The following is a 106,857-nucleotide window of genomic DNA, read 5'->3' as shown; positions in this document are numbered from 1 at the left end:
GTTTGCCGACCGACACAACCATATCAACGGCATTGAGAATTTTTGGAATCAGGCGAAACGTGTCTTGCGCAAATACAACGGAATCGACCGAAAATCTTTTCCTCTGTTCTTGAAAGAATGTGAGTTTCGTTTTAACTTCGGGACACCAAAGCAGCAGTTAAAAACTTTGCGGCTTTGGTGTGGTGTTTAGGGCTAATCTACTTCAGCCCCTAAAAATTACCCCATAGATTACCCCATAAATTGCGAAAACGCTGGAATACTGCCGAATATGCCGGGCAATAAAAAACCCCTGAATTATTGATTTTTCAGGGGTTTTAGGTGTTCCTGCATATTCAGGAAAATAGTGTTTGGTGGAGGCGGGGGGAATTGAACCCCCGTCCGAAAGCCCTCTACAAAGCGTTCTACATACTTAGTCTTGCCTATTTCGAATCTTGCCCCCATTCCGCCGGCAGACGGGCTGTTTGAAGGCCAGTTACCTTAAGTCTTATTTCCTGCCAAGTAACCCGGCAGAAAACCAGCCGATGTCAGATGACGTTGCCGCAGGTATTACCCTGCACAGCCCATCGGCCGACTGCTGCAACGGCTAGCCTTAAGCGGCTAAAGCGTAAGTTTCGTCGTTTGCGACTATTTTGATTCAGTGTTTTACGGGAATCTGAGACCCCGGTATGCCCGCATCTGCTTCGCAACCCCCGTCGAAACCAAGATCGCCCCCAGATAGGAAAAGCCGATTATACGCAGTTAAGGCATAAATTGCCAGCTCGGCTTAACCTTTTCAGACGGCCTTATCCGTTATAATGACCGTCTGAACAACCATGCAGGCAGTAATTTTATGTATGACGTCAATACGCACGATGTGCGCCGTTTTTTTGCCGGTGTGTGGCGGCAGCGTCTGCAGCCCTTGCAGCTCGATTCCTTGCAGCAGAAAGCGTTGCGGATTATTGAGGCGCACCCCGAATACCACCACTATTTAGAAAATATCGATGAGTATCTTGATAAAAACTGGACACCCGCAGAAGGCGAAAGCAACCCGTTTCTGCATATGTCGCTACACCTTTCGCTGCAGGAGCAGGCCGCCATCGACCAGCCGCCCGGTATCCGCGCCATACACGAGCAGTTGTGCGCCAAACACGGCGACTGGGTGCGGGCCGAACACGAAATGGCCGATGCGCTGGCAGAAACGATTTGGGAAGCGCAGCGCTTCGGACGCGGGTTGGACGTTAATGCCTATATAACCCGCTTGCGCAAACTGGCCGGTTTGGGGCAGGAAACCCGGGAGCGCATCAACCCTCACGAAGCAGGCTTGTCGGTCAAAAGCGCCGAACGCGGTTAGAACACGCGGTTGCGCGGTGATGCAGTGATTTCAAAAAAGCTCTTTTAACTGTGCCGGGCAGATTTTCAGACGGCTTGGTATAAAAAAACCGGCGTTGTTTTACTTTTTTGTTTTTGGCTTGGAGGCGTATTTGGGAATTTTTAAGGTGTGGCCGTGTAGTTTTTAACTTATCCAAAAATCACAAAACCATTGAAATACAAAAACCGTTCGGTATAAAGCCCGGCCTTTTCCCGCCAAGCCTTTGCAAAACACTTTAAGCCGTCTGAAAGGTTCCAACACCATTGCTTGCTTCGCAAGCCCGCTGCACCCCACGCGCGGAAGGTGTTCGGATAAAACACTGCAGTATTGTTTAAACAAAAGTTTAAGTGATAAATATTTGAATTTTTCCCGTGCGGGAATGGCAGTAGATAAACTTCTTGTGATGTTTTTTTGAATTTTTGCAAAGACCGCAGCTTCACAATGATGCCTTTTCCCGCTTGATTATCTGTACTGTTGCGGTCATATCGACCACACCGCTATTGATGACAATCGAGCCCTCTGAAAACATCGGCGCTGCCCGTGTTTCAGACGGCCTGCTTATTCTTTGTTTTCTATGCTTTATTTTTTATTTATCGCTTATTTTTAAGAAAGAACTTCATGACCGCCATTTTGATTATTCTGGGTTTGATTGCTTTGCTTGCCGGCCTGCTCGGCACGATTTATCCGGCCATTCCCGGTTTAGGGTTGATGTTTGCCGGCGCGTGGCTGTTGGCTTATGCCGATGGTTATCAAACCATAGGCAGCAATACGCTGGTTTTTCTCGGTATCGTTGCCGCTTTAGGCATGGCCACCGATTATTTGGCGGGTATGTTGGGGGCTAAATTTACCGGTGCCAGCAAAACCGCCATTTGGGGCGCGCTGATCGGCGGCATTGCCGGGGCGTTTTTCTCGCTGCCCGGTTTGCTGCTCGGCCCTTTGATCGGTGCGGGCGCAGGCGAATTTTGGGCGCGCAGGGATTTATGGTCGGCAGGAAAAGTGGGCTTGGGCACATTTGCCGGCTTTATCGTGGGCGTGATTGCCAAAGTGGGCTGCGCACTCGCCATCGTGCTGACATTGGTTGTGGTGGGCATAGCCGGCCTTTTCCAATAAAACATCCGGCAGATAAATTTCCACTTAGACGGCACCACCCTGCCCTGTTGCGCCACAGTTGGTTAAAGCATGGCCGACAAGGCTGCGGCACGGGCAATATGATGCCCCTACGGTGTCGCAGCGGCTTAGAGGCCGTCTGAAATATCTGATAGTGAATCCGCTTCATTTCCGTTACGGCAAGGCCGTATCATTTTTATTTTGACCGGCTGTTGATTCACCGCCCCCCCGTTCGGGTTGAGGCCATAGAAAGAAACTTTTTGTGATGTTTTCGAATCGTGTAAAACACCGGCTTGGAAAGCAGGAATATGCCGGAAAAAAACGGCCTGCATCGCAACAGGCCGTTTTTGCGCGAAATGCAACGCGTCAGATTAGTTTCACCGTGCCGTGCATCATGCCGTAGTGGCCCGGGAACGTGCAGTAAAACTCGTATTGGCTGCCTTCGGCGAATTTGGAGGTATCAACCGTAACCGAGGTTTCTTCACCGCCGCCGATAAGCGGGGTGTAGGCAATCACACGCTCATCTCCTTCTTTCACGAAATTTTTCTCGGCAGTCGCGCCCGCGCCGTCACTCACTACGCCCTGCGCATCTTCGGCTTTGGAAATCACAATATTGTGCCCCATTGCCGCTTTGGGCATGGTGCCGGCATGTTTCAACACAATCTTGAATTCTTTGCAGGATTTTTTGATTTCCAGCTCCTGCTTGTCGAATTTCATTTGGTCATCGGAGCTTACCACCACTTCGCAGCCCTCTGCCGGAACGGCTTGCGCGCTGTCTGCGGCAGATGCGGCTTCGGATGCAGGCTCAGCCATCTCCGACGCCGGTGCCTCGGAAGCAGCCGCCGGCTGTTCGGCCGGTGCAGCAGCTTCCTGCCCGCCGCAGGCGCTTAAGGCAAAAGCCGCAGCAGAAATCAAAGCTAAATAGATTTTCATAAAACAACTCCTTTTCGGGTTAAAAAATGCAGACGGATTATCTGCGGTTTTTTGTTCAACGGTGTTTGACCTATGTCAGCTTCCATCGATATTCTATACCGTTTATTTTGCCTGCTTGCATAAGCATTATCTGCGGCATAAAATGACGGTGCGTTATGCAAATCATTGTTTTAACAAAATTAACGGAGTTCACTATGAACAAGAAAATTTTTGCCGCTGCCGTTTTTGCCGCGTTGTCTGCCCCGGTTTTTGCCGACCCCGGCTTCTATATTCAGGGTGATGCCGGTGTCAGCAAATTAAAAATCAAGTATGACGACGGTGACTCGATGTCTAAAAGCGGTTTCAGCCCGCGCATTACCGTTGGCTACGATTTCGGCAACAACTGACGCGGCGGTGTAGATTATACGCACTATACATCTATCAAATACAATTACACAAGCCCCGGCGTTTCTGAAAGCGGCAAAGCCAAATTTCACAGCATCGGTGTTTCCGCCCTCTACGACTTCCCTGTCAGCGAAAAAGTCAAACCTTATCTGGGGGCGCGTGTCGGCATCAACCACTTCTCGGATAAATATTCCTACTCCATCGGCTCCGGTAACTCTTATCGTTCGGAATATCATTCAGACAAAGAAACCAAAACCGGCGTGGGCGTTTTGGCCGGCGTAGGTGTGAATGTAACCGAAAATATTGCTTTAGATGCGGGCTACCGCTACAACTATTGGGGCAAATACGAATCTTCCACAAAAGTCCACACCAACGAATTTTCTGCCGGTGTCCGCGTGAAATTCTAAACACGCCGCCCCCACCGGGCCGTCTGAAAAGGGTTCTGCGCAACAGAGCCCTTTTTTTTGTCAACCCAATCCACTGAAATAGCGGGCGGGCTGCAAAGCAGCTTGCCTTGACTGTCTGAAATCTCCAATCTCCGCACATTCATCCAAGTAGGAATTTTAGTGGGAATTTGGGCAAAAACTCGAAAAATACCGCCCAAAGTTTTATGCCGCCATTGCCGCGCCGGGCGGGAGCGCAAACCGGTAAGCCAACGGTAGCTGCCCACGGAAACAGGCGCATCCAGCCGCTGCATTATGGTAAGAGTGGCCGCAAACAAGAGCCGGTGCCATGATGTTAAGCGGGACGGCTGTGCGGCTTGATTTCAGCGGCCGGACGGGGTTGAAAAAATATTTGAAATTAAATCAAACCCCAGCCTGCCTGGAAAGGAAATAACGATAATGAATGTTTCAGACGGCCCCAGTAAGTTTTGCAGGATATTCAGGCCGTCTGAACGGGTGTGATTGCCAACCCGCATTCATTTCCGGCACCGGGCGGCAGATGGGGCAGTTTATCAAACCGTTCTCTTTGGGCGGGAGCGCAGGCAGCGCCGTAACGGAAATGAAGCGGGCTTACCGTCAAACAAAGCATCTGCCGGTTAAACGGCGATTTTTTCCAATACAAAATCAATATCTTTATCTCCGCGCCCCGACAGATTCACCAACAGGCGTTTGCTGCTGTCAAGCTCTGCGGCACGGCGCAGCGCATAGGCAACGGCGTGCGAAGATTCCAATGCGGGAATAATGCCTTCTTCGCGCGACAAAGCCATAAAGGCATCCAAACATTCGGCATCGGTGGCAGTTTCATAGCGCGCGCGGCCGCTGTCTTTCAGATGGCAGTGCTGCGGGCCGACACCGGGGTAATCCAGCCCCGAAGCGATGGAATGTACGGCGGCGGGGGTGCCGTCTGCATCTTGCAGATAGTAGCAGTTGAAACCGTGCAGGCTGCCGAATTTACCCAGGGTCATGGTAGCGGCGTGGCGGCCGGGCTTGTCCAAACCCTCGCCGGCCGGCTCCACGCCCACCAGTGCAACCTGTTGGTCGTCAATAAAGGCGTTGAACAAACCCAGCGCGTTTGAGCCGCCGCCCACACAGGCAACCACTTCGTCCGGCAAACCTCCGTAAGCCGTCTGAAACTGCGCGCGCGCTTCATGGCCGACAAGGGATTGGAAATAGGCCACCATTTCGGGATAGGGTGCAGGCCCGACCACCGAGCCGATGGCAAACATGCTTTCGCCAAGCTGGCCCATATAGGATGCGAATGCGCTGTCCACCGCTTCTTTCAATGTGCCCGCGCCCGCCGACACCGGCACGATTTCCGCGCCCAAAATCTTCATGCGCGAAACATTGGGGTGTTCTTTGGCAATATCGACCACGCCCATGTGGATTTCACACGCCAGCCCCATCAGCGCGGCGGCGGTGGCCAAAGCCACGCCGTGCTGCCCCGCACCGGTTTCGGCAATCACTTTTTTCTTGCCCAGCTTTTTCGCCAGCAATACCTCGCCGATGCAGTGATTGATTTTGTGCGCACCGGTGTGGTTGAGGTCTTCGCGCTTCAGATAAATCTGCGCACCGCGCCGCGATAATGTACGCGCATGGTAAATGGGGTTTGGGCGGCCGACATAAGTGGCCTGCAGCCTTCGCATTTCGCTGATAAAGCCGGCATCTTGAATGATGTTGCGGAAACCCGCTTCAATTTCAGCCAAGGCTCCGGCCAATTCGGGATGGCCGGTTTTGCCGCCGTGTTTGCCGAACAAACCGTTTTCATCGGGCAACACCAAAGGATTTAATTTTTCATTTTCCATACCGGATACTCCCTCAATACATTCAATTCAAAACAACCAGTTCAAAACAGCAGGCGCAGCAGGCTTTGCAGGCTTTCAGACGGCCTGCACCTGCGGGCTAACCCAAAAACAGTTTGTAGGCCGCATTGTGGGTTTCGTCTTCATAAGCATAATCCAAACCGTTGAGAAAATCGGCAAACGCCCGCGTATCCTGCGGCGGCACGTCCACCCCCACCAGCACGCGGCCGTAATCGGCTCCGTGGTTGCGGTAGTGAAACAGGGTGATGTTCCAATCGGACTGCATACGGGTTAAAAAACGCGCCAGCGCGCCCGGCCGCTCGGGAAACTCAAAACTGACCACACGCTCGTTCGCCACTTTGTGGGTGCGCCCGCCGACCATATAGCGGGTGTGGATTTTCGCCACTTCATTGTCGGTGAGATCGGTGTTGGGCAGGCCCGCAGCGGTAAGATCCGCGCTGATTTTGGCCAAATCCTGCACGCCTGCGGTTTGAATGCCCACAAAAATGTGCGCGGTTTCTTCATCGCCGTAGCGGTAATTGAATTCGGTGATGTTCCTATCGCCCAACACATTGATAAATTTTCGGAAACTGCCCGGCTTCTCGGGTATCGACACCGCAAAAATGCCTTCGTTGCCCTCGCCCAGCTCGCTGCGCTCCGACACATGGCGCAGGCGGTGGAAATTGATATTGGCGCCGCTGGTTACCGCCACCAGCGTTTCGCCTTCGGTGCCCCCTCGGCCGACATAGGCTTTCAATCCCGCCAAAGCCAATGCCCCGGCAGGCTCCATCATGCTGCGGGTGTCGTCAAAAATATCTTTGATGGCACTGCAAACGGCATCGGTATCTACCGTGATGATTTCATCGAGCAGGTCGCGGCAGATGCGGAAGGTTTCTTCGCCCACCAGCTTCACAGCGGTGCCGTCTGAAAACAAGCCTACATCTTTGAGCTCCACCCGCCTGCCTTCGGCAATCGATGCCTTCATGCAGCACGAATCATGAGTCTGCACCCCGATGACTTTGATTTTCGGACAAACCTGCTTGATAAACGCCGCCACGCCCGCAGCCAGGCCGCCGCCGCCGACAGGCACAAAAATGGCATGGATGTTTTCAGACGTTTGACGCAGAATTTCCATGCCGACCGTTCCCTGCCCCGCAATCACATCAGGGTCGTCAAACGGCGCGATATAAGCGAGCCCCTCTTTTTCGGCCAGCTTCACGGCATAATCATAGGCATCGTTATACGACACCCCTTTGAGCACCACTTCGCCCCCCCGGTTTTTCACCGCATCGATTTTGATTTGCGGCGTGGTTTCCGGCATCACAATCACCGCGCGGCAGCCCAAACGCTGCGCCGACAATGCCACGCCCTGCGCATGATTGCCCGCGCTGGCCGCAATGATGCCGCGCGAGAGCGCCTCTTTCGGCAGTTTGGCCATTTTATTGTAGGCTCCTCGGATTTTAAACGAAAACACAGGCTGCAAATCTTCACGCTTGAGCAGAATATTGTTGCCGGAGCGGCGCGACAACCCGCGCGCCTGCTCCAGCGGCGTTTCCACCGCCACATCATACACGGCGGCAGTAAGGATACGGATGAGATAATCAGAATAAGACAGGGTGTTCATGCGGTTTGGCTTCAAATGGGAAATCATGCGCCCGCAGCGGCAGAAAAGCCGGCCCGGGCAAAGGCAAAACCATACCCCGCAGGCCGTCTGAAAGCAAGAAAAATCTGAAGCGGAACTTAGCAAAACCAACATTAACGGGTATAATGCCCGCTCTGCAAAAACCGACCGCCATTCATGCACGGCCCGGTGCAAACCAATCCCACTGAGGCCGTCTGAAACTGGCAGACGGCTTCATTTTTCACTACTGAATTCCTTTTTTATCGTGAAGAAACCATTGCAAATGATGAAGAAAACCCTATTCGGCCTGTCGGCCGCCGCCTTGATTGCCGGCCAGGCCGCCGCCGCACCCCAAGCCGCCTCCGCCGAAGCTTCTGCACACATAACCGCCGCAGCCGCGCTGCCTGCCGTCTCAGCCGTGGCCGCGCCCGAAATCGCCGCTTCCGCCTATTTGGTGAAAGACCTGCAAAGCGGCCAAATACTCGCGGGCAAAAACATCAACACCCAAGTGGAGCCTGCCTCGCTCACCAAGCTGATGACCGCCTACCTCACCTTCAAAGCGCTCGACAACGGCACCCTGAAACCCGACCAGATGCTTACCGTGTCGCCTCAAGGCTGGCGCGCCGAAGGCTCGCGTATGTTTCTCGACCCGAAAAAGCCCGCCAGCGTCAGCGATTTGATTAAAGGCCTGATTGTGCAGTCGGGTAACGATGCCGCCATCACGCTGGCCGAAGCCATCGGCGGCAGCGAAGAAGGCTTTGCCGCCATGATGGATGCCGAAGCCAAACGCCTGGGCATGACCCACACCCACTACACCAACAGCACCGGCCTGCCCGGCGACGGCCACTTAACCACCGTAAACGACTTGGCCGTTCTGGCCGGCGCGATTATCCGCGACTTTCCCAAGTATTATCCGATTTATTCAATGAAATCGTTTAAATACAACAATATCGAACAACCCAACCGCAACCTGCTGCTCTACCGCGACTCCAGCATCGACGGTCTCAAAACCGGCCACACCAGCAGCGCGGGCTACAACCTGGTGGCCTCCAGCAAGCGCAACGGCCGCCGCGTGGTTTCGGTAGTGGTGGGCACAGAGAGCACCGAAGCGCGCGCATCTGAAAGCAGCAAACTGCTCAATTGGGTTTTGCAGTCTTACGACACGCCCAAACTCTACGATGCCAACCAAACCATTTCTCAGGTTAAGGTGTACAAAGGCAGCGCCAATGCCGTGGGCGTGGGCTTTTTAAATGCCGCCTACGTTACCATTCCCCACGGCGAAGGCCAAAACATCAAACCCGTGCTCGAAACCGTGCAGCCGGTGCTTGCGCCGATTCAAAAAGGCCAAGTGCTGGGCAAACTCAGAATCATGAACGGCAGCACCATTTTGGCCGAAAAAAATGTGGTGGCGCTCAACGCGGTTGATGAAGCGGGCTGGTTCGGCCGCGCCTACGACAGCATCGTGTTGTGGTTTAAGAGCCTGTTTTCCGATGAATAAAGATTCCGAACACGCTTGCAAAAATACACACAGGCCGTCTGAAAACCACTTTCAGACGGCCTGATGCTTCGGCCAAACCCCAAAACAATAACGGTATTTAAAATATTGGAAAAGGCCGTGTTGTTTACACCCGCCATGCCGCACGGCTGTTGGTTTTTTTGCCGGAAACGATGGCTGCGTGATTTTGCCTATATTCGAAAACCATGCAGATCCACCGTGCTTTCGGGCATTCCCAACAACCCTCAACCATTTCCAAACGGGCTTTCAGGCAAAAGTACAGCGAACCTTTTCAGACGGCCTTTTTTCAGACGGCCTTAAGGTATTTCCGGCCCGGCTGCCTTTAAAACGTTTTACCCATCTCGATAAACAAACGGTTTTTGCGGTAGCCGTAATATACATCGTTGCTCGAAATGCCGTTGTGGCCGAACGTAATGCGCGGAGTGATACCGGCAAAATGAACAGCGCGGTGCCACAGGCTCACCGAAGCATTCCACTCTTTATCGCGGCGGTTTTCCTGACGGCTGAACAGGCTCGGTGTGTAATAAATACGCTTGGCCGCGCCCACCTGCACACGGCTCGACAGGCCGCCTTTCCATTCCTGCCCCCACACGGCGCGCAGGCCGAAGCGGTTGAAATCATCGGAGCGGTCGTCGCGGTTGCGTTCGCGGTAAAAGTCCTGCCCCAACAGCCAATATTGCCGCGCGTTGCGGTGGAACACCAGCGAAGCGCTGGCCAAGCGGTGTTGGATGTCTGCATTCTGCCGCTGCTGGTTGTTCAGACGGCCGGTTTCCAAAGCAGTGAGGCTTTGCAGGTTCGGCCGCCACCAGCGGTTCCAATAAAGGCGCACGCCGTTGGTGTAGCTGTAGGCATCGTTGCCGTAGAAGCGGCGTTCGTGAAACACGGTGGCACCCGCATCGTTGCGCTGGCCGGCACGCCCCAAACCTGCCGAAAGCCGCGCGGTGGCATCGTTATATTGCGAATAAGAGCGGTAAACCTTGCCCCACACATCCGCGCCCGCTTTGGCATAAAAGCCGTTTTTCAGCGACTGCTTCTTTTCCGCCCCTGCCTGATAGGTGAGGCCGGCGGCATCGATGGGCGGGTTGAAACGCCAGCCGATAAAGCAGTCGTTTTCCGGCTCGTTGATTCTTTGGCGGTATTGCCTGCATTCCTCGCCTTCGAGCTGTCTGCCCAAACGCTGCTGCCGCGGTGCTTGGTTGATGTTCTGCTCGCGGGCGATGTTTACCCCCGCATAAAGCTGCCACGAATCGCGTTTGCGCAAAGCCTCGCGGTAAGCCTCGATACGCTGCACCACCGCTTCGGGCAACTGCTCGGTTTTCAGGCGGTCAAACTGGTCGGCAGCGGCTTCGTTCTGCTGGTCTTCAAACAGCGCCTGCGCAAGCTGGAGGCGGATAACGGGCGAATCGGGCTGCGCCGCAATCAGAATGCGGTAGAGTTTCACCGCTTCGGCCGCCCGCCCCTCGTGTTGCAGCACCAGCGCACGGCCGAACATAGCCGACTCTTTATCGTGCTGCGGCCATTTTTCATAAATCGGCAGCAACACTTTGATGCCGGCAACATTCATGGTTACCACGGCGGAATACATTGCCCGCGACAGTAATTCCGTATCGGCCAGCAACACGGTTTCATCCACTTCCAACACCCTGCCCCCGCTGCTTTGCGCATCGGGCACATCCGGCTCAGCCGTGCGTTCAGACGGCTCTGCGGCGTGGATGGTCAGTTCCGGCTCGGGTTTGGGTTGCGGCAGCGGCGGCGCGGCAGCAGGCTTGGGCGCATCGGCGCGGGCGTGTGCCAATGCGCCGGCCAGAGCCAAAAAACATAAAACTTTTTTCATCAAACTATCGTCATTAAAGTTCACTTACAAAATCTGAACGATTTTAACACAAAGTATCCGCAAAACCAGCACCGCCGCCCGAGCGGCCATACACGCGCTTTTACGGTAAAATAAGCCCGTTTGCCGCCTCAAGGCCGTCTGAAAACATACCGAACTTATGACCGACACCACTTCCTTTGCCAACCGCTTGGGCAAAAACATCAAACATTATCTGAAATGGGCACGGCGCAACGGCATCGAAGCGTGGCGTATGTATGACCGCGATATTCCGCAGTTTCCCTTTGCCGTTGATATTTACGGCGACCAAATCCATTTGCAGGAATACGACACCGGCCGGCTGATGCAGCCCGAAGCATACGAAGCCTGGCTTGCCGGCGTGTTCGATGCCGTTGCGTTTGTAACCGGCTTTGCACCCGCACACATTCACTTCAAACGCCGCGAACGCCAGAAAGGCTTGCAGCAATACCAAAAAACCGGCAGAGAAGGCGGCGGCTTCATCATCAGTGAAAACGGCCGGCGGTTTTGGGTGAATCTCGACAAATATCTCGATACCGGCCTGTTTCTCGACCACCGCAACACCCGCAGAAAAGTGGGCGAAACCGCCGGAGGCAAACGCTTTCTCAATCTGTTTGCCTATACCGGCAGCTTCAGCGTTTATGCCGCCACCGGCGGTGCCGCATACAGCGAAACCGTGGATTTGTCGAACACCTATCTCGATTGGGCCAAACGCAATTTCGAGCTCAACAGCATCGATGCCCGGCAGCACCGCATCGTGCGCGCCGATGTGTTCCAATACCTCAAAACCGCCCGCGCAGAAGGCAAAACATTCGATTTGATCGTGATGGATCCGCCCAGCTTTTCCAACAGCAAAAAAATGCCCGGCACCCTCGATATCCAGCGCGACCACCCCCAACTGATCGATGGCACCATGAAACTGCTCGCTTCAGACGGCCTGATGTATTTTTCAAACAACCTGCGCAGCTTCACATTAAGCGGCAGCACAACAGAGCGCTATCTGGTGAAAGACATTTCCAAACAATCCGTTCCCGAAGACTTCCGTAACAAAAAAATCCACCAGTGTTGGGAAATCCGCCACCGGCCGTCTGAAAAAACGCCATCATGAAAACCACACTCCTTATCCTGCTCGCGCTGCCTCTTGGCGGCTGTTTCTACGCCGAAACCCCATACGGGCGCGCGGCGGCATTCGATTTGCCGCTGCACAGCCAAACCACCGTCAATAAAAACATCACCATCAACGCCCCGCCCGGCAGCACGGTGATTTATCAGGAAGCCCAACCCGTGATGCCCGCCTATCCGCGCTACCGCCGCTATTGAAGCAGAAAACATACGGGCAGGGTTTTATCACACCTTTTATAACAACAGCTTTTTACAGACAAAAGATTTTCCCAAAAGGCTTTTCAAGCCCGCACAGGCCGTCTGAAAAAGCTTTTGCCCTTTCAGACGGCCGCCAAAACTTTCGGGCAGGCCGCAAACGGCCTTTCAAAACCCAAATAGGCCGGGACCTTTACAAAACTCATTCTGGCCGCCTGAAAGATTCCACTACCGTCATTCCCGCGCAGGCGGGAAACCGTTCGTTTTTTGTCAGCTATCGAAATAAAATAATTGATGGTTTTAAGGCCGGATTCCCGCCTGTGCGGGAGCGGAGAGGCTTACGGCATTGAGGATATTTTTGCAAAGGCCTCAGGCCGTCTGAAAAAAGTTTGTGCCTTTTCAGACGGCCTTCAAAACTTTCGGGCAGGCCGGTAAAACAGCAGTTACCGCTGCGCAGACAACGCCGTTAAAGCGCACTCGAGCTTTCCGGCAACGGCAAAAACTGTAACAAACCACACTTTTTATTTTTGTCTCAAAACCCGCTTTAAGGCTTTTGAGGATTGGCAAGAATGCCGGAAAGCACGGCGAAGCCGCGTTGTTTTTGAGAGCACCCGGAAATAGCGCAACAGTTATTCAGCAAAAAACAAAACTGCCCGGCATGAAAAGCGGCAAACAACCCCAGCATACGAACACCCCGCCCCAACCTTTTAAAAGGCCTTTTCAGACGGCCTTTCATGCCGCCCGCAGCCATCAAGTGCCGCTATCGCTCCAACATTTTTTTCAATCGCAACTTCAGCTATAATAGCGCGCTGCCATTTTCTTACCCCTTCCCTGAATCACAATGCAACTCACCGCCGTCGGCCTCAACCACCAAACCGCTCCCCTGAGCATACGCGAAAAGCTGGCCTTTGCCGCTGCCGGCCTGCCCGATGCCCTGCGCGCGCTGGCCGCCGGCCCGGCCGTGAAAGAAGCAGTGATTCTTTCCACCTGCAACCGCACCGAGCTTTACTGCGTAGGCGATGCCGAACACATTATCCGCTGGCTGGCCGATTACCACCGTCTCGATATCGAAGAAATCCGCCCCTATCTCTACACCCTCGGCTGCAGCGACACCATACGCCACGCTTTCCGCGTGGCCTGCGGCTTAGATTCCATGGTGTTGGGCGAGCCGCAGATTCTCGGACAAATCAAAGATGCCGTTCGGGTGGCGCAAGAGCAGCAAACGGTGGACACCTGGCTCAACGCCCTGTTTCAAAAAACCTTTGCCGTTGCCAAAGAAGTGCGCACCGGCACGGCGGTGGGCGAAAACTCGGTTTCGATGGCTGCCGCATCGGTTAAGATGACCGAACAGATTTTCCCCTCGGTGGGCGACTTAAACGTTTTGTTTATCGGCGCGGGCGAAATGATCGAACTGGTCGCCACCTACTTTGCCGCCAAAACCCCGCGCCTGATTACCGTGGCCAACCGCACCCTGCCCCGTGCGCAGGAATTATGCGAAAAACTGGGCGTCAATGCCGAACCGCGCCTGCTGGCCGAACTGCCCGAGATCCTGCACGAATACGATGTTGTAGTGTCTTCCACCGCCAGCCAGCTTCCCATTGTCGGCAAAGGCATGGTGGAACGCGCGCTCAAACAACGCCACCATATGCCTGTGTTTATGCTTGATTTGGCCGTGCCGCGCGACATCGAAGCCGAAGTAGAAGATTTAAACGATGTTTATCTCTACAGCGTTGACGATATTGCCAATATCGTCCAAACCGGCCGGCAGGCGCGCCAAAAAGCCGCAGCCGAAGCCGAAATGATGGTCGAGCAGAAAGTGGCCGAATTTGTCGAATGGCAGCGCAGCCGCCAAAGCGTGCCGCTGATCCGCGCCCTACGCGATGAAGGGGAACGTGCCCGCCGCCAAGTGCTCGAAAACGCCATGAAACAGCTTGCCAAAGGCAGCACGCCCGAGGAAGTGCTGGAGCGTTTGTCGGTGCAGCTCACCAACAAACTGCTGCACTCGCCCACCCGCACCTTAAACAAAGCCGGCACGCAAAATCAAAACCTGGTCGATGCCGTGGCACAGATTTACGATTTGGAACATCCCGGCAACGGTTAGCCCTGCCGTTTTGCCGGCGCACTATCCGAAACTTTTACAAGAGCCACAGCATCCCCCACCAAAAAAACCAAAAACGAGTGCCGTTATTTTGCCCAGGCGGAAATAACGGCATCTGGCTTTTCAGACGGCCTTACGGGGTGTTTCTGCAAATCTCCGCCCATCATTACAACAGGCCTAAAACTTCAGGCCGTCTGAAAACAGCCTTTCAGACGGCCTTGAATCGGATTACTATATTTTCGCGATAAATCAGAATATATCCCGGTTTTACCGATACGGCTTTTACTTCTTAATTATTTTCTTCAGACGTTTTTTCAGGTGTTTTTTGATCCGCCTGCACCATGTCATTAAATTCCTGAACGAATTGGTTTACATTGCCGGCAACCGTAACGATGCGGGAGCGGATATGTCTCTTGGCACCCGTAAAGTAATTCTTGCCGCTTTCCCCTTCGTTATAGATTTTCTTAACAAAAACCGGATCAGAATCTTGATTGGTTACGATATTCGATTTCCATTTTCCCGAGGAATCCCCCAAAACTGAAGGCAGATTGGCTTGCCTGCACGATTTTCGCCCGAATCTTGTAATATCCCCTGCCGTTCGGGGTAAAAATATCGGCCTTGTGCAAAGCCGTTTGCAGGTTTTGGCCAACCAGTTTCTCGATGCCTACCGCAGTTGCCTGCCGTGCAATTCTTTCATTCACTTCCACTTCGACCGCATAATCCTGCGGCACTAAAGGTTGTGCATTGGGATTGGTTTTACCCAACAAGGCATGATCCGCATCCAAAGTTAAAGTCTCACAGCCGATTATCATCAATGCCGACAGTGCCAAAGCAAAAATCGAACAGATTTTCCACAACGATATAAAAATTAACAAAATTTAATTTTTTACCTTGCTTTTGAAATGTAATCCATCCCTTTCGGGTATAGTTACCCGGGTTGTCGGCAAACCGCAGTCAAACCGCCGCATCCGAACGCTCGCCCGTGCGGATTCGGATGGCCTCTTCCACCGGCAGCACAAAAATCTTGCCATCGCCGATTTTGCCCGAGCGCGCGGTTTCTACAATGGTTTCAACCGCACGCTCCACATCGGCATCGGCCAACACCAATTCCAGCTTCACTTTGGGCAGAAAGTCCACCGCATACTCGGCACCACGGTAGATTTCGGTGTGGCCTTTCTGGCGGCCGAAACCCTTCACTTCGGTTACGGTCATGCCGGTGATGCCGATTTCAGTAAGGGCTTCGCGCACGTCGTCGAGTTTGAACGGCTTGATAACGGCTTCAATTTTTTTCATGGCTACCCGCTTGCTTTCAAAGGTTTTCAGACGGCCTGTTTTTAGCATAAACACCGATATTCTTCAATCAGCCCGTGCAGCTTTTTAATAGGCCATCTGAAACGGAAATACCCGAGCAGCCCACCCTGCTTTCGCGTACAATTACGACTTTCCAACCGCTATCCGAGAGCCTCGTTATGTCCGTTGTTTTGCCCCTGCGCGGCGCACCCGCCCTGTCTGATTTCCGTGTTGAAAAACTGTTGCAGAAAGCACGCGCCGCCGGCCTGCCCGAGGTGCGTTTGAGCAGCGAATTTTGGTATTTTGTAGGCAGCGGAGCCGCCTTGGATAATGAATCCTTAGAAAAACTGCAGGCTCTTTTGGCCGCCGAATGTGTCGAACACACACCCGAAGCGGCAAACGGCCTGCATTTGTTTTTAATCGTCCCGCGCATCGGCACCATTTCGCCGTGGGCTTCCAAAGCCACCGACATCGCACACAACTGCGGTCTCTCTGAAATCGAGCGCATCGAGCGCGGCACGGCCTTTTGGCTCGAGGGCAGCCTGGACCACGAACAACGGCAACAATGGGCGGCGCTGCTGCACGACCGCATGACCGAAAGCGTACTGCCTGATTTTCAGACGGCCGACCGGCTCTTCGCCCACCCCGAAGCGCAAACCTTCGGCAGCATAAACATTCTTGCCGAAGGAAAAACAGCTTTAATCCGCGCCAACAGCGGGCTGGGGCTGGCGCTCTCACCGGACGAAATCGACTATCTTTTGGAAAACTATCAGGCTTTGCAGCGCAACCCCAGCGATGTAGAGCTGATGATGTTCGCGCAGGCCAACAGCGAACATTGCCGCCATAAAATCTTCAATGCCGACTTTATCTTAAACGGCGAAAAACAGCCGAAATCGCTGTTTGACATGATACGCGACACCCACAACGCCCACCCTGAAGGCACGGTGGTGGCTTATAAAGACAACGCCTCCATCATCGAAGGCGCGAAAATCGAGCGTTTCTACCCCGATGCCGCCAAAAACCAAGGCTACCGCTTTCATGAGGAAGACACCCACATCATCATGAAAGTGGAAACCCACAACCATCCCACCGCCATCGCTCCGTTTGCGGGCGCGGCAACCGGTTCCGGCGGAGAAATCCGCGATGAGGGCGCCACCGGCAAAGGCGCGCGCCCGAAAGCAGGTTTAACCGGCTTTTCAGTGTCCAACCTCAACCTGCCCGATGCGCTGCAGCCGTGGGAGCAGCCCTACGGCAAACCCGGCCACACCGCTTCCGCGCTCGACATCATGATCGAAGGCCCCATCGGCGGGGCGGCATTCAACAACGAATTCGGCCGCCCCAACCTGTTGGGCTATTTCCGTACTTTCGAGCAGGCGCACGAAGGCCGGGTGCGCGGCTACCACAAGCCGATTATGATTGCCGGCGGCCTGGGCAATATTCAGGCGCAGCAAACCTATAAAGACCGCATTCCCGAAGGCGCGCTCTTAATCCAGCTCGGCGGACCGGGCATGTTGATCGGGCTCGGGGGCGGCGCGGCTTCTTCGATGGACACCGGCAGCAATGCCGCCGATTTGGACTTCAATTCCGTGCAGCGCGGCAACCCCGAAATCGAACGGCGTGCGCAGGAAGTGATTGACCGCTGCTGGCAGCTTGGCAGCGGCAACCCGATTATCGCCATTCACGATGTGGGCGCGGGCGGCCTCTCAAACGCTTTCCCCGAGCTGGTGAACGATGCCGGCCGCGGCGCGGTGTTCAAACTGCGCGATGTGCCGCTGGAAGAACACGGCTTAAGCCCGATGCAGATTTGGTGCAACGAAGCGCAGGAGCGTTATGTGCTCTCGATTCTGCCCGAACACCTCGATTTATTCCGCCGAATCTGCGAGCGCGAACGCTGCCCGTTTGCCGTGGTCGGCACTGCCACGAATGACGGCCGTTTGCAGGTGCACGATGATTTATACGGCAACTATCCGGTTGATCTGCCGCTAAACGTGTTGCTCGGCAAGCCGCCGAAAACCACCCGCAGCGACCACACCGTGAAGCCGTCTGAAAAACCGTTCGACACATCGGGCATCGATTTGAAAGAAGCCGCCTACCGCATATTGAGCCTGCCCACTATGGCCGCCAAAAACTTTTTGATTACCATCGGCGACCGCTCGGTCGGCGGCCTGACCCACCGCGACCAAATGGTCGGCCGTTACCAAACCCCCGTGGCCGATGCTGCGGTTACCATGATGGGCTTCAACACCCACAAAGGCGAAGCCATGGCAATGGGCGAGAAACCCGCCGTGGCGCTGTTTGACGCGCCTGCTTCTGGCCGCATGGCCATCGGTGAAACCCTCACCAACCTGGCCGCCGTAAATATCGGCGGCATCGGCAACATCAAGCTCTCGGCCAACTGGATGGCCGCCTGCGGTAACGCGGGCGAAGACGAAAAACTCTACCGCACCGTTGAAGCCGTGTCGCAAGCCTGCCAAGAATTGGGCATCAGCATTCCGGTGGGCAAAGATTCACTTTCCATGAAAACCGTGTGGCAGGAAAACGGCGAACAAAAAGCCGTGGTTTCACCGCTCAGCCTGATTATCACCGGATTCGCACCGGTGCAGGACGTGCGCAAAACCGTTACCCCCGAATTGAAAAACATGGAAGACAGCGTGTTGCTGCTGGTTGATTTGGGTTTTGGCAAGACACGCATGGGCGGCTCGGCTTTAAGCCAGGTGTATAACCGCTTGGGCGGCGAAGCACCCGATATCGAAACCGGCCGTCTGAAAGCGTTTTATGAAGTAATTCAGCAATTGGTGGCCGAAAACAAACTCTTGGCCTACCACGACCGCAGTGATGGCGGCCTGTTTGCCGCACTGGCGGAAATGGCGTTTGCGGCGCGTTGCGGCTTAGATATCCGACTGGACGGGCTGCTTAGCGGTGAAAACCCACAAAGCACCGTTATCCCTGCACTCTTTAACGAAGAGCTGGGCGCCGTATTGCAAATCCGCACAGCCGATGCGCAACACATTGCCGATCTGCTTGAAAAATCAGGCTTGGCAGCAGGCTTAATCGGCCGACCCGCATTCGGTTCAGACGGCCTCAGCATCCGTTTGAATAACGAAACGGTATTTAACGAAAGCCGTCTGAAACTGCAGCAAGCCTGGCAGCAAACCTCCCACCAAATCCAACGCCTGCGCGACAACCCAGAATGCGCCGACAGCGAATTCGCCCTGCTTGCCGACAACCAACGCAGCGCGCTGTTTGCCGACCTGAAATTCGACCTGAAAGAAGACCTCGCCGCGCCGTTTATCAACTCGGGTGCCAAACCCAAAATCGCTGTATTGCGCGAACAGGGCGTAAACGGCCAGATGGAAATGGCCGCCGCCTTCACCCGCGCCGGATTCGATGCGTATGACGTGCATATGTCCGACCTGATGGCCGGCCGCGTCAAACTGGCCGACTTCAACATGCTCGCCGCCTGCGGCGGCTTCAGCTACGGCGATGTGCTGGGCGCGGGCGAAGGCTGGGCGAAATCGATTCTGTTCCACCCCGGGCTGCGCGAACAGTTTGCCGCCTTCTTTGCCGACCCCGACACCCTCACTTTGGGCGTGTGCAACGGCTGCCAGATGGTCAGCAATCTGGCCGAAATCATTCCCGGCACACAAGGCTGGCCGAAATTCAAGCGTAATGCAAGCGAACAGTTTGAGGCGCGTTTGAGCATGGTTCGGGTGCCAAAATCGCCCTCGCTGATTTTGGCCGAAATGCAAGGCTCGACCCTGCCCGTGGTGGTGAGCCACGGCGAAGGCCGCGCCGACTTCAGCCACTTGGGTAGCTCCGCCGTTTCAGACGGCCTCGACATCGCGCTGCAATATATCGATGGTTTGGGCGAAATCACCCAAACCTATCCGCTCAACCCCAACGGCTCGCCGCAAGGCATCGCCGGTGTGAGCAGCACCGATGGCCGCATCACCATTATGATGCCGCACCCCGAGCGCGTGTACCGCACCGCGCAAATGAGCTGGCACCCCGAGTCATGGGCAAACAGCGAACTTTCCGGCTGGTACCGCCTGTTTGCCGGCGCACGCAAAGCATTAGGCTAATGTGCCCGGCTTAACTGCAAAAAATAGTTTATTGAAGCATCAATGCCATTGGTATATTCCAACCAAGCCATGCCCTGCTTTTGCAGGGCATTTTTCTGTTTGGTATTGTTAATTTATATTGTTAATCCGTAACGGGTTTTGTCGTATTCCGTTTGGTTTTTCAAAATGTAGAAAGCGATGGTTACCAGCTTTCGCATAATTGCAACAATAGATGAGTTTCGGCGGTTTTTTCCCGGCTTTCAGACGGCCGATAAAGGCGGGAAAGGCGTTCATGCGGTAGGCGGCCAATGCGGGCATGTATAGGGCTGCCCTTAAGTCGGACTTGCCTACTTTTGAAATCCGTTCTTTGCCGTTTATGCTTGTTCCCGACTGATGCCGTTTTGGATCCAAACCGAAATAGGCGGCCAGTTGGGCAGCGGTATCAAAGCGTGATGTTATAGTTGAGAGCAAAACGGCAGCAGCATTTTCTCCGATGCCCGTTATGGTTTTCAGGCGTTTGCGGTTTTCGCTGTATCGCGGGTTTGATGAATAGAACGCCTGCAAATCTGCCTTTACCTCTTGTATTTGGCTTGTCAGATTCTCAATCGTTTTATGTATATGGCCTTGAAGATAGCTGGGGGCTGTTTGCCGCTTGTTTTGTTCGGCTTAGGCCGAATGGCAAACAGCCCGGTTCATCCAATATTAGAAGATCATACCAGCTCAGTTGCCCTGCCATTTTGTCTTCCAAACTGTCACGGTCTTTCTCTAAATGGCTCATCCAATCAATACATTGAAGTACCTCACCCTGAATCCTTTCGAAGCTGCCTGAATGTCTATAGCCGCAGCCAATGTTTGGCCTATTGCTTGGCTGCACTGGAGGGCTTGGCCTGCTGCTATCATGCGGCGGGCATTTTCGGCGGCTTCTCGGACTTTAGCTAGGCTGATAGTAGGATAAACGCCGATTGCAAGCGTTTTTCTCTTGCGGTCTATCGCATAATCAAGCCGCCAGTATTTGCCGTCATTGGGTTTGACAAGCAAATAAAGGCTACGCCCGTCTGCCAGCTTATAGGGCTTCTCGGCGGGCTTAGCATCCTTGATTTGGCAGTCGTTTAACGGCATTTTTACGGTACTTTTTTAGCGGTATTTTTCAGATATCGTAAAAGATACTGTAAATTTTTGGTTTATTCAATTAGACAGGATTACACGAGGTTAGACAATTAAAGCCGTCTGAAAACATCGGTAATCAGCCTGAAAACCCCGCCATGCTTGCATCTTGGTTTATGGGGTTAGATGGCAATAGACATAAAAAAAACAGCCCGCAAATCATGCTGTTTTCTTTTGATGGTGCCAACGTCGTGCACTATCCGTTGTTTGAACGGTTCGTCGTTTCTCAATGTACCGGGTTTGCGTTTGAGCAGCGGCAAATGTTGATGTTGGACTGTTTGGCGATTTTTCGGATGGGTACGCCTTGATGAAACAGACATTGAACCTTGATAATAGTTTCTATGTTAATCATTCCCAGGAAAACTCCGCAAAAGCGGAGAGTTTATCAATCATCGGGGTGGTGCACTTTTAGATGCACATTCCCCAATTCCCTGGTCCAGTTTTACATGCCTATTGACACGCCACCCTTGTCCGGCGCGGTATTTGATGACAAAAGCGGGATAACCCGCCTGCGCGATGCGCCGTGCCAGCGGCAGCCCTTCGTGCAGCGTGGCCCACGTACTGAAAACCGCCGCCGGGCGCAATCAACGCAAAAGGTGCGCCGGGTTTGCCGGGGTAGAAAAACAACCCGGTATGCGCTTTGGCCGGATCGGCGGCACGCTCCTACGGGGAATATAGCTCGTAAAACACGGTTTGGCCCTGCGCTGCGCGCTGCTGCAAATCGTTGAGCGCATCGAGTATGTCGGCTGTATTCACCGCGCTGTGGTACGGCGTCAGCCGCCCGATCTGCGACACGGGCAAGGCCTGATCGGCGGCTCTACCGTCCCACGGCAGCAAGCGCACGGCAAAGGGTGTAAATGCCGGTGCAGCCAGCAAGTCGCCAACAGTGTGCTGCACTGCAAACGGCGCGGCGTATGCACTGCTAGCCAGTAGCGCAGCAGAAACCATCATGCTTTTCATGAAGACAAGGCGCGGTTGCATGGATTTTTCTTTGGTGATGTGGATGGCAGGCCGGTTTTTTTTATTGATCCAAGCCTTTTCCCTTCAACCAATCGGCCATCAAATCGGCCAATCGGGCATTGTTTTCTTACCCATTAAAAAAGGGGCTGAAGTAGATTAGCCCTAAATACCACACCAATCCCGCAAGATTTTCAACTGCTCACTTGGTGTGCCAAAGTTGAAACGAAACCCGCATTCTTTCAAGAATAAGGGAAAAGACTTCCGGTCGATTCCGTTGTATTTGCGTAGCACACGCTTGGCCTGATTCCAAAAATTCCCAATGCCGTTGATGTGGTTTTGTCTCTGGGCAAATGTCTTGCCGTGGTTAATCCTATGGTGGTGAAAACCGCCGACATCCAGGACATCATCGCTGCTTAAACTGTCGGTATACACCACACTGTCCGGCATGATTTTCTTCGCAATAACAGGCAACAAACTCTCTTTTTTGGCGTTATCCACGACCACGGTATAAACCTTGCCGCCATGTTTGAGGATACCGAAAACCACCACTTTGCCTGCGGCTCCTGTGCCGCGTTTTCCTTTGCGCTTACCGCCGGAGCAGCTCATCTGACTACGGAACCTTCAAAAACCTGATGCCTCCAAGGCCGAATGATGGCTGATGACGAGGCGGATTTTGCGGTAAAAGAGTATGGCGGTGTTGGGCCGGATACCCAAGACATCGGCAGCCGAACGGGCGGTAACTTCCGGCACAAAATATCCGAGTAGTGTCTTCTGTACTTTTTTCTTAATTTACAGTTTGTTATCTTCATTTTAGCATCCTGTCATGACTGCTAATCTACGTCAGCCCCTTAAAAAATGCGAATTGCCGGTGATGCCGATTTAGGGCAGGTGCACCAGCTTGGCATCGCCGCCGTGGCGGTTGACGGCGGCCACAAACTGTTTGGCCATCGCCAGCTCGGTGCCCCATTTGTCTTCGCCCACATTATCCGAACCCAGTTTGATGTGGTCGCCGTAATACAGCACGATGGGGATGCGGGTGAGTTTTTGGAAATCTTCAAGCGGCACGCCGATGGCGGTGGCGCTCAAAGCGGGGAAACTCGCCTGCACAATCTGCGGCATCTCGTTCTCGGGGAACACAAACGGCGTGCCGCCCGGCTCCCATGCCCCAATGGCTTTCACCTTGTTCAAGCGCATCGCCGCGCGCCAGCCAATGTTGCCGCCCATCGAATGCGTTACCAGTACCGCGCCGCCGGTTTTATCGGCCAACTGCGCCAGCACATCGGCGTTCAAATCATTGTCCAGCGGCCCCGAACCCACCGACCAGCTTTGCTGGAATGCCTGATAAGCGGCATCGCCTGTGGGAAACTGCGCGTTGGCAACAGGGCGGCCGTCTGCATCAAAATGCCTGATGCGTGAGAGGATATAAAACGTTTTATCGTGATACATCGGATTGCTGACCCACGGCGTATCGGGGGCGACCGCCCGGATGGAAAGATTCGCTTCGCCGCTGCGCGGCCGGTTGGGCAGATACACGCTGTAGTCCTTGCGCAGAAACAGATTTTGGAAACCCTCTCGGCCGTCTGCCGTGCTTTCCCAAGTGCGTTTGGACTGCGCCCCGCCGTGCTGGAACACCAGCGGCAGGCGCTTGGCATTGACCGGCGTTTGGTAGAACACATAAGCAAAATCGCCGTAAGCGCGCTGGCCATCGGGCGCCAGAAAGTTTTCCTGCTTGAACGTGCCCGGCGCGGTAACGTAACGCCCGCCCACGGTAAAACTGCCCTACTCCCGCACCACCAAATGCGGCGCATCGGGTGCGGCGCAAGCTGCCAACGCCAACGCCAACGCCAACACAAGGGCAGACAAAGCCGCATAAAATCTCATAAAACATCCTTTATCCAACAACGGCTTAAAAAAATTACCGAAGGCCGTCTGAAAACACGCAACCATTATAGCCCCGACTTTCCTGCCTGATTTAGTAGGAAAAACCCGCATAACGCTGTGAAAAAAATTCAATAATCGGCTGCATGATTCGGAAATGCCCGCGCAAATTTTCAGACGGCCAAACAAAACAGAATACCTGTCTGAAAGTTTCAGACAGGTATTTAACAGCCTGATAAAAGCCGTTAATGAAAACCGCCCCGCCAACGCAGCGCATTTAACTTCCCGTTGCCGATAAAAAGAAGCCGAACCGATTTATAATGGCCCGCTTAAACAAACCGGAAAGCACCCGTTATGGCCAGAACCCAAACCAAAACCGCCGCGCCCCAAGCCATTGAAACCGTTCTCTGGGCAGCCGCCAACAAACTGCGAAACAATATTGACGCCGCCGAATACAAACATATCGTGCTCGGCCTGATTTTTCTGAAATACATCTCCGACAGCTTCGAGACCAAATACCGGCAATTACAACAAGAAGAATACGCCGACCCTGAAGACCGCGATGAATATCTGGCCGACAATATTTTCTTTGTGCCCGAAAATGCCCGCTGGCAACAACTGGTTAAGAGCGCCAAACAAGCCGACATCGGCGTATTGGTCGACCAAGCCATGGAAAACATCGAGCACGACAACGCCCAGCTCAAAGGCGTGTTGCCCAAAGTGTATGCCCGCCAGAATCTCGACCCGATCAAACTCGGCGAACTGATCGACGAAGTCCACAAAATCGACCTCGGCCACACCGCCGGCCGCTCCTCCGATATTTTGGGGCATGTGTTCGAATACTTTTTAGGCGAATTCGCTCTGGCCGAAGGCAAACAGGGCGGGCAGTTCTACACGCCCAAATCCATCGTCAAACTGCTGGTCAACATGATCGAGCCATACCAAGGGCGCGTGTTCGATCCCTGCTGCGGTTCGGGCGGCATGTTTGTGCAGTCGGAAGCCTTTATCGAAGCCCATCAAGGGCGCATCGACAACATTTCCATTTACGGCCAGGAAAGCAACCAAACCACATGGCGGCTGTGCAAAATGAACCTCGCCATCCGCGGCATCAATGCCGAGCATGTGTATTGGAACAGCGAAGGATCGTTTCTCAACGATGCCCACCAAGATTTGAAAGCCGATTTTATCCTCGCCAATCCGCCGTTTAACGTTTCGGATTGGTGGAACGAAAAACTCGCCGGTGATGCGCGCTGGCGTTACGGCACTCCGCCCGCAGGCAACGCCAACTTCGCCTGGCTGCAACACTTTCTGCACCATCTCGCCCCGCAGGGGCAGGCGGGTGTGGTGCTTGCCAAAGGCGCACTCACCAGCAAAACCGGCGGCGAAGGCGGCATCCGCAAAGCCTTGGTTGACGATGCCAACGTGATCGACTGCATCGTCAACCTGCCTGCCAAACTGTTTTTAAACACCCAAATTCCCGCCGCCTTATGGTTTATGCGCAAAGACCGCGCCGACACCCGCCGCTACCGCGACCGCAGCGAAGAAGTGCTGTTTATCGACGTGCGCAACATGGGGCAACTGATTAACCGCAAAAACAAAATCCTTACCGACGACGACATCGCCAAAATCAGCGGCACCTACCACAACTGGCGGAATAAAGACGGCGCATACCAAGACATCGCCGGTTTTTGCGCCAGCGTGCCGCGCGGCAAAATCGCCGAATTGGACTATGTGCTCACCCCGGGGCGTTATGTAGGGCTGCCTGAAGAAGAGGACGAATTTAACTTTGCCGAACGCTTTGCCGCTTTGCAAAACGAACTGAACGCACAATTGGCGGAGGAAACACGCCTCAATGCACAAATTGCCGGACAGTTGGCAAAAATTAAGTTAAATGAGGTGGCGGAATGAGTGAGTGGAGAGAATATAAAATTTCTGATATTGCAGATGTTATTGGCGGTGGCACTCCAAAAACAGAAGTTCAAGAATATTGGAATGGTAATATCCCGTGGATTACACCAAAAGATTTAACAAATTATAAAAAGGTAACAATATCATTTGGGGCAAGAAATATTACAAGTGAAGGCTTAAAAAGCTCCTCTGCAAGACTTTTGCCAAAAGGTTCAGTATTAATTACTTCTCGGGCACCTATTGGGTATGTTGCAATAGCAGAAAATGAAATTTCAACAAATCAAGGTTTTAAAAGTCTTGCGTTAAAAGAAATAGCAAATAATTATTTTATATACTATTGGGTTAAATGCAATAATGAATACTTGCAAAGCATAGGAACTGGTACAACATTTTTAGAAATATCAGGAAATACTTTAAAAAATATATCAATATTACTCCCCCCGCTTCCCGAACAAAAAGCGATAGCCGATGTATTATCCGCACTAGACGATAAAATCGACCTGCTGCACCGCCAAAACCACACCCTGGAACAAATGGCAGAAACCCTGTTCCGCCAATGGTTTGTGGAAGAAGCACGGGAAGATTGGGAGGAAAAGCCATTAAGCAGTATTGCAACTTTTACCAATGGTTTGGCTTGTCAAAAATTTCCCGTTCAAATCGGAGAGCGAGGTTTACCCGTTTTAAAAATTAAAGAATTGACTTCAGGTATTAGCGATAGTTCGGATTGGGCAACGGAAACAGTTAAATCTGAATATATTGTTGAAAATGGGGATATTATTTTTGCTTGGTCGGCATCACTAATGGTAAAAATTTGGTCTGGGCAAAAATGTGTATTGAACCAGCATTTATTCAATGTGAAATCAAAAGATTATCCAAAATGGTTTTATTACGAATGGTGTAAATTTCATTTGGCGGAGTTTATTTCAGTAGCACAAAGTCATGCTACAACCATGGGGCATATCAAACGCAAAGATTTGGACGAAGCAATGGTCAAAATCCCTTCATCTGAAACATTAGCCACAATGAGCCAAACTATGAAGCCATTGCTTGATAAACGTATTGTTAATTCCCAACAAATCCAAACCCTGGAAACCCTGCGCGATACCTTATTACCCAAACTGATCAGCGGCGAAGTGCGCGCGGCTTTTCAGACGGCCTGAAAGCTTTTATATCCGTTGCGGAGAAAATCATGAGCCACAATCTTTTCGAACAAGCCAAACAACACGACGAACACGGTATCGAATTTTGGTCGGCACGGACATTGCAGGATATTCTGGAATACAGCGAATGGCGTAATTTTTCCAAGGCCATTGACCGCGCCATAACAGCTTGTAAAAAATCAGGAAGCCTACCCGAAGACCATGTTTGTTGAGGTCAACAAAATGGCGGTAACCGGCTCGGGTGCACAGCGGGAACAGACCGGCTACCGTTTGAGCCGTTATACATCATCACAAAAATCAGGATTTCAGGCAGCTTGAAACCGCAATATTTAGGAGTTTCAACAATGAATAAAAAACGATTGGCGGATATTCCGCCCAATAGCCGGAGTTATCAAAACGAACAGGCCAAAGTGGTGCCGATGCAGCTACAGAATAACGAAGCTACCAAGCGTTTGGTATTGCACAGCGCCAAACGGGTTATTGCCGCCCATCAAGCCGAATTACGCAAGTTGGCTGACAAATGAATCACGCGATTACTCAAGAATTTGTTATCGCCGTTCATGATGAGATTTTACGGCAAACCGGCATCGGGAGCGGCGGCGTTCACTTGGAACGGTTGGAAGGCGTGCTGGGGCGGATTGAGCAGCAGATTTATTACAAGCAAATCGATAATATATTTGAAATTAGGGCATGCTTTTATAGACGGAAACAAGCGCACGGCTTTGGCTGTGATGCTGACTTTTCTGGAAATACAAGGTGTGGACATCCAATACGACAGCGGCTTGGACGATTTAATGGTCGATATAGTAGAAAGCCGCTGCTAACATGAAGCCTTATCGCGGATGGTGGCGGAATTTTTATATAAATTAACGGTATAGCGAAAAAACACGATGAGCAGACTTACCGAAAACGATATCGAACTCATGGCTATTGAAGCATTGCAGGCTTTGGGTTGGGATTACCGCTACGGTGCGGACATCGAACCGAAAGGGGCAACGCCTTTGCGTGCTTATGGCGAAGTGTTGCTCAAAGAACGGGTGGAAGCGGCCTTGCAACGCATCAATCCGCAGTTGAGCGGTGCCGATACCGCGCAGGTATGGCGGCAAATCAACGATACCGCCACACCCGATACGCTTGCCAATAACCGCCGTTTTCATCAGCTCCTCACCCAAGGCGTGATGTTGGAGCGGAAAATTAACGGCGAAACGCGCGGCGAAATGGTGCATTTGCTGGATTTCGACGATGTATCCGCCAATGAGTTTTGGGTGGTCAACCAAATCACCATCAAACACGGGCAGCACGAACGGCGGCCGGATGTGGTGCTGTATGTCAACGGTTTTCCTTTGGTGGTGATGGAATTGAAAAATGCGGCCAACGAACACGCCACCGTGGCTGCGGCCTTCCGCCAAATCCAGACTTATCAGGCGCAGTTGCCGTCTTTATACACTTTCAATGCGTTTAATGTGGTTTCAGACGGCCTGGAGGCGCGTGCCGGCACATTATCGGCCGATTTGTCGCGCTATATGGCATGGAAAAGCCACAACGGCCAAACCGAGGCCGAACGCACCGAGCCGCAGTTAAACGTGTTGATAAAAGGCTTGCTCAACCCGGTTATGCTGTTGGATATGCTGCGCCATTTTATTGTGTTTGAAGACATGAAACACGAAGCGGCAGACGGCACGGTAACCGTTAAACCGGTGAAGAAAATGGCGGCGTATCATCAGTATTACGCGGTGAATGCGGCGGTGTTGTCCACTTTGCGCGCGGTGGGGCAAAGCCTGCCCGCCACCGCAGGCGCTTATGCCGCCGAAGTGGCGGTACACGGCAGGCCGAACACCGTTACCGATGCCAAACAGGGCGATAAAAAAGCGGGCGTGGTGTGGCATACGCAGGGTTCGGGCAAATCGTTATCGATGGTGTTTTATGCGGGAAAAATCGTTTTGGCGCTGGATAATCCGACCATCGTGGTGGTAACCGACCGCAACGATTTGGACGACCAATTGTTCGGCACGTTTTCGGCAGCCAAAGATTTGCTGCGGCAAGCGCCGAAACAGGCCGAATCGCGCGAAGACTTGAAACAATTGTTGTCGGTGAAATCGGGCGGCGTGGTGTTTACCACCATCAATAAATTCCAGCCTGATGACGGCAAAAGCGTGTATGAGCAATTATCCGACCGCAGCAATATTGTGGTCATCGCCGACGAGGCGCACCGCTCGCAATACGGTTTTTCTGCCAAAGAAGCGGATATTAAAAACGAAAACGGCAAGGTAACGGGCAAGCGCACGGTTTACGGTTTTGCCAAATATATGCGCGATGCGCTGCCCAACGCCACGTATTTGGGTTTTACCGGCACGCCGATCGAAAGCTATGATGTGAACACGCCGGCGGTGTTCGGCAATTATGTGGATATTTACGATATTTCGCAGGCGGTGGAAGACGGAGCAACGGTGCGGATTTTCTATGAAAGCCGTTTGGCGAAAATTCATTTGGATGATCAGGGCCGCGAGCTGATCCGCCAATTAGACGAAGAATTGGACGAGCAGGAAGAAGCCGCGCCGAACCAAGCCGAAAAACGCAAATGGGCAAGAGTGGAAGCGATTGTCGGCAGCAGCGGGCGCCTTAAAGAAGTGGCCAAAGATATCGTTCAGCACTTTGAAGCCCGCCTGAAAGCCAATGCAGGACAAGGCAAAGGCATGATCGTGGCGATGTCGCGCCGGATTGCCGTTAATCTGTATAAAGAAATTGTGGCGATTAAACCAGAATGGCACAGCGATGAGCTTAAAGCCGGCGCCATTAAAGTGGTCATGACCTCTTCGGCTTCAGACGGCGCCGATATGGCCAAGCACCACACCAGCAAAGGCGACCGCCAACAACTGGCTTTGCGCATGAAAAACGATGACGATCCGCTCAAACTGGTGATTGTGCGCGATATGTGGCTCACGGGCTTTGATGCGCCGTGTATGCACACGCTCTACATCGACAAACCCATGAGAGGGCACAATCTGATGCAGGCGATTGCCCGCGTGAACCGTATACACCGCGATAAAACGGGTGGTTTGGTGGTGGATTATCTGGGCATTGCCGCCGATTTGAAAAATGCCCTGAGTTTTTACGCCTCCGCCGGCGGCCGCGGCGAGCCGGCCTTGCTGCAAGATGAGGCGGTGCTGGTGTTGCGCGAAAAAATGGATGTGCTGGAAGATATGCTGCACAGCTTTGATGCGGCGGAATATTTTACCGCCGATACCGCGCGCAAATTAGCCGTTATATTGGAAGCCGAAGATTTTATTTTGGGGCTTGACCAAGGGCGCGGCAAAGAACGTTTTCTGGCGGCGGTGTTGGCGGCTTCCAAAGCCTTTGCTTTGGCCGTGCCGCATGATACAGCCATGGAATATGCGCCGCTTTTGGCGTTTTATCAGGCGGTGAAGGCGCGTTTGGCGAAATTTACCGCCGGAGCGGGCGGCAATAATATTCAAGACGATTTGACGCAACGCGTGCGCCAAACCATCGATCAGGCTCTGGTAAGCGAATCGGTGGTGGATATTTTTGATGCGGCAGGCATTCAAAAGCCCGACATCAGCATTTTATCCGATGAATTTATGGAAGAAATGCGCGGTTACCGGCATAAAAACGTGGCATTGGAAACCCTGAAAAAACTACTGAACGATGAAATCAAAGTGCGCAGCCGAAAAAGCGTTACCGAAGGCAAAAAACTGGCACAAATGCTGGATAATGCGATTAAAGGCTATCAAAACAAGGTATTGACCGCAGCCGAAGTGATTGATGAGCTGATTAAACTGGCAAAAGAAATCCAATCATCCGACAAACTGGCCGAAGAATTGGGTTTAAGCGAGTTTGAATTTGCCTTTTATTCTGCCGTGGCCGCCAACAACAGCGCCAAAGAATTGATGGGAAAAGACAAATTGCGCGAATTGGCAGTGGTGCTCACCAACCAAATCCGCAACAGCGTAACGGTGGATTGGTGGAATCGGGAAGATGCCAGAGCGAAAATCCGCGTGATGGTCAAGCGGTTGCTGAAAAAATACGGCTATCCGCCCGATATGGAGCAGCTCGCCACCGAAACGGTATTGAAACAGGCGGAAATGATGGCAGCGGAAATGGTGTGATAACGGCGTTTGAACGGTTCTGATACCGATAAACTGCAAAGGCCCGTCTGAAAACAAAGCATCTGTTTTCAGACTGGCCTGATGTGTAGGAAATTCCAGCGTTGTTTACACTTTCCGTTTTTTGCATGCAGACCCATTTTGGGATTTTTGAGGGTTGTCAAGAATGCCGAAAGGCACGGCGAAGCCGCATCGTTCTTGAGAATGCTCGAAAATCACGAAACCATCATTCCAGCAAAAAAACAAAAGCTGTTTGGCATAAAAAGTGTAAACAACCCGACCTTTTCCAACAGCGGTTAGTGGGTTGATACAGGCAGCCGCTTTCGCCCGAAACGGCCTGCGCCGGTGCCGTTGCAGTGGAAAAAAGGGCTTTGCCCGCATAGGCCTCACATTTTTCCAGCCGTGCCTGCATGTTTTCAGACGGCCTCAATCTGCTTCAAGGCCGTCTGAAAAGCATCGGCAGAGCAAACGCCTAATCGTGGATTTTTACGCCGCCCAGCCATTTCACCCGCTCGGGGTCGCGGTGGTCGAAAAACAGGCTTGCGCCGGTGTCGAGTGCGGCAATCTGCTCCCTATCCTGCCCGTTCAGCTCGAAATCGAAAATCTGCCACGCGCTCGGGGGTGGCCGATTTGGGAATCACCTGCGCCACGCTTTTGCCGTGCTTGGCGGCAATGGCCGACAGCACGGGATGCTTGAAAATATCGTTGCACCCCTCGGTAAACGAAGCCCACGATTGGGTGAGGATGCCGTGTTCGGCATGAAACGCCCGCTCGTTTTCGCGCTGATAGAAAGGGTGCATCTCAATCTGATTGACAGCGGGGGCGATGCGGTTGTGCACCATCAAATCCATCACACGGTCGGGGTGGAAATTGGAAACGCCGATGGCGCGGATTTTGCCCGCCATGCGCCGTGCACATTAGCAGGGCAAACCCGCAAGGCCTTATGAATTTTTTTCAGCAATCACACCCTTGCAGCCCGCATGCACACGCTGTTATCCGTCATCGCTTTTCGGCGCATTCGGGATTCAGCCCGATATTGCCCGAACAAACTCCGCCGTGTCTGCGCGGGGTTTGCTGGCGGCCTGCAGCGGCCAAGCAAACAGCCCAACCCTTATGTTTTCTGCGCCTGCGCCCGTTTTGCCGCCAAAAAATTCCAATATGGCAATCCATTGATTACCCAACACGGCAAAACCGTTTGAGCGGCGGTGCCAATATCGTTATGCGGTTATAAAGCAGCGGCCGCTGCCCGCAGGCCGCGCAGACACCGCGCACCGCTTTAACCGTGATGATTAAGGTTTTGCAAAACCATCGAGGCCGTCTGAAATTATTGTTCAGACGGCCTCGAAATGTTCAAACCATTAACGCGTTACCGGTTTGTAGCGTATCCGTTTCGGTTTTACGCCCTCTTCGCCCAGGCGGCGTTTTTTATCGGCCTCGTATTCCTGATAGTTTCCATCGAAAAACACCCATTTGCTGTCGCCCTCACAGGCCAAAATATGGGTGGCGATGCGGTCGAGAAACCAGCGGTCGTGAGAAATCACCATCACGCTGCCGGCAAATTCCAACAAAGCATCTTCCAGCGCGCGCAGGGTTTCCACATCCAAATCGTTGGAAGGCTCATCCAGCAGCAGCACGTTGCCGCCGGAGAGCAGGGTTTTGGCCAGGTGCAGACGGCCGCGCTCGCCGCCGGATAAATTGCCGGCGGTTTTGCTCTGGTCGCTGCCTTTGAAGTTGAAACGGCCGAGATAGGCGCGCGCGGGAATTTCAAACTGGCCCACCTGCAGAATATCGCGGCCTTCGGCGATGTTGTCGAACACGGTTTTGTCGTTTTGCAAACCGTCGCGGCTTTGATCAATCAGGCTCATTTTCACGGTTTGGCCGATTTTCACTTCACCGGAATCGGGCTGCTCTTTGCCCGAAATCATCTTAAACAAGGTGGATTTTCCCGCGCCGTTGGGGCCGATGATGCCGACAATCGCGCCGGGCGGCACTTTGAAACTCAAACCGTCAATCAGCAGTTTGTCGCCGAACGATTTGGAAACATTCGAAAATTCAATCACTTCATTGCCCAAACGCTCGGCCACGGGGATAAAGATTTCCTGCGTTTCGTTGCGCTTTTGGTATTCGTAATTGCTCATTTCTTCAAAACGCGCCAGCCGCGCTTTCGATTTGGCCTGACGGCCTTTGGCATTTTGGCGCACCCATTCCAGCTCCTGCTTCATGGCTTTGATGCGGGCGGCTTCAGATTTGGCCTCATGTGCCAAACGCTGCTCTTTCTGCTCCAGCCAAGAAGAATAATTGCCTTTCCACGGGATGCCGTGGCCGCGGTCGAGCTCCAAAATCCATTCGGCGGCGTTGTCTAAAAAATAGCGGTCGTGGGTAACGGCCACCACCGTGCCGGGGAAGCGCACCAAAAACTGCTCCAGCCATTCCACCGATTCCGCGTCCAAATGGTTGGTCGGCTCGTCCAACAGCAGCATATCGGGTTTGCTCAACAACAGTTTGCACAAGGCCACGCGGCGTTTTTCGCCGCCGGAGAGCACGCCGATTTTGGTATCCCATTCAGGCAGGCGCAGCGCATCGGCGGCGATTTCCAGCTCGTGTTCCGCACCGCCGCCGCTGGAAGAGCCGGCCGCGATAATTGCTTCCAAACGCCCCTGCTCTTCGGCCAGCGCATCGAAATCGGCATCAGGGTCGGCATAGGCGGCATACACTTCTTCCAAACGTTTCTGCGCCGCCGCCACCTCGCCCAAGCCGCTTTCCACTTCTTCGCGCACGGTTTTTTCGGGGTCTAATTCAGGCTCTTGCGGCAAATAGCCGATTTTGATGCCGCCCATCGGCACGGCCTCGCCTTCAAATTCTTTGTCCACGCCGGCCATAATGCGCAACACGGTGGACTTGCCCGCGCCGTTCAAGCCCAGCAGGCCGATTTTGGCACCGGGAAAAAACGACAGCGAAATATCTTTGATGATGGTTTTCTGCGGCGGAACAACCTTGCTCACGCGCAGCATGGAATAAACATATTGGCTCATATCAACCTCTGGGTTCAAAAATAACTCAATAGTCATTTGGCGCAGCCTCTGCCGATCAGCGGGGCGCAAAGGCTGCCGCCTTGCAAGCACGGCCTGCGGCGCACCTGCCCGATGCCCGCCCGGCCGTCTGAAACGGCTGCACCGCCGCCCTACCTGCCCTGAAGCAATCCGGCCATATCCGGCTGAAAGGTTTTCAGACGGCCTGGAATTTTACTGCTGCAGCCTGAAAAATCCGGCGGTGCAGGGGCAGCCCGTTTCGGGCATGATGCCCGACCGGCGGGCGGGGTTGCCAAAAGATGCCGGAGTGCGGCGGCAACACCAACCGGTATTCAAAAATACCGTTATCCCGACATCCGAGGCCGTCTGAAAACGGCACGGGCAGACGGAATACAGACACAACCGCAGGCCGTCAAAACCCAGCCGAAATGCAGCAGCATCGTATCTCGGGCGGTCAGTCGATTTTCACATAGGCCACCGACAAAACCTCGATTACCTCCCTGCCTTCGGGGCCGTGCAACACCACTTCGTCGCCTTCGCGTGCTTTAATCAGGCAGCGCGCCAGCGGCGACACCCATGAAATTTTGTTTTGGGCGGCATCTATTTCATCGATGCCGACAATTTTTACCACCTGCCCGCTGCCGTTGCCCCGCAACAATTCTACCGTGGCGCCGAAAAATATTTGGTCGGTGGCCTCGCGGGTTTCAGGGTCGATCACCTGCGCCGCTTCCAGGCGTTTGGTTAGAAAACGGATACGGCGGTCGATTTCGCGCATACGGCGTTTGCCGTAAAGGTAATCGCCGTTTTCGCTGCGGTCGCCGTTGCCCGCCGCCCAGTTTACAATCTGAACGATTTCGGGGCGCTCTTTGTGAACCAGGCTGTAGAGTTCGTCTTTCAAAGCCTGCCAGCCTGCGGGGGTGATGTAGTTGGGAGGGGTTCCGCTCATTGCCGATGCCGTCTGAAACGTGTAAGAAGGGCATTTTAACCGATTGGCGCGTTTTTTTCAGACGGCCTTCACCGCTCCGGCCTACCGCGCCGCAACCCGCTCCGATTTCATTTATAAATACATTATAAAACATAATCTTATGCTATGTTTTCAAAGCAGGAAGCCGCAATATTGGCCACGGGCGGGCGGCCCTGCGCCCGAGCGGTCAATATCTCGGCAGGGTCGAATCTACCCGCAGCGACCAGGCATCAATGCCGCCTTGCAGGTTATACAGTTCGTCAAAACCCGCATCGGCCAGATACATGGCTGTGTGCAGACTGCGCACGCCGTGGTGGCAATACACCACAATCGGGCCTTCATCGGGCAGCTCGTTATGGCGCAGCGGAATCAGGTTCATGGGAATGTGTGTATGGCCGGGCAGCGCGCAGAGCGCAACTTCTTCATCGGTACGCACATCCAGCAGGGTCAGCACTTTGCCTTCGGCCAGCCATTGCTGCAATTGTTCGGGAGTGATTTGTGGAATCATGATGTGTTTAAGCGTGTGGCGAGGCCGTCTGAAAAGCGTTCAGACGGCCTCTAAACCTTTGCGGATTCAAGCCCCGCCGAAAAATCGTCTGCACGGGGCCGGGTTTCCGATGCGGGCAGGTTGCGCGGTTAAAACTGAAACTTGCCGGCGGCAGGAGCGTTCAGATAAGGGATATAGGTATCGAACAGCGTGCGCTCGGTAAAGGCTTCGCCGTTTCGGGTAATCAGCAAAGCGCGCTGGACGGGCTTGCCGCCCGCCACCACCACCATGCGGCCGCCGTTTTTGAGCTGGTTTTTCAAGGCTTCGGGCACGGCAGGCACGGCACCGCCGATATACACGGCATCAAACGGTGCACTTTCGGAAACACCCGCCAGGCCGTCGCCTGTTTGATAAACCACGTTGTCGAAACCGAGGCCGTCCAGCACGTTTTTGGCGCGCTGCTGTTGCTCGGCATCGATATCTACCGTAACAACGCTGCCGCCCAGTTTATGCAGCAGCGCGGTGGCGTAACCCGAGCCGGTGCCGACTTCCAACACGCGCTCTCCGGCTTTCAGCACCAGCCCCTGAATCAAACGGGCAACAGTTTTCGGCTCGAGCATACTGCCGCCGTTGGGCAGCGGCAGCGCGGTATCGGCATAGGCATAAGCCTGCTGTGCTTCGCCGACAAAACGCTCGCGCGGCACTTCGGCCAATGCGTCTAAAACATCAAAATCCAACACATCCCAGGGGCGGATTTGTTGTTCTACCATATTGAAACGTGCTTGTTCAAAATTCATGCCTTGCTCCGTGGTGGTTGGGTGTCGGGTTTGGTTTTCGGATTATACGGCGTTTTATGCGGCCGCAACAATGTTTCAGACGGCCTTGCAATGCCTTAAACCCTTGCCGGCGGTATGTTTTGCCGCCGGCAGCAGATCTTTTCGGTTACGGTTCCGGGCGGCAGAACGATTCCATCGCCCGCCTCGGCGGCTTGCAAAACCGCTTCCTTTGAGCCGCGCCGCAGCAAAATAAAAAACTCACTGCTAAGCACCGTATTGCGCCCACAGTTGCTCTTGCAGGTTCATCTCTTCTCCGCCGGCGGCAGGTTCGGCACGCGCATAGCTGCCGTCCGGCCGCATCAGCCACGCCTGCCGGTTGTCCTGCAGGGCGAGGGTGAGGCCTTCGCGTATCACGCGGGCTTTGAGGGCGGCATCTTCGATGGGGGTGCAGGTTTCGATGCGGCGGAAGAAGTTGCGCCCCATCCAGTCGGCGCTGGAAATATAGGTGTTTTCTTCGCCATCGTTATAAAAATAATATACGCGCGAATGCTCGAGCTGGCGGCCGATGATGGAGCGCACGCGGATATTGTCCGACAGGCCGGGCACTTCGGGGCGCAGCGCGCACATGCCGCGCACAATCAAATCAATCTGCACCCCTGCGGCGCTGGCAGCGTAGAGCGCTTCGATGATGCCGGGCTCGATTAGTGAATTCATCTTGGCGATAACCCATGCGGGGCGGCCCTCTTGGGCGTGGCGCATTTCGCGCTCTATGTTTTCTATCAGCATAGTGTGCAGCGTAAACGGGCTCTGATAGAGTGTGTTCAGACGGCCGGGCTGCCCCAAGCCTGTGATTTCCAAGAATAATGTATTCACATCGGCGGTGATGTCGCCATCGGCGGTAATCAGCCCGAAATCGGTATAGATGCGCGAAGTGCCTTGATGGTAGTTGCCCGTGCCCAAGTGGGCATAGCGTTTGAGCACACCGTTTTCACGCCGGATAACCAATGCCATTTTGGCATGGACTTTATAGCCGAACACGCCGTACACCACATGTGCGCCGGCATTTTCGAGCTGCTGCGCCCAATTGACGTTGTTGGCTTCGTCAAACCGCGCCATCAATTCCACCACCACGGTTACGATTTTCCCCGCCTGTGTGGCGCGCAGCAGGGCTTTTATCAGCTCGGAATTGCTGCCGGTGCGGTAAATCGTCATTTTGATGGCGACAACATCGGGGTCGGCGGCGGCTTCCTGGATAAAACGTACCACCGGCTCAAACGATTGGTAGGGGTGGTGCAGCAGCACGGGGGCGGCAGCGGCGGCATCAATCACCGACTTGCCCTTGCTCAGGCTTTTGGGCAACCCCGCCGTGCGGGGAGGGAACTTTAAATCAGGCCGTTCGACCATATCGGGCACAGCCATCAGGCGCACGAGATTGACGGGGCCTTTCACTTGGTAGAGTTCGTTAATGTCGAGTTTGAAATGGCCGAGCAGAAATTCATAGATGTGGGCAGGGCAGGTTTCGGCCACTTCAAGGCGAACACCGTCGCCGTATTCCCTGTCGTGCAGTTCGCTTTGGATGGCGGTGCGCAGGTTTTTCAGGTCTTCCTCATCAACGGTCAGGTCGCTGTCGCGGGTGAGGCGGAACTGGTGGCAGCCTTTGACTTCCATGCCGGGAAAAAGCTTGCCGACATATTCGTGCAGAATCGATGATAAAAACACAAAGCCGTGGTCGCCGTTGCAGATTTCGGGCGGCAGTTTGATTACTCTCGGCAAAATGCGCGGTGCCTGCACAATCGCCATGCCCGAGGCGCGGCCGAATGCATCGTTGCCCACCAACTCAACGGCGAAATTGAGCGATTTGTTGAGCGGGCGCGGAAACGGGTGCGAAGGGTCGAGCCCGATGGGGGTGAGGATTTGCAGCAGCTCGCGGTCGAAATAGTTTTGAATCCAGGCGCGCTGCTCGAGTGTCCAGTTGCGGCGGCGGTAGAAATGTATGCCTTCTTCGCTTAAGGCCGGCTGCAATTCTTCGTTAAACAGGGCGTATTGCTCGCGTATCAGCGCACGGGCTTCTTCGCGGGCGGCGGCAATGGTTTCGGCAGGCGTTTTGCCGCTGTCGAGAACCAAGTTGGGGCGCTGCTTGTGCTCGCGTTTGAGATAGGCCATGCGCACTTCGAAAAATTCATCGAGATTGGACGATACGATACACAAAAAGCGCAAACGCTCCAAAAGCGGCACGCGCGTATCCTGCGCCTGTGCCAACACGCGGCTGTTGAAAGCCAACAGGCTGAGTTCGCGGCAGAGTAATCGGTTGGTTTCAGACATTATCGGCTCCGTAATCAGACGGTGTGGGTATGATTGTCAAATACAGTAGGTAAAGTATAACGTTTTTCGGCAACGGTTTCATAATCATAACGAAAGGCCGTCTGAAAAAATTCAGACGGCCTCATGCTGGGGTATCAGCCAAACGGTGCGCACAGAGAACGGGTTATGCGCCGAACACTTTGAAACGGCCTTCCAGCGGGGCAAATGTTTTTTCGCCTGCAGGGGCTGCTATGCCGCCGAACACCATTTGCGCGCGCAGCGTCCACGAGGCGGGAAGCGCCCACTCTTTGGCCACGGCCGCGTCAATCAGCGGATTGTAGTGTTGCAGGTTGGCACCGATGCCTGCGGCTGCCAGCGTGGTCCATACGGCGTATTGGTGCATAGCATTTGCATGCTCGGCCCACACGGGGAAGTTGTCGGCATAGGCGGGAAACTGCGCCTGCAAACCTTTCACCACTTCTTGATCTTCAAAAAACAACACCGAACCTGCGGCGGCTTTAAACATATCGAGCTTTTGCCTGGTCGGAGCGAATTTGTCGGCGGGAACGATGGCGCGCAATGCATCTTCGGCAAACTGCCACAATTTTTCATGCTCGGCACCCAACAGCACCACCACGCGGGTTGATTGCGAATTGAACGAAGACGGTGTGTGCAGCACGGCATGTTCGACAATGCCCGCCACTTCCGCTGCCGGCAGCGGCAGGGTTTGGTTTAACGCATAAACCGAACGGCGGGCTTCGGCGGTTTGCTGGATATTTTGGTAAGCCATAATGTTTCCTTTATAAAATCTATAAAATCAGATAACCAAGATAAATTTTGATGCAAGCGATTACCACGGGGCAAATCTTATTTTGCTTTTTTGAACTTGTTGTCTAAAGCCCATGCACCGCCGCCCGCAGCTGCCAAATAGAGGAAAACAAAGCTGTATAGCGCTGCCGGCTCGCCCTGGTTAATCAACGGCAGCAGCGGGGCGGCGGGAGCGTGTGCAATAAAATAAGCCGCTGCCATCAAGCCGGAAAGTATAAAGGCAACGGGGCGGACAAACAAACCGAGCAGCAAAAGCAGCCCGCCGAATGTTTCGAAAATACCCGCAATACCGGGCAGGGACATTAACGGCAAACCATCAAGTTGCGCCACATAAGGCAACCCGAAGAGCTTGGCCGTGCCGTGCAGCATAAACATATAGGCTGCGGTAATGCGCAAAACAGAAAGCAAAACAGGTTGGAAACGCGATAAAACGCCCATAAAAAATCCTTAAGATATGTGTGTTTGTTAAAACGTGCGCAGTATAGCCGTTTAATTTTTATTGATATACTATCTTTTTATTGAAACACCGTTTACCAATAAGAAAACATGGACACCCTATTCAGCCTCAAAGTATTCCGCCAAGTAGTGCAAAGCGGCAGCTTCACCCGCGCCGCCGTGCAGCTCGGCATTTCCACCGCCATGGCCAGCAAGCATGTGAGCCATCTCGAAAACACCATTCAAGCCAAGCTCCTGCACCGCAACAGCCGCAACCTGCACTTAACCGAAGCGGGCGAAGAATATTTCCGCCAATGCAGCTATGCGCTTGAAACGCTGGAAACCGCCGCCCGCAAAGCCGCCAACGGCACCGACAAACCGCAGGGCGTGTTGCGCATCACCATGCCCAGGTGGTTTGCCAACCCGCGTTTCAGCGGCTGGCTGGCCGAATATTCCGCACGTTACCCCGATGTGTCGCTCTATCTCGATTTGAGCAACCGACACGTTGATCTGATTGCCGAAGGTTACGACCTGGCCTTGCGCGTATCCGACACACCCAACCCTTCGCTGATTGTGAAGCCGCTGGCCGATATCGAATTTCTGCTGCTCGCCTCGCCGGATTATCTGCGCCGCAACGGCGTGCCGCAAACCCCCGAAGAGCTTGGCAGCCATCCGGCAGTGCTGGCTTCTTATGTGGATATGAGCGGCATCGAAATACGCCACAACGGCAGCGGAAAGTGCACCAAACTGGCCTTAAACCCTGTTGCCCACTCCAACAGCACGCTGATGACGGGCAGCCTGATCCGTGCAGGGGTGGGCATCGGCTACCAGCCCGCATGGTGTGTGGACGAAGATTTGGCTTCGGGCAGGCTGGTGCAGCTGCTGCCGGATTACCATATTTTCACCACCAAACTCTATGCAGCCTATATAGACCGCACGTTTTTAAGCGCCAAAGTACGCAGCTTTATCGATTTTTTAAGCGAGAAAACCGCCGTTTGAACACTGCGAAATATGCCGGGTAAGGCTGAGTGCAAAATTTATTTAGGCCGTCTGAAACATCCGATTATCGTCATTCCCGCGTAGGCGGGAATCCAGTCGTTTTTCATAAGTTATTGAAATAAAATATTTGATGGTTTTAAGGCTGGATTCCCGCCTACGCGGGGGTAGCAGCGGACTTGCGAAGCTAATGGCAGAATTTAAGCATTTCATACGGCCTTAAGGGTATTTTTGCAAAGGCCCCAGGCTTTTTTTAAATTCATCGAGGCCGTCTGAAACGCCTAAGTATCGTCATGCTCGTGCTCAACCCGATCATCTTTTTGTTTAAGAAGAAAAAGAGATACTCGGGCCAAGCCCGAGCATGACGAAATATAAATAAATTCAGGATTAAAACGGTTTTTTTGCAAAGGCCTCGGCCTGAAACCTTTGCAAGCCCGCCCGGCGATAAAAAACGCCGCTTCTTTTAAAACGAAGCGGCGTTTGCCGTTAAAATCAAGATTATTTGCGCAGGCCCAAACGGGTAATCAGGGTGCGGTAGGTGTCGGGCCGGGTGCGGCGCAGATAGGTCAGCAAGCGGCGGCGCTGGCTCACCATTTTCAACAGGCCGCGGCGGCTGTGGTGGTCTTTGGGATTGGCTTTGAAGTGGGGGGTCAGGTCGTTGATGCGGAAAGTCAGCAGGGCAACCTGCACTTCAGAAGAGCCGGTATCGCCTTCTTTGCGTTGGAAATCTTTAACGATTTGTGCTTTTTGTTCTACGGTCAATGCCATGATGGATAAACTCCGAAAAATAATGAACCTTGCGGTTCAGACAAGTTTGCCAAGCCTCAAACCCGTGCAAACTCCTGAAATCCGTTTCAAACGGAAAGCGGGATTATGCCACAACTTTCAGCAGCTTGCACGGATTTTGCCAACCCTTCCGGAAAGCCGGCTTTCAGACGGCCTTAACGGATTTTACCGCCTGCTTTTCAGACGGCCGAAAGCCTCGGCAAACCACCTGCTCGGGATACAGCGGCCTACCAACAGTAACGGCAGAACGGGCGGCGGAACGGATAGTAAAAACCGTCCCAACTGTCGTAATAACGCACACGCTCAAGCTCTTGGCGGGCAAGGTAATTCTGCCACGCCATTTTGTAGCAGGCCTGAAACATCGGGTCGGAAACCTTATCTACATAGTTTAGTCGGAACGATTTTTTCACCGGCGCATCCGGGTTTGCCGACCATTCAAACTGTTGCCGCATCAGCTGTGCGGTTTCTTTGTCACATTGCGCCGCCAATGCTACCTGCAAATCCTGTTCGCGTTTTTTCTGCGCCGCTTCGCGTGCCGCGCGCTGCTCGGGCGTAAATGCACAGGCAGCCGCCAACAGCGCGGCAGACAAGGCAATAAATATACGCATTTTGTTCATAAAATCCTCCTTTTCGGGGCAAAAAGCCGAAACCGTTTCCATCATAAATGAAGCTTAATGAAGCTTGCACTTTCTTGGGGGAAATTACATGCTCCGGCCGCCCGGCCGCTGCACCTTCATTAAGCGTTTGACTTCGTGCCAGCAGCCGTCCGGGCGGTGTTCGAGTTCGGCAATCAGGCCGCTTTCCAAGTTGCGGATGTCGTCTGCGCCCTGCGTTTCGTTTCCGGCGATGCGCGCGGGGGCTAAAAAATCCATACGCGGCAACGCATAATAGCGTTTGAGGCCGTCTGAAAAATCATATTCCGCCCAATCTTCTATATAGAGGCCGTGCCAACCATAGGGATTTAACGGGGCATTTTCGGCAGCAGGCGGCGCAGCCGAAAATGCGATGCCGCGCACCACCGTAACGGCGCACACCTGCTGCGGTTGCAACCCCAAACCGCGCAACACGCCCTGCCCTGCTTCGGTTTGCAGCAGGGCGGTTTGCTGCGCGAGCTTGGCGGCTTTATCGGCCAAACGGTCGTGCCGGTTCAAACCTATCATTTCAGACGGCCTGCCGCTTCGGCTGCCGTAGTATTTGCAGGTTAGTTCGATGTGGCACGGCTGCCCGTTAACCAGAGCGATGAAGTCGGCCGCGCCTGCGGTTTGGCCTTGCGCGTTCTGCACCACGGCATTTTGCGCCAGCAGGCGGGTATGCGGCGCGGTTTCCAGCCAAAACGCCAGCAGGCTTTCGGCATACCAGCCCAAACGGTTGCCGAACGGGCAGCGCGCTTGCAGATAGTGCCGCAGGCTTTCAGGGTTGCCGTCCAAATCGAGCAGATAACGGAAGCCTTTGCCGCCCAACAGTTCGCGCACGCCCAATTCTGCGCCGCTGTGCCAGAGTACGGGCGCGGTGAGAACCGAGGCGAGCGCACGCACGCCGGGGTCGGTCAAACGCCACCACAGGGCGTCGAGGGAGTAGTTCATATATCCTAAATAGGTAAATGAAAAATTATAACACTTTAAAATTATAACACTTTTATTCATAAAAACAGGCTGTTATATCAAACAGCCTGTTTAACACCATATAGCAATGCTTAAAAAGCAAGCAGTTGCATTATTTTAAAAGCCGATAGTAGAATTTTTCAGCAAAATAGATGCTGAAAAACACCAAAACCAAAGCTGTAATTATATAAGCATAATTCGGCCATGATGTCGCTTTATAGATTATGTAATATAAAACCCAGCCTATAATCAAGCCTATCAGCCGGAAAAGCATAAGGTTCATTATCCGCTCCTAGTCCATATTCGAAAACAGACCCGAACCCGATAGCCCGGCTCAAGCCTGTTTCATATGCCGCTCATTTACCGTAATAGCGGAGATAAGCTTTTTCAGCAGAATAAATCCCAACAATCATCAGTAAAATGAAGGTAATCCAATAATCATAAACAGGTAAATCGGTTACTGCATATATCAACCAATATACAGCCGCTCCGATTGCTCCACCCAGTATTCTGAATGTTGACTGTTTCATGATTAGATTTCCTTAATCAGCAGGTATATTGCCACTATTAATATCACTCATAACGGAATTGATATAATTCCTTCCCCAAGCATTGTAGTCAGTTGTTTCGATTACATGGCCAATACCTGCGCCGGCCAACCCTCCCAATACACCCAAACGACCGCCTATTGTGCCTCCAATGGCAGCACCCCAGCCCGGGCCGCTGTCAAAAAACCGGCACCACTTACATAATGCATTTCTTGAATAGTCAAAGTTTTCATAAACCATATTCCTTTAGTTAAAATGATTAAAGCAATCAACTGCATAGTTATGCAATTGTTTCTTTATGAATATGATTTTTTTTAATTTGTTCCCTTTGTTCCCTGTAAAATTTAAAAAACATTTCTTTTCTAAATTTATCAAAACCTCAATCTTTCAAATTGCGTTTAACGGTGTTTAAAAACCCGCGCAAGATATCGATGTCTTCGGTTTGCGTGCCTGCCCGCATAAACAGGCTCTGCATGCGGCGCATCAGGCGCTCGCTGTTGCGGCGGTTGAAAAAGCCCACGCTTTCCATCACGCTTTGCATATGGGCAACCATGCCGGCGATTTGTTCGTGGGTGGCGGGGTTGGGTTGCGCCGCCTGATGCACCATCGGCGCGCCGGTTTGGCTGAACAGCTCGTAGCATACCACCTGCACGGCCTGCGCAAGGTTGAGCGAGAAATAGCCGGGGTTGCCGTTGATGGTCATCAGGCGGTTGCAGCTTTGCACTTCTTCGATGCTCAAACCGAAAGTTTCATTGCCGAACACCAATGCCGCCTGCTGTCCCTGCGCGGCGGCCTGCAACAGCCCGGGAACCAACTCTTTCGGGGTTTGCAGCGGCGCGGTCAGCTCGCGTTTGCGGCTGGTGAGGGCGCAGCTTAAAGAGGTGTCGGCCAATGCCTCGGAGAGCGTGGCGGTGATGCGGGCATTTTCGAGCACATCTGCCGCACCCGAAGCCAACACAAAACTTTCTTCAGGCAGCCTGAACGACTGCGGATCGGCCGCATCAAACACAGGCGGCTCTTTCGTTACCGGCGTGGCGATAAGCTGCGGTGCCACCAGCGTCAAACGGTGCAGCCCCATGGTTTTCATGGCGCGGGCGGCAGCGCCGATATTGGCCGGATGGCCGGTGCGGGCGAGCACGATGCGGATATTGCCGAGATAATGCGGCAGAGCGGGTTGGGGATTGTTCATGTTTTATTTTCGCAACGGGGGTATAATACGGGCTTCGATTTCATTGTTCAGACGGCCTGAAGCCAAATGAAAAGGCCGTCTGAAACGTTCTTTAAAAAAACATTGGAAACCGCAAAACGCCGAGTTGGTTTGCGCATTATTGTACCCGATTGGAAAAGCCGCCATGAACCCGATTTTGAACACTGCCCTCAAAGCCGCCCGCAAAGCAGGCGATATGATGATACGCGCCTCGCGCAATTTAGACGCCGTTAAAACCGACAGCAAAGCATTTAACGATTTTGTTTCCGATATCGACCGCAGTTCCGAAGCCATTTTGGTTGATGCGCTCAAAGAAGCCTATCCCCACCACAAAATCACCGCCGAAGAAGGCGGCATGCAAGGCAAAGCCGCCGCCGAATACGAGTGGATTATCGACCCGCTGGACGGCACCACCAACTATCTGCACGGTCACCCACAATACGCCGTTTCGATGGCGCTGCTGCACAAAGGCGTGTTGCAGGAAGCCCTGGTTTATGCGCCCGAGCGCAACGATTTATATATGGCCTCGCGCGGCAAAGGTGCGCTGCTCAACGACCGCCGCATCCGCGTATCCAACCGCATCGAGCTGAACCGCTGCCTGATCGGCACCGGCTTTCCCGTTGTCGATCAAAGCATGATGAATACCTATCTCGCCATTCTGAAAGACGTTCTCGCCAAAACCGCAGGCGGCCGCCGCGAAGGGGCGGCCTCACTGGATTTGTGCGCCGTGGCCTGCGGCCGTTTTGACGGCTTTTTCGAGTTCAACCTCAAACCCTGGGACATCGCCGCCGGTGCCTTAATCGTGCGGGAAGCGGGCGGTATCATTACCGATATGCACGGCAGCGGAAACTGGCTGGAAAGCGGCAATATCGTGGCAGGCAACCCGAAAGTGCTGGTGCAGATGCTGCAAATCATCGCCCCGCATGTAAAATAAACAGCCGATGCCTTTAATCAAACCTGTTTGAAACCTGCAACATCCGTTTACCGTTATATCCGAATTTAATACAGAGATTTCCACAACCGCCCGGGCAACCTGGGCGGTTTTACCGTTTCCGCAACCGGCCGCCCTACTGCGCCATATCCAGCCGCGCCTGCGGCGGCAGCAAAAGCTGGTAGGCAGGCACACCGAGAGCAAGTGCCATTTTTTCGATGTTCGACAAAGCGATATTCCAGCGTTTGCGTTCCACCGCCGACACATAAGTGCGGTCCAACCCGCACCGCCGCGCCAATTCCTCCTGCGACCAGCCCCGGTTCACACGGAAAAGGCGCATATTATAGGCCAGCACAGCACGCAAATCGTCTTCAGCGGGCAGCTCTGTAGGGGCGGTCAGTTTGTTGCTCATCATGCTTCCTTGTGAATTTGCCTTCACGGATTTTACTTCACTGTTTTAAAAAATCAATACGCCGCAACCAAGTTGCACCAATCTGCCGGAACGCTTTGCTTGCCCACCGCAGCACAGCCGTCAGCCGGCATGGTTTTTGCGCAGGCTTTCCAATTCATCGAGAAGCTGCATAATCAGCGCGGTAGCCGGAATACCGGCTTCAAAATCCCGGCTGATTCGGCGGGCGCGGCGCAGGCGGGCAAGCTGGAAGCCGCTGAACACGGCTTCATCGGGGCTGCCTCCCACCGAAATGATTTCTTCTTCAATCACGCCCACCACCCAGTCGCGGTCATTGTTACAGGCGCGGACGACTTCGTTAAAACTCAGCTGCACATCGTATTCGTATTCTTGGCTCATGGTTTATCCTTTCACACCGTAATGCTCCGCCAATTTCTGCCAAGCGGCACGGTCGGCTCCGCTGTCGGCACGCGGCAGCACAATATTCACGGTCAGATATAAATCGCCCGCTTCTTTGGCCGGAATACCTTTGCCTTTCAGGCGCAGGTTTTGACCGGAGCGGCTGTTGGCAGGGATATTGACGTTCAGACGGCCGGCCGGCGTATCCGCTTCTATTTTGCCGCCGACAGCCGCCGTCCACGGCATCACATCGATACGCTGATAAATATCTTTGCCGCTTTTCACATACAGCTCTTCCGATTCGCGAAAGCGCACTTTCAAATATAAATCGCCGTTTGCGCCGCCGTTAAATCCGGGCAGACCCTGTCCGCGCAGGCGGATCTGCTGCCCTTCACCGATGCCTTTGGGGATTTTCACATGCAGGGTTTTACGTTCGTAGGCCATTTCTCCCTCAGCATTGAGCGTGGGCATATCGATGCTTAAACTACGCTCGCTGCCTTCGTAGGCCGAAGCGATGTCTATGCTGAGTTCGGCATATTGGTCTTCGCCCTGCAAAGATTCGCCCGGGCGCCGCCCGCGGGGCTGCTGCGCATGGCCGAAAGCGGAGAAAATATCATCAAAGCGGAAGTCGCCGCTGCCGAAAGGCCGGCCTTCGCCGAAGCGGCTGCTGTCGAAATGGTGATGCTGATAGCCCTCTGCACCCGTATCGAAGCCGCCGAAGCCTTCAAACCCGCCCCGCCCCGTGCTGCCGGCCTGCTGCCGCGCCTGAAACGGATTGGCCAGCATTTCATCGTATTCGGCACGCTTTTCAGGATCTTTCAGAATATTGTAGGCAAGATTGATTTCGCTGGTTTTTTGGTCGGCATCGGGGTCGTTGCTGACATCCGGGTGATATCGGCGCACCAGTTTGCGGTAGGCTTTTTTAATTTCGGCAATATCCGCATCTTTAGACACGCCGAGTATTTCGTAATAAGTTTTTTCGGTTGCCATCATTGCTTTCCGTTTGGTGTAAATATTGTTTATGCGCCCGCTTCAATGGCGGCGCGTTAGATAGAGTTTGAAGTAATGATACTCAACAGAAAATCAAGAGCAGGCGCGAAAAATATTCGAAAGGCCGTCTGAAAGTTTCAGACGGCCCTGCCGCAATAGTTATTCTTTATTACCGGATATTATCTGTTGCGCGAACCCTTGCACCTACTGTTGCAGCCGATAAGATTACCTAGTAATCTATTCGAAATATTTTATAAAAACAACCGTTTGTATAATACATACGGAATGATGAATGAAACCGGTTATAAGCAATATTATTTGGGGCTGTAAGAAAAAAATGGAACATTTTATAGAAGAAAATTGTCCGCTGATCGATTGGAAAGCAACGGTAAGCGATGCCGAATCCGCTTTAAAGCACAGCTTTCCGGCTTATGAAACGGTGTTTGAGCAGGCGGCATTGCAGCAATTGATTGAAAATTACAGTACAACGTATGCTGAAGCAGAAGTTGAGATGCAGTATAACCCTGCGTATTTAGGGGGCATGATTATTACAGCAGGCACGGCCTTTATTGCGCGGAGTTCGTCAATACTGTGCGCGAAAAGCGCAAATGCCGCCTGCAGACGGTAATAAAGGTTGGTGCCGATCCGCTGAATTTCCGATCTTGGGAAGACATCACCGTGCCGCAAACAATCAAAAACATTTTTTTGATACGCTGGATCGGTAACGATATTCTTTTGATAGGCGATGGGAAGCAATCGGGATGGATTCCCAACGCTGCGAAAGGCGGGCGCATATGTTATCCGTTTGAGTTTCCTTATGAGGAACCCCCAACGAGATTGATCAGAATGGCGGACGGCAAAACCTATCTTACCAATGGCCGTTATGTGTTTGCACCGGAATACGGCAACGGCGTGTTGCCCGAGTGGAAAGTCATCGCCGAACCGGCCGATCCGATAGATTCGGATTGTGTTTCGTTGGCGCCCGGCCGCTTTTTCTATGTAAAGCCACAGGGATTCGACAACAGCCCTGTCATCAGCGAATTTGATACGCTTGCCGGCAAAGTGGTTCAAACTTTCCGCCCCGAGCGTATGAACCATCAAACCCGGCTTCAAAAGCTGGATAACGAATGGTTGGTGGTTTACCGCATTGGAGACGGAGAAAAAGAATACGGTATGGCGCAGTTTTGGAATATAAAAAGCGGTGAGCGCATCGCCATGCCTTTCGGCAGATTGGGGAAGTATATGCTGGACCAAATATTGCCGCACCCGGACGGCTCCACTTTGCTTTATGTTAATAATGCCGATTTTAACGGCTATATTTTACGCGTAGAGAATATGCTGGAAAAACTGATGGCTATGCAGTAATATTGCCAAAACTGCGGTGGATGTCGATGATATTCCACCGCGTTTTTTATCAACGGAATATACTTGAACAAAAAACGGTAATGGAACGTGAAAAAATTTATTATGCGGCGGTGATTCTGACTTCGGCGGTTTCCATTTTGCTCAGCCCGTTTTTTTATGTACGCCGCACGCGCAAGCCGCAAAATGCCCAACCTGCCGAACGCCGCTGGCGCGCGGTGGTTGCCGGCAATCTGTTGATGGTGCTGGCTCTGCTTGCGGTGTGGTGGTTTTGGCTGCGACAGGCATGGTAACCCCCTCCGGCCTTGCCCGTTTGATTTTCACACGGCATACTGCACACTTCACATTACGGAAAGAAAACCATGCACAACATCATCCGCCTGTCTGCCGCCGCCCTACTCTCGGCAAGCATATTGCCCGCATCTGCCGCACCGGTTTACGAGTGTATGCAAAACGGGAAGCGCGTTTATACGCAAAACCCCGGCAGCCATTGCCAAAAAGCCGATGTCGGCAGAGTCGGCCTGTATTCCTCCACACCGCCGGCAAACAATCCGCAGCCCGCCGCACAGGAGAGCCGTGCCGAAAACCACGCGGCCGGCTCAGACACCATACAGCGCCAAGCCGCCCGACAGCAACTCGAGCAGGCACAAAAAGCGTTGGAAGACGGAAAAAAGGTGCGCTACGGCAACGAACGCAATTATGTACGCTACCAAGAGCGCATCCGGAATCTTGAAGCGGCGGTAGGCGAAGCACAGCAAAAACTCGATGCGCTGGATAAAACAGATGATTCCGGCGGAGCAGCAATTTCCCGATAAAGCCAGCGGGATATATTTCAATCGGCATCAAATACAAATACAGCAAATCTGCTTGAAAAAACCAAGCAAGTCGACCAAATGCAGGCTATAGTAGAAATTCCGCAACCAGAAGCATGTTCCCGCATCCCGTTATGGTGTTGCTGCGGTTCGCCGCCCGCTGCCGAAAATGAAGAAAGGAAACCCGCCATCATGCCGAATACTGCAAGACAGCGCAGCAATAGCATGATTTTAAATATGATTTAAAAACAAACCGGCTATCGGCCCGGCAGCCATTGTGCCGCTTTGACCAAATGCTGCGTTATATTCTCAAAATGGCCGCCGCTGTTACGCTCAAAAAACGTTACGGCTCCCGCTGCCTGCTGAAACCAAGTGAGATAAATATACAGGGGTCTGTGAGATAAATGGGATTATTCGGGTTGTGGTGGGTTGGTGTGGGATGGAAAGACTGAAACAACGTTACACCTAGTGAAACAAAATGAACGGGCGAATTTGCCCGTTTTTTATGCTCATAATCCCTTGCTGAGGGATTTTAGGGCGATGTCCAACAGGGAGCGTTCGGCTCCTTTTTGGAGTCGGCCTGCTCCGTTGATGGGCAGGTAGGGACGGGCTGGGATTTTGACTTTTTTTCCGCGCCCGGCTTGGCCGCCGAGGTGGTGGATGGCGGCATACTTTTTATTGCTGCCGATGCGGGCGAAGTCGTTGCCGACTTTGGTGCTGATGCCGGCAGCGAGTTGGCCGGAGAGTTGCAGGGTTTTGCCGCCGTTGTTTGCCGCGCGGCGGCTGCGCGGCCATGATTTGCCGCCCCAGCTTTCGCTTTCGAAGTTGTCTTCCGTGAGTGAAACCATTTCGGTGGCGATGGCGCGCATCATGGGGCGGGTGTCGGTGGCGTTTTTCAGCAGTTTGCCGAGACCTTCCTGCAATTGTTTGTCGTCTAGGCTGATTTCAAGCATTTTTACCCTTTCAATAACTTTAAGACCCACGCCAAGGCGGCTTTGGACAAGCCGTCTTTGAAACGTTTGTCCGCCGTCATTTCCTTCATCGCGGTGCGGGCGATGTCGGGGTGGGTTGCTTGGGCTTTTTCTGCGGCCACACGCGCCATGCGCGAGAGCATGGCTTTGCCCTGATTGGCGTTGAAGCCGACATTGGGGGCGACAAAAGTGCCGTTGATGCGGATACCGGTGCGTTGGCCGTAGCGGGCTTCGCCCGTGTATTCGTTGGTGCCGATATCAACTGTGATGGTTTCGAGTTTCGGGCTGGGCTGCACTTTGGCCGCGCCGCGTGCTTCGGAAAGCGGTTTGACGCGGCAGCGGCAGCGGTAGTCGAGCGGCGGGTAAAGGGTGTCCCACACGGGATCAGTGGCTTCGTACACTTTGCCGTGCAGCAGGCGGTGGCTTTCGCGGGTGCGTTCGTCGTTGATGGCAACGTATTCCCAATAAGGGTGGGTGTCGATGCTTTCCATCATTTCTGCATAGCGGCCGGCCATGTAGGCCGACTGCATATTGGTTAAGTAGATGGTTTTGAGACGGTGCGGGCTGCCGAGTTGTACGTTCTGAAATTCGCCCGTATCGGGGTTGGGCACGTCTTTCCTGCCCCACCAGCCTTTGGCTTGGAGTACGGGGGCGAGTTCGCGGCTGAATTCTTCCAGAGTTTGGCCGTTTTCCAATGCTTTCAGAACCGCACTATATATATCGTCCAGCACGTCCATTTTGGCGGTTTTGGCCACGGTAAAGGCAGCGGCGTGGGCATCGTCGAGCATATCCTGCCAGTCCCACGAGATGTGGTGGCCTTTCTGTTTCAGGTAGGCTACGGCGGCTTCGGGCTGCATACCGAACACGGCCTTGATGTCTTCGGGGTTCATTTGCCCATCTCCTGTGCCGCTTCAATCCTGCCGACCAATCCCGACAAGAAAATCAGCCGCGCCAACTCGTTTTGCAGGGCTTTGTCGTCCATATTCGGATAGGCTGCACTTAAACGGTCGAGCAGGTTGTCGGCGGTTTCGCCTTTTTTCAGTTCGGCCACCAGCGCGGCGGTTAAAACGCTGCCCTGTTCGTTCAGACGGCCTGCATCGGGGGCGAAACTGTCCAGCATCATACCTGCATCGGTCTGTTTGGGTTCGCCTTCGCCGAAATCGGCGGCTTTTTTATCGGTTTCGGGCGTTTCAGGCTGCGGGGCAGGCTGCCGAACAGTGTTTTGGGTTTCACTAACGGAAACCACGTCATCATCAGACAGATTGTAGCGGTTTTTCCAATAGCTTTCGCTGAACTGTACGCCGCAGTTGACCAATATTTGGTCGCGTTCGGCCAGCTCTCTGCCGCCTTCTTCCAGCTCATAAAGTACGAACTTGGGGCGGGCGGTGTTCTCCCCGTAGTTGAGTGCGATAATCCAGTCGATAAGTTGGTTGATGCAGCCCTCGACGATGCGGCAGTCGTTATCGCGGATATCTTTGGTTACTTCCAACCCGGCTTTTGCGCTTGCGTGGGTGGTGTCTTTTTCGGTGGTTTGGTCTTGGCCGAGCAAAGCGATGGCGATTTCGGAGCGGCAGTAGCGGATAAAGCGGTCGTACACGTCGGTGCTTCCCTGTTTGCCTGCGGCTTCTTTGATTTCTACCGATGAGTCATCGGGAATGGTGGCGACGGCGTTGCCGATCAGCTGTTCCAACGCATCAAGCAGCTTTTCGGTGTCGTTTTCGGTATTGCTGCGCGGTTCGCGGCCGATAATCCACGGTGCGCCGAACTTTTCGGCGAATTCCGCCCAGAATTTCAGTCCGCCGCGCTTGAATACGGTCGGCCAATACACGCACGACAAATCACCGGTGCCGTAGGGGTTGGTATAGCCGGCATTGTGGGTCGGGCACAGGAATTTATAGTCGGGAACCGGTGTCTGTTTTTCAAAACCTGCGGCGGCGGTCAGGTACATCAGGCCGTCTGAATCGAAAGCAAACCACTCCTGCGGTTTGGCGGTGATTTCGATCGGCAGCCATTGCCTGCCCGCCTGCCAAACCACTTCCAGAGGCTGGTAACCGAACATGGCTGCGTCGAGAATATTGTTGATCAGCCGGTAGAGGTCGATATGGTTGAGGAAATCATCTATCACGCGCAACGCATCGGCGGGCACGCCGTCGTCTTCGAGCCGCCATTCCAGCCCTGCCACCGCCGCTTTGCGGCGGCGCACATGGCCGGCGACAACGGCATCACCCAGAAGTTCACGGTAAACGGCGATATTGCGGTGGCCGAGTTTCCTTAAAACCGGGTCGGGATTGGGCAGTAGGCCGCCGAAGCCGCCGGCACCGAAAAAACGGTTCATAACCGCCAAATGGGCGGTAAGGTTTTCGGGTTTGAACTGAACGGTGCCGGAGGTGGTTTTGAGTTTGAAATGCGGTTTTTTCATTTTCAGACGGCCTTGGTAATAACTAATTCAGAAATGCTGCGCCAGATTGTGTGAATGGAAAAAAACCATTCGCTAAAGAGATCGCACGGCATTTTCGGCTTGTATTTGGGATACAAAAATGACAACAACCACGAAAATGGAAATAACAACAGAACATAAACCACCACGACCAGTTGAAATGCGGAAAGTAATACCGTGAATAAGAGGCAGATAAAATAACAGCTGATGATGCATGGCATGGCATGGCAAACACAGCAATGATAATTTCGGGTGTGGTGAATCTGTTCATCTTAGTTATATCCTCTCGTTAATCGGCTGCGGCGGCTGACTTTTCGGCTGGAAACATTGACCGGGCCGTTGTTCAGTTCGCGGCTGGCGTAATGCGCCAATACCAATGCAATTCCGGCGTCGCCGTGGCGTTTTTGGCCGTCTGCGCCTTTGGTGCGGGTGACGGGAATGCGCGGCACGCCGTTAATGAGTTCGAACGCACGCAGGTCGTTCAGAATATCTTCGTCGCGCGGCAGGCCGTCGAGCGTGCCGTCTTCCAGAGCGGCTTTGAATTGGGCGGTATGCAGCCGGTACCAGTTTTCCGACAGCATCACCGGTTCGACCACGCTCGCGCCGAACATATCCTGCATGGCCTCGGCCAGCGATTGGCCGTTGCCGCGGGCATCGAACGCCGCGCCGCGCAGGTTGGGCAGGTGGCGCACCAGGTGGCCGATAATCTGTTCCTGTTGTTTAAAAGGCATATTGCCCAGTTCCAACACGAACGGCGGAACCAGCATCAGGTTCTGCTGTTGCAGCAGGGGCACAATCACGGTGCGGTCGCCCGAGCGGGCGAAGTCTTCGCCGACGAAGCTGACACGGGTTTTGTCGAGACCGTCCAGCAGCGGCTGCAGGGTGTCTTTTATCCAGTCTGCCACTTCGGCCGCGCGTTTGTGTTCGGGCATCAGGCCGAAGGCATCGGTTTGGTCGTAGCGGATAACGGGCGTGTACGGGCTCATGCGGCTTTCAATCAGGGCGCGGCTCAGCCATTTGCCGCCGCCGTTTTTGGGGATGCAGTCCAACTCTTCCGAAGCGTCTTCGCCGTAGAAATCGCGGATTTCCTTACACCATGCGGCTTCGCCTTCTTCCGTCCATTCTCTGCTCAAGCGTAGGCAGATGCGGCGGTACAAGCCCTGCTCCACGGCTTCGTTGAAGGTGATGCGGTGGATTGAATACGGCTTTTTGCCTGCCCGCACATCATTAATCAGCTCATTAAACGGGTTGTCGATGCCGTCGTGTGTGCTGATGATGTGTACCTGACCGCCCCACATCAATAAGGCCATTGCCGCTTTGAGCAACTCGGAGAGCTGGTCGTGGAACGCGGCTTCATCGATAATCACGCGCCCCTGTTTACCGCGCAGGTTAGACGGGCGGCTGGATAAAGCGGTGATCCGCCAGCCCGAGGCAAAGCGGATAACGAAAGCCAGCACGGCTTGGCGGTCGTCGCCCTCGACAAACACTTCTTCGGTTTCTTCGATTTCACCCGCCGCCAGTTGGTAATGCTTCGCCCAGCCGGCACAGTCGCGGATAAACTCAAGCGCCATGTCTTTGTTGTAGCCGATGTACCAAGCGTCCATGCCTTTGGCCGAAGCCGCCAACAGCGCGGTGTCGGCGGCTTCGCCCCAGCTCAAACCGATACGGCGCGATTTCTCGCACAACTTCACGGGCGATTGGTCGGCGCACCATGCCTGCTGGTACGGCAATAATGCCATCGGCGTGCGGTCTTCGGTTTTATGTTCAGACGGCCTCATGTGGCAATACCCAATATCTGTTTACGGATGGCTTCCGCCGCTTCGTCGGACAAGCCGCCTTTTTTGGCCTGTTTGGCCACATCTTCGGCGGCGGCCGCCACTTTGGCTTTCACTTTGGCCTGATACTCTTTCAGGCGCGTGCTGGCGGAAATCAGGCCGCTGATTTTTTTCGCACCTTCGGCCATCACGTCGAAGCGGTCGAGGGCATTTAACTCTTCATTATCCATCTCGCCGATTTGTACCAGCGCATCAAACAGCTCGGTCTGCAGCATGGCCGTTAAGGCTTCGGAGCGGGTGTCGCCTTCGTCTGCCGCGCCTTCGGCAATCAGACGCGCGGCTTCGGTGCTGTTTTTGATGGCGGCAAACCGCCTTTGCACTTTCTGCCCGTAGCGATGTGCGGCGGAGCGGCTGATTTCGTAACCTTGTTCCTGCAGCCATTCGGCCAGCGCGGCGTAATCGGCAAAGCCGTTTTCCACCAGCTTGCGCTCGAACGCATGGCGCACGGCTTCCGGCAGTTGTTCCACTGTGCTGCGCTTGGCCATATCAACTCCACACTTTTTCGGGGCGGGCGATGCCGGGATAACAGGCTACGGTGTACTCGGCGATGTCCACACCCAAGCTGGTTAAATCGGCAAACCACAGGCCGTGTGGCGTTTTATTCAGTTCGATGAGCTTGCGGTCGGCCAAATAATCCAACTCGCGGCGCACCTGAATGGCGGTGGTTTGCGGGTAAATCGCGTTCATGATGTCGAGCAGGAAGGTTTCGGGCGTGGTGTGCGGACGCGCTTTGTCGAGCGCGTTTATAATGTTCCAACGCATTCCTTCACGGCGTTGTTTTTCCATCAGTTCTTCGCTAATCATTTTCGTGCGCTTTCCATCTTATAAAGGTCGGTGAGTTTTTCTGCGATGTTGTCGATTTTGGCTTCAAGCACCACTTGGTTGCGGATGTAGTCTTCCCGCAACACATAAGTCATCGGCAGGCTGGCACTAAATTCGCCCAGCTGCCGCTCCATTGACTCCACTTTGTTTTGCAGTTTTTCCATCTGCTTTTGGCGTTCGTCCTGCTGCTTTTGAAATTGGGACAGCAGCATTTTGCCGAACGTGAAGCACAGGCCGAGAAAGGAGAGCAAAAAGCCGACCAACTGCCAAAATTCGATGCTGATAAAGGTTTTGTTGTCCATTGCTAGGGGTATCCGTGCTCGAAATATTCTTGGCAATACACGCAGCGGGTGCAGCCGGGGACGGCCTTGCGGCGTTCTTCGGGAATCGGGTCGCCGCAGTCGTCGCATTCGTAGTTGCTCTTGCCTGTATTTTCAGACGGCCTGTGTTTGGATAAGGCTTCGGCCAAAAATAAGGCTTCGTTTTCAGACGCTTGGTCGATAATGTCGGTCATTGTTGTGGCTTTTCCCGTTGATACCATGCCTGCCAGCCCTGTACCTGAAGTTCGAGCTTTTGGCAGTAGGCCCCGTAACGGACGGCATGGTTTAACAGTTGTTCGGGTGAGCCGCCGGCCGGACGCTCGGGGCGTTCGTGTTTGGCCAGCAGCTCGGAAGACACGGGTGGCAGCGCGGGCTGCTCGACCACTTTAATCGGCGTAACCAAAGGCTCTGTTGTAGTGGCGCAGGCTGTCAGCGCCGATGCCAGTAAAAGCGGCACCGTTTTTTTTAAGCACATGGGGGATTTGCTCCTGTAGTTTGGCCGTCTGAATATCCAGTCGGCGGTTGGCCTCCGCCAGCTTCACGCTTTGGTGTTGGGCGAAATCAAACCACTTTTGCTTTTCGGCGGCGGCTTCGGCGAGCTTTTCGCTGTATTGGGTTTCCGCCGCCAAGGCCGCGCTCTGATAAATGCCGATGATTGCGGCTTTTTCTTTTTCAGCCGCTTCCGTGGCCGTGCGGTGGCCGTCGATGCGGCCGGCGAAGTAGACGGCCAGCACGGTGGCAACAAACAGCAAGGCAGAAAGCATAGTGCGCGCGACCGGGTTAATCGGCATGGCCGTCTCCTTTGTTGATTTGGGCGACCTGCGGAATAACCGCCATGCCGCGTTTGATTAAGGCGTAACCGCCGACCATCGAGCCGTAAGCCCACCATAACCACTCGGGCGTGTCGGCGGCCAATACGAACTTGACCGTCATCATCGTGGCGGCCACATTCGCCCAAAGTTTGGTGTGCGAAATATGGCCTGTGGCCGGGTTGGTAATCAGGCCGCCTATCCATTTGATGAATTTCATTTCAGATGGCCTTTATTACGCTTCATTGCTCGAAAACCCGCCCGCCATCTGAATACGCGGCAGCTTATAGCGGCTGTCCAGCGGACGGCGGGGCTTGCCTTTGTCTGACGGCCATACATAGGCCGCAACACGGCTGCGCGGGAACTTGGCAATGCTGACCTGATTGCCCTGATTACCGCCCAAGACCATCAGGTTGCCTTGATTATCCAGCCCGACCACAAAGCCGACATGACCGCCGCCCTGCCGTTCAAATACGGCGATGCAACCGTATGCAGGGTGTTGCAGGCGGCTGCCCGCATCTGCCCACGCTTTGGCGCGATACCAATGCTGCGGCAGGCCCCGGCCTGACACACGGCAGCAGTGGGCAACAAACGTGCCGCACCAAGGCGTTTCATCGTCGCGCCACCAGGCATTCAGGGCATTCAGCCAATTGATGATAGTTGGGTTGTGCTGTTTGCCGGGAATCTCGGCCAGCCCGATATGGCGGCGTGCTTCGGCTACCCAAGACAGTTCGGTTTGATGATTGAGAGACATAAGAAATCCCTGTAACTTTTGGTTGTGTTATAGGGATTTTGATTGGTATTGTTTGAAAGGGCTTTTAAACGGGTTTAAAAAATGATGGCATCTCGGTTTATGCCTGATTCAGATAAAACGTGCAAATGGCTTTAAGTACCTGCTTTGGTAATTGCGGAGGCAGCGGTAGACAGTCGAAGGGGGAAATTACTAAAGGAGTTTAATATTTAGCCACGAGCCCACCTGATACGATACCCGCATCGTTTATTATTTGCAGGAGAAAACCATGTGTGCCTTTTCTATTCAAACCATGCTGCCGAAAGAAACCTTACAGGCCGTTTTCAACACCCTTACTGAGTCTGTTTCAAATGAGGGTGGTTTCTCAGAATTTCGGCAGCGATTATCGAAAATGCCTGCTCTGTCTCAGACTGGTCTGAATCTACCTGAAACAGACGGTTCTCCCAAAACGGGCTGTTAGGGAAAGTAATCAGGGCAAAAAATTCGGTTAACAGCGTGCAGGCCACTCTTGCCGCAGGCTCGGAAACATTTTGCCAGCGTGTTTTTTCATCTAATGAGAGAAGGGCTTGAAGTGCATCGTTTTCATAAGCCATATCATGCTTACTCATCGTTCCCGGTTCAAGCAGCCATCTATGGTTTTGAAAAAGGTTGAATACTAACTCCGCCGCTTTTTCGGCGGAGATTTGTTTTTGAGCCATCGTTTTCCTTTCGTTAAACAAGCCGTCTGAAATTCTTTCAGATGGTATTTCTTTCATTTTCATTGTTCAAACAGTTCATCTGGTACCTTACCACTTTGCAGCAATATCGTGGTTTTACCCATTTCTCCAGTGTCTTCGTCGTATTCTTGAGCTACAGCCACCACACCGGCGTGTTTTTCGGCTAGGCGATCAGCACGACGACGGGCATCTGTCTCGCTGTTGAACTGAATGGGCGTGGTAGGCTTGAGGATAAGCTGGCCTTTGACTTTGTATTCATCGAAAGGTTGGACGATATAGGTAGTTTTCATTTCATTTGTTCCAGAGCGGCTTGATATTCTTTGACTTGAGTGGGCGTCATATCATGCGGGAGACGCATCAATAGATTTTCATGCTTGAATTGGTATACCGTGAAAGGTGTGCTTTTTGTCACAGTAGCTACATAATTATAACGGTCTTCCAACTCTCCTTTTGTTTTAAAGATTTCTATGGTGCCAAAATTTTCGGGATGCATCTGATAGCGAGTGTCGTTGAAATTCAGCTTACCAATATATTGCCCTTGCCGACCCAATAACTTATTTGGGTCAGTATCTTCTGTATAGATAACCACCTTACCTAAAGTGGGAATGGTTTTAAGCTTATCTGTAATGTATTGGGTATCTTCAATCAGCTTTAATTCCGGAGTAGGCGGTTCGGGACGAGCCACTTCTACTGTAGCGGAACTGGCTTTTGCACCTCCAGTCGCAGCTTCTGGTGAGGGCAGCTGTTGGTTGCAAGCAGTCAGTGCCAAGATGAATAGAAGGTATAAAGATACTGGTTGCTTTTTCATATCAAGTCCTTTAATTAAATCCCAAATAAATCAACTCAAATCCCGTGATACATTAACCACCTGCCCGATAACTTGAATATCGGGGTGTTGGTCAAGGTGCAATGGCATTGGCGGATAAGCATCATTGTCGGAGAGTAGCAACAAAGTACCGTCTATCTGCTTTTGGATGCGCTTGACCCATAAGGTGTCACTGCTGCGAATAACGTAAATATGGCCGTCTCTCGGCACTGCACGGGACATATCCACCAACAAGGTATCACGATTGCCGATAGTCGGTTCCATACTGTCGCCGCGCGCCATCACGCAGCTGAGGTTTTTTTCATGTAGACCGTTGGTGCGCAGCCAGTCGCGGCGGAAAGCTAAATGTGAGGAGGGTTCGCTCACCCCCTCTTCATAAGCACCGTGCCCTGCGGAAACTTCAACTTCGAAAAATGGGATTAAGGTAAATTCCTCATCATTCAAATTATCTGGAGTCTGTTTCTTTCCGGTTAAAATATATTGGACATCAAAGCCAAAATCCAAAAAATACATAATTTGAAGCGCATTCGGATAGGATTTTTCGTTCTCCCAGTTCCAAACTGTATTTTTTTTGACATCCAATTTATCTGCCAAATCTTCCTGACTCAATTGATTTTTAAGGCGTTCTTCTTTCAGGCGCTGCCCAAACATAAACAATCTCACAAAATAATTGGATTTAACTATTGTCTATCCAAATATATTTGGATAGAATTGCATCATTTGAACAAAGATGCTCAAAGATTTAAACAATTTCATTCTAGCACGAAAGATACAGGAGATATTCAGTGAATGCAGAGAAGGTAAAAAAAGGATTCCGCCGGCGCGGCGAGACGATTAAGTCTTGGTGTGACGAGCGGGGATACGACCCGACTTATGTGTCGAGGATACTCAACGGCACGATTAAGGCCACGCGCGGCAAGGCTCATAAGATTGCCGTGGAGCTGGGACTTAAGGCCAAAGATGCGGCATGAGAGGTTTGATTTATGGCTAGCAGTAAAGGAACACGGGTTTTAAAGGTTTTCAAAGCTCTGAAAGCACATCCCATTATCGGGATGAGCAACAAGGAAATTTCAGACGGCCTCGGAATTTCTCCGGTTCATGTGAGCAGGGATTTGGAAGACCTGATTGCTGAAGGTTTGGTGGTCAAGCTTGAAAACGGAAATTTTGCTTATGCAATGGCAACCCTGCAAATCGCAGAGCGTTTCAGACGGCAAAACGAACAGCTGCAAGAGCGGTTAAAGGAAATGAGTTACCGCTTTGAAGTGGGCAGTCAATTTTGAAAACGCTCGATGTCGAGCGTTTTGGAGAAGATAAAAAATGGTACAAGAAGTTGAAATTTTAGATGCGGAGCCGGAAAAAAGCGGCGGAAATATGGCTTTACACAGCACGGAGGTTATGCAGCTGTGGGCAAACGGAGAGGCTTATGATGAAAAAATTTTTATTGAGCGGGGAAAGCTAAAGTTTCGTGAAGCTCAGGAGGCATTTTTTGAATTTGGCCGCGTGCTGGTGGTTTTGAAGGAGCATATGCCACATGGGAAATTTCAAGAAACGGTGCAGCAAGAATTTAATATCGCCCCTCAATCGGCACGAAAAATGATTCAAGCCACCGTGAAATTCTGTTCTCCCCAGATGTTGAAGGCGCAACCCAAGCTACTGGCACTCGGCAAATCGAAATTATTTGAGTTGATGACGGAAGACGATGAGGACTTGCAGCAATTGGCTGACGGCGGTTCTGTAAACGGGTTAACTCTCGATGATGTTGACCGAATGACGATTAAAGAGTTGCGTGTTGCCCTGCGTGAAAGCCGCGATACGGCGGCGGCCAAAGACAAGGTGATTGCCGATAAAAACAAAAAGGTTGACGAACTGGCCGAGAAGCTGGCGAAGAAGCAGGTTAAGGAGCCGCAACCGCACGATGTGGCCGGCGAGCTGACCATGCGCTTGAGCACAACCGAAATCGGCGTGCGCTCCGATATGAGCCGGTTGCGCGATTTGTTCGAGCAGATGCTTGCCCACGGCGAGGCGCACGGTTTCGACCACCGCCCGCAGATGGTCGGCTGTATCAATCAGATTATCAGGGATGCCCAAGCACTGCGGGAACAGTTTATGTTGCCCGAAGAAGCGCCCACCGATGAAACGCCGGAGTGGCTGCAAGGTGTTGTTGAGGGCGTTGAAGGCGGGGAATAAAAATGAATGCGGCAATGACGGAGCGTTTGGCCGAAATCGCCCGAGAAGCCGAACAGCGCGGGCACGGCAGCAAGACGGCCTATTTGAAGGAGCAGGCGGCGGAGCTGGGTTTGAGTTTGGCCACGCTGCACCGAAAGCTGGAAGCGGTGGTGTTGAAGCCGAAGAGAAAACGCCGCGCCGATGCGGGCAAGTCGGCCTTAACGAGGGAAGAGGCGCAGATGATCAGCACCTTGGTGATGGAAACCATGCGCAAAAACGGCAAGCGGCTCACTACGGTGGGCGCGGCGGTGGAGATGTTGAGAGCCAACGGCGCCATTGCCGCCGAGAAAGTTGACGAGGCAACGGGCGAGATAACGCGACTTTCGGACAGCACCATTATCAGGGCTTTGCGCGAATACAAGCTGCACCCCGACCAGTTGTTGCAGCCGGAGCCTGTAACCCGCATGAAGTCGGAACATCCGAACGAGTGGTGGCAGATCGACCCGAGTTTGTGTGTTTTGTATTACCTGCCCCGCAACGGCAAAGACACGGGCTTGAGGGTGGCGAGTTATGAAGAGTTCTATAAAAACAAGCCGGGCAACCTGAAAAAAATCGAGCTTGATCGGGTGTGGCGCTACACCGGCACCGACCACACGAGCGGCGCCATCTGCGTTCGCTACTACTTCGGCGGCGAGACTTCTGCAAACTTGTGCGATTTCTTTATCTACATGATGCAGCAGAAGGCGGATGTTGGGAAAGACCCTTTTAGGGGAGTACCCAAGAATGTGATGCTCGACCCGGGCAGCGCGAATACCTCGGCGGCGTTTAAAAACCTCTGCAAGGCTCTGGATGTGCATGTGCAAATCAACAAACCGGGCAAACCGCGCGCCAAGGGGCAGGTGGAAAAGGCCAACGATATTGTGGAAACGGCCTTTGAAAGCAGCCTGAAACTGGTGGAAGTGGGCAGCATTGAGGAGTTGAACGGTTTGGCCGAACGCTGGATGTGCTACTACAACGGCACCAAGGTTCACAGCCGCCACGGCATGACCCGATACCAAGCGTGGAACCGCATCAAGGCCGAACAACTGATTCTGCCACCCCCGGCGGAATATTGCAGGGAGCTGGCGGTGAGCGCGCCGAAAGAGGCGAAAGTAAGCCCCGATTTGGAAATACGCTTCGGCGGCAGGTATTACAGCGTGAAAGACATTCCGGGCGTGATGGTCGGCCAGAAACTGATGGTGGCCAAAAACCCGTGGGACGAAACCGGCGCACGCATCGCAACATGGGATGCACAAGGCAACGAAATCTGGCAGCCGGTAACGGCACTCGAGTTTAACGAGTTCGGCTTCCGCGAGGATGCCGCCCGACTTGGCTCAGAATACAAAGCACCGGCGGAAACACCGGCGCAGAAGGCCAGAAAAGAGCAGGAAAAACTGGCGACGGGTGCGGCCACATTGGCCGAGGCAGAAGCCAAACGCAAAGGCAAGGCGCTGCCCTTCGGCGGACGCATCGACCCCTACAAGCATCAGGAAGACACGCTGGCTGCGCGCAATACGCTCTATATCGAGCGGCAGGGGTCGCAGATGGATTACAACCGTATGGAAGTGGCCGAGCAGGTGTTGAGCAAGGTGGAAATGGCCAAGCTGCTAAAGCCGCGTATCGAAGCCGCCGGCGGCAACTGGAAACAGGCTTTAACCCTGATACAGAAACAGTATCCCGATGGGGTCGCCGCCAGCCAGTTGGATGCGGTATTTAACCAACTGAAAACGGCAGGCCGTCTGAAATTACACAAAACCGGTTAAACCAAATGCGATGACGACGTCGCATTTGGCGGAGGAAACGATGAAGCAGGATTTTCAGAAAATCGGCAAATCCTACGCCGCCGCTGCCGCCGAAATCGGCTGCTCCAAGCCGATGCTGGTGGCGGTGGTCAACCACGGGAAATGGCCGAAAAAAGGCGCAGACAAGCTGCGCGAGAAGTTAAAGCAGTTTTTTGAAACGAATGGTGCGGATATTCCCGCTGGCCTGAGAAACGAGCCGGAAGCCGCACCTGCCCACCCTAATGAAAGCGAGGACAAAGAGATGTTATTACGAAAAGCAACCTTAACACAAGCCGCACGCCGCCATTTCGGCCTGCCGCGCGACCCGTTTAACGAAGAAATCAACAGCGCCGATGATGTGTTTTTAACGCCCGATGTGCGCTATGTGCGCGAGGCAATGTTTCAGACGGCCTGCCACGGCGGCTTTGTGGCGGTGGTCGGCGAGAGCGGCGCGGGCAAATCCACCCTGCGCGAAGACCTGCAAGACCGCATCAACCGCGACGGCAAACAGATTGTGATGATCGAACCGTATGTGCTGGCGATGGAAGACAACGACCAGAAAGGCAAAACCCTGAAGGCGGTGCATATCGCCGAGGCGGTTTTGGCCGCGGTGGCCCCGAATGTGTCGCCCAAGCGCAGCCCCGAAGCGCGGTTTGCCCAAATCCACCGCGCCCTGGCCGAAAGCGCCAAAGCAGGCAACAAGCATGTGTTGGTAATCGAAGAAGCCCACAGCCTGCCTATCCCCACCCTGAAACACCTGAAACGGTTTTTTGAATTAAAACATGGTTTTGAGCGCCTGCTGGGTATTGTGTTAATCGGCCAAACCGAGCTGGCGCAGAAGCTCAGTGAAAACAACCCGAACGTGCGCGAAGTGGTGCAGCGCTGCGAAGTGGTAACGCTGCTGCCGCTGACCGACGGCAAGCTGGCGGGCTACCTGAAACACAAGTTTGGGCGCGCCGGCGTCGATATAGCCAAAGTGATGGACGACAGCGCCATCGATGCGGTGGCCGAGCGCCTGACGGTAAAGAGCCGCACGGCCAAAGGCACGGCGGAGCACAGCCTGCTCTACCCGCTGGCCGTCAACAATTTAGTGAGCGCGGCCATGAACCAAGCGGCCGAGCTGGGGTTTGATGTGGTTGACGCCGATGTGGTTAAGGGGGTGTGAGATGAAAGAACAATACGGCAGCCCGATATCGAAAGAGATGGTGCAACTGATAGTTACCAGTGTGCACGGAATGATCCAGGGCGAAGATGTGACCTATATGTGTGGATCAGCGATGGACGGCACGTTGATTGTGGTCGATGGCCGCACAGGTTTGGGTTATGCATTTGACCACCATGATTTGTTGCGGCTGGCAAAAGAAAACGATTGGGCGGAGCAAACCGAACCGAAATACGGCAAATTAATTGAGAGCGGCGCATTGTTTTTGCGTAAAGAAATCGCCACCGGCAGCATGGGCGGCAAAGAATACCTCATGCAAACAACTGCCACGGGAAACCAGATTATCGAAAGCAAAGCCACCGGCAAGCGGTTTATGCTGGATTGGCAGGATATTTTGAACTTAGCCATCGCGGGCGGTGTTGACGAATCAGACGAAGAAAGCGGGGAATAAAAATGGCGGATTTAATCGAAAAAACAGTTTTCGGGCTGGCAATCGCACTGGTGCTCGGCTGCCAAAGCAAGGCGGACGACCAACCTTACAGCCCGCCGCCCGCCCAGTATGCGGCTGAATACCGGGGCAGCGACGACACCGCCGCTCTGATGGCCGCCAAGCAGCGCGAAGCCGACGATGCGGTGCGCGAGATGCTTAAAGCCTACGAGCAAGAGGACTTTGATTGGGTGCGCGGCGATGCGGAGGCATACAAATGACACATATATCAGACCTGCTGGTAAGTCATTACCCGTGTTCTGCCGAATTTATCGCCGACGTGCTGCGTTGGCCGCTGGCGGAAGTGAAGGCGGAGTTGGCAAAAATGGAGCGTCGCGGCGAGATTGAAAGCCGCGTATCGGTAACGTATCGGTTGAGCGAGGAAGGGGAAAAGAAATGCGCGTAGAACGGGATTACAGCAACATCAAGGCCAAAGTTTGGCGCGAACGGGCAGGCTATCTCTGCTGCGAGCTGAACAGCACCAGCGGGCAGTTTATTCTGCTGATGGTATCGGCGGATAAAGCCGACACCGAAGCCGATGTGGTTCAGACAGCCTTGAGATGCCTGAGCAGTAATGATTTGGCGGCGGTGAAGCAGGAGGCGGCCTGAAATGAAAATATTAGACCCTTGCTGCGGCAGTCGCATGATGTGGTTTAACAAGCAAGACAGCCGCGCGTTATTTGGCGATAAACGCCGCGAACAGCACCTGCTGAAAGACCGTCATTACAAACGGGAACTAGAAATATCCCCTGATGTTAAGCTGGATTTTACTAATTTGCCATTTGCGAATGATTCTTTTGCGGTGGTGGTTTTTGACCCGCCGCATTTGGTTAGGGCAGGCTCAAAATCGTGGTTGGCAAAGAAATACGGTGTATTAGGAAATGACTGGAAAAGTGATTTGGAAAAGGGGTTTGCCGAATGCTTCAGGGTACTAAAACCTGACGGCCTGTTGGTTTTCAAATGGAATGAAAATCAAATAAGGGTTAAAGAGATTTTGACATTAACTGACCAAAAGCCCCTCTTTGGACATGTCAGTATGAGGCACAAGCAAAACCAAACGCAGACACACTGGATCGTGTTTTTAAAAGAAAGCCATATTGGAGACAGCAGAATGGAAGCAGAAGAATGGCAAAGAGAAAAAGAACATTTTGAGAAATGGGCGAGAAGTATAGGGGCGAATGATGAGCGATTGAAATGGGTAGATGTATGGGAGGGAGAGGGATATTACTTTCACTCCGAGATGGACTACGCTTGGCAAGGTTGGTTAGCAAAAGCGGAGAATGATTTATGAAAGTTAAATGCCCAAGCTGCGGAGCCAGCCTAAGCCTTGATGTGCTGATCGCCCACGACGAAGCCCGCACCGCGCTGGTGGCGTTATCGGGCATATCCGACGAGCTGGTGCGCGGCTGTTTGAAATACCTGACCCTGTTTAGGCCGTCTGAAAAGGATTTGACCTTTGCCCGCGTGGCCAAACTGGTGGGCGAGATTGCCCCGATGATTCGGGCCGGCGAAATCAGCCGTAACCGCTGCATCTACCCCGCCCCGCGCGAGGCTTGGATTTGGGCGTTTAACCGCTGCCTCGAAGCCCGCGATACGGGCAAGCTGAAACCGCCGCTGACCAGCCACGGCTACCTGCTCGAAAACATCACGTTTTGGTCGCCGGAGAAAACGGCGGTAACGGCAGGGGCGGCAGTTCGGGCCGAGTCAGCGGCAGAAACCAAACTCAGAAAAGGTGTAGGAAAGTTAATGGAGTGGTCAAATGAACAAGGAGAAGGAGGCTAGTTGGCTGAAAAAGGAAATCGGTGCGGGCTTTATGCTGCTTTCCGCGCTGAATTTAAAAGGACGCCCGGCTGCGGACGATTTAACGGCGGTGGCAAAAATATGGTACGGCCTGCTGCTCAGGCAAAAATGGCAGCCCGAGCGCGACATACCGAGGATTCGGGCGGCATTTGAAGCCATCGCGGCCACATCGGCGGAATGGCCCAACCCTGCGGAGTTTGCCCGGCACCTGCCCGAACCCGAAATCAAGATGGTGCCGAGGCTGGACAAGAAACACAAACCGACGGCATACGGCAAAGCCATGCTGGAAAAAGTGAAAGGCCGTCTGAAAGACGCGCCGGTCATGAACCGGGATTGGATACACGGCCCACAACACCGCTCGGTGGATGAATGCAAACGGATTTATGCCGCTAGGCAGAAAGAGAAGGAAAAATGAAAACCTATCAAATTGTATTAACTGAAGATGCCGTAAATACCTTGAAAGGAACAGAAAATGATTAAAAGAGAAGTTGTATTGGAAGATTTTTTAAAACCTGAGTTTAGAGGCAAAGATCCGAAAGATTATGAATTTAGAGGTGATGGGAAAATAGTTAGAAAAGACCGTTGGGAAAATGGTATTCATAAAATTCACAATATGCTAGTGGAAAACAATTTAATGCCAGACGAACCGGAGTTTGAAATCGCTCAGGTTGTTGAGGCTGTAGAACGACTGATAACAGCAAATGATGGAGGAAGCCAAAATGACTGACTTAAGCCAATACCGACAAGATGCCAAAGGCAACCTCGTGCCACTGGCCAACATCAAGGAAATCGACCTGCTGCGCGACGAGCTGGTTGTTGAAATCGCCGCTAAGGCAGCACAGGTGCAGGAGCATATCGCCGGTTTCAAACAGCATGCGATGGACGATATCGCCGCCTTTGTGCAGCTTTCCGCCGACCGCTACGACGTGAAGGTGGGCGGCAAAAAAGGCAACATCAGCCTACACAGTTTCGACGGCCGCTACTGCGTGAAGCTGGCGATGCAGGACACGCTGGTATTCGACGAGGGCTTGGTGGCGGCGAAAGCCTTAATCGACGAGTGTATCAACGAGTGGACGGAAGGCAGCCGCACCGAGCTGAAAACGCTGATTAACGCGGCGTTTCAGGTGGATAAAGAAGGCAATATCTCCACCGCCCGCGTGCTCGGCCTGCGCCGCCTGCAAATCAGCGACGACAAGTGGAAACGTGCAATGGACGCACTCTCGGACAGCCTGAAAGTGCATATCAGCAAGCCGTTTGTACGGGTGTACCGCCGCGATGATGCGGGCGATTATCAGTTGGTTAACTTGGATATTGCGAAAGTGTGAAACAAAATATAAAAAGGCCGTCTGACTTTTCAGACGGCCTTTTTATTGCGGTTAGGATTTACGGTTCAATTCATTGATGTTGAGAATAATATTTTCAAGGTCACGCACCATGATTTGGATAAATCCTGCCAAAGCGTCTCCTTTTCTGTCGTTAGACGGATTTTCATCAATCGCAAAACGCATACTTTCCAATGCATCCAACACCAGAGACAGATTACGGTAGTCTTCTTCGGCAAGCGGATAAACAAATTCACCGTTTATTTGTATAGCCATGATTATTCCCCTTTCTCTGCAATCTGCAAGGCTTCGATTAAGACATTGCGTTGGTCGTCAAGCTGTTGTTGCAACAACTTCATCGGGCTGGGCTTGGCCCATTCACCGCCAAATTCGTATTTGTCGTTGACCAGTGCATTCACGGCGGCTTTGGAAATGCCCAATTCGCGGGCGGCTTGGCTTTGGCTCAAGCCTGCGGCCACCAGCTTTTTAGCTGCCACCGCATGGTCGGGGCTGATGCGGGCGCGGGATTTTTGGTTGCGTTCCAACAGGTCGATGTAGCGGTGGGTAAGCTGGTTTTGCTGCAACACCACCGCCATGCCCTGCGCCAGCAGGCGCATATCGGCGGCCAGATCGGGCATACCCTGCGGCGCACGCGGGCGGGAGAGCTCGGCCTCCATCGCATTAAAGGCAGCGATATATTTCTCTTTCCACTGCGCCGCCTGCGTGCCGGTAAAGCCCATGCAGAGAAAAACGAAACCGTCGCGGGTAATTTCGTACATCGGCAGTTTTTTATTTTGGGAAGTCGTGTAGGAGGAGAGTCCAAAATTGGATTCTCTAAACTCATCGGAACAATCCAAATTTTCAATATCACGCAATACGTGAGCGTGTTTTTTACCGAAATGGTTTGAAACAGCGAGTGATGTAGTAATCAGGCGGTTGCCTGAAAGACGTACTAACGGTTGGGAAGACATGATAGAATGCCCTTTCTATTACGATAGGTGATAGACGCGGAAAGAGTGTTGGTAGCACTGCTTTCCACCTGTTCCGCCGATGCGTCAACATCGGCGGAATTTCTTACTTCATTTTTTCTCTTATGGTTTCTTTTACCCAGTTTGAGAAGTCGGTAATTTCTGTCTGCACAAAATCTACCAGTTCTTTTTCTTTCTCTAAATGGAAAGAAACTGTTTTTACAAGCCTTTTTTGGTCATACTTGCGCTGATATTCGGCCTGTTTCTTCGCTTTCTCATCGGGCATAGGCATACTCCTTGATTTTAAAAGCCGTTGTAGTAAAATAGCTTGTAAGAAAGGTGGGGCGAAAGGGGCGCGGTGTTCTGCCACCCCTTGTTATTTAATCAGCTTGCTTAATAAACTTGGCTAGAGCTTAAAAGCAGAATGATGAAAAAAATAACTTTCGCCATTTCTTCAAGCCTCCTTTCTATCTGATAAGCCCCCGAAGTTGCCGCTTCGGGGCTTTGCTTATCGGATAAGTGTATTATCTAGTATTACTAGATTTTAGTCAACTGTTTTTTACAAAAAATACAAACAAAGGCCGTCTGAAACGTTTCAGACGGCCTTTGTTTTATTTGAAAGAAATATCCCCCGCTGCTAGAATACTTTTATATTTTTGAAAATAAAAGATATTTTGTAACGTTGTTTCGCTGTGTGAAACATTGGGGGTAAAATGAAAGAAACCAAAGCACAGAAGAAGGCACGGCTGATTAAGCTTATCCATGTGGCCAAAGGCCAACTGATGATGGATGACGCGGCATACCGCACTTTGTTGGCCAATGCCTCGCGCGGCAAGACCAGCAGCAAGGCTTTGTCGGTCGATGAATTGGAGTGGGTGCTGCGGCAATTGAAGGCGCAGGGGTTTGTGGTGGCCACCAAAGCGCAGGCCAAGCAGGATAAGCCGGATATACCGGTTTACGATGCCGGCGGGCAAATCCGCAAAATCCGCGCGCTGTGGCTGCAGCTGCACGCAATGGGCGAAGTGAGAAATGCATCGGAACTGAGCTTGGCGCGTTTTGTGAAGCGCATGACGGGCGTGGATTACCACGGCTGGCTGGATGCGGATAACGCCTCAAAAGTTATCGAGCATTTGAAGCAATGGGTTGTGAGGGTTGGAGGAAACGTGGCATGACGGACAATCGAACGGCGGAGCTGATTGCCGACATGGAAGCGCAGATTGCTTCTTGTTTGGTGTCGTTGGCGAATATCGACAAACAGGCGGCGCGGGTAACGGCCAAACAGGTTTCCGGCCATTTGAGCCGACATTGGGGCGGGCAGCTGCTGTATTTCCCTAAGAACCACTTCGGGCGGCTGTCGGAGCGCGATGCGGAAATCTGGCGGAAGTTCAACGGCAAAAACCATGCCGCGCTGGCGCAGGAATATGATTTGACGATGCAGCAGATTTATAAAATCGTGCGCGACGCGGCAGAAGCCCACCGGGCGAAAAGCCAGATTGATATGTTTGCTTAGGCACGGTCAAATCGGAATGGCGGTCAGGTTTTGTCCTGACCGCTTTTATATTGCGTTTCTCCGCGCGGTCGAGGGTTTGCTTACCCCTGCATGAAAACGCGCTGAAAACGCGTTTTTTTCGGGCTGTTTCAGACGGCCTTGTTGCGGCTGTTTTTTAAAGCCGTTTAAAAGACCGTAAAACCGCATAAGGCGACAATCCCTGTCAAGCAACGCAGGGATTTTTTTATGGGCAAACTGTTTGAAATTTTTAAATCGGGCAAGCGCATGGGCGCGGACGGCACGCAGTGGAATATCACCGATGAAGATGTGCAACGGGCGGCCGAAGTGTACGACCCGAAGCTGCACGAAGCGCCGGTTGTTGTCGGCCACCCGAAGACGGACGCGCCCGCATACGGCTGGATTCCCAAACTCTCTGCTGAGAGCGGCAGCCTGTCGGCGGAGTTCGCGCAGATGGACGATGACTTCGCGGCGGCGGTTAAGGCAGGCCGCTATAAAAAGGTGTCGGCTTCGTTCTGGCCGCCCGGCCACCCCAACAACCCCGTGCCCGACAGCTACTACCTGCGCCATGTGGGCTTTCTCGGCGCGCACCCGCCCGCCGTTAAGGGTTTGCGCCAAATCGAGTTTGCCGACGGCGAAAGCGGGCTGGCGGAGTTTTCTGAGTATGCCCACCGCACTACGGCTTCGATTTTCCGCCATCTGCGCGATTGGCTGATCGAGCAATACGATATTGCCACCGCCAATCAGGTGGTGGCGGATTGGGAAATCCGCCAAATCGAAGAAGAAGCCGCCCGCAACAGCGATATCAATCCCAACCCGGCATTTGCCGAATCCGAAACCCAACCCCCTTTAAACAACCATGAACCGATTAAGGAGACCAATATGGCGACCGAAGAACAATTGGCAGCCGAAAAGGCCGCCCGCGAGAAAGCCGAGGCCGAGGCTGCCGCGGCAAAGGCGGAGCTGAAGAAGCTGCAAAACGAGCAGGAGCAAGACCTGCGCGATGCGTCGCATCAGAAAAACGCCGACTTTGCCGAAGGCTTGGTAAAAGCAGGCCGTCTGAAACCTGCCGACAAAGCGCTGGTGGTTCAGGCACTGGACTTTGCCGAATACCCCGGACACACCACCGCCGATTTCGGCGAAGGTGATGCGAAGAAGCCGCTGGGCGAAGCCTTGCGCGGGTTTTTGAACGCGGTGTTGCCCAAGCAGCTGCCTACGGGCGAGCTGGCCAAAGGTATGCCGCAGTTTGCCGAGGGCATGAGCCACCACGAACGCGCGCTGGGCTATCAGAAAGAACACGGCTGCAGCTATGAAGAAGCGGCGCGCCGCACCGCACAAGACTAACCTGTATCGAAAAGGAAACACAATGAGCAAACATTTGGCAGCGTTGCGCGAAAAAGACGAAGTGCTGACCCATTTGGCGGTCGGCTACCGTCAGGCCGGTTTTGTCGGTGAAAGAATCGCGCCGGTGGTGTACACCGAAAAAGAAGGCATCAAGGTGCCGGTGTTCGGCAAGGGCGCATTTGTCGAGTATGAAACCGAACGCGCGGTGGGCGCGGCCAGCAATGTGATTACGCTGGATCGCGGCAAGACTATGCCGGTGGTGCTGGAAGAGCACGATTTGGCGGCAGGCGTGGACTACCGCGAACAGCACGAAAGCCGCCACGACGAGAAAGCCAAGGCCGCACGCCGCGTAACTACGGGTATCCAACTCAAACAGGAACTGGAAATCGCCCGCCTGATTCAGGACAAGAGTGTTTATCAGGCAGGCCACACCGAAGACTTGGCCGCCACCGCCGCAAAGCAGTGGACGCATAAAGATTCCGACGTACAGGAGCTGCTTGAAGCAGCAAAAGAAAAGGTGCGTGCCGCCTGCGGCATCCGTCCGAATATTCTGGTGGTGGGCGCGCAGGTGTTGAGCAAGCTGCGTATGAACGAGGGTTTGCGCAGCAACCTCTCGGCCAACGACCGCAAGGTGCTGCTCAATATCGATATTCTGAAAAACCTGCTCGATGTGGACGACATTATCGTGGGTGAGTCGGTGTATGCCGAAAACAGCGGCAAGGCCACCAAAGACGTGTGGGGCAATTTTGCCGCCCTGATTGTGCGCCCGACCATTGTTTCAGACGGCAACGACGAAGGCCAAACCGGCTTTGCCTACACCTTCCGCCGCCGCGGTATGCCGGTTGTCGACCGCTATGACGGCGTGGGCGGCAAGGTCGAGTACGTGCGTTACACCGATATCCGTAAGGCTGCGGTGGTGGGCGGCGCATGCGGCTACCTATTCCAAAACCCGATTAAAACCGATTAACCGTTTGCAGGCCGTCTGAAATGAAGGAGTACACCGGTCTGCCATGCAGCGGCGAGTAGTTTCAGGCGGCCTTTGGAGAATAAAGATGACATTACAAGTGAAATTTGAAGACCTTGAAGCAAAAGGTGCGGTAGCGGAATACCACCGTATTGGCGAGACAACGACCATTGTTTGCTCGCTGACGCTGCCATCGGGTTTTGTGGTTATCGGCCAAGCATCGTGTATCAATCCGGATGTGTTTGATGAGCAGGCCGGTATCGAATTGGCTCACCAAGATGCTATGCGTAAGCTGTGGGAGCTGGAAGCCTACCGTGTAAAAGAAAACGCCTTTACGGCAGAAAAGGAGTCTGACAATGGCTAAACAAACCAAACAGGTCATTCTGACCACAACCGCCCGCACCACCGGCAAAGTGGTGGAAAACCGTTTTGTGACTTTTGCAGGCAAACAGGCCAAGGCCAATGAGGCCGTGCTGGGCGTGGCTATCCATAACGCCGAAGAAGGCGATTTGCTGGGCGTGGACATTGTCGGCATCGCGCTGGTGGAAGCCGGTGGCGAAGTGGCCGCGGGTGCGACGGTGTCTGCCGATGCACAGGGCTGTGCGGTGGCCGGTACGCAGAATGTAGCCGGCACGGCTGTCGGAGCGGCTGCCGCTGCGGGCGATTTAATCCGTGTGTTGTTGAAAGGTTAATCATGTCTTTAAAAACCTATACCGCCAAAACCCCGTTGATTATCGACGATGCAACGGGTCGTGAAGTCCGTATCGAAGCGGGCGAAAAAGTGGCATTGACTGCCGAGCAATATCAAGACGTTGCCGCCCATGTGGAGCCGGTTGAAGCGGCTGCGGAAGATGCTCCGGAAGAAACACCCGCACCGCCGGCGGCAGACACGCCCGAAGAAACACCGGAAGAGCCGGAGCAGGAAGAAGCCAAAACGGCGCGCAACCGCAAGCAAAAGGCGGAATGATGCGCTACATCACGCGTGATGATTTGGCCGCCGCCGTGAGTATGGCCGAGCTGGTGCAGTTAACCAACGACCAGATGAGCAACTACGGCATGGAAGAGCCGGACTGGAATATCGTCGACCGTGCCATCGTGTATGCCTCGGAGCTTATCGACGGCCATATCAGCGGCCGCTACGCGCTGCCGCTGGAACCGGTGCCGGGCATTCTGCCGCAACTGGCTACCGACATCGCACGGTTTTGGCTGCACCAACGCCGTATTAATACTGCGGACTTTCCGAAGCCGGTGCAGGCGGCCTACGACAACGCGCTTAAGATGCTGGCGTTTATCCGCGACGGAAAAATCCATCTCGGTATCCGCGATGTGGAAGAGCCGACCGGCCAACTCCAGCCCGAGCGCGGCGCATACCGTGTGCGGGCGGGAAATAAGCTGGACACTGAGGGCTATTGATGGCGGCAACCGTTCCCATTCTTCAGGCGGTGGTATCGTGGCTGCAGGACGAACTGCCCGATGCCGAAGTGCGGCTCTTCCCCGACGACCCCGCCACTTACCGCTTTATCCACCCCAAAGGGGCGGTGCTGGTGGGTTATCAGGGCAGCAAATTCGGCCGAATCGAGCAGCTGGGCGCGATTTCCCAGCAGCGCGTGATAACCCTGCATTTGACCGTTTTCGGGCGCGGGCTGCACAACGACGGCGCGGCGTTGGATTTGCTCGACCGCCTACGCTTGGCCGTGGCGGGCTACCAACCGCCGCACTGCCTGCCCTGCCACTTAATCAGCGAGCAGTTTTTAAGCGAAAACGCAGGCTCTTGGCAGTATCAGCTTTTGGTTCAGACCGAAACCCATCAGGTGCAGCAATGCCGCGCCGAACAAGCCCCGCTGTTTACCGCAGCCCGCTACCGCCGGGACGGCCAACCGCCCGAACCTGATTTAAAACCCAGACCCAAAAAGGAGTAACCCTATGGCAGCAGCCTTCCACCACGGCACCGAGACCGTCAAAATCGACGGCGGCTCCGTACCCGTTTATACCGTTGACGGCGCGATTACCGCCATCATCGGCACCGCCCCGGCAGGCACGGTCAATGAGTTGGCCGTGTGCCAAACCAAAAAAGACTTTGCCAAATTCGGCGGTGATCTGACCGGCGCGGGCTTCACCCTGCCCGATGCCGCGCACATTTGGACGCGCTACGGCAGCGGCGTCGCCTATGTGGTCAATGTGTGCGACCCGGCACGGCATAAAACCGCCGTGAGCAACGAAGCATTGACGGTAGACCCCGATACCCTGACCGCCCGTACGGCCAAACCGGCATTGCAGCGCGGCTATGCTTTGGTTGACGGCGGCAGCGCACTGACCGAAGGTACGCACTACACCATCAACACGCTCACGGGTGAGATTGTGTATAAAGCCAAGCCTACCGCCCCGAAAATCACTTATACCTACACCGACCCGGCCAAAGTATCCGAAGCCGACATTATCGGCGCTTATGTGGCCGCCACCGGCAAGCGCACCGGTATGGAGCTGTTGACGGAAGGCTTCAACCGTTTCGGCGCGGACGCCAAAATCCTGATTGCCCCGGGCTACGACAAAACCGCCGCCTGCGCCGCCGCGCTGACGGTGCTGGCCGACAAGCTCAAGGCCATTGCCTATATCGACGCGCCCAAAGGCACATCGTTGAGCAAAGCATTGGAAGGGCGCGGCCCCACCGGCACGATTAACTTTCAGACGGCCTCCGACCGCGCCCAACTGTTTTATCCACACGTTACCGGTATTCTGGGCATTGAAAGCCTCGCAACCCACGCGGCCGGCCTGCGTATGAAAACCGATGTGGAAAAAGGCTATTGGTGGAGCATTTCCAATAAGGATTTGCTGGGGGTAACCGATACCGAAGTGGGCTTGACCGCGCGTGCGGACGACCCGCAGAGCGAAACCAACCGCCTCAACGAGAAAGGCATCACCACCGTATTCAACAGCTACGGCACGGGCTACCGTATGTGGGGCAACCGCCTGGCCTGCTTCCCCACCGTGAGCCACATTAAAAACTTCGAGACCGCCCAGCGCACGGGCGACGTGATTGACGAGAGTATCCGCCGCGCCTCGCTGCAGTATGTGGACCGCCCGATTGACGATGCCCTGATTGACAGCTTGGTGGAAACGGTACGCACCTATCTGGGCACGCTGCAAAGCATTACCGGCTTCGAAGCAGGATTGGATTACGACTACGACTTGGCCGATGCCTTCAGCAAAGGCCAAGTACCGATTAAGTACGACTACACGCCCAAGCTGCCTGCCGAGCGCATTACCCACACATCGGTAATGACCCGCAAGTATCTGGTCAATCTCGTACCTGGTAAATAAGGAGAATTGAATGAGCGACTATATCCGCGCGATTTACAACGCCAACGTCTATATCGACGGCAACAACCATATGGGCAAAGCTTCCGAAGTGAAACTGCCCGACTTCGAGATTACCCAAGACGAATTTAAAGGCTTGGGCGTATGGGGCACGCTGAAGCTGCCCTCGGGTGCGGAAGCCTTGGAAGGCGAGATTACCTGGAACAGCCTGTACCCCGACGTGGCCGCCAAAGCCTACCACCCCTTCCGCGCCGTGCAGCTGATGATACGCGCCAACCAGCAGATTCACGATGCCCGCGGCCTGGTTAAAGAAGTGCCGGTGGTGACCACCATTACCGCCACCATGAGCAAGGCGGGTTTAGGCAACTTCAAGCACAAGGAGAAGTCTGAGCACAGCAGCACCTATCAGGCCACGGAAATCCGCCAAGTGGTGGAAGGCCGCGAAGTGCTGTATTACAACGCGATGAAGAATGTCTACCGCGTGAACGGCGAAGACGTGCTGTCGAATATGCGGAAAAACATCGGCGCATAGGCCGTCTGAAACAGCAAACACCCTGCTTTTTGGCAGGGTGTTTTTTAATGCCGTTTAAAAGGCACAGGCCGTCTGAAAGGCTAAGATAGCTCCGACCAATGCGGTATTGACCACGCCGGGCCGCACGGCGGTTTTTGAAAAAGGATTACAAAAATGAACGAAGCAAAACAACTTCAGGAAAAACTCGGCATCAGCCAAACCATCAAGCTGGTAGAGCCGATAACCACGCCCACCGGTGAAGTGCGCGAGATTACCGTGCGCCGCGTGCGCGTGAAAGACTACAAACAGGCGGCTGAGCGTTATCCGGATAACGGTGCGCTACAACAGATTTCCGTACTGGCTCAGGCTTCGGGCTTGATGGAAGAAGACTTTGAAAACTTGACATGGGCGGACTACAAAAAACTGGAGTCGTTTTGTATCGGCCATTGATTGGGAAACTTATTACCAAGCTGCCGCCGATTTGGCTTGGTGGTTCGGTTTTTCGCCTGCCGATATAGAAGAAATGCCACTTGATGAAATCGTCAAGTGGCAGGAGCAGGCAAACCGGCAGATTAAGGCGAAGTACGCAAAGTTTTAGCGGCAGCTTTGGCTTCTTTGGCGCGGGCGCGGTCATTTAAGTATTTCCGCCGCCCTCTCAGCCAAAGGGCAAACAGGAAAGAAATAGCTGTAATAACACCGCCCAAAATGGGTGCGGTAAACAGTAATAGAAGCAAGCCTAAAAAAACGGCTGCAAAAAAACTGCCTGATGCCAGCCAGAGTTGGATAAATCCTACCGTCAGCACGACAGCCATTAAAACGATAAAGGTGGCATATGTAACCGACGCTGTGAAGTCATTTTCAAAATCAAAATCAAAGTCAAACATTTCCGCTCTCCCCAAACATTTTCTTATTTTAAACGCAGGTTATCCGTATGGCAAAAGAATTATTGGTAGGCGTAGTCATCGGTGCAACACTCAAGGCAGGGTTCAGCAGCGTTTTCGACCGTGCGGAAAAAACCGCCAAAGCCTTGGGCAGCGAAATCAAAGCCGCCACCAAGGCCAACGAGGCGTTCGGCAAGTCCATACGCGCCCAAACGGCACTGAATCCCACCCGAAACCTGTCCCAACAGGCTGCGGCTTACGGCCGTCTGGAAATGCAGATTAAGCGGGCTACCCAAGCGCAGGACAAGCTGAATAAGGCTCTTGCATCGCAACGGGCGGGTTTTGAGAACCGCAGGCGGCTGCGCGGCGAGATGGTTGAAGCAGCCGGACACGCTGTTGTCGCAGCGGGGCCAATTGTGTCGTCAGTAAAGAAGTTTATGGAGCAGGAGAACGCATCGGCCGACTTGAAAATCGCCATGATGCGTAAAGACGGAACTTTCGGAAAATTTGCCGAAATCGACCGTCTGACCACCGAGTGGGGTGCGGCTCTGCCGGGCAATAAAACCGACTTTTCCAAAATGGCGCTCGATCTGAAAAGCCAAGGTATCTCGGACGACACCATTATCAACGGCGGCGGTTTGTCTACCGCCCGTCTGAACGTGGTAATGGGCATTCCGATTTCAGACGGCAGCTTCTTTGCCAAAAACATGGAAGCGCACGGCATCAAAGAGAGCGAACTGCTCAAATCAGCCGATTTAACCCAGCGTGCCTATTTTGCCGCAGGCCTTAAAAAAGACGATATGTTCGAGGCCATGAAATATTATGCGGGCAAGGCCAATACGCTGGGTTATACGGGCTTGGAGCATCAGAAAAAACTCTATGCCGTGGAAGGTATGGCGGCTACCAAAGGCATAGAAGGCTCTCAGTTCGGTACCAACTTAAACCAGTTCCTCGGCCAGCTCTCGAAGGGTGTGGGTACGCTCGAATATGCCCAAAAAGGTTTCAAGGGCGAAGTCAACCGCATGATGATTGATTCGGGAGCCAAGTTCGATTTCTTCAATGCGGACGGTTCGATTAAAGATTTGCGCGGTATCACTCAGATTCTTGAGAGCGAGTTTGCCAAAGTCCGCGCCAAATACGGGGAGAAAGGCGTACTCGACCTTTCCAATGCCATGTTCGGGGAACAGGGCGGACGGATTGCCGACATTCTGATTCAGTCGGGTGTGAAGGGTTTTGACGAGATGACGGCCAAGATGGACGCTCAGGCTTCGTTGGAAGACCGCATCAAAGTCAAAACAGACACGCTCTCTTCCGCCATCGAGGCATTGGGTGGTGCGGTTGAAAATACGGCAGCCCAGTTCGGTTCGGCGTTTGCACCTGAAATCAAAGCTGCGGCCGTCTTTCTTCAGGAGTTTGTTGAAAACAGAATCATGCCTTTTGTCATGGGAAACAAAGGGCTGATTAAGACGGTAGCCGGTGTGGCTGCAGGATTTTTTGCGATGAAGCTCGGTATTTTGGGTTTTATTTATTTCATGTCCATGGCCATCGCACCTGTTAAAGCATTCATGGTCGGCATCTACAAACTCAAGGCAATGGGGCAGATTTGGCAGCTGATGCAGATGGGCAAGATGACCAAAGGCGTTGCGTTCTTCAGAGCCATCGGTATGTCCGCCCAAACCGCCGCCAAGTCGGCAGGCCTGTTCGGGGCGATGTTGGGTAGGCTTCCGGGCATCAAGATGCTGGGCGGTTTGTTGGGCGGTGCAGGACGGGCAGTCATGATGCTCGGCCGTACCCTGTTCCTGACTGTTCCGGGCGTGGGTCTGCTGGCATTGGCGGCCGTGTTGGTTTACAAATACTGGAAACCGATTAAGGCGTTTTTTGCGGGTTTGTGGGACGGCCTGAAAAAAGGGCTGGCTTCCGTATCCCCCGCATTTGACGGGCTGTTGTCGGTCTTCTCCGGGCTGTGGACGAAAATACAACCGTTTGTGCAGCCGGTTATCGACTGGTTTAAAGATTTTTTCAGCATCTCACAAGTGGCCGAAGGCGGAGCGCGCAGTTTCGGCGAGTCAGTCGGTTTGTGGATTGGCGAAAAGGTTACCGCCGTTGCCGGGTTTGTAACGGGTAAAGTCGATGAAATCAAAACGGCATTTGACGGCGGCCTGAAAGGTATTCTGACACTGATTGTCAATTGGTCGCCGATGTCGGCGTTCTATGCGGCCTTCCGCACGGTGTTGGGCTGGTTCGGCGTTGAACTGCCTGCCAAGTTTACCAGCTTCGGCCAAATGCTGATTGACGGTTTGGTTAACGGCATCAAGTCGAAAGTCGGTGCGGCGATAGAGGCGGTAAGGAGCTTTGCCCAATCGGTTAAATCCGCATTCACACAGCCAACCGAAATCCGTTCGCCCAGCCGCATCTTTATACGTTACGGCGGTTGGATTACCGAAGGCTTATCACGCGGCATTTCCGCTACGGCAGACAAGCCTGTCGGAATGGCAGGCAAGATGGCAGGCCGTCTGAAAGAGCGTTTTGTCAACCGCAGCGGTACGCTGTCTGCCGACCTGTCTTCGCGTATGCGTGCCCAATCTGAAGAAACTGCTGCCGCACGATTAGGCGGCGGTGGCAGTATTACCGTGCATTTTAGCCCGACCATTAATGCGGCGGGCGGTGATGCCCTGCAAATCAAGGCATTGCTTGACCGTGCAAAAGAAGAGTTGCTGCGGGAGTTGCCGCGCCATTTGAAACAAATCCGACATGATGAATTACGGAGGGCTTATTAATGTATGCAATGCTGGGCGGTGTGCGCTTCGAGCCGTTAACGGGCTTCACTTCGCTGGAAGCGGAACATTCGGCAACCTTTGCCAAACACGATGTATTGCAGGGCAGGCCGCGTCTGCAGGCGGTGGGCAACGAGCTGTCGACCCTGCGGTTCAGCCTGAAACTGCATTGGCTGCTGGGCAACCCCGACGCGGCCTATCAGGGTTTGCTAGCCGCCAAAGAGAGCCAGCAGGCGCAGGCGTTGGTGTACGGCAGCGGGCGGTTTGCAGGCTGGTTTGTGATTGAGCGGCTGACGGAGCGCACGCTGGTTCAGGACGGCAAAGGCCGCACGGCGGCGCGCGAGTTGGATGTGGAGCTGACCGAGTTTGCGGGCGACCCGAACAACCCGCTGCCGACACCGGGCGTGATGAGCGGCGGTAAAAACCCGCTGTTGGCCTTGTTGCCCGAATCGGTGCAGGCGCAGGCTTCGGACATTATGCAGGCGGTTCGGAAAGGCGTGGAAGTATACCGCGAAGCGGAAAGCAGGCTGGCAGAACTGCAGCGCGTTGCCGCTGCCGCCAAAGACCTTAAAAACGACCCCGCCGCCCTGTTCGGCCTGATGGGCGATGCTTTGGGCAGCGGCTCGGAGATTCTGGCCAAGTTGGACGGCCTGCCGCAGGTTACGGAAATCTTCGGCAGGTTGGACGGCGCAGCGGTGTTTGCCGCACAAGCAGCGCAGGCCGCTTCCGATTTGGGCGTGGCGGTGGCCGGTATGCGTGCGGGTGTTGAAAACGACAGCTTCACGGGCAGGCTGGACGGCATCGCCACGGGCGTGGAGAGCGCGGCATCATCGCTGGCAGACGGCGCGGCCGCCGTGGAAACCTTAACGGCTTATCTTGCCTACCGGAGGGATATATGAGCGCGGTTATCCGCTACACCACCATCGACGGCGACCGCTGGGATTTGATTGCCCACAAACACTACGGCAACGCACTGCTGGTTGACGGCCTGATGGCGGCCAACCCGCACCTGCCGCTGGCCGAAGAGTTTAAAAGTGGCCTGACCGTGTTTGTGCCGGTGTTGGAAACCAAACCTAAAAACAGCCGGGAGGAGCTGCCGCCGTGGATGCGCTAGACGCTTTACTGAATCTGAACGGCTCGGGCGGTTTGGGCAATACCCACCCCGTTACCCGACCCGATTTCACGCTCAAGTACGAACAGAAAGACATCACGGGCGATGTGGAGCCTTATCTGCTCTCGATAGTTTATACCGATTATTTGGGCGGGCAGTCGGACGAGCTGGAGGTGGCGTTTGAAGACACGGACGGCCGCTGGCTGCGCGGCTGGTACCCCGAACAGGGCGACTCGCTTTCCCTGAGCATGGGCGACCGGTTCACGGGCTTGGTGGCGTGGGGCAGCTTTGAAATCGCCGAAATCGAATACAGCCTCCCGCCCAGCACGGTATCGCTGAAGGCCTTGGGTACGGGCATTACCAAAGCCAACCGCACCCTGCAGGCCAAGTCTTACGAAAAAACCACGCTGGCCAAAATCGTGCGCATGGTGGCAGGCCGTCTGAAACTGAAGGTAACGGTCGAGTGCGAACACATCGAAATCGAGCGCGTTACCCAGTATCAAGAGCGCGATATCGAGTTTCTGACGCGGTTGGCCAAACAGTACGGCCACACCTTTAAGATTGTCGGCGACACGCTGGTATTTATGAGTAATGCCAAGCTGGCCGAACGCGAGCCGGTGGCGGCTTTGAATCCGGCAGACATTATTGATATCCGCCTGCGCGACCTGATTAAGGGCGTGCCTGATAAAGCGGTGGTATCCGGGTATGACCCCAAAACCAAAACCAACCGCACCACGACACGCAAGGCCAAACCGCGCCGCAAAAAGGCCAAACACACCACATCCGGCGATACCCTCAAAATCATTGCCAATAAAGGCGAAAGCCAAGCTCAGGTTAACGCCCGGGCAGATGCCGCATTGGCTGCCGCCCAAGACGAGCAATGCGCAGGGAACGTGACCATATTCGGCCATGCCAAGTTAGTGGCCGGTCAAGTGATATTGCTGCAAAACCACGGCAAATTCAGCGGCCGTTATCTGGTTAAGCAGGCACGGCACCGATACGACCGCCGCAGCGGCTATACCACCGACCTTGAAATCAAAATGCTGGAATATATCCCGGAAGAGAAAGCAACCGATGATGCTGCCCAATCATGATTTTACCGCCACGCTGCAATTCGGCATCGTCTCGGCCGTTGACGAAGCCGCCCACACTCTGCGCGTGCGTTTGCCCGCGCTGGAAAATATGGAAACCGACTGGCTGCCCATGATTACGCCCGCGTCGGGTGGCAATCAGTTTTACAGCCTGCCCGACGAAGGCGAGCAGGTGGCGTGCCTGCTCGATGCGCGCGGCGAAAACGGCGTGGTGCTGGGCGCAACCTATAACGCGGCCGATACGCCGCCCGTGGCCAGCAAGGATATGTGGGTGCGGCGGTTTAAAAACGGCACGGTGATTAAGCATAATAGGGAAAATGGGCAGGTTACCGTGGATACGCCGGGCGATGTTTTGATTAAGGCTGCAAAGCAAGTCAAAATAAATACGCCTTATACTGAAATCAGCGGCAATACAAACATCTTGGGACATCTGACCTACAGTAGCGGCTTGTCTGCCTCCAATGGGGGCGGGGGTCATGCCGCCGAGATAGACGGGGTCGCAAATGTGCAAGGAGACATCATTTTAAACGGTATCAGCCTGAAGCGGTTTGTGGAAGAACATACCCACCCTGATTTAACCAGCGGCGGCAATACGGGTGCTCCCAATAAATAAATGTTAAATATCGTGCAAAACTGAGCCAGGGAAACGGGGAGTTGTGCTCCAAAATTGAGCCACTCTCCGTTAGTTTTTAAACCGCTTTAAAAGCCTTTCAGACGGCCTTCCATCACAATTCCCGCATTCATTGACGATGCGGGCATTTTTTATGCACTTCCAAACCCCTGTTTCCAAACACTGGCAGCTCGCCCCCGAGGGCGGCGGCCTGGTGCAGGGTGCGGACGACATCAACCTGTGCATTCTCAATATTTTGTCCACCCGCAAGGGGTCGGACGTAACCCGCCCCGCATTCGGCAGCAACCATTTCGACTATATCGACACCCCCGAAGACGTGTTTGTCCCCAACGCCGTGCGTGAAGTGATGCTGGCCGTGAACACATGGGAAAAACGCGCCGTAGTCGAGCGTGTCGGTTTTGAAAACCGCGCCCCGCACATCGTGATGACGGTGTTTTGGCGGGTGGCGCAAGACGTGTCGGGCGAGATTTACAGCACGGCCGTGAATGTGGAGCGTGCAGCATGGATTTGAGCAAACTCAAGCGCGAAGACGTGAAAGTGGTGGAGGACGGCTTGGCCGAAGTGCTGGCCGAGACCATCGCCGACTACGAAAAGCGCACCGGCAAAGTGCTTCAGCCCGCCCATATCGAGCGGTTGCTGATTAACACCTATGCCTACCGCGAACATCTTACCCGTAAGGCTTTTAACGAGGCCTACCGCCAGCAGCACCCGCGTTTTGCCACGGGGCTGATGCTGGATTTGTGCGGCGACGATGTGAACACGCCGCGCCTTCAGGCTTCGGCAGCCCGCTGCACCGTGCGTTTCAGCGCGGCTTTGGGCGGCAGCCGCACGGCCTATATTGCCGTAGGGACGAAAGTGGCGGCGGGCGATGTGGAATTTGCCGTTACCGAAGCCGGAACGCTGGACGCAGGCCGGGCCTTTGTCGATTTACAGGCCGTCTGCACCCAAAGCGGTACGGCGGGCAACGGCTGGTCTGCCGGACAGGTCAACGGCACGCTGAATATCGGCGGTGTCGAAGTGAAGGCCGCCAATATTACCGTGCCTTCGGGCGGTGCGGACGTGGAATCGGACGAAGCCTACCGCGTGCGGATTCTGCTCGCGCCGGAGAGCTTCTCCGTGGCCGGTCCCGTCGGCTCATATGAATACTTCGCCCGCCGCGTCAACCCGACCATCTGCGATGTTTATGTCGACCACAAGCGCACACCGGCGGGCGCCCCCATCGGCGGGCAGGTGGAAATAACCGTGCTGACCACGGACGGATTGCCGTCTTCCGAGCTGGTTAACGAAATCACCCGCGCCCTGTCGGACGAGCGCGTGCGCCCCCTATGCGACACGGTAACCGTTACCGAACCGGCGGCGGTCGATTACCGGCTCGATGCCGAGCTGGTGCTGTTTGAAGGAACGAACCAAGACGAAGTGCTAGCTGCGGCTCAGGCGGCATGGGCGGCTTACGAAGCAGGCCGCCGCCAAAAGCTGGGGCTGGACGTGGTGCCGATGGATATTCAGACGGCCTTAAAGGTCGGCGGCGTGTACAACGTGGTGCTGCACAACCTGCCGTTAACAACGGTTAAGGCCAACCAATGGGCGCGTTGTACGTCCGTCCGCATCCGCGCCGCCGCGCAGACGGCCGAGGGTTAAACATGGCCAAACTCAGCTACGCCGCCGTAATCGAACGCGACCAACGCTACACAATGCTGGCCGATTTGGGCCTGCGCCTGAATGCGGCCGACACGGCCAAACTGATGCCGCGCCTTATCCATTTGGTTGCGCCCGAACATTTGGAGCTGTTGGCCGAGAGCCGCAGCATACTCGGGGCGGACGGCTACTGGCTGGCCGAATCCGACCAGATGCGCCGCCGCCTGATTAAAGGCGCGTACCGACTGCACCGCCATAAAGGCACGCCGTGGGCAATCCGCGAAATCGTACGCCGCCTGGGCTTCGGCGAAGTGCAGATTATCGAAGGCATGGGCAACAAACGGCACGACGGCGAAATCACCCGCAACAGCCGCTACGCCCACGGCCACAGCGACCGCTGGGCACACTACCGAATCATTATAGCCAACGTGATTACCAACGACCAGGCCGCCTTGCTGCGCCACACTTTAAAGGCGTTCGCGCCCGCCCGCTGCGTGCTGGCGGCATTGGACTACCAGGCATCGGCTTTAAGGCACAACGGCCGCGCCACCCGCGACGGCCAATTTAACCGAGGAACCGCATAATGGCGAATTTAGTAGAGACCAACCGCTGGGAAGCGGGCATTTATCAGTTTGAAACCTCCGACCCGGTAATGGGCGGCCCCAACGGCATCGACAACCGCCCGACCCGCGAGCTGGCCAACCGCACGCTGTGGCTGAAAACCGAGCTGGCCAAGGCCGTGGCCGGCATCGGCGCCAACAAGTCCGCTGCCGACAATGCTTTGGCACTCAAAGCCGACAAAGCCCGCCGGCTGGTTGCGGGGGCGGGCTTGACCGGCGGCGGCGACTGGAGTGCCGACCGCTCCGTTTCGCTGGCGGTGCCCTCCACCCTGAACGGCGGCACCCGCAACTGGGCGGGCAACGGCGCCACCGGCCATACCCACGAATTAGCCAAAGCCACGCCCACGGTGGCGGGCGTGGCCAAACTGGTCAATGCATTGGACGTTTCGGCTGAAGATGCCGCGCTTTCGGCAAAAATGGGTAAAAAACTATATGAAGAAAAACTGCCTAAATCGGACCTGAAATTTTCGCGGATGCCGGTTTTGGCGGGGTCGGCCGGGGTCGATTTGGATTTGAGCAGCCGCCAAAGCATTATGGATTTTCTCGGCGACCATTATATTAATAACGGCTGCATGCAAATCGTCCTGCATAACACCGAGGCAAAACACAATATCCGCGGCCTGCCGGTTCCCGACAAAAGCCCTGTCCAACTCGATTTATACCTGATGGGCGGGTATTCCTTTATCGACTGCCATTACCCCGCCCGCGGCCGCAGCTTCCGTGCAGCAATTAACTGGAACAACGCGGCCTTGGTGTTGAATTGGGTAGAAAACTCAACCGCCGCCAACAGTGTAATGCTCGTCGGCAACCAAACCGTAGCCGGCATGAAAACATTCGCGGCCCGTTCCGATTTTGCCGCCGGCATCCGCTTTTCCGCAGCCAGCAAAGACGGCTGGGCGGAGTTGGGAATGGGGCCGTCCGACATCTACCTGCGCAATCCCGCCAGCCGCAAAGTATTACAGCTCAAAGACGACGGCAGCCTGGCGTACAGCAACGAAAAAATCCTGCTGGCCGGCGACAAGTCCGATGCCGTCAACCTTGCCGACAGCAACAAACTGGCAACGTCAAAAGCCGTCAAAACCGCTTACGAACGCGGCAGCACCGCCCTGCAGGCCGCCGGTCAGGCCGCACCGTCGGGAACCGTTGCCTATTTCGCCGGGGCAGCCGCCCCCGCCGGCTGGCTCAAAGCCAACGGCGCGGCGGTATCGCGCACCGTCTATGCCGCCCTGTTTGCCGCCATCGGCACCATCTACGGCGCGGGCGACGGCCGCACCACCTTCAACCTGCCCGACCTGCGCGGCGAGTTCGTGCGCGGCTACGATGACGGCCGCAATATCGACCGCAACCGCGCCTTCGGTTCGCGTCAGGACGATGCTTTCCAAGGCCACGCCCGCAATCTCAAACGCAGCCAAAGCGATGCGCGCATGCACGGCGTTAACTATTTTCAGAATGTCGAGATAAACAGCAACCAGCATAGTCCTGCACCCGCTACAGTAAATTCAGGCGATAACTGGTTAACCGAAGACTATTTGCAACATAAAAACTACGGTACGCCGCGCGTGGCCGCCGAAACCCGCCCGCGCAACCTTGCCCTGCTGGCCTGTATCAAGATTTAAGGCCGTCTGAAACACATCTGTAAAAAGGAAACGATATGACACAAATCCAATGGACAAAACCCGTCTGCCAGCTTGATTCAGACGGCCTCTATCTCGGCCAAACCGAGGCCGAACTCGACATCTACGCCCGCGACGGCAGCTACATCATGCCGGGCGGCTGCATCGACGCCGAGCCGCCGCAGCCGCACGAAGGCCGCGCCGCCCGCTGGACGGGTAGCGGCTGGGAATACCTGCCCGACCACCGCGGCCAAACCGCCTACCGCACCGTTGACGGCCAAGCCGTGGTAGTGGAAGCCGTCGGCGCGCTTTCAGACGGCCTCACGTTCGACGCCCCGCCCGGCCCCGCCCACACGTGGGACGGCAAAGGATGGACGCTGACCAAAGAAGCGCAGGCGGCGCAACTCGAACAGGCCAAGGCCGCCAAGCTGGCCGAAGTCAATGCCGCCGCACAGACGTTTGTCAGCCGGGCGGCCGGTTTGGACAAGCTGCCCAAGTTCGAAGTGGAAACGTGGACGATACAGGCATTGGAAGCCAAAGCATGGAAGGCAGACCCCGATGCCGCCACACCGACTTTAAACACCATCGCCCAAGCCCGCGGCGTGCCTGCAGACGTGCTCAAGCAGAAAGCCTACGGCAAGGCCGTCAAGTTCGAGCTGCTGACCGCCCGCACGGCCGGCCTGCGTCAGGCGGCCGAAGACAGAATCAAGGCCGCGCAAACGCTTGAAGACGTGGCCGCCGTTGCCTTTTCCGCCGCATGATTTTTAAAGCGCATTAATATCTGTTTCTCTTCAAGCCGCTTAATATCCCTGCAACTTATGCAGGGATTTTTTTATGAAAGTGGCGTTTTATAAGGGTACTTTGCCCGGCTGGCGCGGCTGGTTCAGCCGCTTGGTGCGTTTCGCCGACCGCGGGCCGTACAGCCATTGCGAAGTGGTATTTTCAGACGGCCTGTGCGCTTCGGCCAGCTGGTACGACGGCGGCGTGCGTTTCAAGCGTATCGATTTCAACCCCGAACATTGGGATTTTGTGGAAGTCTGCAGCGGTTTGAAGCATGAGACCAGTGTTCGCGACTGGTTCGCGCGGCGGAGAAGAGAGCGGTATGACCTGCGCGGCAGTTTGGGCGTGGTATTCCGTCCGGTAAAAGGCTCGCCGCGCCGCTGGTTTTGCAGCGAAGCCGTAGCTTGTGCTTTGGGGTTTCCCGAGCCGCACCGTATCAGCCCCAATCTGCTTGCCGCTTTATTGAAAGGTTGAAAATGGTAAGGCTGGACATCGAACTGATACGCGACGATAAACAGAGCATCGTTTTGGAACTGGTGGATTCAGACGGCCTCACCATCGACCCGGCCGCGCTCGAGCGCATCGAAATGTGGGTCAAGCCGCCTTTTCAGGACAAGCTCTACCCGGATATTTCGGTTCGCCCTGCCGATGCCTTCAACGGTTTGGGCAAACACCTGCTCGTTACGTTCGGCCACGGGCTGTTGGCCAAACAGATGTGGACGCAGGCACGCTACGGCATCGTGGTTACCCACGGCAGCGACGGGCCTAAAACCGTTATCGGCGGCAAAATCATCAGGATATATTGATATGACACACGTAATTAAGGCGGGTCAGGCCGCAAAAATCGAAATCCTCAACCTGCAAATGGCAGCGCGCTCAAGTTTGTATCAGGAATGGCAGGCGCAGGACAACAAAGGGAGCTTCGACGACTTTATAGCGACCGTACGCGGCCCGCAGGTGGATGAAGAAGTGCTCCGCCGTGTGGTGGCCGAAGTGTTGGCAGGCCAAGGCATGCAGCCTGTTTTGCCGCGCGATGCCGTTGCAGAAATGGTGGCGGGGCTGATTCCCTCCCGTTTGGTTGATGCCGAGATCCTTACTTCCACTTTGTCGACCGTACTGCCCAAGATGTCGGAAGCAGACTTCGAAACAAAAGGCGAAATATCCATCAAGCCCGGGCGCGCCATCACCAAGCAAGAGTTTGACGAGTGGCGCAAAGGCATGACCGCAGGGCAGACGGCCGTGCAAACCGATGGGCGCACGCTGGTGGTGAACGACTGGTTTACCGCCGAGATGCAGGCCGACGTGATGCTCGAGCAGCCGCAACTGATTCACTCCCGCACCATTTACGACATTCTCAAGGAACGCGCCAAGAGCGGCATGAAAATCCGTATGTACGGCAATTTCAATATGGCCAAGCTGGAAGGCGTGGAACCTGAGATTTTCGGCACTGACGGCCGTACGCCCGACGCACCGTCGCTGGCGTCTGTTGTCAACGGTTGCCAGCCGACCATGATTCTGCACATGGATAACTGGGACGTGGATTTCAGCCAATGCCGTTTCCGCGTGATGACGATGATGACCGACGGTTATGCATTGGCGGGCTATAAAGGTAAAAACCGCTTCAAGCCCGGCTATTGGCTGACCAAGGCCGTGCTCGACTTAGACCCACAACGCCGCGCCGCTTCAGATTGGACGCTGCTCGGCGGCCCGACCGGCCTGTTCCCGCCCATCGACGGCACAACAGGCTTTGCCGAAAAAGGCTACGACACCGCAGGCTTCAACACCACCACCCGTCACAAATGGGCGGGCAACTACCGCAGCAATTCGCTGGATACCCGCGCGCTGAATTTGGGCGGCTACGGCAAGCAGTTCCCGCAACCCGACGGGCAAACGTCAGGCGAATGGGGCTTGTGGCGCGACGGCGGCCTGCACGGCAACATCGGCTCGGGCGGCTATATCTTCCAGCTGCCGTCGGTCGGCCAAGCCGAGCTTGAAACGGCATCGGTTATCATCGAAAACCACTATGCCCGCGGCTTTATCACCTACGGCATCGAGGTGGGAACCGAAGCCAAACCGGACGGCCAGCCGTTTGACGGCATTGCCGATGCGGCCGGTTATATCCCGCGCAACGTCTACCTGATCCACACCCAAGTCGAAGACTGTTATGAGGGCGGTATTCAGGCCAACCGCTTCGTCAATCTGTGGGAGCTGCATTCTCGGGTTTACCGCATGGGACACCCCAATTCGGGCTTTACCTATTACAAGCCCGAATCTATCCCGGCGGGTTTCATCAACGACCCGGGCTACGGCTCTTCGAGCCGCCGCAAAGAATGGCAGATCAACCGCTTCATCATCGGCGGCTGGTATATCGACTGCGCGCGCAAAGGCATCGATGCCCACACGATTTCCGGGCTGTATATTGCCAAAGTGCGGATTAAATCGAAGATTTGGGGCATTCAGATTTGTTGGGACGAGATTTACACCGGCCCAGACGAACCGTCGCAAAGCGTGTTCTTGGGCAACCAGTTCACGTTGCGTGACAGCGAGATTTTCGCCGGCGTGAAGGGCTTGGATTTCACCAACGGCTCGTTCGGCAGCAGCGCGCATAAAAACAGCGCCAAGCAACGCCTGTATGAGATGCGCTTCAGAGGCATGGTGGACAACGTTCAGATTTACGCGCCCATCGGCTTTTTCGACAACTACGCCCGCGGCAACTACGCGCTGCGCGATGTAACCTGCACCTGTGCCTACCCATACGGCAAACTGCCTTATTTTAATCCGTCTTCTTCCCGCGGGTTCTGGTTCGGCTCGCAAGACCCCGCACGGCGCGGCATACCGTTCAATATACGCCTGCAGGGCTGTACTGCCCAAAACTCGAACAGCGGCAACTACGCCGAAGCCTATCTGATTCAGCCGGTCAACCTGCTGACCATGCGCGACTGCATTGCAGACATCACGCCGTTTACGTCTGATACTGTGATGCCCGACCGCTATTTACGCGGCCGTGATGTCGTCCGCAGCGGCATCAAAACGGTTCCGTTCGCGGTGGCTGAAAGCGGCGGCGTGAAGTTGGCCAACACCGTTTTCGACAACGTGGTGTCGGTTGATAAGACTGACGGCTTCGTAATTGCCCGCTTCGACTACCAAGGCACATCAGGCGGCACGGTTGCTCCGGCAGAGCCTGTTCCCGAGAGCGGCACGTCCGCCGCTGAGCCGTCTGAAACGGTTCCTGCTCAGGTTCCGCAAGTGGTTAAATTCGGCATGGCCGAAGCCACACCCACTGTGGTGCGCGACGACAGCGGCGCGGTTGGGATTGTGATGGGCGGCGTCAACCCGCCGGCGGACTGGTCGGATATGGCCGATGTTTCCGGCTCAGTCAAATTCGTTAAAGCCCGTCTGAAAGGGCCTACCGCATCAGCCGGTGTGTATCCGCGCATCAAGCTGGATTTGAACGGCGACACCGACAGCACCATTCTGATGCCTGTCCGCGTGCATTCGCTCGGCGGCCGCACATCCGTAGTATCGCTCGGTATGAGTACGGCTAAGAATGCTGCCGGAAGCGTGGGCTGGATTACAGATAAGAAAACCGATACCAATAATATCGCCATACGCGTCAACGGCAACTATCCGGCAGCGGTAAACGGCACGGCCAACACCGCCGAAGCACGCTACGAATACGGCCAATGGTATATCTTGAGCGTTACCGCCAAACTGGCGGGCGAATACCTCAACCTCGGCACCGCCCACGGCGGCAACGGCCAGCTTGATGCGGATTTCGGCGAAGGCCTGACCGTTTACCGCAACCACACGCCGCCGGCGGAAGAACTGGCAGCAGAAATCAATGCGCTGAAGGTTAAATACGGTATCGGCTGAGAAAGGAGAAGAAAAAGGCCGTCTGAAAACAGACGGCCGACAAAGATATAAAGACGGCGACGTGCCGGTGCGTCAACACCGGCACGCCAGCCAGCAGGACCAGTCTGCATTAGCTTCAAGGCCGCCACCTCGCGAGGCAGCGGTATTCTATCACTAATGCATAGGACGACACCGAAAAATGAAACACCGTTGCAAAAACTGTAACAAACTGTTGGCCGTGGGCACGGGCGATTTTGAAATCAAATGCCCGCGCTGCAAAACCGCCAACGCCATCCGCTCTTTAACAACCGAGAATGCCGCCGAGCATCCCAACCTTGAGAAAGGACGATATGGATGCCGAAAGCACAATCGAAACTAAGCCCACCCTTGGCAGCCTGTTCGCAGGCATCGGGGGCTTCGACCTCGGCTTTGAAGCCGCAGGATTTACCACTGCGTGGCAGGTCGAAATCGACCCGGTCTGCCGCGCCGTCCTCGCCGACCGCTTCCCCCATGCCGAACAGCACGAAGACGTGCGCACCTGTCTGCCCGCACTCGCCCGCACAGACGTTATCGTCGGCGGCTTTCCCTGCCAAGACGTTTCGGCAATGGGCAAACGGCGCGGGCTTGCCGGAGAGCGCAGCGGCCTGTTCTTCGATGCAATGTACATCGTGCAAACCCTTCAGCCGCGCTGGCTGGTGCTTGAGAATGTCCCCGGACTGCTGTTTTCAAACAATGGCCGCGACTTCCAAACGGTGCTTGAAACGCTTGCCGAATGCGGGTATGTGGGATTTTGGCGGGTGCTGGACAGCCGTTATTTCGGAGTCCCCACTAAACGCCGCCGAATATTCGTGGTCGCAGGTTTTCGAGAGCTGCCCCCCGTGGAGCTGCTGGGCGATGCCGGACCAATGGAGCGCCTATCTGGCAAGACGGAAGCGGGCAGCCCGTGGGCGGACGCTCATCCTACGCTGCTTGCGGGTTTCGCCGATGGGACAAGTATCGACCTCTCGGGTGCCAATATCGTCGCTGTCGCCGACAGCCGGCATCAGATGGTTGAGCGGCAGCGAGCGTCTGAAGATTATGGGCTTCGGCGCGGACTGGATGCGGCCAACTCTGCAGAGGCTCGGGCTGCCGGAAATGCCGTCTGCCCTCAAGTCGCACAATGGATTGCCGAAAAGCTCATCGGCACATTCTGATTAACCGATACCGAGCACCGCGAGTGCCGTTTACTCTTATATATAAGGAGAGAAAATGACACTCAAACCGCAACCGCTCGTACCGTGGATGGGCGGCAAACGACGCTTGGCCAAACACCTGCTGCCCATGTTTCCCGATCACCAATGCTATGTCGAGCTTTTCGCCGGCGGCGCAGCCCTGTTTTTCCTGCGGCCGACTCCTGCCAAATGCGAAGTGCTCAACGACCTCAACGGCCAACTCATCAACCTCTACCGCGTGGTGCAGCACCATTTCGACGAGTTCGTGCGCCAGTTTGAATGGACGCTGACCAGCCGCGAAGTGTTCGCCCGTCTGCAATCCACCCCGCCCGAAGTGATGACCGACATCCAGCGTGCCGCCCGTTTCTTCTACCTGCAACACACCGCCTTCGGCGGCAAAACGGTAGACCAACACTTCGGCACGGCCACCACCGGACGGGGTTTTACCGCCGCCGACATCGCAGGCCGTCTGAAAGCCGCACAGCAGCGGCTGAACGGGGTCTACATTGAAAACGAGTCGTGGGAAAAATGCTTCAAACGCTATGACCGCGAACACACATTCTTCTACGCCGACCCGCCGTATTGGCAGCTCGCAGGCTACGACAGAGCCTTCGATTGGCCGCAGTATGAGCTGTTGGCCAAAATGATGGCGGATTGCAAAGGCAAGGTCATGCTCTCCATCAACGACCACCCCGACATACGCGGACTCTTCAAAGACTTCAGCATCACCCGTTTGGAATTGGCCTATTCGGTCGGCCGCGACAAAACGCAAAAAAACAGCGGGGAGCTGGTCATCTGCAACTGGTAAGGCCGTCTGAAACGGCAAAAGCGACGCCATCGTCGCTTTTGTTATTTCTTTGCCTCAGACAATGCCGCTTTCTTTCCGAGTTCGTAAGCAGCTTCCAAAGCGGACTTGACAGACCAGACGGAGATTTCGTTGATAAAGTCCGCATTACAGTTTTTCGTTTCCAAAGTTTCCACAAACATATGCTCCAAAGCGATGGCTTCCAGTTGTTTGTCCAGTTTGGTTTTACGCATTTTATTCTCCGGCTGATGTTCAATTGATGGAGACATGATGCCGCACTTCCCAAAAAGAGCCGAGCAACGAGAGCGCGATGTTTTGGCCGACACAAAAAATCCTGCCTTTGTTCGGCAGGATTTGAAACATTATTGCACCGTATGAAACAAAATCAAAACCGATTTATCTCACAAAAACGCGCCATTTATCGCGCGCGGCTTCAGCCTGCCAGTTTTGCCGTGTGGCAAGTATGGCGGTTTCAATTTGCGCCAAGCGTGGGTTTTTGGCGTTTTTTTCTTTGCTGCCCACTGAAAAATAAGCGTATTCGGGCAGAAAAAGCGGTGTGTTTGCGGCGGCAGACCACTGCCAGCCGTCAAACCACAGCGATGCAGAAACAGCGGCCATACGGTTAAACAAAAACCGGCGGTAGGAGCAATAGGCGGCGAACAACCCTGCCAAAGAATAACCCAACATACCCCGCCATAAAGGGTTCAGGCCGAACTGTTTTTCAATTGCGGGCAAAACGTCAATGGCAATCCATTCAAGATAGGCATCTGCACCGCCGCCAAAGTCAGGAGCCTGCCTGAAGGCACGAGGCGCCGGCCACGGTGTGAACGCGTGTTCCCAAACCGGTTCATCGATGGCTGCCCGCACGGCCTGCCCGCCGGTGAGCTCCGCCAGCGCATCGGATTCCTGCCTGTTTGAAAACGTCAGCAGCAGCGGCGAGGTTTGCGGGTGTTCGGGCAGATAAGCGGTGATGGTTTTGCTGCCAACGGTTAAGGTTGCGGTTTGCATGACGTGTTTGCTCCGTTATCTTGCAGCATCAAGGCCGTCTGAAAGGTTTCAGACGGCCTCAGGTTATTTCGGGCACGGAGATGGGGTTACGCCAAGCCTTTTTTCTCCAGATAGCTTTCATAACCGCCCAAGTAATGCTCGTAGCCGCCTTGTCCGTCCAGCTCGATAATCTGGGTGGCCAGTGATGAAACAAACTGACGGTCGTGGGATACGAAAATCAATGTGCCTCGATATTTTTCCAGTGCCATATTCAGCGATTCGATGCTTTCCATATCCATATGGTTGGTGGGCTCGTCCATAATCAGCACATTGGGTTTCAGCAAAATCAGTTTGCCATAGAGCATACGGCCTTTTTCTCCGCCGGAGAGCACCTGCACCTGCTTCACCACATCGTTGCTGCCGAACAGCAGCCGCCCCAGCGTACCGCGCACCGTCTGCTCATCATCGCCCTCCCCGCTCCATTGGCGCATCCATTCGGTCAGGTTCATATCCACATCGAAATCGTTTTCGTGATCTTGCGGATAATAGCCCACATGGGCTTTTTCCGCCCATTTGACGCTGCCCGAATCGGCACTGAGGCCGTCTGAACAGCGGCTGTCGAACGCGCCGGCCAACAGCTTCAGCAGGGTGGATTTGCCCGCACCGTTGGGGCCGATAACGGCCAGACGCTCGCCTGCCTCAAGGATAAAGCCCAGGTTTTTAAACAATGGCTTTTCAAAACGCTTGCCTAAGCCCTGCACTTCCACAGCCTGGCGGTGCAGCTTCGATTTCTCATCGGTTTCAAAGCGGATATACGGGTTTTGGCGGGTCGAGGGTTTGACTTCCACCATTTCGGATTTGATTTTGTCGGCCTGTTTCAGACGGCTGGTTGCCTGGCGGGCTTTGGATTTGTTGGCCGAAAAACGCGCCACGAATTCCTGCAATTCCTGCAGTTTTTCTTTGGCCTTGGCATTATCGCGCATGGCACGTTCGCGCGATTGCGCCGAAGCAAGCATATAGTCGTCATAGTTGCCGGGGTAGATGGTGATGCTGTTATAGTCCACATCGGCCATGTGTGTGCACACTTCGTTTAAAAAATGGCGGTCGTGGCTGATGATAATCATGGTCGAATCGTATTGGTTGAGTACACCTTCGAGCCAGCGGATGGTGTTGATGTCCAAATTGTTGGTCGGTTCGTCCAAAAGCAGCACATCAGGCTTGGAAAACAATGCCTGCGCCAGCAGCACGCGCAGTTTGAAGCCGGGAGCAACTTCGCTCATTTGCGCGTTGTGCAGCGGTTCTTCGATACCCACACCGCTCAACAGCTCAGCAGCGCGCGCTTCGGCAGTATAGCCATCGTATTCGGCAAACTTGGCCTCCAACTCGGCTGCTTTCATATAGTCGTCTTCGGTGGCTTCGAGATTGGCATAAATCGCATCACGCTCGGTCATCGCCGCCCACATTTCAGCGTGTCCCATCATCACCACATCCAGCACGCGCATATCTTCATAAGCAAATTGGTCTTGACGCAGTTTGCCCAAGCGCACGCCGTTTTCAACCGCCACTTCACCACTGGTCGGCTCCAAGTCCCCCCCCAAGATTTTCATAAAGGTTGACTTTCCCGAGCCGTTGGCACCAATCAGGCCGTAGCGGTTGCCTTCGCCGAATTTGACAGACACATTCTCAAACAGCGGCTTTGCGCCAAACTGCATGGTAACACCGTTGGTAGAAATCATGATTCCAAACCTTATTTGCAGATATTCGAAATTCAGGGCAGCGCTTGAACACTGCCCTGTCAAAAATCACGGCCTGCTCCGTTCCCAATCATACCGGCCGGTTATCAACCCGGCAGATAAATTGCCCAACCGGCAATATGGGAATGCGGCCGCCGCCATAAAGGCCGAAATTATAGCACGAATCACTACCGGCAGCGTTGGGCTATTGCAGTATGGCACCGCTCAAACCCGCCCCTTTTCCGGCAAACCGATGATGCCGACTGCCCTACCATACACGGCCGCCCTGCCCGGCAAACCCTGCGCTACACATTTCCACTTCCCCGCGATCCCCAAGCTTCTGAAAACATCTGAAAACATTTGAAACGCCGCTTACTCCTTCTTAAAAAACACCCGCAGGCCGTCTGAAAAATCATTCGAAGATTTTTGAAACCATCTGAACAGTCCGCCCGAACAGGCCGTTTGAAAACCATATCCCCCCCTGATTTCTGCTTTATCCAATCCGCTGTTCAGACGGCTTCAAATTCCGATTCAGACAGTGTCAAACAACCCCAATAAGGCCGATACAGGCTTATTACCCGCAATATCACAAAAACCGGCAGCCTTGCAGCAAGCCGCAATCATCTGCCTGGTATTTTTATATTGACGCATATCAAAAAAACGCCCGTCAAACTGCAATGTTTTTTTAAAGTGCTTGACGGGCAACACTTATTTTCAATACGATAGCAACCATAAAAAAACTTAAAAAAACGGCTTGAAAACGCAACCGTTTTTAAAAAACAGACAATGACACCGATGTCATTTTACAAAACAAACGTCTGCTTTCCTGCATCCCGTCCGGCATCGCTTGAGTGCTCGGGCAATTTGATTTCGACACTGCTACTTTTTCCAACTTCGGAGCATAATATGAACGCTAAGAAAATCCTGTCTTTTCTGTGTGCCTCTCTTTTTGCCGCACCCGCTTTTGCAGCCAACACAGATGCCGCACTGACCACTACCGATGATTATGTCAATGCCGGAGCAAAACGCGCATCGCGGGATTTCAACATTATCCCCGACCGCCTCGGCATCCACGGCACCATCCGTGCCCGCGCCGATGCAGGCGACACCGCCGCCAGCTACACGGCCGTACCCAACCCCGCCAACAACACCGTCAGCCATCTCAACGCCGATTTATGGCTTTCTGCACGCATTTATAAAGATTGGAAAATCGTTACCCAAATCGAGCCCCAAATCGACCTGGAAACCGGCAAATTCAACGGCGACCATGATGTGCCCATGAACAAACTCTATGCCGAGGGCACCGTGTACGACAAAATCAAAGCGCGCGTTGGCAAATTCGGCGCATTTTCTTCATACGGCCGCGTGCTTGATAACGAAGTAACCGGCGGCGAATTGTTTTTCGACTACAAATTCCCCACCAAAGTTGCCGTTGCCCGCGTAACCAAACATTTAAACGACAACCCTTGGGGCGTAGAAGTACGCCGCGAGATGATGGTTTCCGCACAAACCGTGGTTCCCCTGAGCGACAAAGTCAATATCGGCGCCACCGCCGTTTATCTGGATAATGTGAAACAGCCCGACAACAGCCGCAAAAATGCCGTTTTCGGCGAAATCGGCGCCGATGTAAAATTTAACGACACCTGGGGCGCAATGGCAGCCTACAGCCGCTCCAACCTCACCGGCGTTAAAGACAGCGCGGGTAAAAAAGTATCGCCCGATGGAATATTTGCCGGCGTAAAATTCAAAAATGCCGACTGGGCAACCCGCAATTCTTATGATGTATTCTTCAATCTGCGCCGCGTTGGCGCAATGTCGGGCATCTCTTCGGTTGAAGACTACAGCAAAAACGTACAAGGCGCACAAATCGGCATGAACTACGTTCCCTACAAAAATTTCAAACTCAACGCGTTCTACCTGCACGGCAAACAAGTCAACGCCACCGCGGGCAATAGCAAACAGGATGTCAACGTAGTGCGCGGCCAAATTGAATACAAATTCTAAGCCTGTATAGAGTTATACAAACACAAGCCGTCTAAAAACAGTTTCAGACGGCTTGTGTTCATCCCAAAACCATTATGTCGAAGCAGAATAATTAATCGGGCATGGCTCCTTCGTTTTGATAAAGCGTAAACAGCGGCACACCACGGGTGCGGATATCGGCCCCGCCGGGCAGATCGGTAAACTCGAGAATCGCGGCTGCTTCGATGATTTTGCCGCCGAGTTTGCGGATCAATTCAATGCCTGCCTGCATGGTGCCGCCAGTAGCCACCAAATCATCGACCAGCAACACCCGTGCGCCTTTCTGAACGGCATCGGTATGGATTTCTACCGTTGCCTCTCCATATTCCAATGCGTAGCTTTGCGACAGCGTTTCAAACGGCAGTTTGCCTTTTTTGCGAATGGGTACGAACCCTACATTTAATTGGTAAGCCAAAGCTGCCCCAATAATGAATCCGCGTGCGTCCAAGCCGGCTACCACATCGATTTTCTGCCCCATATAGCGGTAAACCAGCAAATCTACCAATAAGCGGAAATATTCTGGGCTTTGCAATACAGGCGTAATATCATGAAATAAAATGCCTTTTTTCGGCCAATCCGGCACTTTGCGGATTTTTTCATACAACTTGCCCACGCCCATCACATCGGGATGAATCAGCATATCAATCTTGCCCTAAACTTTGATAGTCAATAAATAGTTGATTGTAGCAAAGCTTTGTTCCCGTTGTCGCCCCATCTGCCGCTGTGGCATAATAAGCGGCAATCTCCCTTTCTTGACCCTTATCATGCAAGCATCTTCCAAAGGCAATATTTTTATTATTTCCGCTGCTTCCGGCACCGGTAAAACCACGCTGGTCTCCCGCCTCACCGAACACCACGGCGACATCCGTGTATCGGTTTCCCACACCACCCGTGCGCCGAGAACCGGCGAGAAACACGGCTGCCAGTATTATTTTGTCGATACCGCAGAATTTGAGCAGATGATCAGCGAAAATGCTTTTCTCGAGCATGCCAAAGTGTTTGACAATTATTACGGCACCAGCGTGGAAGGCGTAAACCTGCTGCGCTCTCAAGGCTATGATGTTATTTTGGAAATCGATATCCAAGGTGCCGAGCAGGTGCGCCGCGTGTGGCCCGATGTATGCAGCATTTTCATTCTGCCGCCTTCGTTTCAAGCTTTGGCCGAGCGGCTGACCGGCCGCGGTACCGATACAGCCGAAGTGGTGGTCAAGCGTTTGAGCAAAGCCCGTTGCGAAATCGAACAGGCGTTTTTGTTCGATTATGTGGTCGTAAACAATGACTTGGCCGAGGCTGAAGCCGATTTGCTCTCTATCATTAAATCACACCGTCTCAAACAGTCTTCGCAACAGCTGTTTGTGGAAAATCTGTTGGAAAATTCTTAAAAAACAGCGACAATATATCCCTATTTCTTTTAACATTTCTTTAAACCGTTTATCACGAGAAAGCATCTGACAAAATGGCACGAATCACCGTAGAAGACTGTGTTACCAAAATTCCCAACCACTTCGACCTCACCCTCACCGCCGCCCGCCGCGCCCGCCAGCTCGAAAACGGTACAGCCCCGCTGGTTGACGATGTGCGCAATAACAAACCCACTGTTACCGCTCTGCGTGAAATTGCAGCAGGCGAAATTACCACAGAGCTGCTCAAACGCAGCAAATAACCGTATGAGGCCGTCTGAATGCGTGCGCCGCAACCTACCGCTCCATATGATCCGCTGACAACAGAAGCCCGCAACCTGCTGTTCCGCACGGCTTTCTACTTGGACAATAAAGAGCAAGATTTGCTTGAAAAAGCCTGCGCTTTCGCCTTTCATGCACACGACGGTCAAACCCGCAAAAGCGGAGAACCCTACATCACCCATCCGCTGGCCGTTGCCACACAGCTGGCGGTTTGGCATATGGACATACAGGGATTGTGTGCCGGCGTGATGCATGATGTGCTCGAAGACACCGGCGTAACCAAGCTCGGAATGGCTGCCGAATTCGGCAAAACCATCGCCGAAATGGTCGATGGCCTCTCCAAGCTTGAAAAGCTTGAATACAACAGCAAGGCCGAACATCAAGCCGAGAGCTTCCGCAAATTGATTTTGGCCATGACCAAAGATGTACGCGTGATTGTGGTCAAACTTGCCGACCGCCTGCACAATATGCGCACACTCGGTTCGATGCGCCCCGAAAAACGCCGCCGCATCGCGCAGGAAACCCTTGAAACCTATGCCCAAATTGCCAACCGCATCGGCCTGAACAATGCCTATCAGGAATTGCAGGACTTATCTTTCCAAAACCTGCACCCGCGCCGCTACGCAACCCTGCAAAAAGCCATGAAGGCCAGCCGCCGCAACCGCCGCGATGTGGTGGGCAAAGTGTTGCGGGCCTTCAGTGTGCGTTTGGTTGATGCCAATATCGAAGCCAAAATCAAAGGCCGTGAAAAAAACCTTTACAGCATTCATCAGAAAATGCAGTCTAAAAATCTGCGCTTTGCCGATGTGATGGATATTTACGGCTTCCGCGTGATTGTAAACAGCATTCCCGCCTGTTATGCCGCACTCGGCGCCCTGCACAGCCTCTATCAACCCAAACCCGGCCGTTTTAAAGACTATATCGCCATACCCAAAAGCAACGGCTATCAAAGCCTGCACACCACGCTGGTCGGCCCCTACGGCCTACCTATCGAAGTGCAGATACGCACTTGGGAAATGGATGCGGTAGCCGAAGGCGGAGTTGCCGGCCACTGGATCTACAAATCCGGCAAAAACACCATCGACCAAGCCACGCTGCACACCGACCGCTGGTTGAAAAATATTCTCGACCTGCAAGCCGGCAGCGCCAATGCCATGGAATTTTTTGAAGCCGTCAAAGTCGATTTATTCCCCAACGAAGTGTATATCCTAACCCCGAAAGGAAAAATTCTGGCGCTACCCAAAGGTGCCACCCCAATCGATTTCGCCTATGCCGTGCATACCGACATCGGACACCGCACCGTAGCCGCGCGCATCAACAACACCATGATGCCGCTGCGCACCAAACTGAAAACCGGCGACTCAGTCGAAATCATCACCTCCGAGCAGGCCAAACCCAACCCCGCATGGCTGAATTTTGCCGTATCCAGCCGCGCCCGCAGCGCCATCCGCAACTACATCAAAAACATGAACCGCAAAGATGCCGTTATGTTGGGAGAAAGTCTGCTGCAAAAAGCCCTTTCCAGCCTGCTGCCGCAGAATATCCTGCTTTCAGACGGCCTGAAAGAAAAATATCTGGAAGACCTTAACAACAAACAAACTACATTTGAAGATGTGCTCTACAATGTCGGCATGGGCCATACCCTGCCCGTTACCGTAGCTATGCACATAGCCGGGTTGGCGGGAGAACATTTCGGCGGAGAAGTCCGTCTGAGTCCGATTAAAATAAACGGCAGCGAAACCGGCAGAATACAGTTGGCGCAATGCTGCCAACCCCTGCCCGGCGATGCCGTCCGCGCCCTGCTGGTTAAAGGCCAGGGTTTGGTTATCCACCGCGACACCTGCCCCAATATGCTGAAAGCCGACCCCAACCTGCATCTTGATGCCGACTGGGAAAACATCACCGACCAAAATTTCCATACCACACTGATTGTCAGCTCCCGCGACACCCGCGGCCTGTTGGCTTCGATGGCTCAGGCAATTTCAACATCCGGCGCAGACATCGAATCAGTGGAAACACCGCAAAAACAGCCCGGCACCGAGGGATTTATCAAATTCAAATTCTTCCTGAAAGTAAAAAACACCGAACAGCTCAACGAAATTATCCGCGCCCTGCACGCCATCCCACAGGTGCAGCATATCATGCGGGTTTGACCAAACGAAACAGTTGCCGCTCAAAAATATCTTCCGTAATACCAAAACCGGCCAAACTGCCTGCCGGCTTACCGGCAGCGGATTCAGATAATTTCCGGCACAGCAGCAGGTTGCAGACAGATACCGCAAAGGTAGTGCCGCACTATAACCCTGTATGACCGTAAGCAGGGTTCATTGTGTAACGGTCAAATAAAACACAGCGGCCGGATAGAAACCATCCGGCCGCTTATCCTTGCAATGAGGCAGGAGACTTTGCAGCATTAAAAAAACATTATTAACGCAAGCGCAGTATTTAAACCTTTCAGACGGCATTGGAAAAGGCCGGCTTGCCCACACTCTTTACCCAACAGATTTTGTTTTTCGCCGGATAACGATGGTTTGGCTTCGCAAACTTAATGCATGCCGAAGATAACCGTGCCTATCAGCATTCTCGATAACCCTCAAAAAACCAAAAACAGGGCTTCAGGAAAAAAGCAAAAAGTATAAACAACGCCGCAATTGTCTAACTCAGGCCGTCTGAAAACCATTTCAACCGGCCAGCTTTGTTTTCATCATCTCCCGAACTTGCTGCGGGTTGGCCTTACCTTTGCTGGCTTTCATCACCTGCCCCACCAATGCATTAAAGGCTTTTTCTTTGCCTGACCGGTATTCCTCAACCGATTTGGCATTGCCTGCCAACACCTCATCGATGATTTTTTCAATGGCACCGGTGTCGGTTATCTGCTTCAAGCCGTCGCGCTCAATGACGGCGTCTGCACTCAGATTGCTGCCCCACATCGCTTCAAACACCTGTTTGGCCAGCTTATTGCTGAGTGTTCCATCAGCAATTTTTGCCGTCAGGCCGGCCAGCCGCTCGGGTTGGATCGGGCTTTCTTCCAAACTCAAACCTTCTTTATTCAACGCAGCAGCCAATTCGCCGTTCATCCAGTTGGCTGCCAGTTTGCCCTGCCCGCCAAGTTGCGCCGTTTGCTCGAAAAACGCTGCCTGGGCACGGCTTGCCGTAAGCAGGCGGGCATCGTAGCTGCTGATGCCGTAATCTGCCTCAAACTGAGCCGCCATTTCTCTCGGCAGCTTGGGCATTTCTGCTTTCACTTTTTGAAACAGGCCGTCTGAAATAATCACCGGCAGCAGGTCGGGGTCGGGAAAATAGCGGTAATCGTGCGCATCTTCTTTCAAACGCATCACCCGGGTTTCGCCTTTATCGGGGTCGAACAACATGGTTGCCTGCTGCACTTTGCCGCCGTCTTCGATGATTTCGATCTGGCTTTCCACTTCATAATTAATCGCCTGCTCCAAAAAGCGGAACGAATTGAGGTTTTTAATTTCACGGCGGGTGCCGAACTCGGCCTGCCCTTTCGGGCGCACCGACACATTGGCATCAATGCGGAACGAACCCTCGGCCATATTGCCGTCACAAATATCCAGCCAGGTTACCAAACTGTGCAGCGCCTTAGCATAAGCCACCGCCTCGGCGGCAGATCGGATTTCCGGCTCGGACACCACCTCCAAAAGCGGCGTACCGGCACGGTTTAAATCGATGCCGGTTGCACCGTTCAAACCTTCGTGCACCGATTTGCCGGCATCTTCTTCCATATGTGCACGGGTAACATTGATGGTTTTCACCTCCCCGCCCACCACGATTTCCAGCTTGCCGTGCTCTACAATCGGCAGATCCAACTGGCTGATTTGATAGCCTTTGGGCAAATCGGGATAAAAATAATTTTTGCGGTCGAACACATTTTTGCGGTTGATTTGGGCATCCAGCGCCAAGCCCAGTTTGATGGCCTTTTCCACCACTTCACGGTTCATCACCGGCAGCACGCCCGGCAGTGCGCACTCCACCACACTCGCGTGCGCATTCGGCTCGGCGCCGAAAGCAGTCGGCGCACCGCTGAAAATTTTGGATTTGGTGTTTAATTGGACATGGATTTCCAGCCCGATTACGGTTTCCCAGGTCATAGGAGTCTTTCTCTAAAATTTAACCAATTGAATATTAAAATATATTTAATATATCTTATCTTAAGACGATTTAGATTTCCGATACTGCCCGCGGGCTGAAAACTCAATCACGCCCTGATCGCGCAAAATTTGCAACTGCTGGCGGATTTTATCTTTAATATATTTGTTTTTAGGAAACTGTAGAGCCAATTTTGCTTCAAACGCATAAATCTGCTTCAAATTAAATGTTTCAGGCAATTGCTCCAAGCATTTAATAATAGCCAGCAACCAGCCTTTTCTGCTGCTTTGTTGCTGTCTTAAAAACAGGGTTGCTTGCCATTGGGCGCGTACTGTTTCAGGGGCAACAATCTGCTGTTGCTGAATCAAGAGGATCTTGCCGCTCTCGGGCACTTTGCTCAGGTCTATCGTGCAACCGATCCAACCCGCCCGCTTTGCTGTTGGCGGTAACGGTTTGCGACGGATAATCATATCAACCGTCATAAAATGTTTCGGCACCAGCATCAATTGCTGTACAGAATAATCCACTTTTCTATACGATAAGAAAAAGAAATTCGGGTTGTCATCGGCCTGAATGCGCTCAATCATGGTTTGATAAGCGCCATCGTTAATCATTTTGCCAGCGGTTTTCCCGTTTTTACTTTTTAATTCAAACTGTTCGTCACATCTGGCACACAAAAAATCCTGCACCGGGCAGTTATTGGCTGCCTTCTGAATCGGCTTGCAACCGCAATTCGGGCAATAAACTTGCGCTCCCATCCAGTTTTCCGTTAACACGCGGGTAATTTGTGATGCACTTTTATAGCCTTCGGCCAAGCGGGTATCGAAATATAAATTCATTTTTCAGACGGCCTTTAACCGCTTTCTTAGTAATGCGTGCCACGGATTTGGAACCTGCTTTTGCTGAGTTGGCTTACCGTATATGCCTGCCTGAAACCGTTTATTGCGGCAGCAGTTTCAGCAATTTGCCGTTGCCGCTGTCGGTTAACACATACACAAAGCCGTCCGGCGCTTGGAGCACGTCTCGTACACGCTCGCCGACTTCGATTTTTTCTTCGCTCAATACGCGGGTGTTATCGAGTTTCAAACGGGCGAGGTAGCCGAATTTGAGGGAACCGGCCAGCAGGTTGCCCTGCCAGTCGCTGCGGTAAGGATTTTTACCAACAAAGGCCAGCCCGGACGGAGCGATCGATGGATTCCAATAATACAGCGGTTGTTCCATACCGGCTTTGGCGGTGATACCCTCGCCGATTTTGCCGCCGTAATCGGTGCCGTAGGTAACCACCGGCCAGCCGTAGTTTTTGCCGCCTTCAATCAGATTAATTTCGTCGCGCCCTGCGCGCCGTGTTCGCTGGCCCACAGACGACCGCGGGCATCGGCAGTCATACCTTGGATATTGCGGTGGCCATAGTTCCAGATTTCGGCGGCGTTTTGTTGGGCAAACGGATTATCCGACGGCGTGCCGCCGTTGCGGTTTAGACGCACAATTTTGCCAATATGATTGTCCAGCTTTTGCGCCTGTTCTTTTTGGCTGTAACGGTCGCCCAGCTCTAAATAAAATAAATATGCTGTGGCGTGAGCACGATACGGCAGCCGAAATGGGCGCTGCTGTCGATTTTCGGCCGCTTCGCTGAAGCAAAAATACAGGCGGCGGTTTTGGGCGAATTCTTCGTCTAACACCACATCCAGCAAACCGCCCTGCCCGCCAACGTCGATATTTGGCAAACCGGTAATCGGTGCGCCGACTTGCTCCTGTGCGCCGATGATACGCAGATTACCGCTGCGCTTGCTACCCAAAAAGCGACCGTCCGGCAAAAAGGCCAGTGCCCACGGATGGTTTAAACCCTGTGCCACGGTTTGCCTTGCCATTTGCGCTCTGCGGCTTGCGGATTGGCTTTCACCGCTTGCGTGGCAGAAGCGGCTTGGGCAACAGGAGCTTGGCTGGCGACTTCATCATTTTGCCGCACCATATTTTGTTCGGCACAGGCGGTGCCGCTTAACAGCAGCAATGCGGGCAAATGGTGGCATTCGGCATCCTCTCTTATTTCTCAATATTTCAAACGGTTTAAATCACTTTCAAGTCAAAATCATTTTTTATTCAAATAGCTGACAAAAGTTTTGTCTAAGCAAAAACGCACAATCTTTGCCAATTTCGGCTTACTTCGCAAATAATCGGCGATAGGCGGCGAATAACGGTAATACATTTTAACGAATTGTTTACCTACCTGATTGGCAAGGAGTTTTTCATCTCGAAAATGGCGTAAAATCTTCTGGCGCATCATAATCACCATAAACTGCGGTAGCAATAAAGCAGTTACTAAATTGTTTATGTGTTGCTGCGCAATATGGACACAGACTTATATGGTGCGCCATTTTGTATGATCATTCTGGGAATCATTTTTTCTTATAATGAAATCATTTTTTTCTTACAATATTTACATGTTTCCCTTTCATCTTTACTTCTATTGTTAACATTATTTTTGGGGCTGTCCTAGATAACCAGAACAAATCCTGCTTTACTGATTGTTTTAAAATAGAAATTTGAAATTTTATCTCACTGTTGTTAAAACGCCATTCACACTCTTTCAAATACAGTTCAAAATGCTCTTTGGGAATGCCGTTAAACTTGCGTAAATGGCGTTTTGCTTG

The 106,857-nt window shown here is 53.8% G+C and carries 125 protein-coding genes, 1 other RNA gene and 5 pseudogenes; 70 read left to right on the top strand and 61 right to left on the bottom strand.

From position 1 onward, the window contains the following. Positions 1–190, top strand: a pseudogene (locus IR141_RS01220) (IS1595 family transposase); the annotation flags it as partial. 158 nt (positions 191–348) lie between these two features. Here IR141_RS01220 and ssrA read toward each other — a convergent pair. Continuing rightward, positions 349–712: a transfer-messenger RNA gene (ssrA, locus tag IR141_RS01215) on the bottom strand. A 117-nt stretch (positions 713–829) separates the two neighbouring features. Here ssrA and IR141_RS01210 point away from each other — a divergent pair. Beyond that, positions 830–1,330 (top strand): DUF1841 family protein, encoded by a 501-nt coding sequence (locus IR141_RS01210; protein ID WP_135033879.1) that lies wholly within the window; start codon positions 830–832, stop codon positions 1,328–1,330. A 167-nt stretch (positions 1,331–1,497) separates the two neighbouring features. On the opposite strand, the gene IR141_RS01205 is transcribed toward IR141_RS01210, so the two are convergent. After that, the gene (locus IR141_RS01205) at positions 1,498–1,788 is read right to left on the bottom strand and encodes a hypothetical protein (protein WP_135033878.1); all 291 of its coding nucleotides are present in this window, start codon (positions 1,786–1,788) and stop codon (positions 1,498–1,500) included. 178 nt (positions 1,789–1,966) lie between these two features. On the opposite strand from IR141_RS01205, the gene IR141_RS01200 reads away from it, so the two are divergent. Beyond that, the gene (locus IR141_RS01200; RefSeq protein WP_135033877.1) at positions 1,967–2,458 is read left to right on the top strand and encodes a DUF456 domain-containing protein; all 492 of its coding nucleotides are present in this window, start codon (positions 1,967–1,969) and stop codon (positions 2,456–2,458) included. Between the two features lie 363 nt (positions 2,459–2,821). Here the strand turns inward: IR141_RS01200 and azu are convergent, their stop codons facing one another. Next, positions 2,822–3,388 carry an azurin gene (gene azu, locus IR141_RS01195; RefSeq protein ID WP_135033876.1) on the bottom strand — a complete coding sequence of 189 codons (567 nt, stop codon included), beginning with the start codon at positions 3,386–3,388 and terminating at the stop codon, positions 2,822–2,824. A gap of 155 nt (positions 3,389–3,543) precedes the next feature. On the opposite strand from azu, the gene IR141_RS13275 reads away from it, so the two are divergent. Further along, positions 3,544–3,774: a hypothetical protein gene (locus IR141_RS13275; protein ID WP_228068106.1), complete on the top strand. Its 231-nt coding sequence runs from the start codon at positions 3,544–3,546 to the stop codon at positions 3,772–3,774. An 18-nt stretch (positions 3,775–3,792) separates the two neighbouring features. Next, positions 3,793–4,179: pseudogene (locus IR141_RS01190) on the top strand (opacity family porin); the annotation flags it as partial. A gap of 632 nt (positions 4,180–4,811) precedes the next feature. On the opposite strand, the gene trpB reads toward IR141_RS01190, so the two are convergent. Continuing rightward, complete coding sequence (gene trpB, locus IR141_RS01185; protein ID WP_135033875.1) at positions 4,812–6,017, bottom strand: tryptophan synthase subunit beta; 1,206 nt, start codon at positions 6,015–6,017, stop codon at positions 4,812–4,814. Positions 6,018–6,114: 97 nt separating this feature from the next. Next, complete coding sequence (ilvA, locus tag IR141_RS01180) at positions 6,115–7,638, bottom strand: threonine ammonia-lyase, biosynthetic (protein ID WP_135033874.1); 1,524 nt, start codon at positions 7,636–7,638, stop codon at positions 6,115–6,117. 283 nt (positions 7,639–7,921) lie between these two features. On the opposite strand from ilvA, the gene IR141_RS01175 reads away from it, so the two are divergent. Continuing rightward, complete coding sequence (locus IR141_RS01175) at positions 7,922–9,133, top strand: D-alanyl-D-alanine carboxypeptidase family protein (protein WP_135033892.1); 1,212 nt, start codon at positions 7,922–7,924, stop codon at positions 9,131–9,133. 340 nt (positions 9,134–9,473) lie between these two features. On the opposite strand, the gene IR141_RS01170 is transcribed toward IR141_RS01175, so the two are convergent. After that, on the bottom strand, positions 9,474–10,985 hold the full coding sequence (locus IR141_RS01170) for a surface lipoprotein assembly modifier (protein ID WP_135033873.1): 1,512 nt from the start codon (positions 10,983–10,985) through the stop codon (positions 9,474–9,476). Positions 10,986–11,142: 157 nt separating this feature from the next. Here IR141_RS01170 and IR141_RS01165 point away from each other — a divergent pair, with 157 nt between their 5' ends. The 3 genes from IR141_RS01165 to hemA all read left to right on the top strand — a co-directional run bounded on the left by IR141_RS01165 (position 11,143) and on the right by hemA (position 14,418). Further along, on the top strand, positions 11,143–12,108 hold the full coding sequence (locus IR141_RS01165; protein WP_135033872.1) for a class I SAM-dependent methyltransferase: 966 nt from the start codon (positions 11,143–11,145) through the stop codon (positions 12,106–12,108). Continuing rightward, a complete protein-coding gene (locus IR141_RS01160) occupies positions 12,105–12,320 on the top strand; it encodes a methionine-binding protein (protein ID WP_135033871.1) in 216 nt (71 codons plus the stop codon). The genes IR141_RS01165 and IR141_RS01160 overlap by 4 nt, the downstream gene beginning before the upstream one ends. An 838-nt stretch (positions 12,321–13,158) precedes the next feature. Then, positions 13,159–14,418 carry a glutamyl-tRNA reductase gene (hemA, locus tag IR141_RS01150; RefSeq protein WP_135033870.1) on the top strand — a complete coding sequence of 420 codons (1,260 nt, stop codon included), beginning with the start codon at positions 13,159–13,161 and terminating at the stop codon, positions 14,416–14,418. A gap of 476 nt (positions 14,419–14,894) precedes the next feature. On the opposite strand, the gene IR141_RS01145 is transcribed toward hemA, so the two are convergent. Next, positions 14,895–15,230, bottom strand: coding sequence for a hypothetical protein (locus IR141_RS01145; RefSeq protein ID WP_135033869.1), 336 nt, complete (start codon positions 15,228–15,230; stop codon positions 14,895–14,897). Positions 15,231–15,369: 139 nt separating this feature from the next. Further along, positions 15,370–15,708 carry a P-II family nitrogen regulator gene (locus tag IR141_RS01140; RefSeq protein WP_135033891.1) on the bottom strand — a complete coding sequence of 113 codons (339 nt, stop codon included), beginning with the start codon at positions 15,706–15,708 and terminating at the stop codon, positions 15,370–15,372. A 176-nt stretch (positions 15,709–15,884) separates the two neighbouring features. Between IR141_RS01140 and purL the strand changes: the two genes are divergently transcribed. Further along, entirely contained in the window at positions 15,885–19,787 is a 3,903-nt protein-coding gene (gene purL / locus IR141_RS01135; protein ID WP_135033868.1) for a phosphoribosylformylglycinamidine synthase, read from the top strand. A gap of 108 nt (positions 19,788–19,895) precedes the next feature. Here the strand turns inward: purL and IR141_RS01130 are convergent, their stop codons facing one another. The 3 genes from IR141_RS01130 to IR141_RS01120 form a co-directional block, all read right to left on the bottom strand. Further along, the gene (locus IR141_RS01130) at positions 19,896–20,330 is read right to left on the bottom strand and encodes a transposase (protein WP_167742968.1); all 435 of its coding nucleotides are present in this window, start codon (positions 20,328–20,330) and stop codon (positions 19,896–19,898) included. A 210-nt stretch (positions 20,331–20,540) separates the two neighbouring features. After that, positions 20,541–20,885 (bottom strand): Arm DNA-binding domain-containing protein, encoded by a 345-nt coding sequence (locus IR141_RS01125; protein ID WP_135033866.1) that lies wholly within the window; start codon positions 20,883–20,885, stop codon positions 20,541–20,543. A gap of 708 nt (positions 20,886–21,593) precedes the next feature. Next, the gene (locus tag IR141_RS01120; RefSeq protein ID WP_135033865.1) at positions 21,594–21,911 is read right to left on the bottom strand and encodes a hypothetical protein; all 318 of its coding nucleotides are present in this window, start codon (positions 21,909–21,911) and stop codon (positions 21,594–21,596) included. On the opposite strand from IR141_RS01120, the gene IR141_RS01115 reads away from it, so the two are divergent. After that, complete coding sequence (locus IR141_RS01115) at positions 21,910–22,050, top strand: hypothetical protein (protein WP_167742966.1); 141 nt, start codon at positions 21,910–21,912, stop codon at positions 22,048–22,050. The genes IR141_RS01120 and IR141_RS01115 overlap by 2 nt on opposite strands. A 2-nt stretch (positions 22,051–22,052) precedes the next feature. Here the strand turns inward: IR141_RS01115 and IR141_RS01110 are convergent. Together IR141_RS01110 and IR141_RS01105 are read right to left on the bottom strand one after the other, a co-directional pair. Next, positions 22,053–22,699 (bottom strand): annotated as a pseudogene (locus IR141_RS01110) (IS1595 family transposase). A gap of 70 nt (positions 22,700–22,769) precedes the next feature. Further along, positions 22,770–23,657: an alpha/beta fold hydrolase gene (locus IR141_RS01105; protein WP_209304390.1), complete on the bottom strand. Its 888-nt coding sequence runs from the start codon at positions 23,655–23,657 to the stop codon at positions 22,770–22,772. 465 nt (positions 23,658–24,122) lie between these two features. Here IR141_RS01105 and IR141_RS01100 point away from each other — a divergent pair, with 465 nt between their 5' ends. The 5 genes from IR141_RS01100 to IR141_RS01075 all read left to right on the top strand — a co-directional run bounded on the left by IR141_RS01100 (position 24,123) and on the right by IR141_RS01075 (position 30,960). Beyond that, on the top strand, positions 24,123–25,676 hold the full coding sequence (locus IR141_RS01100) for a class I SAM-dependent DNA methyltransferase (RefSeq protein WP_135033864.1): 1,554 nt from the start codon (positions 24,123–24,125) through the stop codon (positions 25,674–25,676). Further along, positions 25,673–26,836, top strand: coding sequence for a restriction endonuclease subunit S (locus IR141_RS01095; RefSeq protein WP_135033863.1), 1,164 nt, complete (start codon positions 25,673–25,675; stop codon positions 26,834–26,836). Before IR141_RS01100 ends, IR141_RS01095 begins: the two co-directional genes overlap by 4 nt. Before the next feature lie 29 nt (positions 26,837–26,865). Then, on the top strand, positions 26,866–27,048 hold the full coding sequence (locus IR141_RS01090; RefSeq protein WP_135033862.1) for a hypothetical protein: 183 nt from the start codon (positions 26,866–26,868) through the stop codon (positions 27,046–27,048). 102 nt (positions 27,049–27,150) lie between these two features. Further along, positions 27,151–27,360, top strand: a complete 210-nt coding sequence (locus IR141_RS01085) for a hypothetical protein (protein ID WP_228068105.1) — start codon at positions 27,151–27,153, stop codon at positions 27,358–27,360. Between the two features lie 366 nt (positions 27,361–27,726). Continuing rightward, positions 27,727–30,960, top strand: coding sequence for a type I restriction endonuclease subunit R (locus IR141_RS01075; protein ID WP_135033860.1), 3,234 nt, complete (start codon positions 27,727–27,729; stop codon positions 30,958–30,960). Positions 30,961–31,529: 569 nt separating this feature from the next. Here IR141_RS01075 and IR141_RS01070 read toward each other — a convergent pair. The 9 genes from IR141_RS01070 to IR141_RS01030 all read right to left on the bottom strand — a co-directional run bounded on the left by IR141_RS01070 (position 31,530) and on the right by IR141_RS01030 (position 39,780). Further along, entirely contained in the window at positions 31,530–31,862 is a 333-nt protein-coding gene (locus IR141_RS01070) for an aldo/keto reductase (RefSeq protein WP_209304389.1), read from the bottom strand. Between the two features lie 453 nt (positions 31,863–32,315). Next, positions 32,316–33,989, bottom strand: a complete 1,674-nt coding sequence (gene ettA / locus IR141_RS01065; RefSeq protein ID WP_135033859.1) for an energy-dependent translational throttle protein EttA — start codon at positions 33,987–33,989, stop codon at positions 32,316–32,318. A gap of 193 nt (positions 33,990–34,182) precedes the next feature. Further along, positions 34,183–34,386 (bottom strand): hypothetical protein, encoded by a 204-nt coding sequence (locus IR141_RS01060; RefSeq protein ID WP_135033858.1) that lies wholly within the window; start codon positions 34,384–34,386, stop codon positions 34,183–34,185. A 54-nt stretch (positions 34,387–34,440) separates the two neighbouring features. Next, complete coding sequence (gene greB, locus IR141_RS01055; protein ID WP_135033857.1) at positions 34,441–34,932, bottom strand: transcription elongation factor GreB; 492 nt, start codon at positions 34,930–34,932, stop codon at positions 34,441–34,443. A gap of 205 nt (positions 34,933–35,137) precedes the next feature. Beyond that, the gene (locus tag IR141_RS01050) at positions 35,138–35,458 is read right to left on the bottom strand and encodes a rhodanese-like domain-containing protein (RefSeq protein WP_167742964.1); all 321 of its coding nucleotides are present in this window, start codon (positions 35,456–35,458) and stop codon (positions 35,138–35,140) included. Between the two features lie 128 nt (positions 35,459–35,586). Further along, entirely contained in the window at positions 35,587–36,234 is a 648-nt protein-coding gene (locus IR141_RS01045; RefSeq protein ID WP_135033855.1) for a protein-L-isoaspartate O-methyltransferase, read from the bottom strand. 243 nt (positions 36,235–36,477) lie between these two features. After that, positions 36,478–38,535 (bottom strand): polyphosphate kinase 1, encoded by a 2,058-nt coding sequence (gene ppk1, locus IR141_RS01040; protein ID WP_135033854.1) that lies wholly within the window; start codon positions 38,533–38,535, stop codon positions 36,478–36,480. Between the two features lie 163 nt (positions 38,536–38,698). Then, positions 38,699–39,304, bottom strand: a complete 606-nt coding sequence (locus tag IR141_RS01035) for a nitroreductase family protein (RefSeq protein ID WP_135033853.1) — start codon at positions 39,302–39,304, stop codon at positions 38,699–38,701. Between the two features lie 77 nt (positions 39,305–39,381). Beyond that, positions 39,382–39,780 carry a DoxX family protein gene (locus IR141_RS01030; protein WP_135033852.1) on the bottom strand — a complete coding sequence of 133 codons (399 nt, stop codon included), beginning with the start codon at positions 39,778–39,780 and terminating at the stop codon, positions 39,382–39,384. A gap of 108 nt (positions 39,781–39,888) precedes the next feature. On the opposite strand from IR141_RS01030, the gene IR141_RS01025 reads away from it, so the two are divergent. Continuing rightward, on the top strand, positions 39,889–40,776 hold the full coding sequence (locus IR141_RS01025; RefSeq protein ID WP_135033851.1) for a LysR family transcriptional regulator: 888 nt from the start codon (positions 39,889–39,891) through the stop codon (positions 40,774–40,776). A 495-nt stretch (positions 40,777–41,271) separates the two neighbouring features. Here IR141_RS01025 and rpsO read toward each other — a convergent pair whose 3' ends face one another. The 6 genes from rpsO to IR141_RS00995 all read right to left on the bottom strand — a co-directional run bounded on the left by rpsO (position 41,272) and on the right by IR141_RS00995 (position 44,897). Next, positions 41,272–41,541, bottom strand: a complete 270-nt coding sequence (rpsO, locus tag IR141_RS01020; RefSeq protein WP_135033850.1) for a 30S ribosomal protein S15 — start codon at positions 41,539–41,541, stop codon at positions 41,272–41,274. 245 nt (positions 41,542–41,786) lie between these two features. Beyond that, on the bottom strand, positions 41,787–42,176 hold the full coding sequence (locus tag IR141_RS01015; RefSeq protein WP_135033849.1) for a hypothetical protein: 390 nt from the start codon (positions 42,174–42,176) through the stop codon (positions 41,787–41,789). An 84-nt stretch (positions 42,177–42,260) separates the two neighbouring features. After that, positions 42,261–43,142: a DUF1853 family protein gene (locus tag IR141_RS01010; protein ID WP_135033848.1), complete on the bottom strand. Its 882-nt coding sequence runs from the start codon at positions 43,140–43,142 to the stop codon at positions 42,261–42,263. A 374-nt stretch (positions 43,143–43,516) separates the two neighbouring features. Continuing rightward, the gene (locus IR141_RS01005; RefSeq protein ID WP_167742962.1) at positions 43,517–43,690 is read right to left on the bottom strand and encodes a hypothetical protein; all 174 of its coding nucleotides are present in this window, start codon (positions 43,688–43,690) and stop codon (positions 43,517–43,519) included. 12 nt (positions 43,691–43,702) lie between these two features. Continuing rightward, positions 43,703–43,948, bottom strand: a complete 246-nt coding sequence (locus IR141_RS01000) for a hypothetical protein (RefSeq protein ID WP_135033847.1) — start codon at positions 43,946–43,948, stop codon at positions 43,703–43,705. 139 nt (positions 43,949–44,087) lie between these two features. Beyond that, positions 44,088–44,897: an RNA methyltransferase gene (locus tag IR141_RS00995; RefSeq protein ID WP_135033846.1), complete on the bottom strand. Its 810-nt coding sequence runs from the start codon at positions 44,895–44,897 to the stop codon at positions 44,088–44,090. Between the two features lie 163 nt (positions 44,898–45,060). Between IR141_RS00995 and IR141_RS00990 the strand changes: the two genes are divergently transcribed. Then, a complete protein-coding gene (locus IR141_RS00990; RefSeq protein ID WP_135033845.1) occupies positions 45,061–45,849 on the top strand; it encodes an inositol monophosphatase family protein in 789 nt (262 codons plus the stop codon). Positions 45,850–45,982: 133 nt separating this feature from the next. Here the strand turns inward: IR141_RS00990 and IR141_RS00985 are convergent, their stop codons facing one another. The 3 genes from IR141_RS00985 to IR141_RS00975 form a co-directional block, all read right to left on the bottom strand. Next, on the bottom strand, positions 45,983–46,261 hold the full coding sequence (locus tag IR141_RS00985) for a helix-turn-helix domain-containing protein (RefSeq protein ID WP_135033844.1): 279 nt from the start codon (positions 46,259–46,261) through the stop codon (positions 45,983–45,985). Between the two features lie 117 nt (positions 46,262–46,378). After that, positions 46,379–46,654: a chaperone modulator CbpM gene (locus tag IR141_RS00980; RefSeq protein WP_135033843.1), complete on the bottom strand. Its 276-nt coding sequence runs from the start codon at positions 46,652–46,654 to the stop codon at positions 46,379–46,381. 3 nt (positions 46,655–46,657) lie between these two features. Further along, positions 46,658–47,647, bottom strand: a complete 990-nt coding sequence (locus tag IR141_RS00975; RefSeq protein ID WP_228068104.1) for a DnaJ C-terminal domain-containing protein — start codon at positions 47,645–47,647, stop codon at positions 46,658–46,660. Between the two features lie 289 nt (positions 47,648–47,936). On the opposite strand from IR141_RS00975, the gene IR141_RS00970 reads away from it, so the two are divergent. From IR141_RS00970 to IR141_RS00955, 4 genes are all read left to right on the top strand, one after another. Continuing rightward, positions 47,937–48,272 carry a hypothetical protein gene (locus IR141_RS00970; protein WP_135033842.1) on the top strand — a complete coding sequence of 112 codons (336 nt, stop codon included), beginning with the start codon at positions 47,937–47,939 and terminating at the stop codon, positions 48,270–48,272. Positions 48,273–48,490: 218 nt separating this feature from the next. Continuing rightward, positions 48,491–49,009 carry a hypothetical protein gene (locus tag IR141_RS00965; protein ID WP_135033841.1) on the top strand — a complete coding sequence of 173 codons (519 nt, stop codon included), beginning with the start codon at positions 48,491–48,493 and terminating at the stop codon, positions 49,007–49,009. Between the two features lie 80 nt (positions 49,010–49,089). Beyond that, the gene (locus tag IR141_RS00960; protein WP_135033840.1) at positions 49,090–49,299 is read left to right on the top strand and encodes a hypothetical protein; all 210 of its coding nucleotides are present in this window, start codon (positions 49,090–49,092) and stop codon (positions 49,297–49,299) included. 69 nt (positions 49,300–49,368) lie between these two features. After that, entirely contained in the window at positions 49,369–49,821 is a 453-nt protein-coding gene (locus tag IR141_RS00955) for a lipoic acid synthetase (protein WP_135033839.1), read from the top strand. A 506-nt stretch (positions 49,822–50,327) separates the two neighbouring features. Here IR141_RS00955 and IR141_RS00950 read toward each other — a convergent pair. From IR141_RS00950 to IR141_RS00875, 16 genes are all read right to left on the bottom strand, one after another. Next, complete coding sequence (locus IR141_RS00950; protein ID WP_135033838.1) at positions 50,328–50,771, bottom strand: phage virion morphogenesis protein; 444 nt, start codon at positions 50,769–50,771, stop codon at positions 50,328–50,330. 2 nt (positions 50,772–50,773) lie between these two features. Then, entirely contained in the window at positions 50,774–51,679 is a 906-nt protein-coding gene (locus tag IR141_RS00945) for a phage minor head protein (protein ID WP_135033837.1), read from the bottom strand. Next, positions 51,676–53,208, bottom strand: a complete 1,533-nt coding sequence (locus IR141_RS00940) for a DUF935 domain-containing protein (protein WP_135033836.1) — start codon at positions 53,206–53,208, stop codon at positions 51,676–51,678. The genes IR141_RS00945 and IR141_RS00940 overlap by 4 nt, the downstream gene beginning before the upstream one ends. A 290-nt stretch (positions 53,209–53,498) precedes the next feature. Beyond that, complete coding sequence (locus tag IR141_RS00935) at positions 53,499–54,965, bottom strand: terminase family protein (RefSeq protein ID WP_228068103.1); 1,467 nt, start codon at positions 54,963–54,965, stop codon at positions 53,499–53,501. A gap of 35 nt (positions 54,966–55,000) precedes the next feature. Next, positions 55,001–55,546 (bottom strand): DUF3486 family protein, encoded by a 546-nt coding sequence (locus IR141_RS00930; protein ID WP_135033834.1) that lies wholly within the window; start codon positions 55,544–55,546, stop codon positions 55,001–55,003. A 1-nt stretch (position 55,547) separates the two neighbouring features. After that, complete coding sequence (locus tag IR141_RS00925) at positions 55,548–55,865, bottom strand: hypothetical protein (RefSeq protein WP_135033406.1); 318 nt, start codon at positions 55,863–55,865, stop codon at positions 55,548–55,550. Next, entirely contained in the window at positions 55,862–56,185 is a 324-nt protein-coding gene (locus IR141_RS00920) for a hypothetical protein (RefSeq protein ID WP_135033833.1), read from the bottom strand. The genes IR141_RS00925 and IR141_RS00920 overlap by 4 nt, the downstream gene beginning before the upstream one ends. Positions 56,186–56,187: 2 nt before the next feature. Further along, positions 56,188–56,397 carry a TraR/DksA family transcriptional regulator gene (locus tag IR141_RS00915; RefSeq protein WP_135033832.1) on the bottom strand — a complete coding sequence of 70 codons (210 nt, stop codon included), beginning with the start codon at positions 56,395–56,397 and terminating at the stop codon, positions 56,188–56,190. Continuing rightward, on the bottom strand, positions 56,394–56,606 hold the full coding sequence (locus IR141_RS00910) for a hypothetical protein (RefSeq protein ID WP_135033831.1): 213 nt from the start codon (positions 56,604–56,606) through the stop codon (positions 56,394–56,396). Before IR141_RS00910 ends, IR141_RS00915 begins: the two co-directional genes overlap by 4 nt. After that, a complete protein-coding gene (locus tag IR141_RS00905; RefSeq protein WP_135033830.1) occupies positions 56,590–56,994 on the bottom strand; it encodes a hypothetical protein in 405 nt (134 codons plus the stop codon). The genes IR141_RS00910 and IR141_RS00905 overlap by 17 nt, the downstream gene beginning before the upstream one ends. After that, complete coding sequence (locus IR141_RS00900; RefSeq protein ID WP_135033829.1) at positions 56,984–57,232, bottom strand: hypothetical protein; 249 nt, start codon at positions 57,230–57,232, stop codon at positions 56,984–56,986. Before IR141_RS00900 ends, IR141_RS00905 begins: the two co-directional genes overlap by 11 nt. Positions 57,233–57,247: 15 nt before the next feature. Then, positions 57,248–57,766, bottom strand: a complete 519-nt coding sequence (locus tag IR141_RS00895; protein WP_135033828.1) for a TIGR02594 family protein — start codon at positions 57,764–57,766, stop codon at positions 57,248–57,250. A gap of 329 nt (positions 57,767–58,095) precedes the next feature. Then, positions 58,096–58,461 carry a hypothetical protein gene (locus IR141_RS00890; RefSeq protein ID WP_135033827.1) on the bottom strand — a complete coding sequence of 122 codons (366 nt, stop codon included), beginning with the start codon at positions 58,459–58,461 and terminating at the stop codon, positions 58,096–58,098. A gap of 59 nt (positions 58,462–58,520) precedes the next feature. Beyond that, positions 58,521–58,769 (bottom strand): hypothetical protein, encoded by a 249-nt coding sequence (locus tag IR141_RS00885; RefSeq protein ID WP_135033826.1) that lies wholly within the window; start codon positions 58,767–58,769, stop codon positions 58,521–58,523. Further along, positions 58,766–59,287 (bottom strand): hypothetical protein, encoded by a 522-nt coding sequence (locus IR141_RS00880; RefSeq protein ID WP_135033825.1) that lies wholly within the window; start codon positions 59,285–59,287, stop codon positions 58,766–58,768. Before IR141_RS00880 ends, IR141_RS00885 begins: the two co-directional genes overlap by 4 nt. 30 nt (positions 59,288–59,317) lie before the next feature. Beyond that, positions 59,318–59,956, bottom strand: coding sequence for a helix-turn-helix transcriptional regulator (locus IR141_RS00875; protein WP_135033824.1), 639 nt, complete (start codon positions 59,954–59,956; stop codon positions 59,318–59,320). Between the two features lie 134 nt (positions 59,957–60,090). On the opposite strand from IR141_RS00875, the gene IR141_RS00870 reads away from it, so the two are divergent. Genes IR141_RS00870 through IR141_RS00805 form a run of 14 tightly spaced genes read left to right on the top strand, consistent with a single transcriptional unit; the run spans position 60,091 to position 68,065 of the window. Continuing rightward, positions 60,091–60,276 carry a DNA-binding protein gene (locus IR141_RS00870; RefSeq protein WP_107727132.1) on the top strand — a complete coding sequence of 62 codons (186 nt, stop codon included), beginning with the start codon at positions 60,091–60,093 and terminating at the stop codon, positions 60,274–60,276. 12 nt (positions 60,277–60,288) lie between these two features. After that, positions 60,289–60,585, top strand: coding sequence for a DNA-binding protein (locus IR141_RS00865; protein ID WP_135033823.1), 297 nt, complete (start codon positions 60,289–60,291; stop codon positions 60,583–60,585). A 37-nt stretch (positions 60,586–60,622) separates the two neighbouring features. After that, positions 60,623–61,492 (top strand): hypothetical protein, encoded by an 870-nt coding sequence (locus tag IR141_RS00860; protein ID WP_135033822.1) that lies wholly within the window; start codon positions 60,623–60,625, stop codon positions 61,490–61,492. A gap of 2 nt (positions 61,493–61,494) precedes the next feature. Next, complete coding sequence (locus IR141_RS00855) at positions 61,495–63,273, top strand: DDE-type integrase/transposase/recombinase (RefSeq protein WP_135033821.1); 1,779 nt, start codon at positions 61,495–61,497, stop codon at positions 63,271–63,273. 40 nt (positions 63,274–63,313) lie between these two features. Beyond that, the gene (locus tag IR141_RS00850; protein WP_135033889.1) at positions 63,314–64,456 is read left to right on the top strand and encodes an ExeA family protein; all 1,143 of its coding nucleotides are present in this window, start codon (positions 63,314–63,316) and stop codon (positions 64,454–64,456) included. Between the two features lies 1 nt (position 64,457). Next, complete coding sequence (locus IR141_RS13270; RefSeq protein WP_228068101.1) at positions 64,458–64,904, top strand: hypothetical protein; 447 nt, start codon at positions 64,458–64,460, stop codon at positions 64,902–64,904. Between the two features lie 2 nt (positions 64,905–64,906). Beyond that, complete coding sequence (locus IR141_RS00840) at positions 64,907–65,161, top strand: hypothetical protein (protein ID WP_135033820.1); 255 nt, start codon at positions 64,907–64,909, stop codon at positions 65,159–65,161. Beyond that, positions 65,158–65,346: a hypothetical protein gene (locus IR141_RS00835; RefSeq protein ID WP_135033819.1), complete on the top strand. Its 189-nt coding sequence runs from the start codon at positions 65,158–65,160 to the stop codon at positions 65,344–65,346. The genes IR141_RS00840 and IR141_RS00835 overlap by 4 nt, the downstream gene beginning before the upstream one ends. Then, positions 65,337–65,549, top strand: coding sequence for a hypothetical protein (locus tag IR141_RS00830; protein ID WP_135033818.1), 213 nt, complete (start codon positions 65,337–65,339; stop codon positions 65,547–65,549). The genes IR141_RS00835 and IR141_RS00830 overlap by 10 nt, the downstream gene beginning before the upstream one ends. Before the next feature lies 1 nt (position 65,550). Further along, positions 65,551–66,231: a class I SAM-dependent methyltransferase gene (locus tag IR141_RS00825; protein WP_228068100.1), complete on the top strand. Its 681-nt coding sequence runs from the start codon at positions 65,551–65,553 to the stop codon at positions 66,229–66,231. Beyond that, complete coding sequence (locus tag IR141_RS00820; RefSeq protein ID WP_135033817.1) at positions 66,228–66,722, top strand: hypothetical protein; 495 nt, start codon at positions 66,228–66,230, stop codon at positions 66,720–66,722. The genes IR141_RS00825 and IR141_RS00820 overlap by 4 nt, the downstream gene beginning before the upstream one ends. Beyond that, the gene (locus tag IR141_RS00815; RefSeq protein WP_135033816.1) at positions 66,700–67,155 is read left to right on the top strand and encodes a hypothetical protein; all 456 of its coding nucleotides are present in this window, start codon (positions 66,700–66,702) and stop codon (positions 67,153–67,155) included. The genes IR141_RS00820 and IR141_RS00815 overlap by 23 nt, the downstream gene beginning before the upstream one ends. A gap of 57 nt (positions 67,156–67,212) precedes the next feature. Continuing rightward, entirely contained in the window at positions 67,213–67,467 is a 255-nt protein-coding gene (locus IR141_RS00810) for a hypothetical protein (protein WP_135033815.1), read from the top strand. Beyond that, the gene (locus IR141_RS00805; protein WP_194198357.1) at positions 67,460–68,065 is read left to right on the top strand and encodes a DUF3164 family protein; all 606 of its coding nucleotides are present in this window, start codon (positions 67,460–67,462) and stop codon (positions 68,063–68,065) included. Before IR141_RS00810 ends, IR141_RS00805 begins: the two co-directional genes overlap by 8 nt. Positions 68,066–68,116: 51 nt before the next feature. Here the strand turns inward: IR141_RS00805 and IR141_RS00800 are convergent, their stop codons facing one another. The 3 genes from IR141_RS00800 to IR141_RS00790 form a co-directional block, all read right to left on the bottom strand. Beyond that, complete coding sequence (locus IR141_RS00800; RefSeq protein WP_135033814.1) at positions 68,117–68,338, bottom strand: hypothetical protein; 222 nt, start codon at positions 68,336–68,338, stop codon at positions 68,117–68,119. A 2-nt stretch (positions 68,339–68,340) separates the two neighbouring features. Then, the gene (locus IR141_RS00795; RefSeq protein ID WP_167742960.1) at positions 68,341–69,033 is read right to left on the bottom strand and encodes a Rha family transcriptional regulator; all 693 of its coding nucleotides are present in this window, start codon (positions 69,031–69,033) and stop codon (positions 68,341–68,343) included. 103 nt (positions 69,034–69,136) lie between these two features. Beyond that, positions 69,137–69,316, bottom strand: coding sequence for a hypothetical protein (locus IR141_RS00790; protein WP_135033813.1), 180 nt, complete (start codon positions 69,314–69,316; stop codon positions 69,137–69,139). A 427-nt stretch (positions 69,317–69,743) separates the two neighbouring features. On the opposite strand from IR141_RS00790, the gene IR141_RS00785 reads away from it, so the two are divergent. The 13 genes from IR141_RS00785 to IR141_RS14130 all read left to right on the top strand — a co-directional run bounded on the left by IR141_RS00785 (position 69,744) and on the right by IR141_RS14130 (position 77,269). Continuing rightward, positions 69,744–70,202 carry a gp16 family protein gene (locus IR141_RS00785; protein ID WP_135033812.1) on the top strand — a complete coding sequence of 153 codons (459 nt, stop codon included), beginning with the start codon at positions 69,744–69,746 and terminating at the stop codon, positions 70,200–70,202. After that, positions 70,199–70,540, top strand: coding sequence for a Mor transcription activator family protein (locus IR141_RS00780; RefSeq protein WP_135033811.1), 342 nt, complete (start codon positions 70,199–70,201; stop codon positions 70,538–70,540). Before IR141_RS00785 ends, IR141_RS00780 begins: the two co-directional genes overlap by 4 nt. A 225-nt stretch (positions 70,541–70,765) precedes the next feature. Next, on the top strand, positions 70,766–71,881 hold the full coding sequence (locus IR141_RS00775) for a 2-oxoacid:acceptor oxidoreductase (protein ID WP_135033810.1): 1,116 nt from the start codon (positions 70,766–70,768) through the stop codon (positions 71,879–71,881). A 22-nt stretch (positions 71,882–71,903) separates the two neighbouring features. Beyond that, positions 71,904–72,848, top strand: a complete 945-nt coding sequence (locus IR141_RS00770; RefSeq protein WP_135033809.1) for a hypothetical protein — start codon at positions 71,904–71,906, stop codon at positions 72,846–72,848. Positions 72,849–72,933: 85 nt separating this feature from the next. Beyond that, positions 72,934–73,209 carry a Gp49 family protein gene (locus tag IR141_RS00765; RefSeq protein ID WP_135033808.1) on the top strand — a complete coding sequence of 92 codons (276 nt, stop codon included), beginning with the start codon at positions 72,934–72,936 and terminating at the stop codon, positions 73,207–73,209. Beyond that, the gene (locus IR141_RS00760; protein ID WP_135033807.1) at positions 73,202–73,537 is read left to right on the top strand and encodes a capsid cement protein; all 336 of its coding nucleotides are present in this window, start codon (positions 73,202–73,204) and stop codon (positions 73,535–73,537) included. Before IR141_RS00765 ends, IR141_RS00760 begins: the two co-directional genes overlap by 8 nt. Before the next feature lie 2 nt (positions 73,538–73,539). Next, positions 73,540–73,812 (top strand): hypothetical protein, encoded by a 273-nt coding sequence (locus IR141_RS00755; RefSeq protein ID WP_135033806.1) that lies wholly within the window; start codon positions 73,540–73,542, stop codon positions 73,810–73,812. Then, positions 73,809–74,258, top strand: a complete 450-nt coding sequence (locus IR141_RS00750) for a gp436 family protein (protein ID WP_368665542.1) — start codon at positions 73,809–73,811, stop codon at positions 74,256–74,258. Before IR141_RS00755 ends, IR141_RS00750 begins: the two co-directional genes overlap by 4 nt. After that, positions 74,258–74,764 (top strand): Gp37 family protein, encoded by a 507-nt coding sequence (locus IR141_RS00745; RefSeq protein WP_135033805.1) that lies wholly within the window; start codon positions 74,258–74,260, stop codon positions 74,762–74,764. Before IR141_RS00750 ends, IR141_RS00745 begins: the two co-directional genes overlap by 1 nt. 4 nt (positions 74,765–74,768) lie before the next feature. Beyond that, positions 74,769–76,163, top strand: a complete 1,395-nt coding sequence (locus tag IR141_RS00740) for a phage tail sheath subtilisin-like domain-containing protein (protein ID WP_135033804.1) — start codon at positions 74,769–74,771, stop codon at positions 76,161–76,163. Between the two features lie 10 nt (positions 76,164–76,173). Continuing rightward, on the top strand, positions 76,174–76,692 hold the full coding sequence (locus IR141_RS00735) for a phage major tail tube protein (RefSeq protein ID WP_135033803.1): 519 nt from the start codon (positions 76,174–76,176) through the stop codon (positions 76,690–76,692). Positions 76,693–76,845: 153 nt separating this feature from the next. Beyond that, entirely contained in the window at positions 76,846–77,121 is a 276-nt protein-coding gene (locus tag IR141_RS00730; RefSeq protein WP_135033802.1) for a phage tail assembly protein, read from the top strand. Positions 77,122–77,194: 73 nt separating this feature from the next. Then, positions 77,195–77,269: a hypothetical protein gene (locus IR141_RS14130; protein WP_368665543.1), complete on the top strand. Its 75-nt coding sequence runs from the start codon at positions 77,195–77,197 to the stop codon at positions 77,267–77,269. On the opposite strand, the gene IR141_RS00720 is transcribed toward IR141_RS14130, so the two are convergent. Beyond that, complete coding sequence (locus IR141_RS00720; protein WP_135033800.1) at positions 77,244–77,555, bottom strand: hypothetical protein; 312 nt, start codon at positions 77,553–77,555, stop codon at positions 77,244–77,246. The genes IR141_RS14130 and IR141_RS00720 overlap by 26 nt on opposite strands. Positions 77,556–77,602: 47 nt before the next feature. On the opposite strand from IR141_RS00720, the gene IR141_RS00715 reads away from it, so the two are divergent. The 16 genes from IR141_RS00715 to IR141_RS00640 all read left to right on the top strand — a co-directional run bounded on the left by IR141_RS00715 (position 77,603) and on the right by IR141_RS00640 (position 93,678). Beyond that, positions 77,603–80,329, top strand: coding sequence for a phage tail tape measure protein (locus IR141_RS00715; RefSeq protein WP_135033799.1), 2,727 nt, complete (start codon positions 77,603–77,605; stop codon positions 80,327–80,329). Continuing rightward, positions 80,329–81,225 (top strand): phage tail protein, encoded by an 897-nt coding sequence (locus IR141_RS00710; protein WP_135033797.1) that lies wholly within the window; start codon positions 80,329–80,331, stop codon positions 81,223–81,225. Before IR141_RS00715 ends, IR141_RS00710 begins: the two co-directional genes overlap by 1 nt. After that, a complete protein-coding gene (locus IR141_RS00705) occupies positions 81,222–81,440 on the top strand; it encodes a tail protein X (protein ID WP_135033795.1) in 219 nt (72 codons plus the stop codon). The genes IR141_RS00710 and IR141_RS00705 overlap by 4 nt, the downstream gene beginning before the upstream one ends. Further along, positions 81,428–82,531: a phage late control D family protein gene (locus tag IR141_RS00700; RefSeq protein ID WP_135033793.1), complete on the top strand. Its 1,104-nt coding sequence runs from the start codon at positions 81,428–81,430 to the stop codon at positions 82,529–82,531. Before IR141_RS00705 ends, IR141_RS00700 begins: the two co-directional genes overlap by 13 nt. Then, entirely contained in the window at positions 82,512–83,141 is a 630-nt protein-coding gene (locus IR141_RS00695; RefSeq protein WP_135033791.1) for a phage baseplate assembly protein V, read from the top strand. Before IR141_RS00700 ends, IR141_RS00695 begins: the two co-directional genes overlap by 20 nt. 151 nt (positions 83,142–83,292) lie before the next feature. Beyond that, positions 83,293–83,670, top strand: coding sequence for a GPW/gp25 family protein (locus IR141_RS00690; RefSeq protein ID WP_135033789.1), 378 nt, complete (start codon positions 83,293–83,295; stop codon positions 83,668–83,670). Further along, complete coding sequence (locus IR141_RS00685) at positions 83,661–84,797, top strand: baseplate J/gp47 family protein (protein WP_135033788.1); 1,137 nt, start codon at positions 83,661–83,663, stop codon at positions 84,795–84,797. The genes IR141_RS00690 and IR141_RS00685 overlap by 10 nt, the downstream gene beginning before the upstream one ends. A gap of 2 nt (positions 84,798–84,799) precedes the next feature. Further along, complete coding sequence (locus IR141_RS00680) at positions 84,800–85,378, top strand: phage tail protein (protein WP_135033884.1); 579 nt, start codon at positions 84,800–84,802, stop codon at positions 85,376–85,378. Further along, positions 85,378–87,030 carry a phage tail protein gene (locus IR141_RS13265; RefSeq protein ID WP_228068099.1) on the top strand — a complete coding sequence of 551 codons (1,653 nt, stop codon included), beginning with the start codon at positions 85,378–85,380 and terminating at the stop codon, positions 87,028–87,030. The genes IR141_RS00680 and IR141_RS13265 overlap by 1 nt, the downstream gene beginning before the upstream one ends. A gap of 35 nt (positions 87,031–87,065) precedes the next feature. Continuing rightward, a complete protein-coding gene (locus IR141_RS00670; protein WP_135033786.1) occupies positions 87,066–87,788 on the top strand; it encodes a tail fiber assembly protein in 723 nt (240 codons plus the stop codon). A 73-nt stretch (positions 87,789–87,861) separates the two neighbouring features. After that, a complete protein-coding gene (locus IR141_RS00665) occupies positions 87,862–88,281 on the top strand; it encodes a hypothetical protein (RefSeq protein ID WP_135033784.1) in 420 nt (139 codons plus the stop codon). 2 nt (positions 88,282–88,283) lie between these two features. Continuing rightward, a complete protein-coding gene (locus tag IR141_RS00660) occupies positions 88,284–88,613 on the top strand; it encodes a hypothetical protein (protein ID WP_135033782.1) in 330 nt (109 codons plus the stop codon). Between the two features lies 1 nt (position 88,614). Continuing rightward, on the top strand, positions 88,615–91,680 hold the full coding sequence (locus IR141_RS00655) for a hypothetical protein (protein WP_135033780.1): 3,066 nt from the start codon (positions 88,615–88,617) through the stop codon (positions 91,678–91,680). Between the two features lie 178 nt (positions 91,681–91,858). Further along, positions 91,859–92,038, top strand: coding sequence for a Com family DNA-binding transcriptional regulator (locus tag IR141_RS00650; RefSeq protein WP_135033778.1), 180 nt, complete (start codon positions 91,859–91,861; stop codon positions 92,036–92,038). Beyond that, complete coding sequence (locus IR141_RS00645; RefSeq protein ID WP_135033777.1) at positions 92,010–92,852, top strand: DNA cytosine methyltransferase; 843 nt, start codon at positions 92,010–92,012, stop codon at positions 92,850–92,852. The genes IR141_RS00650 and IR141_RS00645 overlap by 29 nt, the downstream gene beginning before the upstream one ends. Before the next feature lie 55 nt (positions 92,853–92,907). Beyond that, a complete protein-coding gene (locus tag IR141_RS00640) occupies positions 92,908–93,678 on the top strand; it encodes a DNA adenine methylase (protein WP_167742958.1) in 771 nt (256 codons plus the stop codon). Positions 93,679–93,719: 41 nt separating this feature from the next. On the opposite strand, the gene IR141_RS00635 is transcribed toward IR141_RS00640, so the two are convergent. The 3 genes from IR141_RS00635 to IR141_RS00625 form a co-directional block, all read right to left on the bottom strand. Continuing rightward, on the bottom strand, positions 93,720–94,001 hold the full coding sequence (locus IR141_RS00635; protein WP_228068098.1) for a hypothetical protein: 282 nt from the start codon (positions 93,999–94,001) through the stop codon (positions 93,720–93,722). Between the two features lie 70 nt (positions 94,002–94,071). After that, on the bottom strand, positions 94,072–94,683 hold the full coding sequence (locus IR141_RS00630) for an alpha/beta hydrolase-fold protein (protein ID WP_135033776.1): 612 nt from the start codon (positions 94,681–94,683) through the stop codon (positions 94,072–94,074). Between the two features lie 86 nt (positions 94,684–94,769). Continuing rightward, positions 94,770–96,398 (bottom strand): ABC-F family ATPase, encoded by a 1,629-nt coding sequence (locus IR141_RS00625; protein ID WP_135033775.1) that lies wholly within the window; start codon positions 96,396–96,398, stop codon positions 94,770–94,772. Between IR141_RS00625 and IR141_RS00620 the strand changes: the two genes are divergently transcribed. Both IR141_RS00620 and IR141_RS00615 read left to right on the top strand, forming a co-directional pair. Further along, the gene (locus IR141_RS00620; protein WP_135033774.1) at positions 96,385–96,759 is read left to right on the top strand and encodes a hypothetical protein; all 375 of its coding nucleotides are present in this window, start codon (positions 96,385–96,387) and stop codon (positions 96,757–96,759) included. The two genes, IR141_RS00625 and IR141_RS00620, sit on opposite strands and share 14 nt — an antisense overlap. 542 nt (positions 96,760–97,301) lie before the next feature. After that, positions 97,302–98,399 (top strand): hypothetical protein, encoded by a 1,098-nt coding sequence (locus tag IR141_RS00615; protein WP_135033773.1) that lies wholly within the window; start codon positions 97,302–97,304, stop codon positions 98,397–98,399. A gap of 91 nt (positions 98,400–98,490) precedes the next feature. On the opposite strand, the gene IR141_RS00610 is transcribed toward IR141_RS00615, so the two are convergent. Then, positions 98,491–99,057: an adenine phosphoribosyltransferase gene (locus IR141_RS00610; RefSeq protein WP_135033772.1), complete on the bottom strand. Its 567-nt coding sequence runs from the start codon at positions 99,055–99,057 to the stop codon at positions 98,491–98,493. Positions 99,058–99,181: 124 nt separating this feature from the next. Between IR141_RS00610 and gmk the strand changes: the two genes are divergently transcribed. From gmk to IR141_RS00595, 3 genes are all read left to right on the top strand, one after another. Next, positions 99,182–99,799 (top strand): guanylate kinase, encoded by a 618-nt coding sequence (gene gmk, locus IR141_RS00605; protein WP_135033771.1) that lies wholly within the window; start codon positions 99,182–99,184, stop codon positions 99,797–99,799. A gap of 74 nt (positions 99,800–99,873) precedes the next feature. Then, a complete protein-coding gene (rpoZ, locus tag IR141_RS00600) occupies positions 99,874–100,080 on the top strand; it encodes a DNA-directed RNA polymerase subunit omega (protein WP_135033770.1) in 207 nt (68 codons plus the stop codon). A gap of 18 nt (positions 100,081–100,098) precedes the next feature. Next, positions 100,099–102,252: a bifunctional (p)ppGpp synthetase/guanosine-3',5'-bis(diphosphate) 3'-pyrophosphohydrolase gene (locus tag IR141_RS00595; protein ID WP_135033769.1), complete on the top strand. Its 2,154-nt coding sequence runs from the start codon at positions 100,099–100,101 to the stop codon at positions 102,250–102,252. A gap of 528 nt (positions 102,253–102,780) precedes the next feature. On the opposite strand, the gene gatB is transcribed toward IR141_RS00595, so the two are convergent. The 6 genes and pseudogenes from gatB to IR141_RS00570 all read right to left on the bottom strand — a co-directional run. Next, positions 102,781–104,211, bottom strand: a complete 1,431-nt coding sequence (gene gatB, locus IR141_RS00590) for an Asp-tRNA(Asn)/Glu-tRNA(Gln) amidotransferase subunit GatB (RefSeq protein WP_135033768.1) — start codon at positions 104,209–104,211, stop codon at positions 102,781–102,783. Positions 104,212–104,271: 60 nt separating this feature from the next. Next, positions 104,272–105,048 carry a DpnI domain-containing protein gene (locus IR141_RS00585; protein ID WP_135033767.1) on the bottom strand — a complete coding sequence of 259 codons (777 nt, stop codon included), beginning with the start codon at positions 105,046–105,048 and terminating at the stop codon, positions 104,272–104,274. A gap of 100 nt (positions 105,049–105,148) precedes the next feature. Further along, positions 105,149–106,077, bottom strand: a pseudogene (locus IR141_RS14125) (PQQ-dependent sugar dehydrogenase). After that, a complete protein-coding gene (locus IR141_RS00575) occupies positions 106,047–106,226 on the bottom strand; it encodes a hypothetical protein (protein ID WP_135033766.1) in 180 nt (59 codons plus the stop codon). The pseudogene IR141_RS14125 and the gene IR141_RS00575 overlap by 31 nt, the downstream one beginning before the upstream one ends. Positions 106,227–106,295: 69 nt before the next feature. After that, entirely contained in the window at positions 106,296–106,487 is a 192-nt protein-coding gene (locus tag IR141_RS14120) for a CFI-box-CTERM domain-containing protein (RefSeq protein ID WP_353663640.1), read from the bottom strand. A 136-nt stretch (positions 106,488–106,623) separates the two neighbouring features. Beyond that, positions 106,624–106,857, bottom strand: a pseudogene (locus IR141_RS00570) (hypothetical protein); the annotation flags it as partial.

It is taken from the genome of Neisseria sp. 19428wB4_WF04 (genome assembly GCF_015235335.1).
GTDB classification, from domain to species: Bacteria; Pseudomonadota; Gammaproteobacteria; order Burkholderiales; family Neisseriaceae; genus Neisseria; species Neisseria musculi.
The sequence above is the reverse complement of the archived record's forward strand: the minus strand, read 5'-3'. Positions and strand labels throughout refer to the sequence as shown.

Excerpts from the sequence above, each read along its gene's own strand:
- IR141_RS01210 (WP_135033879.1), top strand. The coding sequence starts at position 830 with ATGTATGACGTCAATACGCACGATGTGCGCCGTTTTTTTGCCGGTGTG.
- IR141_RS01200 (WP_135033877.1), top strand. The coding sequence starts at position 1,967 with ATGACCGCCATTTTGATTATTCTGGGTTTGATTGCTTTGCTTGCCGGC.
- azu (WP_135033876.1), bottom strand. The coding sequence starts at position 3,388 with ATGAAAATCTATTTAGCTTTGATTTCTGCTGCGGCTTTTGCCTTAAGC.
- IR141_RS13275 (WP_228068106.1), top strand. The coding sequence starts at position 3,544 with ATGCAAATCATTGTTTTAACAAAATTAACGGAGTTCACTATGAACAAG.
- trpB (WP_135033875.1), bottom strand. The coding sequence starts at position 6,017 with ATGGAAAATGAAAAATTAAATCCTTTGGTGTTGCCCGATGAAAACGGT.
- ilvA (WP_135033874.1), bottom strand. The coding sequence starts at position 7,638 with ATGAACACCCTGTCTTATTCTGATTATCTCATCCGTATCCTTACTGCC.
- IR141_RS01175 (WP_135033892.1), top strand. The coding sequence starts at position 7,922 with ATGAAGAAAACCCTATTCGGCCTGTCGGCCGCCGCCTTGATTGCCGGC.
- IR141_RS01170 (WP_135033873.1), bottom strand. The coding sequence starts at position 10,985 with ATGAAAAAAGTTTTATGTTTTTTGGCTCTGGCCGGCGCATTGGCACAC.
- IR141_RS01165 (WP_135033872.1), top strand. The coding sequence starts at position 11,143 with ATGACCGACACCACTTCCTTTGCCAACCGCTTGGGCAAAAACATCAAA.
- IR141_RS01160 (WP_135033871.1), top strand. The coding sequence starts at position 12,105 with ATGAAAACCACACTCCTTATCCTGCTCGCGCTGCCTCTTGGCGGCTGT.
- hemA (WP_135033870.1), top strand. The coding sequence starts at position 13,159 with ATGCAACTCACCGCCGTCGGCCTCAACCACCAAACCGCTCCCCTGAGC.
- IR141_RS01140 (WP_135033891.1), bottom strand. The coding sequence starts at position 15,708 with ATGAAAAAAATTGAAGCCGTTATCAAGCCGTTCAAACTCGACGACGTG.
- purL (WP_135033868.1), top strand. The coding sequence starts at position 15,885 with ATGTCCGTTGTTTTGCCCCTGCGCGGCGCACCCGCCCTGTCTGATTTC.
- IR141_RS01125 (WP_135033866.1), bottom strand. The coding sequence starts at position 20,885 with ATGCCGTTAAACGACTGCCAAATCAAGGATGCTAAGCCCGCCGAGAAG.
- IR141_RS01115 (WP_167742966.1), top strand. The coding sequence starts at position 21,910 with ATGGATTTTTCTTTGGTGATGTGGATGGCAGGCCGGTTTTTTTTATTG.
- IR141_RS01120 (WP_135033865.1), bottom strand. The coding sequence starts at position 21,911 with ATGCAACCGCGCCTTGTCTTCATGAAAAGCATGATGGTTTCTGCTGCG.
- IR141_RS01100 (WP_135033864.1), top strand. The coding sequence starts at position 24,123 with ATGGCCAGAACCCAAACCAAAACCGCCGCGCCCCAAGCCATTGAAACC.
- IR141_RS01095 (WP_135033863.1), top strand. The coding sequence starts at position 25,673 with ATGAGTGAGTGGAGAGAATATAAAATTTCTGATATTGCAGATGTTATT.
- IR141_RS01090 (WP_135033862.1), top strand. The coding sequence starts at position 26,866 with ATGAGCCACAATCTTTTCGAACAAGCCAAACAACACGACGAACACGGT.
- IR141_RS01075 (WP_135033860.1), top strand. The coding sequence starts at position 27,727 with ATGAGCAGACTTACCGAAAACGATATCGAACTCATGGCTATTGAAGCA.
- IR141_RS01070 (WP_209304389.1), bottom strand. The coding sequence starts at position 31,862 with ATGGCGGGCAAAATCCGCGCCATCGGCGTTTCCAATTTCCACCCCGAC.
- ettA (WP_135033859.1), bottom strand. The coding sequence starts at position 33,989 with ATGAGCCAATATGTTTATTCCATGCTGCGCGTGAGCAAGGTTGTTCCG.
- greB (WP_135033857.1), bottom strand. The coding sequence starts at position 34,932 with ATGAGCGGAACCCCTCCCAACTACATCACCCCCGCAGGCTGGCAGGCT.
- IR141_RS01050 (WP_167742964.1), bottom strand. The coding sequence starts at position 35,458 with ATGATTCCACAAATCACTCCCGAACAATTGCAGCAATGGCTGGCCGAA.
- IR141_RS01045 (WP_135033855.1), bottom strand. The coding sequence starts at position 36,234 with ATGAATTTTGAACAAGCACGTTTCAATATGGTAGAACAACAAATCCGC.
- ppk1 (WP_135033854.1), bottom strand. The coding sequence starts at position 38,535 with ATGTCTGAAACCAACCGATTACTCTGCCGCGAACTCAGCCTGTTGGCT.
- IR141_RS01035 (WP_135033853.1), bottom strand. The coding sequence starts at position 39,304 with ATGGCTTACCAAAATATCCAGCAAACCGCCGAAGCCCGCCGTTCGGTT.
- IR141_RS01030 (WP_135033852.1), bottom strand. The coding sequence starts at position 39,780 with ATGGGCGTTTTATCGCGTTTCCAACCTGTTTTGCTTTCTGTTTTGCGC.
- IR141_RS01025 (WP_135033851.1), top strand. The coding sequence starts at position 39,889 with ATGGACACCCTATTCAGCCTCAAAGTATTCCGCCAAGTAGTGCAAAGC.
- rpsO (WP_135033850.1), bottom strand. The coding sequence starts at position 41,541 with ATGGCATTGACCGTAGAACAAAAAGCACAAATCGTTAAAGATTTCCAA.
- IR141_RS01015 (WP_135033849.1), bottom strand. The coding sequence starts at position 42,176 with ATGAACAAAATGCGTATATTTATTGCCTTGTCTGCCGCGCTGTTGGCG.
- IR141_RS01010 (WP_135033848.1), bottom strand. The coding sequence starts at position 43,142 with ATGAACTACTCCCTCGACGCCCTGTGGTGGCGTTTGACCGACCCCGGC.
- IR141_RS01005 (WP_167742962.1), bottom strand. The coding sequence starts at position 43,690 with ATGAAACAGTCAACATTCAGAATACTGGGTGGAGCAATCGGAGCGGCT.
- IR141_RS01000 (WP_135033847.1), bottom strand. The coding sequence starts at position 43,948 with ATGGTTTATGAAAACTTTGACTATTCAAGAAATGCATTATGTAAGTGG.
- IR141_RS00995 (WP_135033846.1), bottom strand. The coding sequence starts at position 44,897 with ATGAACAATCCCCAACCCGCTCTGCCGCATTATCTCGGCAATATCCGC.
- IR141_RS00990 (WP_135033845.1), top strand. The coding sequence starts at position 45,061 with ATGAACCCGATTTTGAACACTGCCCTCAAAGCCGCCCGCAAAGCAGGC.
- IR141_RS00985 (WP_135033844.1), bottom strand. The coding sequence starts at position 46,261 with ATGATGAGCAACAAACTGACCGCCCCTACAGAGCTGCCCGCTGAAGAC.
- IR141_RS00980 (WP_135033843.1), bottom strand. The coding sequence starts at position 46,654 with ATGAGCCAAGAATACGAATACGATGTGCAGCTGAGTTTTAACGAAGTC.
- IR141_RS00975 (WP_228068104.1), bottom strand. The coding sequence starts at position 47,647 with ATGATGGCAACCGAAAAAACTTATTACGAAATACTCGGCGTGTCTAAA.
- IR141_RS00970 (WP_135033842.1), top strand. The coding sequence starts at position 47,937 with ATGAAACCGGTTATAAGCAATATTATTTGGGGCTGTAAGAAAAAAATG.
- IR141_RS00965 (WP_135033841.1), top strand. The coding sequence starts at position 48,491 with ATGGCGGACGGCAAAACCTATCTTACCAATGGCCGTTATGTGTTTGCA.
- IR141_RS00960 (WP_135033840.1), top strand. The coding sequence starts at position 49,090 with ATGGAACGTGAAAAAATTTATTATGCGGCGGTGATTCTGACTTCGGCG.
- IR141_RS00955 (WP_135033839.1), top strand. The coding sequence starts at position 49,369 with ATGCACAACATCATCCGCCTGTCTGCCGCCGCCCTACTCTCGGCAAGC.
- IR141_RS00950 (WP_135033838.1), bottom strand. The coding sequence starts at position 50,771 with ATGCTTGAAATCAGCCTAGACGACAAACAATTGCAGGAAGGTCTCGGC.
- IR141_RS00945 (WP_135033837.1), bottom strand. The coding sequence starts at position 51,679 with ATGAACCCCGAAGACATCAAGGCCGTGTTCGGTATGCAGCCCGAAGCC.
- IR141_RS00940 (WP_135033836.1), bottom strand. The coding sequence starts at position 53,208 with ATGAAAAAACCGCATTTCAAACTCAAAACCACCTCCGGCACCGTTCAG.
- IR141_RS00935 (WP_228068103.1), bottom strand. The coding sequence starts at position 54,965 with ATGGCATTATTGCCGTACCAGCAGGCATGGTGCGCCGACCAATCGCCC.
- IR141_RS00930 (WP_135033834.1), bottom strand. The coding sequence starts at position 55,546 with ATGGCCAAGCGCAGCACAGTGGAACAACTGCCGGAAGCCGTGCGCCAT.
- IR141_RS00925 (WP_135033406.1), bottom strand. The coding sequence starts at position 55,865 with ATGATTAGCGAAGAACTGATGGAAAAACAACGCCGTGAAGGAATGCGT.
- IR141_RS00920 (WP_135033833.1), bottom strand. The coding sequence starts at position 56,185 with ATGGACAACAAAACCTTTATCAGCATCGAATTTTGGCAGTTGGTCGGC.
- IR141_RS00915 (WP_135033832.1), bottom strand. The coding sequence starts at position 56,397 with ATGACCGACATTATCGACCAAGCGTCTGAAAACGAAGCCTTATTTTTG.
- IR141_RS00905 (WP_135033830.1), bottom strand. The coding sequence starts at position 56,994 with ATGCCGATTAACCCGGTCGCGCGCACTATGCTTTCTGCCTTGCTGTTT.
- IR141_RS00900 (WP_135033829.1), bottom strand. The coding sequence starts at position 57,232 with ATGAAATTCATCAAATGGATAGGCGGCCTGATTACCAACCCGGCCACA.
- IR141_RS00895 (WP_135033828.1), bottom strand. The coding sequence starts at position 57,766 with ATGTCTCTCAATCATCAAACCGAACTGTCTTGGGTAGCCGAAGCACGC.
- IR141_RS00890 (WP_135033827.1), bottom strand. The coding sequence starts at position 58,461 with ATGGCTCAAAAACAAATCTCCGCCGAAAAAGCGGCGGAGTTAGTATTC.
- IR141_RS00885 (WP_135033826.1), bottom strand. The coding sequence starts at position 58,769 with ATGAAAACTACCTATATCGTCCAACCTTTCGATGAATACAAAGTCAAA.
- IR141_RS00880 (WP_135033825.1), bottom strand. The coding sequence starts at position 59,287 with ATGAAAAAGCAACCAGTATCTTTATACCTTCTATTCATCTTGGCACTG.
- IR141_RS00875 (WP_135033824.1), bottom strand. The coding sequence starts at position 59,956 with ATGTTTGGGCAGCGCCTGAAAGAAGAACGCCTTAAAAATCAATTGAGT.
- IR141_RS00865 (WP_135033823.1), top strand. The coding sequence starts at position 60,289 with ATGGCTAGCAGTAAAGGAACACGGGTTTTAAAGGTTTTCAAAGCTCTG.
- IR141_RS00860 (WP_135033822.1), top strand. The coding sequence starts at position 60,623 with ATGGTACAAGAAGTTGAAATTTTAGATGCGGAGCCGGAAAAAAGCGGC.
- IR141_RS00855 (WP_135033821.1), top strand. The coding sequence starts at position 61,495 with ATGAATGCGGCAATGACGGAGCGTTTGGCCGAAATCGCCCGAGAAGCC.
- IR141_RS00850 (WP_135033889.1), top strand. The coding sequence starts at position 63,314 with ATGAAGCAGGATTTTCAGAAAATCGGCAAATCCTACGCCGCCGCTGCC.
- IR141_RS13270 (WP_228068101.1), top strand. The coding sequence starts at position 64,458 with ATGAAAGAACAATACGGCAGCCCGATATCGAAAGAGATGGTGCAACTG.
- IR141_RS00840 (WP_135033820.1), top strand. The coding sequence starts at position 64,907 with ATGGCGGATTTAATCGAAAAAACAGTTTTCGGGCTGGCAATCGCACTG.
- IR141_RS00835 (WP_135033819.1), top strand. The coding sequence starts at position 65,158 with ATGACACATATATCAGACCTGCTGGTAAGTCATTACCCGTGTTCTGCC.
- IR141_RS00830 (WP_135033818.1), top strand. The coding sequence starts at position 65,337 with ATGCGCGTAGAACGGGATTACAGCAACATCAAGGCCAAAGTTTGGCGC.
- IR141_RS00825 (WP_228068100.1), top strand. The coding sequence starts at position 65,551 with ATGAAAATATTAGACCCTTGCTGCGGCAGTCGCATGATGTGGTTTAAC.
- IR141_RS00820 (WP_135033817.1), top strand. The coding sequence starts at position 66,228 with ATGAAAGTTAAATGCCCAAGCTGCGGAGCCAGCCTAAGCCTTGATGTG.
- IR141_RS00815 (WP_135033816.1), top strand. The coding sequence starts at position 66,700 with ATGAACAAGGAGAAGGAGGCTAGTTGGCTGAAAAAGGAAATCGGTGCG.
- IR141_RS00810 (WP_135033815.1), top strand. The coding sequence starts at position 67,213 with ATGATTAAAAGAGAAGTTGTATTGGAAGATTTTTTAAAACCTGAGTTT.
- IR141_RS00805 (WP_194198357.1), top strand. The coding sequence starts at position 67,460 with ATGACTGACTTAAGCCAATACCGACAAGATGCCAAAGGCAACCTCGTG.
- IR141_RS00800 (WP_135033814.1), bottom strand. The coding sequence starts at position 68,338 with ATGGCTATACAAATAAACGGTGAATTTGTTTATCCGCTTGCCGAAGAA.
- IR141_RS00795 (WP_167742960.1), bottom strand. The coding sequence starts at position 69,033 with ATGTCTTCCCAACCGTTAGTACGTCTTTCAGGCAACCGCCTGATTACT.
- IR141_RS00790 (WP_135033813.1), bottom strand. The coding sequence starts at position 69,316 with ATGCCCGATGAGAAAGCGAAGAAACAGGCCGAATATCAGCGCAAGTAT.
- IR141_RS00785 (WP_135033812.1), top strand. The coding sequence starts at position 69,744 with ATGAAAGAAACCAAAGCACAGAAGAAGGCACGGCTGATTAAGCTTATC.
- IR141_RS00780 (WP_135033811.1), top strand. The coding sequence starts at position 70,199 with ATGACGGACAATCGAACGGCGGAGCTGATTGCCGACATGGAAGCGCAG.
- IR141_RS00775 (WP_135033810.1), top strand. The coding sequence starts at position 70,766 with ATGGGCAAACTGTTTGAAATTTTTAAATCGGGCAAGCGCATGGGCGCG.
- IR141_RS00770 (WP_135033809.1), top strand. The coding sequence starts at position 71,904 with ATGAGCAAACATTTGGCAGCGTTGCGCGAAAAAGACGAAGTGCTGACC.
- IR141_RS00765 (WP_135033808.1), top strand. The coding sequence starts at position 72,934 with ATGACATTACAAGTGAAATTTGAAGACCTTGAAGCAAAAGGTGCGGTA.
- IR141_RS00760 (WP_135033807.1), top strand. The coding sequence starts at position 73,202 with ATGGCTAAACAAACCAAACAGGTCATTCTGACCACAACCGCCCGCACC.
- IR141_RS00755 (WP_135033806.1), top strand. The coding sequence starts at position 73,540 with ATGTCTTTAAAAACCTATACCGCCAAAACCCCGTTGATTATCGACGAT.
- IR141_RS00750 (WP_368665542.1), top strand. The coding sequence starts at position 73,809 with ATGATGCGCTACATCACGCGTGATGATTTGGCCGCCGCCGTGAGTATG.
- IR141_RS00745 (WP_135033805.1), top strand. The coding sequence starts at position 74,258 with ATGGCGGCAACCGTTCCCATTCTTCAGGCGGTGGTATCGTGGCTGCAG.
- IR141_RS00740 (WP_135033804.1), top strand. The coding sequence starts at position 74,769 with ATGGCAGCAGCCTTCCACCACGGCACCGAGACCGTCAAAATCGACGGC.
- IR141_RS00735 (WP_135033803.1), top strand. The coding sequence starts at position 76,174 with ATGAGCGACTATATCCGCGCGATTTACAACGCCAACGTCTATATCGAC.
- IR141_RS00730 (WP_135033802.1), top strand. The coding sequence starts at position 76,846 with ATGAACGAAGCAAAACAACTTCAGGAAAAACTCGGCATCAGCCAAACC.
- IR141_RS00720 (WP_135033800.1), bottom strand. The coding sequence starts at position 77,555 with ATGTTTGACTTTGATTTTGATTTTGAAAATGACTTCACAGCGTCGGTT.
- IR141_RS00715 (WP_135033799.1), top strand. The coding sequence starts at position 77,603 with ATGGCAAAAGAATTATTGGTAGGCGTAGTCATCGGTGCAACACTCAAG.
- IR141_RS00710 (WP_135033797.1), top strand. The coding sequence starts at position 80,329 with ATGTATGCAATGCTGGGCGGTGTGCGCTTCGAGCCGTTAACGGGCTTC.
- IR141_RS00705 (WP_135033795.1), top strand. The coding sequence starts at position 81,222 with ATGAGCGCGGTTATCCGCTACACCACCATCGACGGCGACCGCTGGGAT.
- IR141_RS00695 (WP_135033791.1), top strand. The coding sequence starts at position 82,512 with ATGATGCTGCCCAATCATGATTTTACCGCCACGCTGCAATTCGGCATC.
- IR141_RS00690 (WP_135033789.1), top strand. The coding sequence starts at position 83,293 with ATGCACTTCCAAACCCCTGTTTCCAAACACTGGCAGCTCGCCCCCGAG.
- IR141_RS00685 (WP_135033788.1), top strand. The coding sequence starts at position 83,661 with ATGGATTTGAGCAAACTCAAGCGCGAAGACGTGAAAGTGGTGGAGGAC.
- IR141_RS00680 (WP_135033884.1), top strand. The coding sequence starts at position 84,800 with ATGGCCAAACTCAGCTACGCCGCCGTAATCGAACGCGACCAACGCTAC.
- IR141_RS13265 (WP_228068099.1), top strand. The coding sequence starts at position 85,378 with ATGGCGAATTTAGTAGAGACCAACCGCTGGGAAGCGGGCATTTATCAG.
- IR141_RS00670 (WP_135033786.1), top strand. The coding sequence starts at position 87,066 with ATGACACAAATCCAATGGACAAAACCCGTCTGCCAGCTTGATTCAGAC.
- IR141_RS00665 (WP_135033784.1), top strand. The coding sequence starts at position 87,862 with ATGAAAGTGGCGTTTTATAAGGGTACTTTGCCCGGCTGGCGCGGCTGG.
- IR141_RS00660 (WP_135033782.1), top strand. The coding sequence starts at position 88,284 with ATGGTAAGGCTGGACATCGAACTGATACGCGACGATAAACAGAGCATC.
- IR141_RS00655 (WP_135033780.1), top strand. The coding sequence starts at position 88,615 with ATGACACACGTAATTAAGGCGGGTCAGGCCGCAAAAATCGAAATCCTC.
- IR141_RS00650 (WP_135033778.1), top strand. The coding sequence starts at position 91,859 with ATGAAACACCGTTGCAAAAACTGTAACAAACTGTTGGCCGTGGGCACG.
- IR141_RS00645 (WP_135033777.1), top strand. The coding sequence starts at position 92,010 with ATGGATGCCGAAAGCACAATCGAAACTAAGCCCACCCTTGGCAGCCTG.
- IR141_RS00640 (WP_167742958.1), top strand. The coding sequence starts at position 92,908 with ATGACACTCAAACCGCAACCGCTCGTACCGTGGATGGGCGGCAAACGA.
- IR141_RS00630 (WP_135033776.1), bottom strand. The coding sequence starts at position 94,683 with ATGCAAACCGCAACCTTAACCGTTGGCAGCAAAACCATCACCGCTTAT.
- IR141_RS00625 (WP_135033775.1), bottom strand. The coding sequence starts at position 96,398 with ATGATTTCTACCAACGGTGTTACCATGCAGTTTGGCGCAAAGCCGCTG.
- IR141_RS00615 (WP_135033773.1), top strand. The coding sequence starts at position 97,302 with ATGAACGCTAAGAAAATCCTGTCTTTTCTGTGTGCCTCTCTTTTTGCC.
- IR141_RS00610 (WP_135033772.1), bottom strand. The coding sequence starts at position 99,057 with ATGCTGATTCATCCCGATGTGATGGGCGTGGGCAAGTTGTATGAAAAA.
- gmk (WP_135033771.1), top strand. The coding sequence starts at position 99,182 with ATGCAAGCATCTTCCAAAGGCAATATTTTTATTATTTCCGCTGCTTCC.
- rpoZ (WP_135033770.1), top strand. The coding sequence starts at position 99,874 with ATGGCACGAATCACCGTAGAAGACTGTGTTACCAAAATTCCCAACCAC.
- IR141_RS00595 (WP_135033769.1), top strand. The coding sequence starts at position 100,099 with ATGCGTGCGCCGCAACCTACCGCTCCATATGATCCGCTGACAACAGAA.
- gatB (WP_135033768.1), bottom strand. The coding sequence starts at position 104,211 with ATGACCTGGGAAACCGTAATCGGGCTGGAAATCCATGTCCAATTAAAC.
- IR141_RS00585 (WP_135033767.1), bottom strand. The coding sequence starts at position 105,048 with ATGAATTTATATTTCGATACCCGCTTGGCCGAAGGCTATAAAAGTGCA.
- IR141_RS14120 (WP_353663640.1), bottom strand. The coding sequence starts at position 106,487 with ATGCGCCAGAAGATTTTACGCCATTTTCGAGATGAAAAACTCCTTGCC.